The 84,989-nt window shown below is 70.6% G+C and carries 86 protein-coding genes, 1 tRNA gene, 1 rRNA gene and 1 pseudogene (1 of these 89 cut by a window edge); 46 read left to right on the forward strand and 43 right to left on the reverse strand.

The window, feature by feature from the left end:
* On the reverse strand, nt 1-150 hold the beginning of the coding sequence (locus tag I2501_RS29855; RefSeq protein ID WP_196197403.1) for an N-6 DNA methylase. Its footprint begins 1,965 nt before the window's first position; the window shows 150 of its 2,115 coding nt (coding positions 1-150); its start codon is at nt 148-150; its stop codon lies off the left edge, out of view.
* A gap of 216 nt (nt 151-366) precedes the next feature.
* Here I2501_RS29855 and I2501_RS29860 point away from each other — a divergent pair, with 216 nt between their 5' ends.
* Both I2501_RS29860 and I2501_RS29865 read left to right on the forward strand, forming a co-directional pair.
* Nucleotides 367-816 (forward strand): hypothetical protein, encoded by a 450-nt coding sequence (locus I2501_RS29860; protein ID WP_236047502.1) that lies wholly within the window; start codon nt 367-369, stop codon nt 814-816.
* Between the two features lie 143 nt (nt 817-959).
* Complete coding sequence (locus I2501_RS29865) at nt 960-2,654, forward strand: DUF6119 family protein (RefSeq protein WP_196197404.1); 1,695 nt, start codon at nt 960-962, stop codon at nt 2,652-2,654.
* Here the strand turns inward: I2501_RS29865 and I2501_RS29870 are convergent.
* Nucleotides 2,583-3,458, reverse strand: coding sequence for a hypothetical protein (locus tag I2501_RS29870; RefSeq protein ID WP_196197405.1), 876 nt, complete (start codon nt 3,456-3,458; stop codon nt 2,583-2,585). The genes I2501_RS29865 and I2501_RS29870 overlap by 72 nt on opposite strands.
* Nucleotides 3,459-3,533: 75 nt before the next feature.
* Between I2501_RS29870 and I2501_RS29875 the strand changes: the two are divergent.
* Nucleotides 3,534-4,781 (forward strand): annotated as a pseudogene (locus tag I2501_RS29875) (tyrosine-type recombinase/integrase); the annotation flags it as partial.
* A gap of 300 nt (nt 4,782-5,081) precedes the next feature.
* Here I2501_RS29875 and I2501_RS29880 read toward each other — a convergent pair.
* A tRNA-Thr gene (locus tag I2501_RS29880) sits at nt 5,082-5,155 on the reverse strand.
* Nucleotides 5,156-5,418: 263 nt separating this feature from the next.
* Between I2501_RS29880 and I2501_RS29885 the strand changes: the two genes are divergently transcribed.
* The 3 genes from I2501_RS29885 (at nt 5,419) to I2501_RS29895 (ending at nt 8,160) form a co-directional block, all read left to right on the forward strand.
* Nucleotides 5,419-6,531, forward strand: coding sequence for an ABC transporter ATP-binding protein (locus I2501_RS29885; protein ID WP_196197406.1), 1,113 nt, complete (start codon nt 5,419-5,421; stop codon nt 6,529-6,531).
* A gap of 252 nt (nt 6,532-6,783) precedes the next feature.
* Nucleotides 6,784-7,212, forward strand: a complete 429-nt coding sequence (locus I2501_RS29890) for a hypothetical protein (RefSeq protein ID WP_196197407.1) — start codon at nt 6,784-6,786, stop codon at nt 7,210-7,212.
* Nucleotides 7,213-7,380: 168 nt separating this feature from the next.
* Nucleotides 7,381-8,160 (forward strand): nucleotidyltransferase family protein, encoded by a 780-nt coding sequence (locus tag I2501_RS29895; protein WP_196197408.1) that lies wholly within the window; start codon nt 7,381-7,383, stop codon nt 8,158-8,160.
* A gap of 107 nt (nt 8,161-8,267) precedes the next feature.
* Here I2501_RS29895 and I2501_RS29900 read toward each other — a convergent pair whose 3' ends face one another.
* The 6 genes from I2501_RS29900 to I2501_RS29925 all read right to left on the reverse strand — a co-directional run bounded on the left by I2501_RS29900 (nt 8,268) and on the right by I2501_RS29925 (nt 15,039).
* Nucleotides 8,268-9,914: a TQO small subunit DoxD gene (locus tag I2501_RS29900; protein ID WP_196197409.1), complete on the reverse strand. Its 1,647-nt coding sequence runs from the start codon at nt 9,912-9,914 to the stop codon at nt 8,268-8,270.
* 301 nt (nt 9,915-10,215) lie between these two features.
* Nucleotides 10,216-11,280, reverse strand: coding sequence for a 23S rRNA (guanosine(2251)-2'-O)-methyltransferase RlmB (gene rlmB / locus I2501_RS29905; protein WP_196197410.1), 1,065 nt, complete (start codon nt 11,278-11,280; stop codon nt 10,216-10,218).
* A gap of 133 nt (nt 11,281-11,413) precedes the next feature.
* Nucleotides 11,414-12,814: a cysteine--tRNA ligase gene (gene cysS / locus I2501_RS29910; RefSeq protein ID WP_196197411.1), complete on the reverse strand. Its 1,401-nt coding sequence runs from the start codon at nt 12,812-12,814 to the stop codon at nt 11,414-11,416.
* Nucleotides 12,815-12,998: 184 nt separating this feature from the next.
* Nucleotides 12,999-13,523 (reverse strand): 2-C-methyl-D-erythritol 2,4-cyclodiphosphate synthase, encoded by a 525-nt coding sequence (gene ispF, locus I2501_RS29915; RefSeq protein ID WP_196197412.1) that lies wholly within the window; start codon nt 13,521-13,523, stop codon nt 12,999-13,001.
* Nucleotides 13,513-14,277: a 2-C-methyl-D-erythritol 4-phosphate cytidylyltransferase gene (gene ispD / locus I2501_RS29920; RefSeq protein ID WP_196197413.1), complete on the reverse strand. Its 765-nt coding sequence runs from the start codon at nt 14,275-14,277 to the stop codon at nt 13,513-13,515. Before ispD ends, ispF begins: the two co-directional genes overlap by 11 nt.
* A 279-nt stretch (nt 14,278-14,556) precedes the next feature.
* A complete protein-coding gene (locus I2501_RS29925) occupies nt 14,557-15,039 on the reverse strand; it encodes a CarD family transcriptional regulator (protein ID WP_030255707.1) in 483 nt (160 codons plus the stop codon).
* Nucleotides 15,040-15,399: 360 nt separating this feature from the next.
* Here I2501_RS29925 and I2501_RS29930 point away from each other — a divergent pair, with 360 nt between their 5' ends.
* Complete coding sequence (locus I2501_RS29930; RefSeq protein ID WP_196197414.1) at nt 15,400-16,032, forward strand: hypothetical protein; 633 nt, start codon at nt 15,400-15,402, stop codon at nt 16,030-16,032.
* 276 nt (nt 16,033-16,308) lie between these two features.
* Here the strand turns inward: I2501_RS29930 and I2501_RS29935 are convergent, their stop codons facing one another.
* Nucleotides 16,309-16,995, reverse strand: a complete 687-nt coding sequence (locus tag I2501_RS29935) for a response regulator (protein ID WP_196197415.1) — start codon at nt 16,993-16,995, stop codon at nt 16,309-16,311.
* Entirely contained in the window at nt 16,992-18,389 is a 1,398-nt protein-coding gene (locus I2501_RS29940) for a sensor histidine kinase (protein ID WP_196197416.1), read from the reverse strand. Before I2501_RS29940 ends, I2501_RS29935 begins: the two co-directional genes overlap by 4 nt.
* Before the next feature lie 241 nt (nt 18,390-18,630).
* Here I2501_RS29940 and phoU point away from each other — a divergent pair, with 241 nt between their 5' ends.
* Complete coding sequence (gene phoU / locus I2501_RS29945) at nt 18,631-19,305, forward strand: phosphate signaling complex protein PhoU (RefSeq protein ID WP_196197417.1); 675 nt, start codon at nt 18,631-18,633, stop codon at nt 19,303-19,305.
* Between the two features lie 557 nt (nt 19,306-19,862).
* On the opposite strand, the gene I2501_RS29950 is transcribed toward phoU, so the two are convergent.
* Complete coding sequence (locus tag I2501_RS29950; protein WP_196197418.1) at nt 19,863-20,288, reverse strand: GNAT family N-acetyltransferase; 426 nt, start codon at nt 20,286-20,288, stop codon at nt 19,863-19,865.
* A gap of 93 nt (nt 20,289-20,381) precedes the next feature.
* On the opposite strand from I2501_RS29950, the gene I2501_RS29955 reads away from it, so the two are divergent.
* A complete protein-coding gene (locus I2501_RS29955) occupies nt 20,382-20,792 on the forward strand; it encodes a VOC family protein (RefSeq protein WP_196197419.1) in 411 nt (136 codons plus the stop codon).
* 81 nt (nt 20,793-20,873) lie between these two features.
* Here I2501_RS29955 and I2501_RS29960 read toward each other — a convergent pair whose 3' ends face one another.
* Nucleotides 20,874-21,632, reverse strand: a complete 759-nt coding sequence (locus I2501_RS29960) for a phosphoglyceromutase (RefSeq protein WP_196197420.1) — start codon at nt 21,630-21,632, stop codon at nt 20,874-20,876.
* Between the two features lie 153 nt (nt 21,633-21,785).
* Here I2501_RS29960 and I2501_RS29965 point away from each other — a divergent pair, with 153 nt between their 5' ends.
* On the forward strand, nt 21,786-23,111 hold the full coding sequence (locus I2501_RS29965; protein ID WP_196197421.1) for an MDR family MFS transporter: 1,326 nt from the start codon (nt 21,786-21,788) through the stop codon (nt 23,109-23,111).
* Between the two features lie 9 nt (nt 23,112-23,120).
* Nucleotides 23,121-24,470, forward strand: a complete 1,350-nt coding sequence (locus I2501_RS29970) for a GNAT family N-acetyltransferase (protein WP_196197422.1) — start codon at nt 23,121-23,123, stop codon at nt 24,468-24,470.
* 10 nt (nt 24,471-24,480) lie between these two features.
* On the opposite strand, the gene I2501_RS29975 is transcribed toward I2501_RS29970, so the two are convergent.
* From I2501_RS29975 to I2501_RS29985, 3 genes are all read right to left on the reverse strand, one after another.
* Nucleotides 24,481-25,386 carry an AraC family transcriptional regulator gene (locus I2501_RS29975; RefSeq protein ID WP_196197423.1) on the reverse strand — a complete coding sequence of 302 codons (906 nt, stop codon included), beginning with the start codon at nt 25,384-25,386 and terminating at the stop codon, nt 24,481-24,483.
* A 91-nt stretch (nt 25,387-25,477) separates the two neighbouring features.
* A complete protein-coding gene (locus tag I2501_RS29980) occupies nt 25,478-25,816 on the reverse strand; it encodes a hypothetical protein (protein WP_196197424.1) in 339 nt (112 codons plus the stop codon).
* A gap of 41 nt (nt 25,817-25,857) precedes the next feature.
* Nucleotides 25,858-26,730, reverse strand: a complete 873-nt coding sequence (locus I2501_RS29985; RefSeq protein ID WP_328806741.1) for a TetR/AcrR family transcriptional regulator — start codon at nt 26,728-26,730, stop codon at nt 25,858-25,860.
* Nucleotides 26,731-27,161: 431 nt separating this feature from the next.
* Between I2501_RS29985 and I2501_RS29990 the strand changes: the two genes are divergently transcribed.
* Together I2501_RS29990 and I2501_RS29995 are read left to right on the forward strand one after the other, a co-directional pair.
* The gene (locus tag I2501_RS29990; RefSeq protein WP_196197425.1) at nt 27,162-27,443 is read left to right on the forward strand and encodes a hypothetical protein; all 282 of its coding nucleotides are present in this window, start codon (nt 27,162-27,164) and stop codon (nt 27,441-27,443) included.
* Nucleotides 27,444-27,479: 36 nt separating this feature from the next.
* The gene (locus I2501_RS29995; RefSeq protein ID WP_196197426.1) at nt 27,480-28,163 is read left to right on the forward strand and encodes a class I SAM-dependent DNA methyltransferase; all 684 of its coding nucleotides are present in this window, start codon (nt 27,480-27,482) and stop codon (nt 28,161-28,163) included.
* A gap of 10 nt (nt 28,164-28,173) precedes the next feature.
* Here the strand turns inward: I2501_RS29995 and I2501_RS30000 are convergent, their stop codons facing one another.
* A complete protein-coding gene (locus I2501_RS30000; protein ID WP_196197427.1) occupies nt 28,174-28,881 on the reverse strand; it encodes an HAD family hydrolase in 708 nt (235 codons plus the stop codon).
* A 193-nt stretch (nt 28,882-29,074) separates the two neighbouring features.
* On the opposite strand from I2501_RS30000, the gene I2501_RS30005 reads away from it, so the two are divergent.
* Nucleotides 29,075-29,458 carry a hypothetical protein gene (locus I2501_RS30005; protein WP_196197428.1) on the forward strand — a complete coding sequence of 128 codons (384 nt, stop codon included), beginning with the start codon at nt 29,075-29,077 and terminating at the stop codon, nt 29,456-29,458.
* A gap of 93 nt (nt 29,459-29,551) precedes the next feature.
* Nucleotides 29,552-30,400, forward strand: coding sequence for a S1 RNA-binding domain-containing protein (locus I2501_RS30010; RefSeq protein WP_328806742.1), 849 nt, complete (start codon nt 29,552-29,554; stop codon nt 30,398-30,400).
* Here I2501_RS30010 and I2501_RS30015 read toward each other — a convergent pair.
* The 3 genes from I2501_RS30015 to I2501_RS30025 all read right to left on the reverse strand — a co-directional run bounded on the left by I2501_RS30015 (nt 30,371) and on the right by I2501_RS30025 (nt 31,861).
* On the reverse strand, nt 30,371-30,724 hold the full coding sequence (locus I2501_RS30015; protein WP_236047506.1) for a hypothetical protein: 354 nt from the start codon (nt 30,722-30,724) through the stop codon (nt 30,371-30,373). The genes I2501_RS30010 and I2501_RS30015 overlap by 30 nt on opposite strands.
* A gap of 41 nt (nt 30,725-30,765) precedes the next feature.
* Nucleotides 30,766-31,221: a DUF2199 domain-containing protein gene (locus tag I2501_RS30020; protein ID WP_408022801.1), complete on the reverse strand. Its 456-nt coding sequence runs from the start codon at nt 31,219-31,221 to the stop codon at nt 30,766-30,768.
* 121 nt (nt 31,222-31,342) lie between these two features.
* Nucleotides 31,343-31,861, reverse strand: a complete 519-nt coding sequence (locus I2501_RS30025; RefSeq protein ID WP_196197430.1) for a hypothetical protein — start codon at nt 31,859-31,861, stop codon at nt 31,343-31,345.
* A 228-nt stretch (nt 31,862-32,089) separates the two neighbouring features.
* On the opposite strand from I2501_RS30025, the gene I2501_RS30030 reads away from it, so the two are divergent.
* The 3 genes from I2501_RS30030 to I2501_RS30040 all read left to right on the forward strand — a co-directional run bounded on the left by I2501_RS30030 (nt 32,090) and on the right by I2501_RS30040 (nt 33,732).
* Nucleotides 32,090-32,587, forward strand: coding sequence for a helix-turn-helix domain-containing protein (locus tag I2501_RS30030; RefSeq protein ID WP_196197431.1), 498 nt, complete (start codon nt 32,090-32,092; stop codon nt 32,585-32,587).
* A 15-nt stretch (nt 32,588-32,602) separates the two neighbouring features.
* Nucleotides 32,603-33,250 carry a hypothetical protein gene (locus I2501_RS30035; RefSeq protein WP_196197432.1) on the forward strand — a complete coding sequence of 216 codons (648 nt, stop codon included), beginning with the start codon at nt 32,603-32,605 and terminating at the stop codon, nt 33,248-33,250.
* A 122-nt stretch (nt 33,251-33,372) separates the two neighbouring features.
* Nucleotides 33,373-33,732 carry a DUF2516 family protein gene (locus I2501_RS30040; RefSeq protein WP_196197433.1) on the forward strand — a complete coding sequence of 120 codons (360 nt, stop codon included), beginning with the start codon at nt 33,373-33,375 and terminating at the stop codon, nt 33,730-33,732.
* On the opposite strand, the gene I2501_RS30045 is transcribed toward I2501_RS30040, so the two are convergent.
* Nucleotides 33,659-35,020: a PP2C family protein-serine/threonine phosphatase gene (locus tag I2501_RS30045; protein WP_196197434.1), complete on the reverse strand. Its 1,362-nt coding sequence runs from the start codon at nt 35,018-35,020 to the stop codon at nt 33,659-33,661. The two genes, I2501_RS30040 and I2501_RS30045, sit on opposite strands and share 74 nt — an antisense overlap.
* A gap of 251 nt (nt 35,021-35,271) precedes the next feature.
* Here I2501_RS30045 and I2501_RS30050 point away from each other — a divergent pair, with 251 nt between their 5' ends.
* Nucleotides 35,272-35,892: an O-acetyl-ADP-ribose deacetylase gene (locus I2501_RS30050; protein ID WP_215910125.1), complete on the forward strand. Its 621-nt coding sequence runs from the start codon at nt 35,272-35,274 to the stop codon at nt 35,890-35,892.
* A 64-nt stretch (nt 35,893-35,956) separates the two neighbouring features.
* On the opposite strand, the gene I2501_RS40780 is transcribed toward I2501_RS30050, so the two are convergent.
* Together I2501_RS40780 and I2501_RS30060 are read right to left on the reverse strand one after the other, a co-directional pair.
* Nucleotides 35,957-37,018, reverse strand: a complete 1,062-nt coding sequence (locus tag I2501_RS40780; RefSeq protein WP_196197436.1) for a C40 family peptidase — start codon at nt 37,016-37,018, stop codon at nt 35,957-35,959.
* A gap of 143 nt (nt 37,019-37,161) precedes the next feature.
* Complete coding sequence (locus tag I2501_RS30060) at nt 37,162-37,977, reverse strand: class I SAM-dependent methyltransferase (protein ID WP_196197437.1); 816 nt, start codon at nt 37,975-37,977, stop codon at nt 37,162-37,164.
* Nucleotides 37,978-38,194: 217 nt separating this feature from the next.
* Between I2501_RS30060 and mshA the strand changes: the two genes are divergently transcribed.
* Nucleotides 38,195-39,514 carry a D-inositol-3-phosphate glycosyltransferase gene (gene mshA, locus I2501_RS30065; RefSeq protein WP_196197500.1) on the forward strand — a complete coding sequence of 440 codons (1,320 nt, stop codon included), beginning with the start codon at nt 38,195-38,197 and terminating at the stop codon, nt 39,512-39,514.
* A gap of 10 nt (nt 39,515-39,524) precedes the next feature.
* On the forward strand, nt 39,525-40,088 hold the full coding sequence (locus I2501_RS30070; protein ID WP_196197438.1) for a YbjN domain-containing protein: 564 nt from the start codon (nt 39,525-39,527) through the stop codon (nt 40,086-40,088).
* 235 nt (nt 40,089-40,323) lie between these two features.
* Here the strand turns inward: I2501_RS30070 and I2501_RS30075 are convergent, their stop codons facing one another.
* Together I2501_RS30075 and I2501_RS30080 are read right to left on the reverse strand one after the other, a co-directional pair.
* Entirely contained in the window at nt 40,324-41,328 is a 1,005-nt protein-coding gene (locus I2501_RS30075; RefSeq protein ID WP_196197439.1) for an asparaginase, read from the reverse strand.
* Nucleotides 41,329-41,374: 46 nt separating this feature from the next.
* Nucleotides 41,375-41,896 (reverse strand): RsiG family protein, encoded by a 522-nt coding sequence (locus I2501_RS30080; protein ID WP_328806745.1) that lies wholly within the window; start codon nt 41,894-41,896, stop codon nt 41,375-41,377.
* Nucleotides 41,897-42,099: 203 nt separating this feature from the next.
* Here I2501_RS30080 and dtd point away from each other — a divergent pair, with 203 nt between their 5' ends.
* Nucleotides 42,100-42,525, forward strand: coding sequence for a D-aminoacyl-tRNA deacylase (dtd, locus tag I2501_RS30085; RefSeq protein WP_196197440.1), 426 nt, complete (start codon nt 42,100-42,102; stop codon nt 42,523-42,525).
* Between the two features lie 79 nt (nt 42,526-42,604).
* Here dtd and ygfZ read toward each other — a convergent pair whose 3' ends face one another.
* The 11 genes from ygfZ to I2501_RS30135 form a co-directional block, all read right to left on the reverse strand.
* The gene (ygfZ, locus tag I2501_RS30090; protein ID WP_328806746.1) at nt 42,605-43,579 is read right to left on the reverse strand and encodes a CAF17-like 4Fe-4S cluster assembly/insertion protein YgfZ; all 975 of its coding nucleotides are present in this window, start codon (nt 43,577-43,579) and stop codon (nt 42,605-42,607) included.
* Nucleotides 43,576-44,052, reverse strand: a complete 477-nt coding sequence (locus I2501_RS30095) for a Fur family transcriptional regulator (protein ID WP_196197441.1) — start codon at nt 44,050-44,052, stop codon at nt 43,576-43,578. The genes ygfZ and I2501_RS30095 overlap by 4 nt, the downstream gene beginning before the upstream one ends.
* Before the next feature lie 98 nt (nt 44,053-44,150).
* Nucleotides 44,151-44,735 (reverse strand): FABP family protein, encoded by a 585-nt coding sequence (locus I2501_RS30100; protein WP_196197442.1) that lies wholly within the window; start codon nt 44,733-44,735, stop codon nt 44,151-44,153.
* A 154-nt stretch (nt 44,736-44,889) separates the two neighbouring features.
* Nucleotides 44,890-45,168 (reverse strand): DUF3099 domain-containing protein, encoded by a 279-nt coding sequence (locus tag I2501_RS30105; RefSeq protein ID WP_196197443.1) that lies wholly within the window; start codon nt 45,166-45,168, stop codon nt 44,890-44,892.
* Nucleotides 45,169-45,287: 119 nt separating this feature from the next.
* Entirely contained in the window at nt 45,288-45,578 is a 291-nt protein-coding gene (locus I2501_RS30110; protein WP_196197444.1) for a DUF1416 domain-containing protein, read from the reverse strand.
* A 33-nt stretch (nt 45,579-45,611) separates the two neighbouring features.
* Entirely contained in the window at nt 45,612-46,454 is an 843-nt protein-coding gene (locus tag I2501_RS30115; protein WP_196197445.1) for a sulfurtransferase, read from the reverse strand.
* 169 nt (nt 46,455-46,623) lie between these two features.
* Nucleotides 46,624-46,704 carry an Ms5788A family Cys-rich leader peptide gene (locus I2501_RS40975; protein ID WP_369405619.1) on the reverse strand — a complete coding sequence of 27 codons (81 nt, stop codon included), beginning with the start codon at nt 46,702-46,704 and terminating at the stop codon, nt 46,624-46,626.
* Nucleotides 46,705-46,946: 242 nt separating this feature from the next.
* On the reverse strand, nt 46,947-47,609 hold the full coding sequence (locus tag I2501_RS30120) for an LmeA family phospholipid-binding protein (protein WP_196197446.1): 663 nt from the start codon (nt 47,607-47,609) through the stop codon (nt 46,947-46,949).
* Between the two features lie 159 nt (nt 47,610-47,768).
* Nucleotides 47,769-49,652, reverse strand: a complete 1,884-nt coding sequence (locus I2501_RS30125) for a hypothetical protein (protein WP_196197447.1) — start codon at nt 49,650-49,652, stop codon at nt 47,769-47,771.
* A 7-nt stretch (nt 49,653-49,659) separates the two neighbouring features.
* Nucleotides 49,660-49,959 (reverse strand): MoaD/ThiS family protein, encoded by a 300-nt coding sequence (locus I2501_RS30130; protein WP_196197448.1) that lies wholly within the window; start codon nt 49,957-49,959, stop codon nt 49,660-49,662.
* 33 nt (nt 49,960-49,992) lie between these two features.
* Complete coding sequence (locus I2501_RS30135) at nt 49,993-50,796, reverse strand: alpha/beta hydrolase (protein WP_196197449.1); 804 nt, start codon at nt 50,794-50,796, stop codon at nt 49,993-49,995.
* Between the two features lie 180 nt (nt 50,797-50,976).
* Between I2501_RS30135 and I2501_RS30140 the strand changes: the two genes are divergently transcribed.
* The 14 genes from I2501_RS30140 to pstB all read left to right on the forward strand — a co-directional run bounded on the left by I2501_RS30140 (nt 50,977) and on the right by pstB (nt 67,357).
* A complete protein-coding gene (locus I2501_RS30140; protein WP_196197450.1) occupies nt 50,977-51,768 on the forward strand; it encodes a response regulator transcription factor in 792 nt (263 codons plus the stop codon).
* 79 nt (nt 51,769-51,847) lie between these two features.
* Entirely contained in the window at nt 51,848-52,879 is a 1,032-nt protein-coding gene (locus I2501_RS30145; RefSeq protein ID WP_196197451.1) for a LacI family DNA-binding transcriptional regulator, read from the forward strand.
* Nucleotides 52,880-53,021: 142 nt separating this feature from the next.
* Nucleotides 53,022-54,320, forward strand: a complete 1,299-nt coding sequence (locus I2501_RS30150) for a S1C family serine protease (RefSeq protein WP_196197452.1) — start codon at nt 53,022-53,024, stop codon at nt 54,318-54,320.
* A gap of 104 nt (nt 54,321-54,424) precedes the next feature.
* On the forward strand, nt 54,425-55,153 hold the full coding sequence (locus tag I2501_RS30155; RefSeq protein WP_196197453.1) for a response regulator transcription factor: 729 nt from the start codon (nt 54,425-54,427) through the stop codon (nt 55,151-55,153).
* 23 nt (nt 55,154-55,176) lie between these two features.
* A complete protein-coding gene (locus I2501_RS30160) occupies nt 55,177-56,607 on the forward strand; it encodes a sensor histidine kinase (protein WP_236047508.1) in 1,431 nt (476 codons plus the stop codon).
* A gap of 68 nt (nt 56,608-56,675) precedes the next feature.
* Nucleotides 56,676-57,905 (forward strand): MFS transporter, encoded by a 1,230-nt coding sequence (locus tag I2501_RS30165; RefSeq protein ID WP_196197455.1) that lies wholly within the window; start codon nt 56,676-56,678, stop codon nt 57,903-57,905.
* Nucleotides 57,906-57,993: 88 nt separating this feature from the next.
* Nucleotides 57,994-58,830, forward strand: coding sequence for a mycothiol synthase (gene mshD, locus I2501_RS30170; protein WP_196197456.1), 837 nt, complete (start codon nt 57,994-57,996; stop codon nt 58,828-58,830).
* 227 nt (nt 58,831-59,057) lie between these two features.
* On the forward strand, nt 59,058-61,262 hold the full coding sequence (locus I2501_RS30175; protein ID WP_196197457.1) for an RNA degradosome polyphosphate kinase: 2,205 nt from the start codon (nt 59,058-59,060) through the stop codon (nt 61,260-61,262).
* Between the two features lie 40 nt (nt 61,263-61,302).
* Entirely contained in the window at nt 61,303-62,364 is a 1,062-nt protein-coding gene (locus I2501_RS30180) for a CHAD domain-containing protein (RefSeq protein ID WP_196197458.1), read from the forward strand.
* Nucleotides 62,343-62,816: an NUDIX hydrolase gene (locus I2501_RS30185; protein ID WP_328806749.1), complete on the forward strand. Its 474-nt coding sequence runs from the start codon at nt 62,343-62,345 to the stop codon at nt 62,814-62,816. The genes I2501_RS30180 and I2501_RS30185 overlap by 22 nt, the downstream gene beginning before the upstream one ends.
* A 230-nt stretch (nt 62,817-63,046) precedes the next feature.
* Nucleotides 63,047-64,183, forward strand: a complete 1,137-nt coding sequence (gene pstS / locus I2501_RS30190) for a phosphate ABC transporter substrate-binding protein PstS (RefSeq protein WP_196197459.1) — start codon at nt 63,047-63,049, stop codon at nt 64,181-64,183.
* Nucleotides 64,184-64,416: 233 nt separating this feature from the next.
* Nucleotides 64,417-65,460 (forward strand): phosphate ABC transporter permease subunit PstC, encoded by a 1,044-nt coding sequence (gene pstC / locus I2501_RS30195; RefSeq protein WP_196197460.1) that lies wholly within the window; start codon nt 64,417-64,419, stop codon nt 65,458-65,460.
* Nucleotides 65,460-66,524: a phosphate ABC transporter permease PstA gene (gene pstA, locus I2501_RS30200; RefSeq protein ID WP_196197461.1), complete on the forward strand. Its 1,065-nt coding sequence runs from the start codon at nt 65,460-65,462 to the stop codon at nt 66,522-66,524. Before pstC ends, pstA begins: the two co-directional genes overlap by 1 nt.
* A 56-nt stretch (nt 66,525-66,580) precedes the next feature.
* On the forward strand, nt 66,581-67,357 hold the full coding sequence (pstB, locus tag I2501_RS30205; protein ID WP_196197462.1) for a phosphate ABC transporter ATP-binding protein PstB: 777 nt from the start codon (nt 66,581-66,583) through the stop codon (nt 67,355-67,357).
* A gap of 286 nt (nt 67,358-67,643) precedes the next feature.
* Here the strand turns inward: pstB and I2501_RS30210 are convergent, their stop codons facing one another.
* Both I2501_RS30210 and I2501_RS30215 read right to left on the reverse strand, forming a co-directional pair.
* Nucleotides 67,644-68,639, reverse strand: a complete 996-nt coding sequence (locus I2501_RS30210) for an inorganic phosphate transporter (protein ID WP_196197463.1) — start codon at nt 68,637-68,639, stop codon at nt 67,644-67,646.
* Between the two features lie 7 nt (nt 68,640-68,646).
* Nucleotides 68,647-69,267: a DUF47 domain-containing protein gene (locus I2501_RS30215; RefSeq protein ID WP_196197464.1), complete on the reverse strand. Its 621-nt coding sequence runs from the start codon at nt 69,265-69,267 to the stop codon at nt 68,647-68,649.
* A gap of 235 nt (nt 69,268-69,502) precedes the next feature.
* Between I2501_RS30215 and I2501_RS30220 the strand changes: the two genes are divergently transcribed.
* Nucleotides 69,503-69,856, forward strand: a complete 354-nt coding sequence (locus tag I2501_RS30220) for a metal-sensitive transcriptional regulator (protein ID WP_196197465.1) — start codon at nt 69,503-69,505, stop codon at nt 69,854-69,856.
* A gap of 18 nt (nt 69,857-69,874) precedes the next feature.
* Here the strand turns inward: I2501_RS30220 and I2501_RS30225 are convergent, their stop codons facing one another.
* Entirely contained in the window at nt 69,875-70,063 is a 189-nt protein-coding gene (locus I2501_RS30225; RefSeq protein WP_196197506.1) for a hypothetical protein, read from the reverse strand.
* 160 nt (nt 70,064-70,223) lie between these two features.
* A complete protein-coding gene (locus tag I2501_RS30230; protein WP_196197466.1) occupies nt 70,224-71,114 on the reverse strand; it encodes a LolA-like protein in 891 nt (296 codons plus the stop codon).
* Between the two features lie 88 nt (nt 71,115-71,202).
* Between I2501_RS30230 and I2501_RS30235 the strand changes: the two genes are divergently transcribed.
* The gene (locus I2501_RS30235) at nt 71,203-71,379 is read left to right on the forward strand and encodes a hypothetical protein (RefSeq protein ID WP_196197467.1); all 177 of its coding nucleotides are present in this window, start codon (nt 71,203-71,205) and stop codon (nt 71,377-71,379) included.
* 156 nt (nt 71,380-71,535) lie between these two features.
* Nucleotides 71,536-73,125: an FAD-binding oxidoreductase gene (locus I2501_RS30240; RefSeq protein WP_196197468.1), complete on the forward strand. Its 1,590-nt coding sequence runs from the start codon at nt 71,536-71,538 to the stop codon at nt 73,123-73,125.
* Between the two features lie 67 nt (nt 73,126-73,192).
* Here I2501_RS30240 and I2501_RS30245 read toward each other — a convergent pair whose 3' ends face one another.
* Both I2501_RS30245 and I2501_RS30250 read right to left on the reverse strand, forming a co-directional pair.
* The gene (locus tag I2501_RS30245; RefSeq protein WP_196197469.1) at nt 73,193-73,918 is read right to left on the reverse strand and encodes a phosphatase PAP2 family protein; all 726 of its coding nucleotides are present in this window, start codon (nt 73,916-73,918) and stop codon (nt 73,193-73,195) included.
* Nucleotides 73,919-74,115: 197 nt separating this feature from the next.
* A complete protein-coding gene (locus tag I2501_RS30250; RefSeq protein ID WP_196197470.1) occupies nt 74,116-75,153 on the reverse strand; it encodes a bifunctional lytic transglycosylase/C40 family peptidase in 1,038 nt (345 codons plus the stop codon).
* A 316-nt stretch (nt 75,154-75,469) separates the two neighbouring features.
* On the opposite strand from I2501_RS30250, the gene I2501_RS30255 reads away from it, so the two are divergent.
* From I2501_RS30255 to I2501_RS30285, 7 genes are all read left to right on the forward strand, one after another.
* On the forward strand, nt 75,470-75,778 hold the full coding sequence (locus I2501_RS30255; protein WP_196197504.1) for a hypothetical protein: 309 nt from the start codon (nt 75,470-75,472) through the stop codon (nt 75,776-75,778).
* A 212-nt stretch (nt 75,779-75,990) separates the two neighbouring features.
* Nucleotides 75,991-76,806 carry a hypothetical protein gene (locus I2501_RS30260; RefSeq protein ID WP_196197471.1) on the forward strand — a complete coding sequence of 272 codons (816 nt, stop codon included), beginning with the start codon at nt 75,991-75,993 and terminating at the stop codon, nt 76,804-76,806.
* A gap of 31 nt (nt 76,807-76,837) precedes the next feature.
* Nucleotides 76,838-78,118 (forward strand): hypothetical protein, encoded by a 1,281-nt coding sequence (locus I2501_RS30265; RefSeq protein ID WP_236047511.1) that lies wholly within the window; start codon nt 76,838-76,840, stop codon nt 78,116-78,118.
* 2 nt (nt 78,119-78,120) lie between these two features.
* The gene (locus I2501_RS30270) at nt 78,121-79,659 is read left to right on the forward strand and encodes an SCO6880 family protein (RefSeq protein ID WP_196197472.1); all 1,539 of its coding nucleotides are present in this window, start codon (nt 78,121-78,123) and stop codon (nt 79,657-79,659) included.
* A 43-nt stretch (nt 79,660-79,702) separates the two neighbouring features.
* Entirely contained in the window at nt 79,703-81,058 is a 1,356-nt protein-coding gene (locus I2501_RS30275) for an ATP-binding protein (RefSeq protein WP_196197473.1), read from the forward strand.
* A 335-nt stretch (nt 81,059-81,393) separates the two neighbouring features.
* Nucleotides 81,394-83,157: a TraM recognition domain-containing protein gene (locus tag I2501_RS40785; RefSeq protein WP_196197474.1), complete on the forward strand. Its 1,764-nt coding sequence runs from the start codon at nt 81,394-81,396 to the stop codon at nt 83,155-83,157.
* Between the two features lie 349 nt (nt 83,158-83,506).
* Complete coding sequence (locus I2501_RS30285) at nt 83,507-84,589, forward strand: hypothetical protein (protein WP_196197475.1); 1,083 nt, start codon at nt 83,507-83,509, stop codon at nt 84,587-84,589.
* A 275-nt stretch (nt 84,590-84,864) separates the two neighbouring features.
* Here I2501_RS30285 and rrf read toward each other — a convergent pair.
* Nucleotides 84,865-84,981, reverse strand: a 5S ribosomal RNA gene (gene rrf, locus I2501_RS30290).
* Nucleotides 84,982-84,989 lie beyond the last annotated feature (8 nt).

Consider the following 84,989-nt stretch of genomic DNA (forward strand, 5'->3'; position numbering starts at 1 on the left):
ACCGAGCCAGTCCTGGACGGCGGTGAGCTCGTAAAGCGGGCTGCTCTCGGTTCCGCCGTTCGGTGCGGGGAAGTCTGCATGCCGGCGTCGCCAGTTACTGACCGTGGCGCGAGTAACGCCCGCGATGCGGGAGATCTCCGCGGCCGTCACCTGCGCGGACGCGGTTGCGTCGGTGGAGTGCTGCGACATGCGTAAGCCCTGCCCCTCTCGGTCTGGACGTTAACAACATACACCATCGGTCAAGCACGTGAAAGCGATTGACAGTGCTTTCACTCTCCTGCTTTCCTGATAGAGCTTGCACGGCTCGAAGCCATCGTCCAAGAGGGTCCCAGCACCCCCGAAACCCACGCCACTCAGGAGAGCGCCATGTCCAGTCAGACCCCGTCCATCCACCAACCGGCAGCGCCGAAGCAGCCGAAGCGCGGTCGCCTGCTGCTCACCCACGGCCTGGTCGCCGTCGGCGCCGGTGTCGGTGGTGGCAAGAGCGACGCCGCCACGGCGAACGCCTCCGATCACCTGGTGCGCACGGCCACCGCCACCGCGACGGTCACCACCAAGCCCGCCGCCTCCACCCAGCAGGACGGCACCGTCTCCACCATCGCCGGGGACGGCGAGCACCAGGTCGGCCAGGACATGCGCCCCGGAACCTACCGGACCGCCGGGCCCGTCGGCGGCTCCAGCAGCATGTGCTACCGGGAGCGCGACAAGGACCCGGTCATCGCCAACGACAACCTGGCTGGAAGCGGCCTGGTGACCGTTCGCAAGGGCGAGATCTTCAAGTCCGTCGGCTGCCAGAACTGGGCGTCCGTGCGCTGAGCCGAGCAGCCTGACGCACCACCTCTCAGCCGACGCACGCGTCGTTCGGAACGGGCCGCCCCCTTCGCGCCGCCCGCCGACCAACCCGCCCCCGGGACACGCCCCTGAACCCAGAACGCCCGACCAGAAGGCAGGCCATCGCCATGACCCATCAGCCCAAGCAGTCCAAGCACCGGTCCCGCACCCGCAAGTCCACCCTCCACCGCATGGCCACCCCGAACGGTCAGCCGATCGCCCTGCGCGAACTGGTGCGGTCCAAGTACCTGGACCACCCCGACTACCAGGTCCGCGACTTCACCCGCCCCGGCGTCGAGGGCCTGCTGGTGAACGGTGGCATTCCGCGCGACCGCGCTGACTGGTGCGAGGCGGTCGAGAACATCACCGGGCTGCCGGTCAGCGAGCGGAACCGCTCTTCCGCTGCGCTGCTGCTGCTCCGCACCGCCCAGGGGCTGTACGCCCTGAGCTACGGCGTCGGCCAGCACATGCTCGACCCCACCTACCGGGACGACGAGTTCGGGCTCGCGTTCGCGATCCGCTGCCTCGACGAGGACGGCATCCTGAAGATCCGCAACCAGGTCATGGACGGACGCGGGCGCGTGGACGAGTACTCGGTCGCTCGCGGCGAGCGGATCGACGGCTTCGGCCTCGACCGGTTCGGCACGATCGTCCGTCGGATCTGCGGCACGGTCAGCACGGTGCCGCTCACCTCCCTCCAGTCCGGCACCACCCGTCGGGTCCGCGTCGAGTGCGCGGAGGCGACGGTCAAGCTGCCACTCGCCACCAGCCTGGAGGAGTTCCTCAGCGACCTCCGCGCGATCGAGGACGTCTGCGCCCGGCCGGACCCGCTCGCGGACCTGCGCTTCGTCGACCGGGTGCGCACCCTCGACCAGCGCGGCCACAAGGTCCAGGAGGCGCGGACCCGGCTGGAGACGATGCTCGGCGAGCTGGACGGCCAGCGGCTGGCCCTGGGCATCCCCGAGTCCTGCCAGGAGGGCTTCGGCTCGGCCCAGGCGTTCCGGCTGCGTCGGGCCGGCCGAATCATCGAGGTGGATGAGCTCGAACTGCCGCTGCTCCTGGAGTTCGTTCGGGACCTGCCCGAAGGCGAACGGCTGGAGGCACTCGGCCAGGTGCAGGTGATGATGTTCAGCGACACCGACCTGACCACCCCGGCCGGTCCGGCGACCAAGGGCAAGGAGTGGCTGGTCGCCGATCTTCCGGTCGGCACCGAGCGCTACTTCTACGGCCAGGGCACCTGGTTCGAGGTCGGCGCAGGATTCCTTGGCACCCTGGAAGAGGAGCTCGCCCAGCTGTTCGCCAAGCCGACCAGCGTCACGCTCCCGCCGTGGCCCAAGGGCCCCCGCGACAGCCGCAACCGCGACAGTCACGACGAGGGCTGGTACAACGAGCAGGCAGCCAAGCAGCCCGGGTACCAGCTCTTCGACAAGAAGAACATCGTCACCGAGAAGTTCAATGGCGGCGGTCTGGAGGTGTGCGACCTGCTGGGCCCAGACAACCAGCTGATCTGCGTGAAGAAGGCAGCGACCGGCACGGCCCCGCTCAACCATCTCTTCGCCCAGGGCGTGGCCGCGGTCGAGACGCTGCGCAGCGACTCGAAGCTGCGCACCAAGTTCCTCCGCCAGGTCGCCGCACACACCCCGGACCACCGAATGCTGCAGGACTTCGGTTCGCTGCGCGTCGTCTTCGGCATCCTGCTGAAGGAGGGCGAGGAGATCACCGTCGACTCGCTCTTCGCCTTCGCCCAGGTCTCACTGCTGCAGGCCGCCCGCAGGCTGCGGGCGATGAACGCCGAGGTCGAGATCGTCCGCATCACCCGCTGAACGCTTCGGGCGCGGCCCCTGTGGCCGCGCCCAGCGTTGAAGACCCCACCGGCGACACCGGCCCTGCCGCGTCCGCAGGTTCGTCCACGGCCGGGCCCCTTGATCAGCTACCTTGCGAGCACGTCGACGCCTAGCCGCTCCCGGAGCGGTGCGCGTCGGCTCCGATCCCCGGAAAGGGCGGGCATGCCGACACTTGGCTTCCACCGCGACTTCGTCAAGGAGTTCGCCGGGCTGGAGTGACACGTCCAAAAGCGGGTCGCCGAAGCTCTGGACAAGTTCGAGCACACCTCCGCCGCGGGCGGGCATCTGGAGAAGCTCAACCACGGCGTCGACCCGCGGCTGAAGACGCTGCGGATCGACAAGTTCTACCGCGGCGTGGTCCTCGCCCCGGAGACCGGCACCAGCTTCCTGCTGCTGCGCGTCCTGCCCCACGACGACGCGATCGCCTGGGCCAGGACGCACCGCGCCTCCGTCAACGCCGCCACGCAGGGCATCGAGATCCGCGACGACGTGGCACTGGAACGCCTCAGTGACGGGCTGCGACGGGCCGAGCCGGAAGCCGAGCCGGGCCGGGCGCTGCTCGCCGCCGTCTCGGACGCAGACCTGCGCCGGCTGGGCGTCGACGACGCGGTGCTCTCCCTGGCCCGGCAGATCCACTCCGAGGAGCTGCTGGACAGCACCCGGCCGTTCCTGCCCGAGCAGCAGTACGACGTGCTGTGCGGGCTGGCCGCCGGGATGACGCCGGAGCAGGTCTGGCAGGAGATCGTGCAGGTACAGCTCACCGCCGGGGAGCGGCACGGCCATGAGTCCGACAAGCTGACCGCCGCCATGCACCGCGCCCAGGGTCGCATCGCCCTGGTCACCGGTCCGGCCGAGCTGATGGACCTATTGGAGCGGCCCTTCGACAGCTGGCGCGTCTTCCTCCACCCCAGCCAGCACCGGGTGGCCTACCGCGCCTCCTACCGCGGGCCCGCGAAGGTCGCGGGCGGGCCGGGCACCGGCAAGACCGTGGTGGCCCTGCACCGCGCCGCGCACCTCGCGGCCAAGCTCCCGGCCGACACCCCCGACGGCGCGATCCTGCTCACCACCTACACCCGAGACCTGGCCGCCGAGATGGAGCGCTGCCTGGGCCTGCTGGTCGCCGATCCGGAGCAGCTGCGCCGGATCCGCGTGGCCAACGTCGACGCGCTCGCCCACGAGGTTGTCCGCAAGCGGCGCGGCGTCGCCAAGCTGGATCTGCTGACTGACCAGCATGAGATCACCGCCCGCTGGGCGCGTGCCGCCAAGCGCGTCGGCCTCGCGATCGTGGAGGCCAACGCCCAGCGACGGGCCGCAGTCGACGAGCTCGCGCAGATCCCGTGGAAGGGGCGCGAGCACCGCGCCCGGCGCAAAGCGCTCAAGGCCGAGATCGACGCCATGCCGCCGTTCCGACGCACCGTCAGTGCCGCTGCCTGCCAGCGGATCCGATCAACCCTGCGCGCCGGGCTGAACGCGGCGATCAAGCGTCAGATCATCACCTTCAACCCGGCGTGCCACGTCGAGCTGGAGGCGCGCAAGCGCCCGAAGGCGCTGGTGTGGACGGACGAGCGGATCGAGCACTGGCGCCGCACCGGTGAGCGGCCCTCCCCCGTCATGGTCTGGACCCCCGAGCAGACCGGCGCCTTCCTGGACCACGCGATGCAGGACCGGCTGTACGCGCTGTTCCACCTAATCACGTTCCGCGGCCTGCGCCGGGGCGAGGCGTGCGGGCAGCGGTGGATGGACACCGATCTGTCGGGCGCGCTCCTCACTGTGGCCAAGCAGCTGGTCGTCGACGGCTGGGAGGTCTACGAGGACGATCCGAAAACCGACGCGGGCGCGCGCACGATCGCGCTGGACTCCGACACCGTCGCGGTCCTGCGCGAGCACCGGGAGCGTCAGGAGGCCGACCGCGCAAAGTGGGACACGGCGTGGGTCGAGACCGGGCGTGTCTTCACCCGCGAGGACGGCAGCTGGCTCCACCCGGTCAACGTCTCCGACCGCTTCAAGGAGCTCTGCAAGGAGATCGGGCTTCCCCCGATCCGGCTGCACGACCTCCGGCACGGCGCGGCGAGTCTTGCTCACGCCGCCGGGGCGGACCTGCACGCGATCAAGGAGATGCTGGGCCACTCGTCGATCGCGATCACCTCGGACACGTACACGTCGCTGCTCCCCCAGGTCGACCGTGCCATCGCCGAGGCCGCCGCACGCCTCGTCCCGCGGGCCTCCAAGCCCGCCGCGAAGTCCGCCGGTGTGGCGCCTGGGGATGTCGCGTCCGAGGCCGTTCCGGCCGCTGCTGAGCCGTCCGCTCACGCATCGCTCACGCAGACGGCCCCGGACGAGGTGTCCGAGGCCGTCAAAGAAGCGACCGGAAGGCCGAAGTTGCAGCTCATCCGGGGTGGTGCTGAGAGCCCCCTGTCGGGTTCGAACCGACGACCCCCGCTTTACAAGAGCGGTGCTCTGGCCAGCTGAGCTAAGGAGGCGCGGTTGGCAGTGTACCGGGCGGGGAGGGTGGGTGTGGTGCGGATTTGTTCGTGGGTGAGGGGCTGACAAGCGGATGGTCCGACCGGTACCGTCACTTGAAGTTCACACTGCGGTATGGACTAGACCTCCCGGTGAACCGCGCCGCTCCCGCGGGCGTGCGTGTAGCACGGGAGGGACGAGCGGGGCCACAACTTCATACCACCCCACCCCCTTTACTCGGATCGTCCGGCACGTTCCTGCCGGTGAAGGAGAGCAGAACACCATGCCTACGGTGACGTTCGACAAGGCCACCCGGATCTACCCCGGTGGCGAGAAGCCCGCGGTCGACGCGCTCGACCTGGAGATCGCGGACGGGGAGTTCCTCGTCCTGGTCGGCCCCTCCGGCTGTGGCAAGTCCACCAGCCTGCGCATGCTGGCCGGGCTGGAGGACGTGAACGGCGGAGCCATCCGCATCGGTGACCGCGACGTCACCCACCTTCCGCCCAAGGACCGGAACATCGCCATGGTGTTCCAGAACTACGCGCTCTACCCCCACATGACCGTCGCCGAGAACATGGGCTTCGCCCTGAAGATCGCCGGCGTCAACAAGGCCGAGATCCGCCAGAAGGTGGAGGAGGCCGCGAAGATCCTCGACCTGACCGAGTACCTGGACCGCAAGCCGAAGGCGCTGTCCGGTGGTCAGCGTCAGCGTGTCGCCATGGGTCGCGCCATCGTCCGTGAGCCGCAGGTCTTCCTCATGGACGAGCCGCTGTCCAACCTGGACGCGAAGCTCCGCGTGCAGACGCGTACGCAGATCGCCTCGCTGCAGCGCCGCCTCGGCATCACCACCGTCTACGTCACCCACGACCAGGTCGAGGCCATGACGATGGGCGACCGGGTCGCCGTCCTCAAGGACGGTCTGCTGCAGCAGGTGGACACCCCGCGCAACATGTACGACAGGCCGGCCAACCTCTTCGTCGCCGGCTTCATCGGCTCGCCCGCGATGAACCTGATCGAGGTCCCGATCGTCGACGGCGGCGTGCAGTTCGGCGGCGTCGTGGTGCCGGTGTCGCGCGAGGCGCTGGCCGAGGCCTCCGCCGCCGGGGACACCACGCTCACGCTGGGCGTGCGCCCGGAGCACCTGGACGTCGTCTCCGAGGGCGACGCGCTCGCCAAGGGCGGCACCGGCCTGCCCGTGACCGTCAACGTCGTCGAGGAGCTCGGCGCCGACGGCTACGTCTACGGCTCCGCGACCGTCGGCGAGGAGACGAAGGACCTGGTCGTCCGCGTCGGCGGCCGTTCCGTCCCGCTGCGTGGCGACGTGCTGCACGTCGTGCCGCGCGAAGGCGAGCGTCACCTCTTCTCCACCAAGACGGGCACCCGTCTGAGCGACTGACGTCCGACGGCGTCCAGCGCCGTCCGACAGCGCCCGACAACGTCCGACAGCAGCTGACGGCGTCCGAAACCGGCTCGCTCCGAGGACGGACGCGCACAGAACCGCAGCACCGAAGCGCAGCGCCGCAGCATGACCCGAAGCCGCCCGTTCCCCCGGGCGGCTTCCGGCTTTTCGGGAGAATTCGGGCGCGACACTCACTCGTTGGAGTGACGCAATGTCGCCAAATCATCACCGATCGCTAGCATCGCCGTCGTGAAGCAGCTAGCCCGCCGCATCGGCCGATCACTCGCCTTCGTCCTGCCGCTCGTCCTCGTGACGACCGGCACCCTCGCGGTGGCCCGCGTCTCCTGGGCCCCGTCGGCCAACGCCGACGTCCAGTCGCTGACCGCCGCAGCCGCCCCGCCCGCCGCCGCGCAGGGCGACAGCACCGCGCCGCAGGACGCCCTCCGGGCACGCCTGCTGCGGGAGTTGACGACCAGGAACCCCGGCGTCGCCCTCGACGACCTGGAGAGCACCATGGACCGCCAGCCGTCCCTGCGGCAGTTCTGCTCCTCCATCGCGCGCGACCTCGGTCAGGCCGCCGTCCGCAAGTACCACGGCAACGTGCAGAAGGCGCTCACCTACGCCCGCCCTGTCTGCGACGCCTCCTTCGCCGCCGGGTCCCTGTCCCCGACGGCCTGATGGCCTGACGGCCGATGCCGTGATGGCCTGAACCCCAGGCGTCACACCGCGACACGGGGTTCTGAGGATCGCTCCGGCGCTCCTCAGAACCCCGGGTCGCCGCGTGTCGGCCACCTCCGAGGGCGACCTCTGGCGCAGGCATGCGCCTCCGCCCCCTAGGGTGGCGCCATGACCGACGAGAACCTCATCCCCTCAGCCGGGCAGTCGCGACCGGCAGCTCCCACGGTGACGCAGGCCGTCATCCTGGCCGGCGGGCAGGGCTCCCGCCTCCGCCCCTACACCGACACCCGGCCCAAGCCGATGATCGAGATCCCCGGAACCGGCATCCCGATCATCGGCCACCAGCTGCAGTGGCTGGCTGAAGAGGGCGTCACCGACGTCGTCATCTCCTGCGGATACCTCGCGGACGTCCTGCAGGACTGGCTGAAGACCGCCGACCTGCCACTGAACGTCACCACCGTCGTCGAGACCGAGCCGCTGGGACGTGGCGGCGGCCTGAAGTTCGCGGCGGGGTCGCTGCCGCGCCACAGCGAGCCCTGGTACGCCACCAACGGCGACATCTGGACCCGGTTCCCGCTCCGCGAGATGGCGGACTTCCACACCGCCCGCGACGCCCACGCGACGCTCGCCCTGGCCCGTCCCCGCCTGCCGTGGGGCACGGTCGACGTGGACCAGTTCGGCAACATCCTGGACTTCATCGAGTCCCCGCCGTCGCCCTACCTGATCAACGCGGGCGTCTACGTCTTCTCCGCCGAGTTCGCGGGCATGCTGCCGGACCTCGGCGACCATGAGCGGACCACCTTCCCCCGCCTGGCGCGTGAGCACCGCCTCTCCGGCTACGAGCTCCCGCAGGGTGTCTACTGGCGCGCCATCGACACCGCCAAGGACCTCCAGGAGGCCGCCAAGGAGCTCGCGTCGACCCGCGCCGCCGCTGACGCGGACGCGTAGGCATACAGACGCGCAGCGCAGGCTGCCGGCAAAAGAGGGCGGGGAACCGACGACCGGTTCCCCGCCCTCCCTGCTGCAACCCGCCACAACCCGCCGCGTCCCGCGGACTACCCCAGCAGGCCGCCGATCACGCCGTTCGGGTTGCCCGGACTCTGCTGCCCGGAACCCGGCTTGTGCGTGCGGCTGGAGCCGCTCGTGCCGGAGGAGCCGGAGCCGGAACCGGCCCCCGTGCCGGCGCCGGTGCGCGTGCTGCCCGTGGACGACGACGAGGACGTGGACGACGAGGTCCCCGTGCTGCCGCTGTGGTGCTTGTGCGAGCTGGACGGCGACGGCTTGGCGCTCGTCGAACCCGGGCCGGAGTGGCCCGACTTGCCGCTCGTCGGAACGGACTGCACCGGGACCGGGACCGCGCCGCTCGGCCAGTCGCCGCCAGGCGTGGACGCGCTCGGCGAGGGCACCGGCGTCTCGGACGGGACCGAGGTGGTCTGGCTCACGTGCGAGGCGCGAACTGCCGCGCCCAGCACCGAACCCAGCAGGAACGTCGCGCCGATCACGACCGTCGCCAGCACCACCCCGCGCCGCAGCACCCGACGCCGCAGCTGCCGCACCTGCGCGTGCTCGCCGAGCCGGCGCCACGCTTCCAGGTGCAGCCACCCGTCCAGCGAGAACATCGGCGCACCGGCCAGCAGCAGCGGGCTCCAGGCGGCCAGGTAGATGATCTCCGGCGTGTCGTAGACCGGTACCGCGCGCCAACTGGCCGTCGCCAGCAGAGCGACCGACAGCACCATGGCTACCGCCGCGCTGGCCCGCTGCCACAAGCCGAGGATCGCCAGCACGCCGACGTTGATCTGGACGAAGGCCACCGCCAGGCCCGCACCCACCGGGTGGTCCATGGCCAGCGTCAGCAGCGGTTGCGCGATGCTCCAGGGGTGCAGGGCCTGCAGCCAGTGCGTCATCGAGCCGCGAGCGCCGCCGTCGAAGTAGACGGGGTCGCAGAGCTTGCTGAAGCCCGCGTAGACCGAGATGCAGCCCAGGAAGACGCGCAGCGGCAGCAGCACCAGGCCGAGGTCGACGCGCTTGCCCGGGTGCCAGGCGTGGTGCTGGGCGGAGGAGGAGGCGGGCGTGTCCGGGAGCGGAGGCCGCCGCGCGGGCGGCTCGAAGACCTGGACGCCGTCGAGGTCGGCGAAGCCGGAGAAGCCCGCGAAGTCCTCGTAGTTGTCGAGCTCGTCGAAGTCGATCTGGGTCATCTGCTGGGTCGACTCCATGTCGCCCAGCGCGACGCCACGACCCCTGCCACCCACGGACGCCGGGGCGCCCGCCTGGCCGGGGACGCCCTGCGGCGGTACGGCGAGGTCGAGTTGGCCGGTGTAGGTGATCGGCACCACGCGTCCGCGTCGGCGCGGCATGGTCCTGACCGCGCCCGTCAGCCCGGGGACGGCGACGGATCCGGCGAGGGATCCGGGGACCCCGAGCGCGCCGCCTGCGGCAACTCCCGCCGCGGCGCCCGCGCTCGCCGGACCGGCGAATGTGCCCGCCCCGACCAGGGCGGAGTCGCGCGTCATCGCGCCGACGAGACCCGGGTCGATCAACGACCCCGAGGGCGGGGTGAACCGCACCCGGAAACTCGCGGTGGTGATGTTCAACCGCGTCGGGTCCGACGGCACCTTGACGGTGTTGAGCGTCGCCTCACCAGCGTCGGCCCCACCGTCGGAGGCCGCCCGGGGACGGGGACGGGTACGTGTTCTGGTGTCCACACTCCTCTAACCGGCTGAAGGGCCGGAAGGACACTCCCGGTTGACGGAAGTGGACGGAGTTGACAAAAGTCCGCCAAGAGCGACCACGTCCGAACTCCGAACGGGCACACGACGCGTAAGGCCGACCACCGAGGTGGCCGGCCATTGACGTTTCCCCGCCCGGCAGTTCACTGACCATGGCCCAAGGCCCATGAGCGAAAGCTCAGGAGCAAAGGCCCAGAGGCAAAGACCCGAGGAGCCAAGGCCCGGGAGCCAAGGCCCGGAAGCCAAGGCCCGGAAGCCAAGGCCTGGGAGCAAAGGCTCAGTCCTCGTCGGACTTCGCGGGCTTGGCGGACTTCGCCGACTTGGCAGGCTTGGACGCCTTGGCAGCCTTGTCGCCCTTCGCCGCCCGGTCGCGCAGGCGCGCGGCCTCGTAGAGCACGATGCCCGCCGCCACACCGGCGTTGAGCGACTCGGCCTGACCCGGCATCGGAATACGGACCGTCAGATCGCAGGTCTCGGCGACCAGTCGGGACAGGCCCTTGCCCTCCGAGCCGATCACGACGACCACCGGGCCGGTCAGCGCGTCCAGGTCGACCACGTCGTGCTCGCCGTCGGCCGCCAGGCCGACCACGAAGCAACCCGCCTTCTGGTACGACTCCAGCGCACGCGTCAGGTTGCTGGCGCGCGCGACCGGGACACGCGCCGCAGCGCCCGAGGAGGTCTTCCACGCCCCCGCCGTCATCCCGGCCGAGCGGCGCTCGGGGACGACCACGCCGTGCCCGTCGAAAGCGGCCACGGAACGGACCACGGCACCGAGGTTGCGCGAGTCGGTGATCCCGTCCAGCGCCACGATCAGCGCGTTGTCGCGGTTGACCGCGGCGGCGGCGAGCAGGTCGTCCGGGTGCGCGTACTCGTACGGCGGCACCTGCAGGATCATGCCCTGGTGGTTGTGGCCCTCGGCGAGGTTGTCGAGCTGCTGGCGCGGCGCCTCGAGCAGCGGCACACCGCGCTCGGTCGCGAGGCTCAGCGCCTCACGGACACGCTCGTCGTTGTCGATGAACTGCTGCACGTAGAGCGCGGACGCGGGCACGTCGCCCTGCAGCGCCTCCAGCACCGAGTTGCGGCCGTAGACCAGCTCCGTGCCGGCCTTGCCGGTACGGCCCTGGACGCCGCCGCGGCGCATGCCCGACCGCGCGCGGGCGTCGGCGGCCCGCTTGGCGGCCGCGTTGGCGGCCCTCTGCTTGGGGTGACCCTTGCGCGCCTCGGCGGGCGGCGTCGGGCCCTTCCCCTCCAGCGCCCGACGGCTGTGGCCACCCGTGCCGACCGACGCGCCCTTCTTCGACCCGGGGTTACGACGGTTCCTGCGCTGGCTGTTGCCGGCCATGGCTGCTGTCCTGCTTCCTTCTTGCTTCTACGCTTTCGCGCTCGACTGCTTCTCTGCTGCTTCTCTGCTGCTTCGTGTTCTCTGCTGCTTCGAGCTGCTCTACTGCTGTGCGGTGCGGGCTATTTGACGCGTGCTACTTGCTGAGGGTCCAGCGCGAACCCTCCGCGCGGTCCTCGATGGTGAGCCCGGCCTGCGAGAGCCGGTCCCGGATGGCGTCGGACGTGCCCCAGTCCTTGCGCTCGCGCGCGGCCTGCCGCTGCTCCAGCACCAGCTTGACCAGCGAGTCCACCACCTCGTGCAGGTTGTCCCCGCCGCTCGCGCCGGCACCGGCCCAGAACGGGTCCATCGGGTCCATGCCCAGCACTCCGAGCATGGCACGGACCTCGGCGAGACGCGCGACCGCGCTCTCCTTGTCGTCCGCGGCCAGCGCGGCGTTGCCCTGCCGCACGGCGGTGTGGACGATCGCCATCGCGCCCGGCACGCCGAAGTCCTCGTCCATCGCCTCCGCGAACGCGGGCGGCACGTCCGCCGCGGGCTCGACCTCGCCGTGCAGCTCGACGACGCGCTCGATGAAGCCCTCGATCCGGGCGAACCCGGTCTCGGCCTCGCGGAGCGCCTCCTCGCTGTACTCGATGGTGGAGCGGTAGTGCGGCGTGCCCAGGTAGTAGCGGAGCACGATCGGACGCCAGTTGGCCACCATCTCGGAGACCAGCACCGAGTTGCCGAGCGACTTGCTCATCTTCTCGCCGCTGAGCGTCACCCAGGCGTTGTGCAGCCAGTAGGCGGCGAAGTCGTCGCCGTAGGCCTTGGACTGGGCGATCTCGTTCTCGTGGTGCGGGAAGATCAGGTCCCGGCCACCGCCGTGGATGTCGAAGGCGCTGCCCAGGTACTTGTGCGCCATCGCGGAGCACTCCAGGTGCCAGCCCGGTCGCCCGTCGCCCCATGGGGTGGGCCAGCTGGGCTCACCGGGCTTGGCGGCCTTCCACATGGCGAAGTCGCGCGGGTCGCGCTTGCCGACCTCGCCGTCGCCCTCGGGCTGACGGAGGTTGTCCAGCTCCTGGTGCGAGAGCGCGAGGTACTCCGGGTACGAGGTGACGGAGAAGTAGACGTTGCCCTCGGGCGTCGCGTAGGCGTGACCGCGCTCGATGAGCCGCTGCATCATCTCGATCATCTCGGTGACGTGCCCGGTCGCCCGCGGCTCGGCCGTGGGCGGCAGGCACCCGAGAGCGGTGTAGCCGTCGTTGAAGGCACGCTCGTTCGCGTAGCCGATCTGCCACCAGGGCAGGCCCGACTGGCGCGACTTGGCGATGATCTTGTCGTCGATGTCGGTCACGTTCCGGACGAAGGTGACGTCGTAGCCCCGGTGGGCGAACCACCGGCGCATGATGTCGAAGTTGAGGCCGGAGCGGATGTGACCGATGTGCGGCGCGGCCTGGACGGTCGCTCCGCACAGGTAGATCGAGACGCAGCCCGGCGTGATCGGGACGAAGTCACGGACCTGACCGGAGGCGGTGTCGTGCAGGCGAATGCTCACCCCACCAGGGTAGTGGGCGAGAACCGGTGCCCTGCCCCTGCACGGGCTGACGCCACACGCCTTTATTGCCCGCGTCACACATGAGCGCTGAGGCAAGCGAGGCAGTTGCAGCGCCTAGGGGCGCAAGGAACTGCGCGAACAACCACCCACGCAGGGAGAACGCCGAACGCGCAGGGCCATCCGCTCAGTAGACGAGCGCCGTGGCGACCGCCGTCAGGCCTTCCTCGCGCCCAGGGAAACCCAGCCCGTCCGTCGTCGCACCCGCGACCGAGACCGGCGCACCCACCGTCGCCGACAGCAGCTCTTGCGCCTCCGCGCGCCTCTTGCCGACCTTCGGCATCGCGCCGACGACCTGCACCGCGACGTTGCCGATCTCGAAGCCCGCCTCACGGACGATCCGCGCGGCCTCCGCGAGCAGCTTCACACCGGACGCGCCCGCCCACTCGGGACGGTCCGTCCCGAAGTGCGCGCCGAGGTCGCCGAGGCCCGCCGCCGAGAACAGCGCGTTGCAGGCCGCGTGGGCGACGACGTCCGCGTCGGAGTGGCCGTCCAGGCCGAAGGAGTAGCCCTCCCAGCGCAGACCCGCGACCCACAGCTCGCGCCCCTCGGCGAACGCGTGGGTGTCCACGCCGATCCCGGTGCGCGGAAGACGGGGAAGGGACACGCCCTCGGAACTCTTCGTGTCAGCGCCCTTCGCGTCAGAACTCATCGCGGGACCTCCGTCGGGCCAGGACCGCCTCCGCCAGGACGAGATCCAGCGGACGGGTCACCTTGAACGCCTCCTCGTGGCCGGGCACGACCACGACCCGGCCGCCGAACCGCTCGACCAGGCCCGCGTCGTCGGTCGCGTCGACACCCTCGGCGACCGCCTTGGTGTGCACGCGGTCGAGGACGTCGCGGCGGAAGCCCTGCGGGGTCTGCACCGCGCGCAGGGTCGACCGGTCGGGCGTGGAGAGGACCGGCTCCGGCGCGCCGGGCACGGCGGGCGCGCCGACCTGCTTGACCGTGTCCGCCAGGGGGACGGCCGGGACGACCGCCTCGGCGCCCTCGGCGACCGTGCGGGCCACGGCGTCGACGACGTCGACAGGGACCAGCGGGCGGGCGGCGTCGTGGACGAGCACGACGTCGACGTCGTCCGGGAGCGCGGCGAGGCCGGCCCGGACGGACTCCTGACGGGTCGCGCCACCGGGCACCACGACGAGGACGGCGTTCTCCCGCTCACCGAGCGCGTCGGCAAGGAGGGCGCGCACCTCGGCGACACCGTCCGCGGGTGCGACCACGACGACGCGGCCGACGGCACGCGAACGCGCCAGTACGCGGACGGCGTGCACCAGGATCGGCACCCCGCCGAGGTCGCGCAGCGCCTTCGGGGCACCGGGCCCGAGGCGCTCGCCCCGGCCGGCGGCGGGAACCACTGCTGCGGCGTTCAGGTTTGGTCCCTTCGGGGATGTGGGTATGGCCATGGCGTGCCGGGCTCAGCGCCCTTCCGTGAAGCGCCACTTGCGCTTGCGTCCGGCACTCGCACCGCACGCACCGCAGCTGCTCGCACCACAGCTCTGGGCTCAGCCTTCACCACACGCACCACGCACGCAGGACTGACGCCGCGTGGCGCGTGCGACAGCGCACGCCTCAGCGCCCGGCGACGGCATCGCCAGGCGCTGAAACGAAACATACCGTGACGTCATGCCCGTACGTGCGGACGCACGTACGGAATGCACCACGTACTGGGCCCAGGGAAGCCCTCAGGAAGCGAGGACCTCGTCGAGCAGCGTCTCCGCCTTGTCCTCGTTGGTGTTCTCGGCGAGTGCCAGCTCGCTCACCAGGATCTGGCGTGCCTTTGCCAGCATCCGCTTCTCGCCTGCGGACAGCCCGCGCTCGCGCTCACGTCGCCAAAGGTCGCGCACAACCTCCGCGACCTTGATAACGTCGCCGGAGGCAAGCTTCTCCAGGTTCGCCTTGTAGCGCCGGGACCAGTTGGTCGGCTCTTCGGTATATGGTGCCCGCAGCACCTCGAAGACCCGGTCCAAGCCGTCCTGGCCGACCACGTCGCGCACTCCGACGAACTCCGCGTTCTCCGCGGGCACGCGCAGCGTCAGGTCACCTTGCTGCACCTTGAGCACCAGATAGGTCTTGTCCACACCCTTGATCTGGCGGATTTCGATGGCCTCGATCAGCGCGGCCCCGTGATGGGGGTAGACCACGGTGTCGCCAACCTTGAACGTCATGTGACAGGTACCCCTTCCGTGGCTTTCCAGGGTAACACGGTCCGGGCCGTATCAGAAGGGCGTTTCCGCAGGTCAGAGCATATCCGCAGGCTTGACAAGCGACATGATTCCGTGCTGCGACCCCTGTTCGAGACAGGCTTCCCGCAGGTCGGAGCGGTTGTTCACGAACCTGCGGGTATCGCCCCGGCTCGCAATGATCTTGCGTTCGGTGCGTTATGAAACCGTGATCCGATCTTCGTCCGACAGGGTATCGGTCGGCTCTCGAACGCGACACGGGCTACCCCGTGTGGAGCGGATAAAGCCCATCGGTAATCTGAACGCGGCCAGAACCATCAAAACGTTCAAGGAGCACCCTCCGCCGTGAGCCGCACTCTTCGTCGCGGCGCGGTCGCCGCCGTCATCGTCGCGATCGCCCCCGTCCTCGCCGCCTGCTCTGCGGGGTCCAGCGCGGCGACCCTCCAGGTCAAGCCCAACGCAGGCGCCACCTCGCTGAGCAACGGCCAGCTGAAGGTCAACGGCGTCGAGGTCGTCGCCGACCGCCTTGGCAACGCCCCCGCCAACGTCGTCGCGAACATCGCCAACAACGAGTCGCAGGCGGAGACCCTGGTCTCGGTCACCGTCGGCGGGACTGCCGCGACGCTGTCCGGCTCGGGCAACATCAACACCCAGGCCAGCCTGATCCTGGGCGGCCCGGCGACCGGCACCGTCCAGGCGACCGTCCCGACGCTCAGCCAGCCGGCCGGCGCCGTCATCCCGGTGACCTTCGTCTTCGCCAACGCGGGCTCGGTCACCGTCGACGCCCAGGTCCAGAAGGGCACCGGCGTCTACGCCTCCTACGCCCCCGGCACGCCGAGCCCGACCGCGAGCGCCCTGCCGCGCGTCAGCGCGTCCGCCACGGCCCACAAGGGCGGCACCACCCACAAGCCCGGCAGCAGCGCCACCCCGACGATCGGCGCCCAGGCGACCACCCCGGTCTCCAAGCCGACCGCCTGAACCCGGCTGAGTCCCATCAGCTGAGCCCCGACGGCTGAGCCCAGCAGCTCAGCGAAGCGGCTAGGCGCAGGGCCCGACGCCAGAGGCCGGGCCCGTCCTGATCAACAGGACGGGCCCGGCCTCAGCCACTTTCGGGTGAAGTTGTGGCGCGGCGGGAGCGCACTCGCCCCCGACTGTTCGACGCAATGCTCGAACCGGCCTTCGACCCGGAAGGCGGGTCGACGACCGGTTCGGTGCTGCTATGTGCGCGGAGCGCCGAGCGGCCGCGTGGGCCGATCAGGGCTCGAACTTGTAGCCCAGGCCGCGGACGGTGACCAGGTAGCGCGGCGCGCCCGGGTCCGGCTCGATCTTGGCGCGCAGGCGCTTGACGTGGACGTCCAGCGTCTTGGTGTCGCCGACGTAGTCCGCGCCCCAGACCCGGTCGATCAGCTGCATCCGGGTGAGCACCCGGCCCGCGTTGCGGAGCAGCATCTCCAGCAGGTCGAACTCCTTGAGCGGCAGGTCGACCTTGGCGCCGTCGACGGTCACCACGTGACGGTCGACGTCCATCCGGACCGGGCCGGCCTCGAGCGCGCCGGGGCCGCCGGTGGTCTCCTCCGCCTCGCCGCGGCGACGCAGCACCGCGCGGATGCGGGCGACGAGCTCGCGGGTGGAGTAGGGCTTGGTCACATAGTCGTCGGCCCCTATCTCCAGGCCTACGACCTTGTCGATCTCGCTGTCCTTCGCGGTGACCATGATCACCGGAACGCTGGACTTGGCGCGCAGCTGGCGGCAGACCTCGGTGCCGGGCAGGCCCGGCAGCATCAGGTCGAGAAGCACCAGGTCGGCGCCGTTGCGCTCGAACTGGTCCAGCGCGTCGGGCCCGGTGGCGGCGATCGCCACCTCGAAGCCCTCCTTGCGCAGCATGTAGGACAGGGCGTCGCTGAAGGACTCCTCGTCCTCGACAACAAGCACACGGGTCACGGCATGGCCTCCGGGGCGGCGGTAAGGGTGGGAGAGGTGGTCTCGGTCGAGTCGGTCGATCCCGACGACTCGACGGCGTGCGGATCCGGCTGCTCGGGCAGGTGAGCCGGTTCCGTCCGGGGGGTGGACGGGTCAGTGGGTGCGGCGTGGGTGCCGTGGGACGCGGCGACGTCGGCGTCGGCGTCGGCAGCGATCTCCGCGTCTGCGGCGGGCTGCGCGTCGTTGGATACGGGCTCCAGCCCCGGGAGGTCCCCGGAGGGGAGGCGCAGCGTGAACGTGGACCCCTGGCCCTCGACGCTCCACACCGAGACCGTGCCGCCGTGGGAGGCGGCCACGTGCTTGACGATGGAGAGACCGAGGCCGGTGCCGCCGGTCGCCCGGGACCGGGCCGGGTCGACCCGGTAGAAGCGCTCGAAGACGCGCTCCCGGTCCTTCTCGGAGATGCCGACGCCCTGGTCGGTCACCGATATCTCGACCGAGTCCTGCCGGGTGCCGGGCAGCTTACGGGCCGCGATGGCGACGCGTGTCCGGGCCGGGCTGTAGTTGACGGCGTTCTCGACGAGGTTGCCGAGCGCCGCGGCCAGCTGGCCGCGGTTGCCGTAGAGGTGGAGCCCGGCGATGCCGCCGGCGGCCATGGTGATCTGCTTGGCCGCCGCCGAGTGGCGGCAGCGGTCCATCGCCTCGGCCACCAGCTCGTCCACCGGCACCAGCTCCGGGTCGACCATGCGCAGGTCGTCCTGGACCCGGGAGAGCTCGATGATCTCCTGGACCAGGCTGGTCAGCCGGGCGGACTCGATGAGCATCCGGCCCGAGAAGCGGCGTACCGCCTCCGGGTCGTCGCTGGCGTCCTGGACTGCCTCGGAGAGCAGCGACAGGGCGCCGACCGGGGTCTTCAGCTCGTGCGAGACGTTGGCGACGAAGTCGCGTCTGACCGCCTCGATCCGCCGTGCCTCGGTCAGGTCCTCCACAAGGACCAGCACGAGTCTGGAGCCGAGCGGCGCCACGCGTACCGATACCGCCAGCCCGTCGCCGCCTCCCCCGGCGCGGCGTGGGATGTCGAGATCGGCCTGCCGTATCTCACCGTCACGGCGGGTAAGCCGCGCCATCGCCAGCATCGACTCGACGGCGATCGCGCCCCCGCGCACCAGCCCGAGGGCGTAGGCCGCAGAGCTCGCCTTGATCACCTGGTCGCTCTCGTCGAGCACGACGGCGCAGGAGCGCAGCACTGACAGCACGGTGTCCACACCGGGCGGCAGAGCCGGTTCGTCCTGCTTCTCGGCTCGCTTCGACGGGTGCTGTTCCTTCTCGCTCCAGCGGAAGGCGAGCGCGGCGGTGAGGCCGACTCCGAGCCCGACGATCGCGCTCACGGAGGCGGCGGCCACGTTCACGTCCATATCTTCAGCGTAAGCGCACCGCAGTGACCTGAAGTGAGCCGCGGAGAATGCGCTCAGCCGGAGGATGCCGAGAATTCACCTTCACGACCCCGGTGGTTCACTCCTGCTGGGTTCCTGGGTCGCCGTGGCCACGCACAGTGGGAACATCTGCCTGATCCGGCTGTTTCGGACCGGCAACACCCGACGGACGTGGCAGACCCGTAGACCGGTGTCAGCGGCCCAGTGAGGACTGAGAAGAAGAATGCGCGACGCTTACCACGAGGAACTCGACTCGATCAGCGACGGCCTGGTGGAGCTGGCACGGCTGGCCGGTTCCGCGATGGGCCGGGCGACGACCGCCCTGCTCGACGCCGACCTGGAGCTGGCCGAGAGCGTGATCGCCGCGGACGAGAAGCTCGACAACCTCCACCACGACCTGGAGAACCGCGCCATCGCGCTGCTGGCCCGCCAGCAGCCGGTCGCCACGGACCTGCGCATCGTCGTCACCTCGCTGCGGATGAGCGCGGACCTGGAGCGCTGCGGCGACCTGGCCCGCCACGTGGCCAAGCTGGCCCGCCTGCGCTACCCCGAGTCCGCCGTCCCGGCCGACCTGCACCCGATCGTGCTGGAGATGGGCCAGCTGGCCCAGCGCCTGATCTCCAAGGCCGGCCGGGTCATCGCGACCAAGGACGTGGACGCGGCGCTGGAGCTGGAGCGCGACGACGACGCGATGGACGACCTGCACAAGCAGCTCTTCGCCCACCTGCTGGACGACCGCTGGCACCACGGCGTGGAGACCGCGGTGGACGTCACCCTGTGCGGGCGCTACTACGAGCGCTTCGCGGACCACGCGGTGTCGGTGGCCAACCGCGTCGTCTTCCTGGTGACCGGCGAGCACGCGGACGAGTTCGTGCCGGAGGCGTCCGAGGCGGAGTAGTCGGCGCGGAGCGGTCGACACGTCGCAGTCGACGTGGGGGAATCGGCGCGGGGTGGCTGACCTGCGGCGCTCCGGCAGGGGCGCACGGACGGGCGTACGGGTGAACCCGTACGCCCGTTGACGTTCTGTACACGGGCCGTTTCACTGGGCTACAGGCGCCGATGCCATCCGGCGCCGATCCGTGGAATCCCAGCCACTGACCCCAGCTCCGCTGAGGAGGGCCGTCTCCGTGACCCAGGCTCCTACCCCACAGACTCCGACTCCCCCGCCGGCCACCGACTCGCGCCGCCTCCCACTCCTCGCCGCCTGCGGCTGCGGCTCAGGCTGCGGCTGCGGCTGCCAGTCCGGCGGCGCGTGCCAGTGCGGCGGCTGCGGGCGCTGATCGGGCGTACGCACAGCCGCCGGCTCAGGCCGCGCGCCCAGCCGCCCCCGAGCAGCCCGCCCCTTCGATCCCTGTCCATCTCGACGACGGCCGCGGTTTCGGCCTAACTCGTCGTCATGACGCCGTGGGGCCCCGTTCCTCACGGCGTTCGACGTCACGCTCCCCGGCGCTGATGTCAGTCGAGGCGCTTGAACATGTGGACGTCCTCGTGGCCGCCGGGAATGCCCTGGGTCCGGCCCGTCTCGACATACCCGTGCCGCTGGTAGAACGCGGGCGCCTGGAAGGTGAACGAGGCCACGGCCACCCGGTCGCAGCCACGCCGCCGCGCCTCCTCCTCGGCGGCGAGCAGCAGCTTCGTGCCCCAGCCGTCCTTGCGGTTCTCCTCGCGGACCCAGAGCATGCTGATCCCGCACAGTCCGGCCCAGGTCCAGGCGGACAGGCCCCCCACGACCTCCCCGGCCTCGTCGACGACCTTCAGCGAGAACGCGTCCTGGTCGGCGGCCGACGTGCCGGTCGCGGCGAAGTTGTACTCGTCCAGGCCCCGTTCGAGGATCTCGTTCAGCTCCGGATCACGGTCACCGGTCAGCAACTCGTAGGTCATGCCGTGATCCTAGGGTTCCCGCCGCGCGCCCCCGGCGCGTCGGCCGGATGACCATCCGTCAGATCGCGCGGATCGCCTGGTTAGCTTGAGCGCATGGAGATCACGACCAAGCAGAAGATCACCACGTTCCTGATGTTCGAAGGTAACGCCGAGGAGGCGATGACCTTCTACCTCTCCCTCTTCGACGACGCCGAGGTCGTCCGTCTCACCCGCTACGGCGCCGACGGCCCCGGCAAGGAGGGGACCGTCCAGCACGCGACGTTCTCCCTCGCGGGCCAGCACTTCATGTGCATCGACAGCCCCGCCAAGCACGACTTCACCTTCACCCCGGCGGTCTCCCTCTACGTCCAGTGCGCCGACGAGGCCGAGATCGACCGCCTCTACGCCGCCCTCTCCGACGGGGGCACGGCCCTGATGCCGCTGGGCCAGTACGGCTTCAGCCCCAAGTTCGGCTGGGTCAACGACCGCTTCGGCGTCTCCTGGCAGCTCAACCTCCCGGCCTGACGGCCCACAGGCGGCCCAGAGCAGGAGAAGGCCCCCTATCCGCACCATCGGCGCAGGTAGGGGGCACGATCACGCAGGTGGTTACTTCTTGCCCTGGTTCTTGACGGCCTCGATGGCCGCGGCCGCGGCGGCCGGGTCGAGGTAGCGGCCGCCCTTGGTGATCGGCTTGAAGTTCTCGTCCAGCTCGTAGAGGAGCGGGATGCCGGTGGGGATGTTCAGGCCCGCGATGTCCTCGTCGGAGATGTCGTCGAGGTGCTTGACCAGCGCGCGCAGCGAGTTGCCGTGGGCGGTGACCAGGACGGTCCTGCCGTCGGCCAGGTCCGGCACGATGTTGTCGTACCAGTACGGCAGCATGCGGTGAACGACGTCCTTGAGGCACTCGGTCCGCGGGCGGATGTCGGCCGGAAGCTCCGCGTAGCGCGGGTCGTTCGCCTGCGAGTACTCCGAGCCGTCGGGCAGCGGCGGCGGCGGGGTGTCGTAGGAGCGGCGCCACAGCATGAACTGCTCCTCGCCGAACTCGGCGAGGGTCTGCGCCTTGTCCTTGCCCTGGAGCGCGCCGTAGTGGCGCTCGTTCAGGCGCCAGCTGCGGTTCACCGGGATCCAGTGGCGGTCCGCCCGGTCCAGGGCGATCTGCGCGGTGCGGATCGCCCGGCGGAGCAGGGAGGTGTGCAGGACGTCGGGAAGAAGACCCTCCGCGGCGAGCAGCTCGCCACCGCGTACGGCCTCCTTCTCACCCTTCTCGTTCAGGTCGACGTCGACCCAGCCGGTGAAGAGGTTCTTCTCGTTCCACTGGCTCTCGCCGTGACGGAGCAGCACAAGACGGTAGGGAGCTTCAGCCATGGCCCCGAGCCTAGTCCAGGTGCCAATTCGGTGGCGCGCCCGCCCACCGAGTCGGTAGCGTGCGGACAGACTGTCTGACACTTACCTGCCAAAGGCGGAGTGCGAATGTCCAAGGCTGCCCCCGGCCGCTTACGAGTCTGGCTGAACGAAACCGTGGGCGGACTGCCGACCACCTTCTGGTGGCTCTGGACGAGCACCCTGGTCAACCGGCTCGGCAGTTTCGTGGTCACCTTCCTCACCCTCTACCTGACCACCACGCGGGGACTCTCCCCCGCCGTCGCCGGGTTGGTCGTCTCCTCGTACGGCGTCGGCGGTGTCGTCGGCTCGATCCTCGGCGGCGTGCTGGCGGACCGGATCGGACGGCGGCCCACCCTCGTCACGGCGCAGACGCTTGCCGCGGTCGCCACGGTCGCGCTGGGCTACACGCGGGCGCCGATGGTGATCGCGGTCGTCGCCGCGCTGCTCGGTCTGACCAGCGGCTGCGCCCGGCCCGCGACTTCTGCGGCCATGGCCGACCTCGTCCCGAGCGCGGACCGGGTGCGGGCGTTCTCGCTGAATTACTGGGCGATCAACATCGGCTTTGCGATCTCCGCGTCGGTAGCCGGACTGATCGCCGCGCACGGCTTCGTGCTCCTCTTCTGGGCCGACGCGATCACGACGCTGCTCTGCGCGCTCGTCGTCTTCCTGCGCATCCCGGAGACCCGGCCGGAGCAGACCTCCGCGGTGTCGGAATCCGGCACGTCCGAGTCTGCCGAGGCCCCGGTCAGCATGGGTACGGTCGTCCGCGACGGCGCGTTCATGGGCCCGGTGGTGCTGACCTTCCTGCTTGCCGTCGTCGAGGGCCAGAACGCCGTCGCCCTCCCGGTGGTGATGGGCCGCCAGGGGTTCACGGCCACCGACTACGGCCTGGTCATCGCGGTCAACGGACTGGTGGTCGTCCTCGCCCAGATGCCGATCAGCAGGGTGGTGGAGCACGGCAGCCGCAAGGCCGCGCTGACCTCGGCCGCCCTGCTGCTCGGCTTCGGCACCGCGCTCTGCGCCTTCGCCGGAAGCCTCTGGTTCTACGCGCTGACCGTCGTCATCTGGACCTGCGGCGAGATGATCTGGACGCCCGCCACCCAGGCCCTGGTCGCCGAGCTCTCGCCCACCCACGGCCGCGGCCGGTACCAGGGCGCGCTCCAACTGGCGTGGCAAGCCAACTCGTTCATGGCCCCGCTGTCGGCCGGTTTCATGCTGAGCGCGTGGGGCGCGAACTCGGTCTGGGGCACGTGCGCCGCGCTCGGCGTCCTCTGCGCGGTCGGCTACATGCTGCTGATGCGCGGCCGGGCCGGGCGCCTTCAGCTCGCGGGGACCGACGAGGGCGAGACGGCCGACAGCACGGTGGGCGACAGCACGCTCGCCGACAGCACGGTGGACGGCGACGCGCTGGACGGCGGGTGCGGCAACAATTCCGGTGCTTCCGCCGACGTCGCCTCCTAGAGTGCGGACATGGACGAGCCGAAGACGCAGCTGAAGCCCCCGCACACGCACACGAACGTCGAGATCCGGGTCATCGACGACTCCACCGTTGCCGCCTGGGGCCAGGCGCTGAACGCCGGCTTCATGCAACCCATGGGCGAGGGCTCCGCCGACTACCACCGGCAGCGCTTCGACCTCGCCGCCGGCCGCGCGCTCGGCGCGTTCGACGGCGGGCGCTGCGTCGGCACGTTCCGCAGCTTCGCCAAGGAGCTCACCCTCCCCGGCGGGGCGACCGCCGTCGCGGACGCGATCACCAACGTCACGGTCTCGGCCACGCACCGCCGCCGCGGCCTGCTCACCCGGATGATGCGGCAGGACCTGGACGCCGCCGTCGCCCGCGGCGAGGCCTTCGCCATGCTGATCCCGGCCGAGTTCGGCATCTACGGCCGCTACGGCTTCGGCCCGGTCGCCGGTCAGCACGGCCGGCTCATCGACAAGCAGCTGGCCGGTGGCATCCGCGTGCCCGCCGAGGCGGACGAGGGCCGCATCGAGCTGATCACGCTGGCCGAGTACGCCGACATCGCCCCCGAGCTGCACGAGCGCTTCCGCCGCACGCGTCCTGCGGCGGTCTCCCGCGACTCGGCCGTCTGGAAGTTCCGCACCGGCGAACTGACCAGCCAGGACAGCACCTTCAAGGAGCCGCTGATCGCCCTCTACCGCGATCCGGACGGCAATCCGGCGGGCCTGCTCACCTACACGGTCGTCGACGAGTGGCGGAACTGGCTCCCCAAGGACGTCACGCTCAAGGTCAAGGACTACTTCGCGGTCGACTGGACCGCCGAGGCCGCGCTGTGGCGCTACGCGCTTCAGGTCGACTGGGTCCAGCGGATCGACATCTGGGACCTCGCCACGGACTCCCCGCTGCCGCTGGCCCTGCACAACGGCCGTGCCTGCGTGGACAACGGGGACAGCTCGGACGACTTCTTCTGGGTGCGCATCCTCGACGTGCCGAAGGCCTTCGCGGCGCGGACCTACGCGGCCCCCGGCCGGGTGGTCTTCGAGGTGACGGACGCACTCGGCTACGCGGCGGGCCGCTACGCGCTCGACGCGGCCGAGGACGGCACCGGCGTCTGCGTCCCGGTAGGGGACGCCTCGGACGTCTCGGACGTCGCGGCTTCCTCAGCCACCTCGGACGTCTCTGCAGACGAGGTCGACTTCGCCTGCGACATCAGCCAGTTGGCGACGGTGTACTTCAATTCCCAGCCGCTCACGCTCCTGCAGCAGGCCGGCCTGCTGCAGGAGCGTCGGCCGGGCGGCCTCCGGCGTGCTCAGCAGGTGCTGCGCACCGACCTCGCGCCGTGGTGCCCGGACACGTTCTGACGGCGGCCCGTCAGGCCTGTTCCCGCTCCACCGCGATCCACAGCTCCGCGACCGCGCCCGCACCGGCCTCCGGCCGCATCCCGGCGTCGCTGCGCACCCGCAGCAACGTCGGCGCGGGGCGGTGGCGGTAGGGGTTGGACGGGAACCACTCGGTGTAGACGTCGCGCCACAGGTGCTGCAACGCCTGCGGGAACTCTCCCGTGCTGGTGAAGACGGCCCAGCTGCCGGCCTGGACGGTGTACGCGTCGAGGTCCGGCTCGGCCGCCGCGCGCGCGGGCGTCGTCACCACCGCGTGGTAGTAGTCGAGCAGGCTGCCCTCGTCCCGGTTGTCCGGGTCGTGTGGCAGCGTGCCCGAGACGATGCCCTCGGGGTCCTGGTCCGAGAGCGCGACGATCCGCGCCATCGTCTCCGGGTCGATCCCGCTGATCATCTCGGCGATGTGCGGGTTCACCCCCTCGTGGATCTGCGGGACGGTGGCCTTGCGGCCGACGATCGCCAACTCGTCCTTCTCCACGATCCGGTACTGCATGGTGCTGCTCCCTTCGACGACGAGCCGGAAGGTCATCCGCGGCTGTGACCGCAGCACGGCACCGGCGCCCGCCCGGCGGGCCTCCCCCGGCCCGATCCCGTGCATGGCCCGGAACGCCCGCGCGAACGCCTCGCCCGAGCCGTAGCCGTAGCGGACCGCGATGTCGAGCAGCGTGCTCTCCCCCGACAGCACCTCGGCCCCGGCCAGCGTCAACCGCCTGCGCCGGACGTACTCCGACAGCGGCATCCCGGCCAACGCCGAGAACATCCGCCGCAGGTGGTACTCCGAGGTCATCGCGATCCGCGCCAACTCGGCGACGTCGATGCCCTCCTGGTCCCCCAGATGCGCCTCGACCCACGCCATCGCGTCGTTCAACGACTCCAGCACGCCGGCGGCTCCTTCCGTTTCCCTTTCGATCACCGAGCCTAGAAAGCGTGCCAGGTACCGGACCCGACATCCTGTGCCCGCGATCGTCGGGTCAGGCACGGGCCGGTGGATCGTGGCGATGAGCCTGGCCATCGGTGGCGCCAGCCGCACTGGTCGTCCTGCCCGAGCGCCTTGCCGGGAGTGCTTCGCCGCAGCGGAGGCATCGCTTGGCGCTGAGGGCCCTGTCCACCAGAGCCACGACCAACAGCACCGCGCCGAACGGTACGACGAAGCCGAACCAACTGAGGCCGATGACCGCAAACAGAGTGATGTAGGCGAGCACGAACAGAAGCAGGGTGAAAACAGCGGCCAGCGCAACGATCCCCAGGCCGTGCCAGAACGGCGCGTGGCCACGGGTGTCGCGGGCCGGATCCGTCGTGTTGCTGCTCATCGCGTCATCCCCTCCGGCGGCGCCGAGGGGATGACGTCCGGTCAACCCTTGGTGCGCCGCCTGCGTTTGGCACCGACCTCGGGGTCGGCGGGCGCGGCCGACTTGGCCGACGCCGTGGTCCTGCCGATCGTCGGCAGGATGAATTCCTTGATCATGTCCACCGCGTCGCGGACCAGCGGGCGGAAGACCCGGTAGCGCGACAGGGTGACGATCTTGGCGACGAACGGGGCGCAGCGCTTCACGAACGCGCGGGTGCGCTCGGTGTCGTCGGTGCGGTCGAAGACCCAGTAGAGGACGACGACCATCAGGTGCAGCCAGAGCAGGTCGGGCAGCAGCTCGTCCAGCTCCGGGTCGATCTTCGGCCCGAGGTCCGAGCCGTCCAGGACCTCGCGGAAGATCTGGACGGACGTCGTGCGGGCCGGGTGGGACTCGTTGGAGAAGGGGCTCAACGCGCTGTTCGGATCTGCGGCGGTCCGGAAGAACTGGGCCGCGAACTCGTGGTACGGCGCGGCGCAGTCCACCCAGGAGTCCAGCGCGACGGTCAGACGCTCGGCGAAGTCGGTCCGCCCGGCCATCCGGGCCCGTGCGTCCAGGGCGTGCTCGTGGGTCATCCGGTCGTAGAACCCCTGGATCAGGAATTCCTTGCCCTCGTAGTAGTAGTAGGCGTTCCCGACCGAGACGCCCGCCTCCGCGGCGATCGCGCGCATCGTGGTCTTCTCGTAGCCGCGCTCCTGGAAGAGCCGCATCGCGGTCTCCAGGATCAGCGCGCGGGTGCGCTCGCTCTTCGCCGTCCTGGCGGGCTCGGCTCCGCCGGGCTCGGCTCCGCCGGGCTCCGTTCCGCCGGGCTCGGCTCCACGGGGCTCCGCGGAGCTCTCCTGCTCGTCCTTCGCGGTGGCGGGCTGGTCGTCGGTCACGGGTCGAGGCTATCCGGACCAGCAGCCCGGAAGGACACGAGCACCGGCTGTCCCCTGCGCAGTCGCTGCTCCCTCCCGGGCCGCTCCCCGCCCGACTCGGACTGCCCCGAGCGCTCCGTGGCCGCGCCTGCGCGGACCGCGCGACACCCACCGGCCCGCGGCGTCGCTGGTGCCGTGGGCACGGCTCGGTGGTGACGGTCGTATGCATGGCGCAGCAGCCCCCCATGGCCTGGCCTGAAGAATTGAACGCGTTCATATTCGCGTCGAGGACGACTGTAGTCCTGTTTTTGAACGTGTTCAATACGATGGCGGGTAGCGGTGCCCCGCCCTACGAAGGCTCAGATCTCGATCAACTGAGGTGTCCTGACGCACCACCACGGGAACAGAGCGTCTACATCGGCGGGCAGATCCGCCGGAACGGGGGAACTCTCATGCCCATCGCCACCACGCTCGCGTTCCTTGCGGCCTGCGTACCGTTGCTCGTCGTGATCGCACTCATCGTGACCGTCTCCCGACGGCGCCGGCTTGAGGCGGGCAACAGGAAGCGGCGGGCGCCGCGCCTCGACAACGGGCTCGGCTACCTGTCGGACCCGGGTGCCGGCGGTCGTCACCACGGCCACCAGCACCACCACGGCCACCACACCTCGCACAGCTCCGGCGGACACCACGGCGGCGGGCACGACTTCGGCGGTGGCGGCGGGCACGGCCACTGACCGGTCGCTGTCAGAGGTGGCCGCTACGGTGCCGTCATGACCGAACAGACCTCCGCCCGGACGTACTTGGAATCCACCCGCACGTCCTACGACACCGTCGCCGCCGACTACGCCGAGCTGCTCGCCGACGAGCTCGCGGCGAAGCCGCTGGACCGGGCGATACTGGGCGCCTTCGCGGAGGTGGTCGGCCCCAAGGCCCGTGCGGCGGAGCTGGGTTGTGGGCCCGGTCGGGTCACCGCGCATCTGCGCGGGCTCGGGCTGGAGGGGATCTTCGGGATCGACCTCTCGCCCGGGATGGTCGAGGTGGCCCGGCAGCGGCATCCCGACATCCGCTTCGAGGTGGGCTCGATGACGGAACTCGACCTGCCGGACGCCTCGTTGGACGGCGCGGTCGCCTGGTACTCGACCGTCCACACGCCGCCGGAGCTGCTCCCGACCGTGTTCGCCGAGATCCACCGGGTGCTCGCGCCGGGCGGACGGCTGCTGCTCGCGTTCAAGGCGGGCGACCTGCACCGAAAGCTGAGCCAGGGCTACGGCCACGACGTCGACCTGGACGTCTACTGGCTCCCGCCGGACCAGGTCGCCGCGCTTCTCACCGACGCCGGCTTCACCCTCGACGCCCGGCTGGTCCGCGCACCCCACGAGAGCGAGCGGGCATTCCAGGGCGAGCAGGCCTTCTTCGTCGCGACCCACTCGTCGCCGGAGGCGCCCACCACCTGAGCGCGCAGGCTCAGCGGGTGATCAGTGAGGGGTCGCGGACGGCGGAGACGACCTCGGACAGCGTCGAGACGAACGGCCCCGGCCAGTCGTCCTCGCGGGCATGCGCGTCGTTGACCGCCCAGTCGTCGGCGCGCAGCATGACGGCCGTCATTCCCTGCGCACTCGCGCCGCTCAGCTCACTGCCTCCGCCGTCTCCGACGTAGAGGCACTCACCCGTCGGCGTCCCCAACTGGGCGGCAACCTGGCGGAACAGCTCCGGATCCGGCTTCCTTCGCCCCTCCCGACAGGACAGCACGACGGCGTCCACCAGCGGGGCGATGGCCAGCGACGGCCAGGCCTCCGCCAGTTCGACGGTGCAGTCGCTCAGGACCCCGATACGAAGGCCGTCGCCACGAAGCCGCTCCAAGGTGTCGACCGCGTCCTCGCGGAACACGAACAGCTCACGCTGGGAGGCGCGCCTGGCCGCGACCGCCGCCGCCAGCGTTTCGTCGTCCGGGTCGACTCCGCAGCTCCGGGCCAGCGCGCGGATCGTCTCGGTCAGATCACCCAGCGCTCCCACCGCCCGATCGGCGAAGGACTCGTCCAGCGCCTGGCGCCACTGCCGCATCGGAATGCCCAACGGGGCCGCGCTCCGAGCAGCGTGCTCGTCCCAGACGTCGGTGGGAACACTGGGCGTCAGCGTGCCGAAGAAGTCGAAGATCACGGCCGAGAAGGACATGGCGGGACCATACCCACCCCGTCGACGCCCCGCGCCGACACTGTGACTGGAAGCCGTAGTTTGCGGCTGGCGCCCTGCCTCTCTGAAGGTAAGTCACCCTGAGGCCCTGACCAGTGGGCCGTGACACGTTAGCCGGAACCTGACCACTCGAGGTGGAAGCCGGTGATAGGGGCGGGCCGCGTAATCTCGCGGGATGCATTCCCCTCTGAGCTTCGAGAACCCTCCCGCGCTGACCCACGGTGTGGTGGTCGAGACGTTGGAGCGGGCTCTGCGTGACCGATCGCACGAGGCCGAAGCGGCGACCGTCCTTGTCGGGAGTGCATTGAACGACAACGACAGGGACTTCGTCGAACACTGGTGCGTGCAGGTTGGGACACGCGCTGTGCCGGGGAGTCCGCTGCTCGGGCTGGCCGGGCTGTGCCTGGGTCACACCGCTCGGCGCTTGGGGCGTCTCAGTGATGAAGCCCTCGCCCTGTTGGAGTCGCTGGCGGTGCGTACCGAGGCGGACCCATCGGACGTGGACGGTCGGGCCCTTGACGGCTATGACGACGCCCGAACCTTCCTACACCTGTGGTGACGCCGACAGTCGTTGCAGGTTAGGCCGTTCTGCCTGAACTGCTCGTGGTGAAGGGGGAAGCGTGACCGGTCAGCGCGGACTAGGCTCCCCTTCGTGCCCGAGCCAGCCCGTGATCCTCGATGGGAATTCTTGATCAACCAGCTCCAGCCAGGACCCGTGAGAACAGGGAAGGTTGTCGGGTTCGACGGAGCGGACGTCCTGGTGCAGCTCGTAGATGCCGAAGGGGAGATGGCCGAGATCGGCCGGATCCCTCGGGACGAGACGTCGATGCGTCGGATGGAGCACCCGTCCGAGCTGTTTGAGGTCGGCCAGGAGATCAACGCCGAAGAGATAGGGCGTTGGCGCACAGGTCAGCTTCACCTCTCCGCCAAGGCGTGTGAGATTCCAGCCTTGCGGTCCTTTCTGCTCGCGCTTGAACGAGGGCAGGTCGTCGCTGGGACTGTGTCCGAGGTTCACAACTTCGGTGTCTTCGTTCACATCGATGGTGAACCGGACGGCCTGTGCACGGGCTTCATCCGCGTGCCGGACCTGACGTGGCGCTGGATCAACCACCCCTCCGAGGCAGTCGATGTCGGCCAGCGGATCAGCGCTGAGGTGATCATTGCCGAGACGCGCTCCGGACAAGTCACGCTCTCGCTGAAGGCTCTGCAGGAAGATCCACTCATTCGATTTGCGGATCAGGCAGGCCGGGTCCTCACCGGGCCGATCACCAAGATCGTTCCTTTTGGCGTGTTCGTGCAGCTTGCGCCCGACGTCGTGGGATTCCTTCACCTCTCAGAGCTGACTGCCGAGCCGATCGAGACCCCGGATCAACTTGTCGAAGAGGGCGAGCTGATCACGGTGAAGGTCACCGAGGTCGACCTCCAACGTCACCGGGTGCGGCTGGGCGCCGCAGGCGGAGCGGACGGAACCTCAGCCATTGTGGATCTCACCGGTCGATGACGTCTCGCGCTCGGCGACGAACTCGTCGAGTAGTTGGAAGAGGACCTCAATCGCGTGCTTCTCGTCGTCTGGCGGAAGCTTCCAGATGTTGTCCCAGCCGTCGGGGAGAGCGATGTGGAGAACTTGTCCGGGCCAGCCGTGGTTGCAGCTGCGCCCGCGACGACGGACGACCCACTCAGGCCAGCCGGTGAGGCCGGGACCACCGTGGCGCTTGGCGTGCTGGTCGTAACCGGTCAGGAACGCGGTCACCGCGTGGAAGGATGCCGTGCCCACGAACATGCCTGGCCGACGTCCCACGCTGGCCAGGTATTCGCGTTCGCTCATCTCCCAGAGCGTCTTGATCGGGCCTTCTCCAGTGGGGTTCATCACGCAGCGCCGGGGTGCAGGACGGACTCTGCGATTTCACGGACGCGGTCGAGGGTGATGCCGGTCCGCTGCTCGACGGCAAGCGGGTGGTCTGTGGGCTCAAGCTCGACGAAGGGCCGTTGTCCGACCCTCCGGGTGTGGAGGTTGGTCTTGAGATTGAGGGTGTTCGGCGCGTAGATGGAGAGAGCGGTCGTCAGCCAGCCGAAGTAGGGCGGCTCGGACTCCCGGCCTGGGGTCTCCCACACATTCAGGGCTCGGGCGAAGTTGTCCCGACTCAAGGAGATCCAGACTCCCCAGGAGAACACCTGGTCGCTGCCGATGACCGGGATCTCGATCATGCCCTTGACGAAGAAGTGCTGTGCCTTGATGACGCACTGGTCCGAGGAGAGCATGCTGTCGGAGGCGTTCGCGAGCGCCTCGTCCCAGACGTCGGGCGCCATGGTGGAGTAACTCATGGGCAGCTCCGCGTGGACCTCTCCGCAGCAGGAGCACGTGTATCCCAGGTCGGTGGTCATGCGGGGAGCTTAGTGATCGCCTGTGACGTTGCCGGGAGTGGTCGGGGACCAGCGGGCTGTGTCACTCCTCGTCGACGTTCCACCTCAGCGGCAGGTCCGCCTCGCAGAACACGCAGACGAAATCATCCTCCCGCACGACGTGGAGCTCTCCGCAGGCCGGGCATCGGCGGAAGACGACCGTGTGAGTGAACCCCTCCGGCGCCTCGATCCCGGCCCGGACCAGCGCGTCCGCCACCGCCGGCCACGAATCAACGTCCGGGCAGTAGCCGGTTGACTGGTTGCTGACCTCGGCCGCTGCCCACCGATCCGCTTCTCGAGCGAACCGCATCTCACCCGCACTGAAAACGGGCTCGCCACCGGCACACACCACGTGCTCACTCCGCCGAGCCGCCAGCCGCAGCACACCGTCCCCACCGACGGCGAAGGTGAACGGCTCGGCCAGTTCCGCGGTCGACCGTTCCCCGGCCCACCGCTCGAAGTCCCCGGCCGAGACCACCCGGAATCCCTCACCGCCGACCCGAACAAGCGCTCGCAGATCGGCCGGGCCGACGTACCGATACAACCGTCTCCGCTCACTCATGCCGGACAACCTAACCCCAGCCCAGCCCCAGGACCTGGGGAATTACGCGACGCCCGGCCTCCCGAATCTGCCTGAGGCGGGGCAGCAACAACTTTGGCCAAGCATGGGGGCCTAGCTGGCCAACCGACCTACAAAGTGGCCAACCAGCGTGACCCGGCACACGACACGCCGCAAACGCTTGCTAGCACCGTGCTTGCAATTGCAAGCACGAAGGAGCAGCATGGAGTCATGGCCTCACTCAACGTCGGGTCGCTCGGCGAGTACATCCGGGAGCAGCGGCGGCATGCGCAGTATTCGCTGCGTCAGCTTGCCGACGCAGCAGGGGTGTCGAACCCGTACCTGAGTCAGATCGAGCGCGGACTGCGCAAGCCCAGCGCGGAGATCCTGCAGCAGATTGCCAAGGCGCTGCGGATCTCGGCGGAGACGCTGTACGTGCAGGCGGGAATCCTGGACGAGCGCGAGGAGGAGGGCCTGGAGCTCCGGGCCGCGATACTCGCCGATCCGCTGATCGACGAGCGGCAGAAGCAGGTGCTGCTCGCGGTCTACGAGTCGTTCCTCAAGGAGAACGGCATCCGGGTCGGCGACCCCCAAGCGGCGGACGCCACGGAGGCCGCTCACGCCAGGGCCACCGCAGCCGCCGCGCCGACGAGCACCCGGACCCGCACCGCACCCGCCGACGGGGCCACCACAGACGAGCCGCACACACCCAGCCAGCAGACGACGTGAAGGGGAGGAATTCCGATGCCGATCACTGACGACCTCCGTAAGACCCTGTCCGACCCCACCCCGCTCTACGCCCTCGCCGGGGCCGGTGACCTGGCGGTGGAGAAGCTCCGGACCGTTCCGGAGAAGGCCGCGGCCCTCGCCGCCGACCGGCAGGCCGCGCAGGAGAAGGCGACCGCGCGCCTGACCGAGGCCCAGGCACGCCTGGTCGAGGCGCAGGCCAAGGTCACCGAGACGGTCCAGTCGCTGCCGACCGACATCAAGTCGCTGCAGGAGCGGGCCCAGAGCCTCGCGCTGCAGAGCGTCGGCCGTGCCGCAGAGCTCGCGGTCAAGGCGCGCGAGGTCTACGACGAGCTGGCCGTGCGCGGCAAGGTCGTCGTGGACCGCCAGTTCAAGGACGGCGCGGATGACGCCGACCCGCAGCCGGTCACCGCGAAGGCCGAGCGGAGCAACGGCAACGCGACCTCCAAGGCGGACGTCTTCGCCGCCGGCCTGGACGACGTCGAGGCTGACGCCGACGCCGAGGTCGTGGACATCGTCGAGGTCGTCGAGGTCGTGGAGATCGTGGACGAGCCCGCCCCGGCCAAGGACACGTCGGCCAAGGAGGCCGTCGCGCCCAAGCCCGCCCGCAAGTCGACGCCGCGCAAGCCCCGCACCACCAGCTGACTCAGAGGGCACGCGACAAGAGAGCGACAGGATCGCAACGGCTGGGGCACGTCCTGTGTGCCCCAGCCGTTCTGCATGTCACGATGGGCTGGAGCCCGTCCGAGTGGAACGAGGGAGTGGCGATGAACCAGCTGGCCGCCTACGGACTGCTGACGGCAGCGTTCGACAACGTCCTGTACTGGCTGATGATGGGCCTGACCCTGTTCACGGTCTTCACCTTCGTCGACGCAGCGTTCCGCCGCGAGGACGCGTACCGGGCCGCGGACAAGAAGACCAAGCCGTTCTGGCTGATCATCCTGGGCGTGGCCGTGGGGATCCAGTTCTTCCTCGGTTCGATCTTCCTCGACCTGATCGCGATCGTGGCCGCGATGGTCTACATGGTGGACGTGCGGCCCGCGCTCAAGCGGGTCAGCCCGCCCCGCCGGGGTGGACGGAACGGCCAGCAGAAGCAGGACCACATGGGGCCGTACGGGCCCTGGTGAGCAGGAGCACCGCGACGTCGTCGGCCAGCGCGCCACCGTTGAGGTCCTCGACCTCGGACATGGCGGTGTCGATCAGCAGCTCGTCGCGGAGGCCCGCCTGCCGGTGGTCGCCGATCATGTCGATCAGCCCCTCCTGGCCGAGGCGGCGCGTGCCGGCGCCTATCCGGCCCTCGATCAGGCCGTCCGTGTAGAGCATCAACGCCCAGTCGTCGCCGAGCCGGACCTTGCCGGGGGGCCAGTGGCCCTCGCCGATCAGGCCGAGCGCGGGACCGGCGTCGTCGTAGGGCAGCAGCACCGGTCGGCCGTCCTCGAGCAGCAGCAGCGGCGCGGGGTGACCGGCCAGGTGCAGCTCGGCGTGCTCGCCCTCGGGGTGGATGGCCAGCATGCAGAGGGTCGCGAAGATCTCCTCGCTGCGGCGCTCGTGCTCCAGCACGCGCTGCAGCGTGGCCAGCAGCGCCTCGCCGGTCAGGCCGGCGAAGACCAGGGTGCGCCAGGCTATCCGCAGCGCGACGCCGAGCGCGGCCTCGTCGGGACCGTGGCCGCAGACGTCGCCGATGACGACGTGGACCGTGCCGTCGGCGGTGCGGACGGCGTCGTAGAAGTCCCCGCCGAGCAGCGCCCGGCGGCGACCGGGCCGGTAGCGGGCGTGGAAGCTGAGGCCGGAGCCGTCGAGCAGCGGCGTCGGCAGCAGGTGGCGCTGAAGGCGCGCGTTCTCCTGTCCGCGCAGCTCCGCCTCGACCAGGCGGCGCTGGGACTCGTCGGCGCGCTTGCGCTCGACCGCGTAGCGGACCGCGCGGGTCAGCAGACGGCCGTCCATCTCCTGCTTGACCAGGAAGTCCTGGGCACCGGCGGCGACAGCCGCGGCGCCGAGCTGCAGGTCGACCGTGCCGGTGACGGCGAGGACCGCCGTGCGCGGGGCGCGGCGCAGCAGCGTGCGGATGTCCTCCAGGCCGCTGCTGTCCGGAAGTTCGAGATCGATCAGGACGCAGGCGGTGTCCGCGTCGAGCATCGGCAGCGCCTCGGGGAGGCTGCGGGCCCAGCGGAAGGCGACCTCGGAGCCGAGCTCGGCCAGGAGGTTGCGCACCGACTCGGCACCCGCGTCGTCGTCCTCGATGAGCAGCACGGAGAGCGGCGGCACGAGCGAGGTGGCGACGGCCTCGGCCGCGGCGACCTCAACGGACTCGGGACTCGCGGCCTTTGTGCTGTTTGTGCCGGTTGCGTCGGAGATACGCGGGCGCGGTATCGCCGCACTCGCTGCGTTCGCAGCGGCGCCGGAACTGGCGTTCATGGGCCCTACCTCCCTCTCTCCGACTCGGTAACGGCTGGGCGGCGGATCCAGTGCCCACCCAACACCATCATCTGGCGTCCTTCCCGTGACCGTGACGTGATCTGCACGACCTCTCCCCAGCGCTTTCGGTCACGCGCGAGGCGACCGAGATCACAGTGCCGTACGAGAGCCCGTGTGGCACTTGAGGCGTAACGGTGCTGCGCCACGCCCGAGAAGCCCTCTAGCGTGCCACAGGAGGAGAGGAGTTGGTGATGGAGATCACGCTGGTTCAGGGGGACATCACACGGCAGGAGGTGGACGCCGTGGTGAACGCGGCGAACTCCTCGCTGCTGGGCGGAGGCGGCGTCGACGGCGCGATCCACCGCGCGGGCGGCTCGGAGATCCTGGCGGCCTGCCGGGAACTGAGGGCGGGGCACTACGGCAAGGGCCTGCCCACCGGCCAGGCGGTGGCGACCACCGCCGGACGGATGCCCGCCCGTTGGGTGATTCACACCGTGGGCCCGGTCTACCCGCAGCCGGGCACCCCGTCGGCCGAGTTCGAGCGCCGCGCCGCGCAGTTGGCCTCCTGCTATCGCGAATCGCTGCGCGTGGCTGACGAGTTGGGTGCGCGCACGGTGGCGTTCCCGGCCGTCTCGACCGGCGTCTACGGCTGGCCGATGGAGAACGCCGCGCGGATCGCGCTCCGCGTGATGCTGTCGGCCGGAGCACGGGACGCAACGGGCAAGTCGGGCACATCGGTTGAGGCGGACATGGGCGAGGCGGGGAACCCGAGCCTGGTCGAGGAGGCCCGGTTCGTGCTGTACGGGGCAGACGCCTACGGCGTCTTCGAACGGGTGTGGCAGGAGTTGTCGCACGGACCCATGGTGGACTGAGAGACCGTCAATCCACCATGGGTATTCGATAACTCGTTCGAGTGAACTTCGACTATGCGAGTCGTCAGGAGGGTCTGACCACGCCGAGGATGGGCATCGAGCCGGCCGCGGCGAGCTCGACGACGCCGCCCGGGTGCGGCGCCTCGATGATGGCGCCGTCCCCGACGTAGAGCGCGACGTGGCTGGCGTCGTGGAAGTAGATGATGAGGTCCCCGGGCTGCAGGTCGGAGACGGGCACGTGCGGAAGGTCCGCCCACTGCGTCTCCGAGGTCCGCGGAATGTCCACGCCCGCCGCCTGCCAGGCGCGCATGGTCAACCCCGAACAGTCGAACGAGCTGGGGCCGACGCCACCCCAGAGGTAGGGCTTGCCGATCTGCGCGACGGCATAGGCGATGGCCGCCCTGCTCGCCCCGGTGGCCCGACGGCCCAGCTCCGCCGCGGTGAGCGTGCCGCGCCAGGCCATCTGGGCCGCGAGCGCGGTCTGCGCCTGCATGGTCTGCAACTCCGTCAGATCGGCGGCGGAGAGCGAGGCCAGCAGCGCCTTCGCGGCGGCCAGCTTTCCCTTGATCTCGGAGACGGCGGCGGCAGCCTCGGCCTGGCTCCGTGTCAGCGCGGCCAGTTCGGTGGTCGCGGCGTTGCCGTCGGCGGCGAGGGTGGCCTGCGCCTGCTGCAGTTGTTGCAGCGCGGCAGCCGCGGAGGTGGAGGCCTGCTGGGCCAGCGGGATCTGGGCGAGATAGGCGCCGGGATCCTGGGCGAGCAGGGCCTGGAGGGTGGGATCGGAGAACGCGGACAGCCCCGAGTACTGCGACTCGGCGAACTGCCCGACCAGCGAGGTGAGGGTGTCGACCTTGTCCTGTGCGGCGACGATCTGCCGCGCGATGGCGACGATCTGCGCTTCCTGCGCGGTGACGGCCTGGGTCGCCTCGTCGTAGCGGGCGGACGCCGACTCGGCCTGCTGGTAGAGCGTGGCGATCTCGCCCTGCAGCTCGGCGAGCCGCGAGGAGGCGCTGGCGGGCTGAGCGGCAATCGCCGGCGGAGCGGCGGCGGTCGTGCCGACCACGCTCAACGCCAAGGCGGAGACGGCGAAGAGGACGGACTTCCGGCGACGGGGGCGAGAACGTGGCACGGCAGGCCTCCCATTTACTGACGCAGCGTCAGATATGTTCCCGGGATGCTGCCATGGATCGCTGTAAACGACCAGGCTCTTGGACGGGCAGGGGCAGGGGACGTTGCACCGCCGTGCGGCGCACCAGGCTCGGCGCGGTGGGCTCAGCGCGGCGCGACAGCCGCCCAGCGGAGCGTCAGTTCGCCGAGGCGGTGGCGGGCGTGGGTGTCGACAAGGGGCCAGTCCGGGGCGATGGTGCGGACGGTGGCGAGCCAGCGCTGGCGCACGCCGAAGTCCGCGTACGGCGCGGCCGAGGCCCAGGCGCGGTCGAGGTCGCGGAGCAGCGCGTGGACCGGCTCGCCCGGCACGTTCCGATGGATCAGCGCCTTGGGCAGCCGCTCCGCCAGATCGGAGGGGCGCTCCAGCGACGCGAGGTGCGTGGACAGGGTCAGCGTGCGCGGACCCTCCGGACCGAGGGCGACCCAGGACTGACGGCGGCCGATCTCGTCACACGTGCCCTCGACCAGCAGTCCGTCCGGGGCCAACCGGGCGCAGAGGCGCTCCCAGGCCGCGGCAACCTGGTCCTCGTCGTACTGCCGCAGCACGTTCGCCGCGCGGATGAGTAGCGGGCGCTCACCGCCGTCCAGCGGGACCTCGAAGCCGCCGCGACGGAAGGTGAGCGCGGGCGGACGGGCACAGCGCTGCGCCGCGAGGACGCGCTCCGGCTCGATCTCGATGCCGACCACTCGAACGTCAGCACGAACCGCATGCAGCCGCTCGTAGAGCTCGACCGCGGTCCACGGCGCCGCCCCGTATCCGAGGTCGACGGCGACCGGACCGCCCGACGAGAGTGCCCCTGCCCGACGGAGGGCTGGGGCGAGGGTATGGGCGATCCAGCGGTCCTGGCGGCGCAGACGGTTCGGGTTCGTGGTGCCCCGGGTGACCGCGCCCACCGGCTTTGTCCCCGTGCGAGCTCCCATGTCACGCAGCGTACGCGGTCCGGGTCGCAGCGCCCGTACGCGCCGATCAGGTGATCGAACAGATGAATCGAACAGGTACCGTGGAAATCAGGGCGGGAATCGCTGGGCGCTCGGACCTGTTGCACCAGTGTTGAAGGCAGGAAGCCGGACAGCAGGACGACCCAGGACCGGACCGGAAAGAGGACGAGCGGTGACCCATCAGCCCGCCCGCGTGGCCATGCTGAGCGTCCACACCTCCCCGCTGCACCAGCCCGGAACGGGCGATGCCGGCGGAATGAACGTCTACATCGTCGAACTCTCCAAGCGACTGGCCGAGCTCGGCACCGAGGTGGAGATCTTCACCCGGGCCACGGCCTCCGAACTGCCGCCGACGGTCGAACTGGCCCCCGGCGTGCTGGTGCGACACGTCACGGCAGGCCCGTACGAGGGCCTGATCAAGGAGGACCTGCCGGCGCAGCTCTGCGCCTTCACCCACTCCGTGCTGCGCACCGAGGCCGGTCACCGGCCCGGCCACTACGACGTGGTCCACTCGCACTACTGGCTCTCCGGCCAGGTCGGCTGGCTGGCCGCCGACCGCTGGGGCGTGCCGCTGGTGCACACCATGCACACCATGGCCAAGGTCAAGAACGCCTCGCTGGCGACGGGCGACAAGCCCGAACCGGCGGCGCGGATCATCGGCGAGTCCCAGGTCGTCGAGGCGGCGCACCGACTGATCGCCAACACCGACGAGGAGGCCGAGCAGCTCGCCTCCTACTACGGCGCGCGCCTGGACCAGCTCGCGGTGGTCCACCCCGGCGTCAATCTGGAGGTCTTCCGCCCGGCGACGGCCTCCCCGACCGGCCCCGTGGGGGACGCGGTCAGCGATCCGCGCGCGACCGGGGAGTCGGTCCGGGAGATCCGGGCCCGCCTCGGACTGCCGCTGGACGCGGTGGTGCTGCTGTTCGCCGGCCGAATACAGCCGCTCAAGGCGCCCGACGTGCTGGTGCGCGCCGTGGCCCACCTCCTCGACGAGGCCCCTGAACTGCGCGAACGCCTCGTCGTCCCGATCGTCGGCGGCCCCAGCGGCAGCGGGATGGCCCGCCCCGAGGCCCTGCACAAGCTGGCCGCCCAGCTGGGCGTCTGCGACGTGGTCCGGTTCCAGCCGCCGGTCGGCCAGGAGCAGCTCGCCGACTGGTACCGCGCGGCGACGGCCCTGGTGATGCCCTCCTACAGCGAGTCCTTCGGCCTGGTCGCCCTGGAGGCGCAGGCCTGCGGCACGCCCGTGGTCGCGGCGGCGGTCGGCGGCCTGCCGGTCGCGGTACGCGACGGCGAGACCGGATTCCTGGTCAGCGGCCACGACCCCGCGTCCTGGGCCCGGGTCCTGCGCCGCTTCGTCGACAACCCCGAGCTCGGCGCCCGGATGGGCGCGGCGGCGGCGCGTCACGCCTCCGCCTTCGGCTGGGAGGCCGCCGCCCGCGCGACCGCCGACGTCTACGCCGACACCATCGAGCGCGCCCGGTTCACGACCGGGCAGGTGACGGTCGCTACGGCGCGGTAACGTGCGAACCATGAGCGAAGGCGAAGGCGCACGCGCAGGCGATCGCGCAGGGGATGGCGCAGGCGAGGAGAGAAGCTCCCGCGAGCGGGCGGCGAAGGTGCTGTCCGCTGCGCTGGACGAGGCCGGAGTCCCGTGGGAGCAGCCGTCCAGCGACCACTGGACGTTCGTGGCGACGCTCCCGGGGACGCGCAAGCTGGCGACGACGTGCAGCGTTCGCGTCGGCGAGCAGACGCTGTCGATCAACGCGTTCGTGGTCCGCCGCCCGGACGAGAACTTCGAGGCGTTCTACCGCTGGCTGCTGGAACGCAACACCCGGATGTACGGGCTCTCCTACGCGCTGGACCGCCTCGGCGACGTCTACCTGGTCGGCCGCCTCCCGCTGGCGGCGGTGACGCCGGAGGAGGTGGACCGCCTCCTCGGCACGGTCCTGGAGAACGCGGACGAGCCGTTCAACCAACTGCTGGAACTGGGCTTCGCCACGGCGATCAAGCGCGAGTGGGACTGGCGCGTGAAGCGCGGCGAGTCCACGCGGAATCTCGAGGCCTTCGGCCGGATCACCGGCGCGGAGGAATAGCCAAGGCAGCACGGCCAGTTGCTGATGCGTCAGGTGAGCGGCAGCTCTACTGTTCGCTACCGCAGGTTGTTGCACCTCCAGGGGCGCGGGGAACTGCGCGAGCAACCACCCTGTGCGGATGGCCCTGTTCATCGAGGACCATCTGTCGTGGGTGGCTTGTCGCGCCCGCGCGGCGGAGCCGCAAGTCAGCAGAGCCCCGCGCCCCTGACGTTTGCAACTTCCCCGCCTGTAGAAATCAGAACGCCGCCCGGACCTCGCCCACCACCGCGCCGCCGCCGTACAGCGGCGCAGCCGCAATGCGGGCGGAGACGTCCGCCGGCACCTGCACGCCCATGCGTGCCAGCGCCGCCGCGAGGACCGGGCCGAGGGCCCGCTTCGCGCCGTCGTCGATCTTGAAGGCGAGCGCGCGGCCGTCCGGGAGGGCGACGGCCTGGACCGACTCCGCGCCCATCTTCGCCATCGCGCCGGGGACGGCGCGCATCAGCCAGGTGTCGATGCGGCGGGTGCCGGCCACGTACTCGGGGTGGGCGCGCATCGCGTCGGCGACGCGGCGCTGCGGGGTGCCGGGGTCCGCCAGGACGTGCGCGCGGAAGGCGCGGGCCAGCCCGACCAGGCTGACGGCCATCAGCGGGGCGCCGCAGCCGTCCGTGCCGACGGCAGCCACCGGCTCGCCCGCCAGCTCCTCCAGCGTCTCGCGGACCGTGACCTGGACCGGGTGGTCGACCGCCAGGTAGCTCGCGGTGTCCCAGCCGTTGCGGACGCAGGTCGCCAGCATCGCCGCGTGCTTGCCGGAGCAGTCCATCAGGATGCGCTCACGCTGCCCGCCGGCGCGTATCCACGCCTCGGCCTCCTCCTCGTCCAGGGAGTAGGACGGCGGGGTCTGCAGCGCGTTCTCGTCGAGTCCGGCCGAGGCGAGGATCTTCCGCACCGCGTCCCGGTGAAACGATTCTGCAGAGTGGCTGGCCGCCGCCAGCGCCAGCAGCTCGCCGTCCAGCTCCAGGCCGGTGCGCAGGACCGCCGTGGCCTGCATCGGCTTGTTGCTGGAGCGCGGGAAGACCGGCGACTCCGGGGCGCCGAGCGCGAAGTCGACGCTGCCGTCGGCGGCGAGGATCACCAGCGAGCCGCGGTGGTGGCCCTCGACGAACCCCGAGCGGACGACCTCGGCAAGGACCGGGAGGTCGGCGAGTTCGGCGGGACCTGCGGCGGCGGAAGAGGAGGCAGACATGGAGGATGCAGACATGTGAGTGGTCCTTCTGTGCCTGGAGGGGACCGCCGCGCGGAGCGGGTCACCCTCCGGACAGCAGGTCGTCGACGCGTGCTTCCCCTTCACGGTACCTGCGGGTGATCTCCGCGCTGCAACCGTCCACCGTCCGCTGCAGCCGCTGGCGCTCCTGGGAGATCCCGCGCTCGTGCGCGGTGAGCCGGATGCAGGCCTTGTGGAGCTGCTCGTCGCTCTGCTCGGCCAGGTCCGCCAGGCGGGCGTCGCCCATGAGCTCGTCGGCGAGGGTCCGGTACGCCCGGCTGTTGGGCGTGCCCAGGGTGACGTGGCGGGCCGAGTGGCGGACCTGGGAGGGGATGTCCGCGAGGATCTCGGGGAGCTGCTCCAGCAGGGTGTCCGTCAGCAGCGCGGCATGGCCGCTGCGGCGGTCCAGCTCGGCGCGCAGGATGTCGACCCGGCCCTGCAGCAGTCGGCGCAGGTAGGAGAGGTCGGCCTCGTCCCGCTGCGCATGGCGGCGGAGCGTGCGCAGCTCGTCCAGACCGAGTCCGGAGAGGTCGATCGGCTCGGCGAGCTCGTCATGGTGTCCCACGCGTGCATCGTGCCACCGTCCGTCGCGTGTTCGGGGACGGCTGCACCCAATCGGGCCCCTGGCGAATCACCGTGATAAATACGACCGGTGCATATCCCCAGCGCACAGCCCCCGTCGGGGGTGGCGCGGGGGCGCTCGGGTCCAGCCCGCACGCCCCCAGGCCCGGTACCGCCGACGGGTACCGGGTGGCGGAGAATGGGGGTATGCGTGCAGTGGCTCAGCGGGTGACCGAGGCAAGTGTGACCGTGGACGGCGAGGTCGTCGGCTCCATCCTGGGGCCGGGGCTCTGCGTGCTGGTGGGGGTCACCCACGAGGACACGGCGGAGCAGGCCGCGCTGATGGCGCGCAAGCTCTGGTCGCTCCGCATCTTGGAGGGCGAGAAGTCCTGCTCGGACCTGAACGCGCCGCTGCTGGTGATCAGTCAGTTCACCCTCTACGGCGACGCACGCAAGGGCCGCCGCCCCACCTGGAACGCGGCTGCTCCCGGACCGGTGGCGGAGCCGCTGGTCGACGAGGTCGTCGCCCAACTGCGGGCGCTGGGCGCGACGGTGGCGACGGGCCGGTTCGGCGCGGACATGAAGGTCTCGCTCACCAACGACGGCCCGTTCACCGTCCTGCTGGACTTCTGAAGCCCCACGGCAACAGAAGCCCACGGCGACTGAAGCCCGCAGCGGAACTCGCTGCGGAAGGCCTCAGGGCGCGACGGGCTCAAGGCGCGACGACGATCTCCTGCGCCGCCGCCACCGTGCCCGCGATCAGCGGAGCGTCCGCGGAGGTGTTCCGCTTGACCAACGCCAGGGCGATCGGGCCGAGTTCGTGGTGCCGGACGGCCGTGGTGACGAAGCCGACAGCGCGGCCGTCGGGCCCGTCCGCGGCCAGGCGGACCTGGTCGCCGTGCGCGGGGAGCGCCTCGCCGCTGCCGTCCAGGTGCAGGAAGACCAGGCGGCGCGGCGGACGGCCCAGGTTGTGCACCCGGGCCACCGTCTCCTGGCCGCGGTAGCAGCCCTTCTGCAGGTGGACGGCGGTCTCCAGCCAGCCCAGCTCGTGCGGGATGGTCCGGTGGTCGGTCTCGAAGCCCAGACGGGGGCGGTGCCCCTCGACGCGCAGCGCCTCGTACGCCCACAGCCCGGCCGCCTGGCCGAAGCCGTCGGTCGCCTCGGCGAAGCCCTCACGGGGCAGGAACAGGTCCCGGCCGTACGGGAGTTCACGCACCGCCGCAGCGCCGGACGCGTCGGCGGTGGACCCGGCGGGCAGGTGCACGACGGCGTAGGCGTCGGTGGCGTCGGCGATCTCGACCTGGGCGAAGAACTTCATCTTCTCCAGATAGGCCGTCAACTCCCCCGTGGTGCCCGGCTCGACGTGGATCCACGTGGTCCGGCCGTCGTCCACCAGGTAGAGCGCGTGCTCGATGTGGCCGTTCGGGGAGAGGATCAGCGCCTCGGTCGCCTGCTGCGGCGGCAGTTCGCTGACGTGCTGGGTGAGCAGCAGGTGCAGCCAGCTGAGCCGCTCCGGGCCGGAGACGGTGACGACGCCGCGGTGGGACAGGTCCACGAAGCCCTGGCCGCCCGCGAGCGCGCGCTGCTCACGGAAGAGGTCGCCGTAGTGCGCCGCGACGCCCGCGTCGACGCCGTCGGCGGGCACCGCGCCGGGCAGACGGTCCAGCAGGGGGCTGCGGTAGCTCACGCGTGGGTCTCCTTGTCCGTCTTCGCCGTGCCTGCCGCGCTGTCCGCGTCGGCGAGCTTGGCCGTGCAGTCCGCGCAGCGGCCGAATATGGCGAAGTGCTTCATGTCTGTCTCAAAACCATGGGCGCGCCGCAGGGATTCCACGAACGGCGTGGCGAGCGCGATGTCGGTCTCGATGACGTTGTCGCAGTCCCGGCAGACCAGGTGCATGTGCTGGTCGCGGCTGGCCAGGTGGTAGGTGGGCGCGCCGTGGCCGAGGTGGGCGTGGGTGACCAGGCCCAGCTCCTCCAGCAGGTCCAGGGTCCGGTAGACGGTGGAGATGTTGACGCCCGCGGCGGTGCGGCGGACCTCGGTGAGGACCTCCTCCGGGGTGGCGTGCTCCAGCACGTCGACCGCCTGCAGCACCAGCTGCCGCTGCGGCGTGAGCCGATATCCGCGCTGGCGCAGGTCCGTCTGCCAGTCGATGCCGCTCAACCCGAGCCCCTGTCCCTGAGAACCCTGTCCTGAAAACGCCTCTGTCCCGTACCCCCGAGTCTAGGGGGGTGCGGGACAGAGCAGCGCGGACCGGACTGTCAGCGGAAGAACGCGATGCCGTCGTCCGGGAGGTCGGCGATGTCCTCGATCAGCTTGGCCGGGTTGAGCACCTTCTTCAGCTGCGCGGACATGTACGGCCGGAGCGGAACCTCGGGGGCGGCCTTCTCGCCGACCCACATCAGCTCGTTGTTCACGAACCCGTACAGACGCTTGCCGCCCGTGTACGGCGGCGCGCCCTCGATCCGGGCCACCGCGTCCGTCGCCAGGTCGATCTGCGGCTTGCCGTCGGCCAGCTCGCCGTACCAGATCTCGACCGTGCCGTCGTCGCGCACCGAGGAGAACTCGATCTCGCGGACGCCGGAGGTGCCGTGCTGGTTGCCGGTGACCCGCCAGAAGCCCGACTCGCTCTCCAGCGGGCGGACCTTGTTGCCCTCGTTGTCCAGCACCCAGGTGCGGGAGCGGAACTCCAGGAACGGGCGGCCGTCGTGCCGGAAGATGACCTCCTGGCCGAAGTTGCACTTCTCCGTGCCCGGGAAGTCGTAGACACCCGCGCCCTCCCACGTCCCGAGCAGGAACGCGAGCGAGACGACGTCCTTGTGCAGGCCCTCAGGGATCTCGATCATGGTCAGCGCTGGCCCTGGTAGAGCTTCGACACCGAGTAGACGGCGAAGGCGACGATCGCGACGGCGATCACGGAGAGCAGGGTGTCGAAGAAGATGGTCATGGTGGCCTGCTCCTCTGAGCGGTTGCACGGTCGGACAAACGGCGTTCCACAGTCTAGTGGGGCCGGGTGTCGCCCTCTCGGTGAGCCCCGCCACTCGGGCGATGCCGGGGGCGCGGCACGCGTCGGTTGACGGCCGGGTCGTCCCACCAGGGATCGTCGGGACCGCGCCGGTTGGCGACGATCGCGGCGATGGGCGGGATCACCATCGCGACCAGACTCATCGCCACGGCCGCCGTCACGGACCAGAGCCGCACGACGTTCCAGGCCAGGACGATCAGGAAGAGGCAGACCGCCATCAGCGCGTAGTAGAGATGCCGGCGTCGCGACTGCATAAAGCCAGTCTTCCCGGAATCGACCGGCCAGAACGCCCCGAACGCAGGCAAAGAGGCCCGTCGGACGTCGTGGTGACGACATCCGACGGGCCTCCGTCAGCGCACTGCTGCGGCGCTGCTCAGACCGCGATCGCGACCTCGGTGAACTGGCCCTGCTGGGCCACGACCGCACGGTCGACCGTGGCGCCCGGGACGAGCGCACGCAGCGTCCAGCTGCCCGGGGCGGCGAAGAAGCGGAACTGGCCCGTCGCCGAGGTGGGGACCTCGGCGGTGAACTCACCGCTCGCGTCGAGCAGACGGACGTAGCCGTTGACCGGCTCTCCGTCGCGGGTCACCGAACCCTGGATGATCGTCTCGTTGGCCACGTCCACTCCTGCCAGTTCGGGGCCTCCGGCCTTGGCTCCACACATGTCATGCTCTCCTTGCTTGCTGGGGCCGGCTGCTCAGTTGGAGCCGAGCTCGATCGGCACGCCGACGAGGCTGCCGTACTCGGTCCAGGAGCCGTCGTAGTTCTTGACGTTGGTCTGACCCAGCAGCTGGTGCAGGACGAACCAGGTGAGCGCGGAGCGCTCACCGATACGGCAGTAGGCGATGGTGTCCTTCGCCAGGTCGACGTTCTCGGCCTCGTAGAGGGCGCGGAGCTCGTCGTCCGACTTGAAGGTGCCGTCGTCGTTGGCGTTCTTCGACCACGGGATGTTGCGGGCGCTCGGGACGTGGCCCGGACGCTGCGACTGCTCCTGCGGCAGGTGGGCCGGGGCGAGCAGGCGGCCGGAGAACTCGTCGGGCGAACGGACGTCGACCAGGTTCTTGCTGCCGATCGCGGCGACGACGTCGTCACGGAAGGCGCGGATCGAGGTGTCCTGGGCCTTGGCCTTGTACTCGGTGGCGGCACGGTCCGGCACGTTGGCGCCGTCGACCAGCTCGCGGGAGTCCAGCTCCCACTTCTTGCGGCCGCCGTCGAGGAGGCGGACGTCACCGTGGCCGTAGAGCTGGAAGTACCAGAACGCGTACGAGGCGAACCAGTTGTTGTTGCCGCCGTAGAGCACGACGGTGTCGTCGTTGGAGATGCCCTTGGCGGAGAGGAGGGCCTCGAAACCGGCCTGGTCCACGAAGTCGCGGCGGACCGGGTCCTGGAGGTCCTTCTTCCAGTCGATCCGCACGGCGTTGCGGATGTGGTTCTTGTCGTAGGCGGCGGTGTCCTCGTCGACCTCGACCACGACGACCTTCGGGTCGTCCAGGTGTTCCTGGACCCAGTCGGCGCTGACCAGGACGTCACTACGGCTCATGAGAATTCTCCTCCGGGGCAGTTGCGGAAGGCGATGGCGGCCGCGCGCGGTGACACGTCCGGAGGGGAGTCCGGATCGTGGGACGTGCGGCAGGAAGTCTTGCAGGGCGCGGCTCAGCCGCGCGGGAACGGCGCGAGAGTGGGCGGGGTCTCTTGAAAAACCGGCCCGATCAGCGCATTCGACAGAGGCAGGCAGCGACACGGCACAGGTCCACTGCCCGCCGCTTCGTAAGGTCCGCCTGTCGCTTCATGTCGTCGACTCTAGGGAACCCGAGCGGGGGCTGTCACCAAAGTCTTGAATGGTGAGACAATGACATCCGCACCATGAGATGAATATGCGCCCGCGCACGCCGCGAGCCACTCCCGGCATGGCGACGGAGGGGGTTCGGGCCGCTCTGCGGAACGACCATGGACAAGCCGTCTCACAGAGCGGACAGCAGCTCAGCCGTTGAGGTCAGCCGTTGAGGTCAGCCGTTGAGGTCAGCCGTTGAGGTCAGCCGTTGAGGTGGACGTCCGTGCCCGTGACGGTGACCGCGACACCGTCCTGGTCCGCGGAGATCGACTGGAGCTGCAGGCCGTACGGCAGCCCGGTCAACGGGATCTGCGGCGAGAAGACGTTCGCCAGGAACGAGGTCAGCGGGTCACCGGTGTCCAGGTTGTTGAGCTGCACGCTGCCGCCGCTCACCACGGAGATGTCGGCGGTGCCGGATACCTTGGTGCCGTTGATCGTGGTGCTGACCTTCACCTTGCCGGGCGCGCCGCCGTACCCGATCGTCGTGTTGTTCGGCAGCGCCTTGGAGAGGTCGCTGTAGGTCAGGTACCCCGTGCCGGTCGCCGAGTCGGCGACGGCGCTGGAGTAGTTGTTCGAGATCTGCACGCCGCTGAGGGTGGCGTTCAGCGAGACCAGCTGGACGCTGCTGCCCTTGACCTTCATGTCGCTCGCCTGCACCTTGACCTGGTCCAGCTTGGAGCCGATGAGCTGGGTCAGGAACGGGAAGCCCCCGATGCTCACGTCCGGCTTCTGGGCCAGCCCCTGCGAGCTCTGGATCTTGCTGGCGGCCTCGTTCTCCGCGACCCGGACCGCGACGCGGTCGGCGACGACGAACAGGCCGAAGATGATCACCAGCGTGATCAGGAGTCGGCGCAGGTTGCGCATGAGGTGTCGATCCCTTCGAAGTTCGCTCGCTTGTTCTTTCGTCTGGAGCGATGGTCGGCCTTCATGGCTGCCGTCAAGGCTGCCAGGTTCGCGAAGTAACGACGCGGGGCCGGGCAACGACGGTTGCCCGGCCCCGGCGTGCGTGGGGCGTGCTGTGGGTCAGCGCGCGATCAGGTAGACGATCGGCGCGGCGGCGGCCAGCGGCAGCGCGACACCGGCGGTCATGTGGACGAAGCGCGACGGGAAGTCGTACGCCGCCACCCGACGGCCGATCAACCCGCAGGCACCGGCGGCGATTCCGAGCAGCGCGCCCTCGACCGTTCCCAGTCCGGTCGCGGCGGCGATCCCCGCGCCGACCGCGAGCCCGGCGACCGCACCCGCAGCGAACCCGAGCGCGGCCGGCTTGCGCAGCAGCGCCGAGACGGTGGCCGAGACGCCCGCGGCGAGCGCACCCGCCAGCACGGCCTTGCCGTTGCCGACCGCCAGGAACGCGGCGCCCAGGACGGTCACCACGGTGGCCGACGCGGTCACCGTCAGCGCGTAGAAGCGCTCGTCCGGGTTGCTGGGCTTGAAGATCTGCAGGACCAGGACGAGGACGAAGAACGCCCCCAGCGTCCCGGCGATCACCGTCGGCGCGCTGGACTGCGACGAGGCCGCCAGGATCGCCGCGTCGGCGACGAACCCGCCCAGCGCGGCGAGGGCGATGCCCTGCCGGGCCGGCCACATCCCGTTCAGCCGGAACCACCCGGCGGCGGTGACGGCCTGCAGCAGCAGGACCGGCACGGCAAGCCCGTACCGTCCGGCCAGCGCGGACACGCCGATCAGCACCGACAGGGCCAGCGTGATGGCGGCGGGCTGGACGCCCGGGTCGATGATCGGCGACCCGGTGCGGCGGGCGGCCTGCGGCGTCGGCGCACCGACGGGCGGACGTCCAGGCTGGCCCGGCTGCCCGCCCGGCCCGGGCTGCCCCGGCTGTCGGAACTGACCCGGACCGGTCGGCTGCGCGGACGCGAACGCCTCCCGCAGCGAGCCCCCTGCGCCGCCCTGCGCACCCGGCGTGCCCAGCGGCGCGTCGGACGGCAGGGCCGGGATCGGCGGCAGGTACGCGGTCTGCTCCGACGCGTTGTCCGGCGCGGGGACCGCGAGCAGGTACGAGGTCTCCTCGAACGCGTTCCCGGGCTCCACAGGAGCGGGCACTGGCAGCAGGTAGGAGGTCTGCTCGAAGGGGTTGTCCGGGTGCTCCTCAGGCGCAGGAGCGGGCGTGGGGGCGGGAGCGGGGGCGGGAGCGGGGGCGGGAGCGGCCTCCGGCGCCGACGCGTTGTCCGGCGTCTCACCCGGCGCGAACGCCTGCGGCTGCGGCTGCGGGTGGGACTGCGGAGCCGCCTCGGACGGCTGCGGGGACCAGGAGGCGGGCGGCGCCGCCGGGCGCTCCCAGCCGTCGGGCCAAGGCGAGTCGGCGCCCTCGGGCTCCGGCGCCGGGGCGTGGAAGGGCGCGGGCTGCTGCACGGGGAACTCCCCCGCGCCGTAGCGCTCGTGGATCTGCCCGAACCGCGAGTCACCGGCGGGGGCCGCATACGCGTCGGGAGCGTGGCCGTCCACGATCGGCGGGAGATAGGCGGTCTGCTCCGCCTCGGATCCGTAGCCGCCCTGGCCGACCTGACCGCCAGGGGCGACGTACTCGCCGGGCTGCGGGTAGCCGTAGGAGGCGTGCGCTGCCTGCGGAGCCTGCTGGTGCTGCGACGGTGCGGCCGGGATGGGCGGCATGTAGGCGGTGCGCTCCGCGTCGGACTCCACCGTCCGCGGCGCAGCGGCCCCGGGGTCGATCGGGAAGCCGGACATCCCGTGCTGCCCGTACTCCTCGTGCTGCCCGTGCTGCCCGTACTGCTCGAACTGCTGCTGCTGCTGGTACGCCTGCTGCTGCGGCTGCTGGTGCTCCGGATACGGCTGCACCTGCTGGTGCTGCGGGTACGGCTGCTGCTCCGGCTGCACCCGCTGGCCGTACTCGTACCCGTACTCGTTCTCGAACTGCTGCTGGTCGCTCATCGCCCGCTCACCCTCCCGCGAAGGGGGGAAGGATCTCGATCGTGCCGCCGTCTGTCAGCGGCACGTCGGCGTGATCGCGGCGGCCGACCTGCGCGCCGTCGACCAGGAACGAGCAGTGCTCCAGCACCTGCGCGAAGCGCGGGTTGTCGGTGTGCCGGGCACGCGCGGCGGCGAGCGCGCCGGCGAGCGTGGCCGCCGCGTACGGCTCCTCCGCCGTGCCGGCCTCCGCCTTGGCAGCCGCCCAGTAGCGGATCACGCCACTGCGGACCACGCCTTCGTCGTTGACTGTCTCCGTCGCTCCTTGCATGCGGGCCATCATCGCCGTTCACCGAGGCAACAGTCACGCGTGGCTGGTCAGCCAGGCGGAGACCCGCTCCAGCAGGTCCTCCGGCGCGGCGTTCTCGGCGTGGCCGAAGCCGGGCTCGATCCAGAGCTCGCTGTCGGGCGCCGCCTCGCGCAGGGAACGCGGGTGGTCGAGCGGGAAGTACGGGTCGGCGTCGCCGTGGACGACCAGGAGTGGGACGTTCACCCGTGCGGCGGCATCGACGGGAGGAATCGGCACGTCAACCCACTCGTTCGGGTCAATCCGGGTCTTCAGTCCGATCCGGCCGACCACGCGGCCGAGCGGCTTCATCACCACCCAGTGCAGCCGCCGCATCGGCACGGTGCCCTGGTAGTACCAGCGGGCCGGGGCGCTGACCGCGGCGACCGCCGCGACGCCTCCGTGGAGCGCCGCCTGCCGCAGCACCACGGCGCCGCCCATGCTGAAACCTACTGTGACAACTGTCTCGAATCCCAGCGTCCGGGCCCAGGCCACGGCCGCGTCGAGGTCGAGCACCTCCCGGTCTCCGACCGTGGACAGACCGTCCGAGCGGCCGTGCCCGCGGAACGAGAAAGTGATCACCCCGGCCCGCCGGGCGAAAACCCGCGCAGCCCGCTGGAGAGCAGGGCGTTCGACCGCTCCGCTGAATCCGTGGGCGACCACAACGGCGACCTTCGCGTCAGCTTGCTGCGGCGGCAGGTACGCGGCGTGGATGCCGACTCCGTCGGCCGCGACGAGCCGCGCCTCCGCAGGCGAGAGCCAGTACGGCCGATGGCGGGAGGTGTCCGGGATGCGAACGGCACTCTTCGCTGCGGCGTCCATGTGGGCTATTCTCCTGAGCAGTGAGGGTCCGGGCAGCGTAGCCGCCGGATCCTTTTGTGCTTTGTGAACACCAGTACGGACGTTCGCACGAGTGACGGACGTTCCCGGTAGCGCCCGACGACGTGCGCCACTGGCCCAGAGAAGTGTCACCGGTCCACCCGGAAAGGGGACTAACCGGGTATGAGTTCTCTCCTGCTGCTGACCAACGCCCTGCAGCCGTCGGCCGAGGTGCTGCCCGCGCTCGGACTGCTCCTGCACAACGTCCGCGTCGCGCCCGCGGAAGGCTCCGCCCTCGTCGACACTCCAAGCTCCGACGTCATCCTCGTCGACGGCCGCCGTGACCTTCCCCACACCCGCAGCCTGTGCCAGCTGCTGCGCTCCACAGGCCCGGGCGCGCCGGTGATCCTGGTGGTCACCGAGGGCGGCCTGGCGGCCGTCACCGCCGAGTGGGGCGTCGACGACGTCCTGCTGGACACGGCCGGTCCCGCCGAGGTCGAGGCCCGGCTGCGGCTGGCGCTCGGCCGTCAGCAGGTGACGGCCGACGAGAGCCCGATGGAGATCCGCAACGGCGACCTCTCCGTCGACGAGGCCACCTACAGCGCCAAGCTCAAGGGCCGGGTGCTGGACCTGACCTTCAAGGAGTTCGAGCTCATCAAGTACCTCGCCCAGCACCCTGGCCGGGTCTTCACCCGGGCCCAGCTGCTGCAGGAGGTCTGGGGCTACGACTACTTCGGCGGCACCCGCACGGTCGATGTCCACGTCCGACGGCTGCGGGCCAAGCTCGGGCCCGAGCACGAGCAGCTGATCGGCACCGTCCGCAACGTCGGCTACCGCTTCGTCGTCCCGGAGAAGCCGGAGAAGGGCGCGGCCCGCGCCGAGACGCCCGCGGAGTCGTCGCAGAAGCCTTCCGCCTCCCCGGAGAAGTCCCCCGCGAAGTCCGCCTCCGCCGCCAACGCCGCACAGAGTTCCTAGGGTCACAGCGCCTCGCCGACCTGTATCAGGTCGGAAACGCACTGGTCCCCAGCCCGACATGTCCAAGTAGGATTCCGCCATGCCCAAGGTGACCCGCGACGATGTCGCCCGACTGGCGGGGACGTCGACCGCGGTCGTCAGCTACGTCATCAACAACGGACCGCGCCCGGTCGCGCCTGCGACCCGCGAGCGCGTCCTCGCCGCGATAGACGAGCTGGGCTACCGGCCCAACAGCGTCGCGCAGGCGATGGCGAGCCGACGGACCAACCTGATCGGCATGGTGGTGCCCGACGCGCGCCAGCCCTTCTTCGCCGAGCTGGCGCACGCCGTGGAGCGGGCGGCCTCGGAGCGCGGCAAGATCGTCCTGATAGGGAACTCGGACTACACCGGGGACCGCGAGATCCACTACGTCCGGGCCTTCCTCGGCATGCGGGTGGCCGGGCTGATCCTGATCAGCGAGGGCCCGAGCGAGCGCGCCGACGCGGAGTTCGCGGCGCACGACGACTCCCGGGTGGTGCTGCTGCACCGCCGTCCGGAGACGGGTGACGACATCGCGGTGGTCACCGACGACGTGGGCGGTTCGATGCTCGCCGTCAGCCACCTGCTGGAGCACCACGGCCACCCGTACGTCGCCTGCTTCGGCGGCCCGGTCAACGCGCCCGCGCCCGGCGACCCGGTGGTCGACCACATCCACGGCTGGCGTGCCGCGATGGACGCCGCGGGCGTCTCCACCGAGGGCCGCCTGATCGACGCGCCGTTCTCCCGCTACGGGGCCTACCAGGTCGCGCTCGGCGTGCTGAAGGACCCGGCCGCCCGGCCGCCGGCGATCTTCTGCTCCACGGACGACCAGGCCATAGGCGTCCTGCGGGCCGCACGCGAGCTGGACCTCCGGGTGCCGGAGGACCTGGCCGTGATCGGCTTCGACGACATCCAGGAGGCGGCGTTCTGCGACCCGCCGCTGACCACCATCGCCTCGGACCGCGACGCCATGGCCAAGGCCGCGGTGGACCTGGTGCTGGACGACTCGCTCGCGGTCCCGGGTTCGGAGACGCCGCGGATCCGGCGTTTCCCGTGCCACCTGGTGATCCGCCGCAGCTGCGGCTGCAACTGACTTCCCGTCCGGCACCGGTCGGCCGTGGGCCGGCCTGTGCCCGGAGCGGTTCGGACGGGGGTCCGGGACGGGGGGCAAAGGTTCTACCCGGTTCTGATTGGGCTCTCACAGGGTTTTCATCTACAAGGCGGAAGTTACTTCCATGAGCGAGACGCCCCGGAACCACGCAGACGACCCGTACACCCCTGCTGTGCCGCCGTTGCCCGGGTACCACCCGACCGCGCACGAGGCCCAGCCCCTCGAAGGCACGGTCCACCCGTCCTCCTCCGCGCCGATGTACCCGCAGCCCCCAGCGCCGGAGTGGCCGCGCCCGCAGCAGGCCGCCGCGCAGCAGCCCGCCGGGCCGCAGGTCCCCCAGGCTCCGCAGCCGCCGCAGGGCCCGCAGGGGTACTACTTCAGCGCCGAGCAGCCGCCCGCCGGCTCGCACGGCGGCTCGCAGACGGGCTCGCCCATGGGTCCGCCGGTCGTCCCGCCGCTCCCGCCGACCGGCGACGGCGCCTACCCCGCCGGTGACGCCGGTGACGGCGGCGAGCCGGGTGCCCCGCGCAAGCGGAGCAGGCGCCCGCTCGCGCTGGTCGCCGCCGTGGCCGTGCTCTCCGCCCTGGCGGGCGGTGTCGCGGGCGGCCTGATCAGCAACACCACCAGCGACCACGCCAGCTACTCCACCAACGCCGTGGTCACCGGGGACAAGAGCAGCTCGGCCGGCGACACCGCGGCGATCGCCAAGGCCGTCTCCCCCGCCGTCGTCCAGATCGAGGTCGACAGCTCCAGCTCCCAGGACATCGGCACCGGCCAGATACTCACCTCGTCGGGGCAGATCCTCACCAACTTCCACGTCATCTCCGACGCGGTGAACGGCAACGGCGGCACCATCAAGGTCACCCTGAACGACGGCAAGACCGCCGCCGGGTCGATCGTCGCCACCGACGCCAAGCTGGACGTCGCGGTCATCAAGATCAGCGGATACACCAACCTCCCGACGGTCTCGCTCGGCTCCTCGGGCCAGGTCGCGGTCGGCGACCAGGTCACCGCGATCGGCAACCCGGACGGCCTGACCGGCACGGTCACCTCCGGCATCGTCAGCGCGCTGAACCGTCCGGTCACCGTCGACGTCAGCCCGAGCACGGTGCAGAGCAACGGCGGCTTCGGCCTCCCGTTCTGGCAGGGCGACAGCGGCCGCAACAGCCAGCCCAGCTCCGGCCAGCAGGCGAGCTACAACGCGATCCAGACCGACGCGTCGCTCAACCCGGGCAACAGCGGCGGCCCGCTGCTCAACGCCCAGGGCCAGGTCATAGGCATCAACGCCTCGATGTACTCCTCCAGCGGCAGCGACAGCTCCGGTGGCCAGGCGGGCAGCGTGGGCCTGGGCTTCGCGATCCCGATCGACGCGGTGAAGCAGGTCCTGCCGCAGCTGCAGTCCGGCCAGAGCATCAGCAGCTGACGCGGGCGCGCCCCGCGGACCTGTACGGTCCGCGGGCCCGCGTGGCGGACAATTGCCGCAGCAGCGACATCACTCGCAACTGACGTATTCGAGGAGCAACGGGGATGACAGCCACCGAGTCCGACGCACCGGCCCGGGTCCTGGTCGTGGACGACGAGCCGGCGCTGCGGGACGCGCTGGAGAGCAGCCTGGCCTTCGAGGGCTACGAGGTGGTCACCGCCTCCGACGGCCTCGAAGCGCTGGACACGGTGGCGGAGCAGAAGCCCGACCTGGTGCTGCTCGACATCATGATGCCGCGCATGGACGGCCTCACGGCCGTCCGCCGGCTCCGCTCGCGCGGGGACACGGTCCCGGTGCTGATGCTGACCGCGCGTGACGCGGTCGGCGACCGGGTCACCGGCCTCGACGTGGGCGCCGACGACTACCTGGCCAAGCCGTTCGAACTGGACGAGCTGCTGGCCCGCGTCCGCGCGCTGCTCCGGCGCTCCGCGCTCACCGGCTCCTCGGGCACGGCCGACGCCGCGGGCGCCGACGAGATCCTCTCCTTCGAGGACCTCACCATGAACACCACCACCCGCGAGGTCACCCGTGCGGGCAAGCCGGTGGAACTGACCCGGACCGAGTACATGCTGCTGGAGATGTTCCTGGCCCACCCGCGCCAGGTGCTGACCCGCGAGCAGATCCTGAAGGCCGTCTGGGGCTTCGACTTCGAGCCCTCCAGCAACTCGCTCGACGTGTACGTGATGTACCTCCGCCGCAAGACCGAGGCCGGGGGCCTGCCGCGCCTCGTCCACACCGTCCGCGGTGTGGGTTACGCGCTGCGTGCGGCATGAGAAGTCCCGGTTGGTTCCGGAGGATGACCCTCCGTGGCCGGCTTGCACTCCTCACCGCCTCAGCCGTTGCGCTGGCCGTGGCCATAGCGGCTCTTGCCTGTTGGTTCCTGGTGCAGGGGCAGCTCTATGCCCAGGTGGACGACAACCTCACGAATGCCGGCGGCCTCTACGCGCACGAGCTCATCTGCGGGGACACCGCCGCCGATGCGGTCACCAAGGCCAGCGCCTCGCCACAGCCCGGCTTCGGTGCCCCGTCGGGCAGCAAGTCGCAGTACCGCTGGGACAGCGAAGTGCTGCTCCCCGATCAGTCGAGCAACAACGTCTGCCTCCCACCGGGTAGCTCTATCGGCATCACCGTCGCCCACTCGTACCTCTCGCTCCCGATCGGCCAGACCGAGATCGTCGACGGCACCTACACCGACGGAAGCCACGCCCGGGTGCGCGTGATCTCGAACGCGGAGATCAACGGCACGCCGTACATCCTGCTCACGGCCTATCCGCTGGACCAGGTGACCCGCGAGCTCGGCAGGCTGCTGGCCGTCCTGATCGCCATCGCCATCTCCGGCATCGTCGCCGCGGGCGCCATCGGACTCCTCGTGGCGCGCGCCGCGCTCAAGCCGGTGGACAAACTCACCGCCGCCGTCGAGCACATCGCCCGCACCGAAGAGGTCGGCACGACCATCGACGTGGCCGGGGACGACGAGATCGCCCGCCTCTCCACCTCGTTCAACAGCATGTCCACCGCGCTTGCCGCCTCCCGCGAGCGGCAGTCGCAGCTGATCGCCGACGCCGGGCACGAGCTGCGGACGCCGCTGACCTCGCTGCGGACCAACGTGGACCTGCTGGTCCGCAGTGAGGACGCCGGGCGTCCGCTGCCGCCGGAGACGCACACGCGGCTGCTGCGGAACATGAAGGCGCAGATGGGCGAGCTGTCCACGCTCATCGGCGACCTGCTCGAACTCTCCCGGCCGACGCGCCCCCAGGGTTCCAAGCCCTTGGAGGTCATCGCGCTGCACGACATCGTCGCCCGCGCCCTGGACCGGGCGCGGCTGCGGGGGCCGGGCTTGGAGTTCACCGTCCGGGCCGAGCCCTGGTACGTCCGCGCGGACGCGCACGCACTGGAGCGGGCGGTGATCAACCTGCTGGACAACGCGGTGAAGTTCAGCCCGGCGGGCGGCACGATCGACGTCGCCCTGAAGTTCGGCACCCTGACCGTCCGCGACCACGGCCCGGGCATCCCGGAGGAGGACCTGCCGCACGTCTTCGAGCGGTTCTGGCGCTCCCCCTCCGCCCGCCAGATGCCGGGCTCCGGCCTCGGCCTGGCGATCGTCTCCCAGACCGTCCACGACCACGGCGGCGAGGTCTCCCTCTCCAACGCCCACCCGGGCACCCTCGCCACCCTCAAACTCCCGGGCGCTCCGACCCCGCCCCCGGACCTTCCGACCGAGATGTGACCGGCCACCGCGTCTCAGCATACGAATATTTCTGTCCCACCATATGAGTCAGCGGCCATGATGCCGTCATGACCACCAGTCAGCGCGGCCCGACCGCGCCCACCGCCTCCCCCAGCACGCCCCCTGCGCGCCGCCGTTGGGTGATGCTCGGGCTCGGGACTGCGGCGCAGACGGCGGCGTTCGCGTTCGTGTACGGGATGCCGTACCTGATTCCCGCGCTGCGCAGCGGGGAGCAGCTGACGCTGGCCCAGGCCGGGGTGATGGTCGCCTGCCCGACGGCCGGGCTGTTGTTGGCGCTGTACGGGTGGGGCGCGGCGACCGACCGGTACGGGGAGCGGTGGGTGCTGGCGATCGGGCTGGGGCTGGCGACCGCCGCGCTGGCCGGGGCGGTGTTCGTGCACGGGCTGGTCGCGCTGGGTGTGCTGTTCGCCGTGGCGGGGGCGGCCGGGGCGAGTGTGTCGGCGGCGAGCGGACGGGTCGTGCTGGGGTGGTTCCCGCCGGAGCAGCGCGGGCTGGCGATGGGCGTGCGGCAGACGTCGACGCCGCTGGGCATGCTGGTCGCAGCCGTCGCGATCCCGCCGATCGCCGCCGCGCACGGGCTGCGCGGGGCGGTGCTGTTCGTCGCCGTGCTGAGCGGCGTGATGGCGGTGCTGACGGCCCTCTTCGTGGTCGACCCGCCACGGGCGGCCTCCGGCGGCAAGGGCGGCGGCAAGGGCGCACGCGAAGAGCGCCCGGCCAGCCCCTATCGCGGCGCGACCCTGTGGCGGATCCACGGCGCGAGCGCGCTGATGGTGTGGCCGCAGTTCACCGTCGGCGCCTTCGGGCTGGTCTACCTGACCGACGTCCGGCACTGGCCGGCCGTGGCCGCCGGGCAGCTGATGGCCTGCGGTCAGGCCCTGGCCGCCGCCTGCCGGATCGGCGCGGGGCGCTGGTCGGACGCGGTCGGCAGCCGCCTTGCGCCGATGCGGGTGCTGGGCGCGGCCGTGGGGGCGCTGACGCTGGGGATGGCGTTCGTGCCCGGCCCGCCAGCCGTCATCCTGCTGGTCCTGCTGTGCGGGCTGTCCGCAAGCACCAACGGCCTCTCCTTCACCGCCGTCGCCGAGCTGGCCGGCCCGTCCTGGGCCGGGCGCGCGCTGGCCGTCCAGAACACCGGGCAGAACCTGACCGCCTCCCTCTGCCCGCCCGCCGTCGGGGCGCTGATCACCGCCGCCGGCTACGCCCCGGCCTTCGGCCTGGCGGCCGCCTGTGCCGTCGGCGCGATCGCGGTGCTGCCCGCGCGCCGGGCCACGGTCGCGTAGTCACCCAGAACTCCACACTCCACGCTCGGCCCGAAAGCGATCAGGTTCGTCTACGGCGAAGCACCTGACAAGCCGTAAGGTCGAACACATGGACACTGCGGAGCGTGAGGAGGTCGCGGCGCTGCTGGCGCGCGCGGCGGAGGTGGACGGGCGGCAGGCGGTTTCCGAGCAGGGGCGGCTGGCGCTGCGGAGCGGGCGGGCCGAGGTGAGCCATCTGACCAGCAGGGACGAGGCGGGCACGCTGCTTGGCTACGCCCAGATCGACGGCGACCGGACCGCCGAGCTGGTGATCGACCCGGCGCACCGCCGCCAGGGCCACGGCCGGGCACTGCTGCTGCGGGCGCTGGACGGCGGGGCGCAGCAGCTGTGGGCGCACGGCGGGCACCCGGGGGCGCGGCGGCTGGCCGAGGAGACCGGGCTGGTGCTGGTCCGCGAGCTGCGGCAGCTGCGCCGCACGGACGCCGCGCCGCAGGCGCCCGCCCTGCCGGACGGAGTCACTGTGCGGACCTTCGTCCCCGGCAAGGACGAGGAGGCGTGGCTGCGGGTGAACGCCGCCGCCTTCGCGCACCACCCCGAGCAGGGCTCCTGGACCCGCCGCGACCTCGACGAGCGCGAGGCCGAGGGCTGGTTCGACCCGAACGGGTTCTTCCTGGCCGAGCGGGACGGCGAGCTGGTCGGCTTCCACTGGACCAAGGCCGAGGGCGGCCTGGGCGAGGTCTACGTGGTCGGGGTCGCGCCGTCGGAGCAGGGCAGCGGGTTGGGCAAGGTACTCACTGCGGTGGGTCTGCGCCACCTGATCGAGGACCGGGGACTGCGAACGGTGCTCCTCTACGTCGACGCCGATAACCCGGCCGCGCTGCGGGTATACGAGAAGGCAGGGTTCACGGTCCACGAGGTGGACCTCATGTACGGCGTCCGCCCCTGACCCGTCGGACGCCCCGCGCCGCACGGCCGGAAGCGGGTCCCGAAACGGCCCCGTGGGCGGCCACGAAGGGTGACCCTGATGCGGCGGTCCGGAGGCGACCGCCGCAGCTTTCCCACAGGCCATGCTGAATTCACCCTCAGTTCACACACCGTTGCAAAGATCACTAAATGCGATCCGTCAGGTCCCCCAGGCGGCCTGCGGATGACGCGCAGGAGGAGCCACCCGAGATGACAGCCCAGCCTGCCCCGTCCGCATCCGCCACCACGTCCGTGTCCGGAGCAACCACCGGCGGGACCGTTCTCGTGCCCGACGCCGGCTTCCCCGGCGACGTCGACGAGGAACTGCCGCAGAACCGGTTCCTGGACCGCGAGCGCAGCTGGCTCGCGTTCAACCAGCGCGTGCTGGAGCTCGCCGAGGACCCGGAGACCCCGCTGCTCGAGCGGGCCAAGTTCCTGGCGATCTTCGCCAGCAACCTGGACGAGTTCTTCATGGTCCGCGTCGCCGGACTCAAGCGCCGCATCGCCACCGGCGTCGCCCAGCGCAGCGCCAGCGGTCTGCAGCCGCGCGAGGTGCTGGACCTGATATGGACCCGCTCCCGCGAGCTGATGGCCCGGCACGCCGCCTGCTTCCACCAGGACGTGCTGCCCGAGCTGTCCGCCGAGGGCATCGAGCTGGTGCGCTGGAACGAGCTGACCGACAAGGAGCAGGCCCGCCTGCTGGCCCTGTTCCGGCAGCAGATCTTCCCGGTGCTGACCCCGCTGGCGGTCGACCCGGCGCACCCGTTCCCGTACATCTCCGGGCTGTCGCTGAACCTGGCCGTGGTCGTCCGCAACCCGGTCAGCGGCCACAAGCACTTCGCCCGCGTCAAGGTGCCGCAGTCGCTGTCGCGCTTCCTGACCGCCTCGCCGCAGCGGTACGTGCCGCTCGAGGACGTCATGGGCGCGCACCTGGAGTACCTCTTCCCCGGCATGGAGGTCCTCGCCCACCACGCCTTCCGGGTCACCCGCAACGAGGACCTGGAAGTCGAGGAGGACGACACCGAGAACATCCTCAAGGCGCTCGAGAAGGAGCTGATGCGGCGCCGCTTCGGCCCGCCGGTGCGCCTGGAGGTCGAGGAGTCGATCGACCCGTACGTGCTGGACCTGCTGGTGCGCGAGCTCAACATCTCCGCCGCCGAGGTCTACCCGCTGCCCGGCCCGCTGGACCTGACCGGCCTGTTCGCGATCGCGAACGTGGACCGCCCCGAGCTCAAGTACCGGCCGTTCGTGGCCGGGACCGCGCGCGGGCTGGCCGAGGTCGAGTCGGCGTCGCAGCCGGACATCTTCGCCGCCGTGCGCGAGCGGGACGTGCTGCTGCACCACCCGTACGACTCGTTCTCCACCTCGGTGCAGGCCTTCCTGGAGCAGGCCGCCGCCGACCCCAACGTGCTGGCGATCAAGCAGACGCTCTACCGCACCTCCGGCGACTCGCCGATCGTCGACGCGCTGATCGACGCCGCCGAGGCGGGCAAGCAGGTGCTGGTCCTGGTCGAGATCAAGGCGCGCTTCGACGAGCAGGCCAACATCAAGTGGGCCCGCAAGCTGGAGGAGGCCGGCTGCCACGTCGTCTACGGCCTGATCGGGCTGAAGACGCACAGCAAGCTGTCGCTGGTGGTCCGCCAGGAGGGCGAGACGCTGCGCCGCTACGCGCACGTCGGCACCGGCAACTACCACCCCAAGACGGCCCGCCTCTACGAGGACATCGGCATCCTGACCGCCGACCCGCAGGTCGGCGCGGACCTCTCGGACCTGTTCAACCGGCTCTCCGGTTACTCGCGCCGCGAGTCCTACCGACGGCTGCTGGTCGCCCCGCGCTCGCTGCGCAAGGGGCTGATCGAGCGGATCAACGACGAGATCGCGCACCACAAGGCCGGACGCCCGGCCCGGGTGCAGATCAAGGTCAACTCGATCGTCGACGAGGCCGTCATCGACGCGCTCTACCGGGCCTCGCAGGCCGGTGTGCAGGTCGACGTCTGGGTGCGCGGGATCTGCGCGATCCGGCCGGGCGTGCCGGGGCTGAGCGAGAACATCCGGGTCCGCTCGGTGCTCGGGCGGTTCCTGGAGCACTCCCGGGTCTTCGTCTTCGGCAACGGCGGCGACCCCGAGGTGTGGATCGGCAGCGCCGACATGATGCACCGCAACCTGGACCGCCGGATCGAGGCCCTGCTCCGGGTCACCGACCCGGGCCACCGGGCCGAGCTGGCCGGACTGCTCGAACTCGGCATGGCCGACGACACGTCCTCCTGGCACCTGGGCGCCGACGGGACCTGGACCAGGCACGCGCACGACGCGGACGGCCGCCCGCTGCGCAACGTGCAGGAACTGCTGATCGACTCCCGCCGCCGCGCCAGGCGCGGAAACGACGGCTGGGGGCCCGGTGCCGGGCCGAGCTGAACCACGACCGCACTTACCGACCGCAACGGGGACTCACCGAATGACGACCGAGATCGAGCCGGCCGCCGCAGGAGCCTCCTCGGCGGAGAGCCTGCTCGGGGCCCACCTCGCCGACCAGGCCGGACGTTTCCTTCGGGCACTGCCCGACGTCGACCTCAGCACGCTGCGCCGCGTCGACGGCGCGCTGCACGGCTTCGGCGCGCTGCTGGACCCGGCCTGGGGCGAGACCCTGCGCGGCGACCTGGCCGCGCTGGTGGTCACCCTCGGCCAGGAACGCGGCTACACCCGCAGACTCACCCGGCTGCTCACCGCGATCGACTCGCTGACCTGCACCGACGCGAGCAGCGTGCCGACCCCGCGCAGCGGCGACGACTCCGGCGTCGCCGTCGGCGGGGCGCCCGAGCCCGCGATAGGCGGCCTGCTGGCGAACCACCCCGGCGCTCCCAAGGCCCGCGCGATGCTGGACCGCCAGCTCACCCTGGCCCGCTCCCGCAGCCACACCGCGGCGCTGCAGGAACTCGGCTCGGCCCGGTTCCACTCCCTCGCCGACCGGATGACGCTGCTCGTCTCCGACCTGCCGCTGCGCGCCCCCGCCGAGTCCCACCCGCCGGAGCAGTTGCTCGCCTACGCGGGCCGGATGGGCGAGGCACTGGAGCTCACCGTCTCCCGCCTGCCGCTGGACCGCGCCGCCCAGCCGTACAACGGCGACGCGCTGCACCGGGTCCCGGTCGCCGCGGACCCGCTGCACTCCGCGCACGAGGACGTGGCCTGGACCCGGGTGAGCGCGGCGGTCCGTTACGCCCGCTACGCCCTGGAGGTCTGCCGCCCGCTGCTCGGCGCGCGCACGGACGAGCCGCTGGCCGGCCTGGTCCACCTCGCCGCGCACCTCGACGAGCAGCAGGACGCCGCGGACGCCGCCGAGGCCGCCGCGCTGGCGGCACGGACGCCGCGGATCACTCCGGCGACCGCGTACGTCCTCGGCGTGGTGCATGCTGATCAACGTCTGGAGGTCGAGGCGGCCCGCCACGCCTTCAGCCGCTCCTGGCCCGACTTCATCACCTCCGGATGGCTCACCGACCCATGGCTCGCGCGCTCGACCTGAACCCCGCCAAGAAGAAGAAACAGAAGAGAGAGAAGGACGGGGCGCCGCGCAGCATGGACGTGGTGAAGGCCGCAGGCGTCGTCCTGTGGCGCAGGAGCGGGATCGCCCAGGACGTCGAGCTGGCGCTGGTGCACCGGCCCAAGTACGACGACTGGAGCTTCCCCAAGGGCAAGCTGGAACCGGGCGAACGCCACCGCGAGGCGGCGCTGCGCGAGGCCTACGAGGAGACCGGCATGACGGTGATGCTCGGGAACCGGCTGCCGACCCAGCACTATCTGGACCGCGGGCGCATCAAGCGCGTCCGCTACTGGTCCGCGACCAGGCTCACCGGCGTCTTCACCGCGAACCGCGAGGTCGACGCCCTGCGCTGGCTCCCTGCGCGGGAGGCGCGGGCACTGCTCAGCTACGAGCACGACCGGGGTCTGGTGGACGCCCTCCTGGAGTCCCTCTAGGCACACAGGCTGTGCCCTCGCCGTGCTCTCGTCGTGGCGAAACCGTTACTACTGGTCTGCGTATCCCGGTGTCCGACACAGGTTCACCCGCCGTTCATTTGCGCAGGCTGAACGCTTCACCTCCTCTGCCTAACTTCAGTGTCATCGGAGGCCGCCTGGCCTTCCTCCCACGTGAAGAACCGCTGATCGCCCTCCTCCCCGCGGCGGCGGTACCCAGAAAGGGACACCAAGTGAAGCTCCAGCGCAACGGCCGCACCAAGGCCCTCGCCATCGGCGCCCTTGCGGTCGTCAGCTCGCTGACGCTCGCGGCGTGCGGCTCCGACAACAACAACGCGTCCAGCACGGGCGGCAGCTCGTCCTCCTCCACCACCACCGCGTCCGCCGCCGACTGCGGCAGCGGCCAGGTGCTGGGTGCGGGCTCCACCGCGCAGCAGAACGCGATGCAGATCTGGATCCGTAACTTCCAGCAGCAGTGCTCGGGTGTCACGATCAACTACCAGGGCACCGGCTCCACCGCCGGCCGCACCACCTGGCTCGAGGGCAAGACCCAGTTCGCCGGCTCCGACTCCGCGATGAAGGCCGCCGACATCGCCAAGTCCAGCTCCGTCTGCGGCGGCACCGGCCACGCGATCAACCTGCCGATGGTCGGCGGCCCGATCGCCATCGCCTACAACCTGCCCGGCGTGAGCAACCTGGTCCTGGACGCGCCGACCCTGGCGAAGATCTTCTCCGGCAAGATCACCACCTGGAACGACCCGGCGATCAAGGCTCTCAACCCGTCGGCCTCCCTGCCGAGCACCCCGATCCAGACGTTCCACCGTTCGGACGGCTCGGGCACCAGCGCCAACTTCAGCGCCTACCTGGCCGCCGCCGCCCCGTCCGACTGGAGCTACGGCTCCAACTCGCAGTGGCCGGCCCCCGGTGGCCAGGCCGCCCAGGGCTCCAGCGGTCTCGCCGCCCAGGTCAAGCAGGTCACGGGCTCGATCTCCTACTTCGAGCTCTCCTACGCCAAGGCCAACAACGCGACCACCGCCTCCATCTCCACCGGCTCCGGCACCCCCGTCGCGGTCTCCACCGACGCGGCCGCCAAGGCCATCTCCGAGGCGACCGTCGTCGGCACCAACGGCGACCTGGCCCTGAAGCTGAACTACGCCACCAAGACGGCTGGCGCCTACCCGATCTCGCTGGTCACCTACGAGATCGTCTGCAACAAGGGCAACGCCGCCGCCACCCTGCCGGCGCTGAAGTCCTTCCTGAACTACACCATCAGCGACGCCGGCCAGCAGGCCGCCGCCCCGGCCGGCTACCTCCAGCTGCCGTCCGCCATCACCGACAAGGTCAAGGCCGCCATCTCCACGCTGAGCTGAGCTTCCTGACCACCCCTCGCCCGTCCGGTCCCGCCCACCAGGGCGGGCTCCGGGCGGGCCGGGGCCATTGCCGTTCCCGGCAGTAGCCCCGCCTGTTCCACGTGTTCCCACCTGATTCCACTCGTCCGACCGCGCGGAACGCCCCCACCGGGGCGAACCCCGCACCCGACCAGTCCGGTGCACCGCCGCCACGCGCTCCTCGTCAGAGGCGCGCAACCAGACCGGAGCAAACCATGGATACCCCGAACCGAACCGAACCCCCGCAGAAAGCCGGCGGGCCCCCGCAGAAGACGCCGGCCGGCACCCCGGCCGCCGCGCCCAAGCCCGAGCGTCCGAACCTCAAGCGGCGCTTCGCCCTTGGCGACTCGCTCTTCTTCAACGCCTCCCGCGGGTCCGGCATCCTGCTGCTCGTGGTGATGGCCGCCATCGCCACCTTCCTGCTCGTCCGGGCCGTCAACGCGCTCGGCCAGAACCACGGCAACTTCCTGACCACCCAGGCCTGGACCCCGGACAACACTCCGCCGGTCTTCGGCATCGCCGTCCTGCTGGTCGGCACGCTGGTCAGCGCCGCCATCGCGATGATCATCGCCGTGCCGATCGCCATCGGGATCGCGCTGTTCATCTCGCACTACGCCCCGCGCCGCGTCGCGCAGTTCTTCGGCTACCTGGTCGACCTGCTCGCGGCCGTCCCCAGCATCGTCTTCGGCCTCTGGGGCGCACTGTTCCTGGCGCCGCACATGCTGGGCGTCAACGCGTGGCTGAACCAGTACTTCGGCTGGACCTACATCTTCAAGCAGACCCAGCCCGGCGCCGCCCCGCGCACGATCTTCACCGTGAGCATCGTGCTGACGATCATGATCCTGCCGATCATCACCGCGGTAAGCCGCGAGGTCTTCCGGCAGGTCCCGCCGATGCACGAGGAGGCGGCCCTGGCGCTCGGCGCCACCCGCTGGGAGGTCATCCGCACCGCCGTCCTGCCGTTCGGCCGCGCCGGCGTGATCAGCGCCGCGATGCTGGGCCTCGGCCGCGCGCTCGGCGAGACCATGGCCGTCGCCGTGGTCCTCTCCCCCAGCTTCGTGCTGTCGCTGCACCTGACCGACCCGGGCGGCGGCACGCTCGCCCAGAACATCGCGTCGCAGTTCAACGAGGCGTCCTCGCTCGGACGTGACGCGCTGATCGCCTCCGGTCTGGTCCTCTTCGTCATCACACTGCTGGTCAACGGCGCGGCGCGGATCATCATCGAGCGCCGCAAGGACTACTCGGGAGCGAGCGCCTGATGGGCACCGCACTTCAGGACCGCGCACCCCTCGGTCCCACCAGCCTCAACAGCCGTCGTCTGCCCAAGTGGGCCCCCGCCGCCGTCGCCGTTGTGGCCATCGGGCTCGGCTGCGCGATCGGCGCCGGCTTCGGCATCACCAGCAAGCTCCAGTGGGGCCTGATGGCGGTCATCCTCTTCGTGGTCGGCCAGTACGTGCTGTCCACCGCCGTCGAGGGCCGCCGCTGGGCCAAGGACCGATTCGCCACCAGCCTGGTCTGGTCGGCCTTCATCCTCGCCGTGATCCCGCTGTTCGGCCTGATCTACTACACGATCTCGCAGGGCATCAGCTACCTCAGCATCGACTTCCTCACCCACTCGATGAAGGGCGTCCTGGCCACCGACACCAACGGCGGCCTCTACCACGCCCTCATCGGCACGCTGGAGCAGGTCGGCCTGGCCACGCTCATGGCGGCCCCGGTGGGCATCTTCACCGCGATCTACCTGGTCGAGTACCAGGGCGGCCGGCTGGCCCGCGCGGTGACCTTCTTCGTCGACGTGATGTCGGGTGTCCCGTCCATCGTCGCCGGTCTGTTCGTTCTCTCGTTCTGGATCATCCTGCTGGGCTTCTCCTTCTCCGGCTTCGCCGGAAGCATCGCGCTCGCGATCCTGATGCTTCCCGTCGTGGTCCGCTCCACGGAGGAGATGCTCAAGCTGGTACCGAACTCGCTGCGCGAGGCCAGTCTGGCCCTCGGTGTGCCGAAGTGGCTCACCATCCTCCGGGTCGTGCTGCCCACCGCGCTCGGTGGCATCACCACCGGCCTGATGCTCGCGGTCGCGCGCATCACGGGTGAGACGGCTCCGATCCTGCTGCTGGTCTTCGGCGCGGACGCGATCAACGCGAACCCGTTCAGCGGGCCGCAGTCGTCGCTGCCGCTCTTCGTCTACCAGCAGTACGCACTCGGTACGGACGCCTCCCAGTCCCGCGCGTGGGCCGGCGCCCTGGTGCTGATCGCCTTCGTGATGATCCTGAACCTCGCGGCACGCCTCATCGCGCGCTGGAAGGCCCCGAAGGCCGGACGCTGACGGCGATCGCTTCGCCGCCCCAGACTTCATTCGAACGAGAGAGACAGAGCACGATCATGGCCAAGCGCATCGACGTCAGCGGACTGAACGCGTACTACGGAAACTTCCGGGCGGTGGAGGACATCTCCATGGTTGTCGAGCCCCGCTCGGTGACCGCCTTCATCGGCCCCTCGGGCTGCGGGAAGTCGACCTTCCTGCGCACCCTCAACCGCATGCACGAGGTGATCCCCGGCGCCCGCGTCGAGGGCAAGGTTCTGCTCGACGACGAGAACCTCTACGGTTCCGGCGTCGACCCGGTCGCCGTGCGGCGCACCGTCGGCATGGTCTTCCAGCGGCCGAACCCGTTCCCGACCATGTCCATCAAGGAGAACGTCGCCGCCGGCCTCAAGCTGAACGGCGTCCGCAACCGCAAGGTCATCGACGAGGCCGTCGAGCGGTCGCTGCGCGGCGCGAACCTGTGGAACGAGGTCAAGGACCGCCTCGACAAGCCGGGCGCGGGCCTCTCCGGCGGCCAGCAGCAGCGTCTCTGCATCGCCCGCGCGATCGCGGTCGAGCCGCAGGTCCTGCTGATGGACGAGCCCTGCTCGGCCCTGGACCCGATCTCCACCCTCGCCATCGAGGACCTGATCGGCCAGCTGAAGGAGCAGTACACGATCGTCATCGTCACCCACAACATGCAGCAGGCCGCGCGTGTGAGTGACCGGACGGCGTTCTTCAACCTGGCGGGCGTGGGCCAGCCGGGCCGGCTGATCGAGATCGACTCGACGGAGAAGATCTTCTCCAACCCGAGCGTCCAGGCGACCGAGGACTACATCTCCGGCCGCTTCGGCTAAGAGCCGCCGGGGCTGTTGCCGAGGCACAGTGACCCCTCCGCGGCGCTACTAGGCGGTGCCGCCGCGGGGGTAGCAAGAGAAGGGCCCCGCATCCTGCTTACGCACCAGGATGCGGGGCCCTTCGTTTGCCCTTGGGCGAGGGGCGAGTTGCACCGTCCAGGGGCGCGGGGAACTGCGCGAGTAACCACTGGCATGCGGATGGCCCTGAGCGTTCGGGGCTCTACCTGCGTGGGTGGCTTGTCGCGCAGTTCCTCGCGCCCCTGAGGTGGTCGCCGAGAGGCGAGCCTCAGCCGACGATGGCCCAGCTGAGCCAGAAGACCAGGGCGGCGACCAGGCCGGCCGCCGGGAGGGTGATGAACCAGCCAAGGACGATGTCCTTCGCGACACCCCAGCGGACCGCGCGCACCCGCTTGGTCGCGCCGACGCCCATGATCGCGGAGGTGATCACGTGGGTGGTGGAGACCGGGACCTTGTAGACGTAGGCCGTCACGTAGAGGACCAGCGACGAGACCGACTCCGCGGCGAAGCCCTGCGGGGGGTCGAGTTCGATGATGCGGCGGCCGAGGGTCCGCATGATCCGCCAGCCACCCGCCCAGGTGCCGAGCGCCATGACGAGGGCCGTGCTGATCTTGACCCAGGTGGGGATGTTGTTCCCGGAGTAGTGGCCAGAGATGGTCAGCGCCATCACCACCACACCCATCGTCTTCTGGGTGTCCTGGAGGCCGTGGCCCAGGGCCATCGCCGCCGCCGAGACGGTCTGCGCCACGCGGAAGCCGCGCTTGGACCGGTGCGGGTTGGAGTGGCGGAAGATCCAGAGGATGGCCACCATCAACGCGAAGCCCAGGATCAGACCCGCGATCGGGGAGGTGATCATCGGGAGGATGACCTTCTCCCACAGGCCGGTCCAGTACACCTGGGTGCCACCCGCGAGCGCCGCGCCCACCATGCCGCCGAAGAGGGCGTGGGTGGAGGAGGACGGCAGGCCGAAGTACCAGGTCACCAGGTTCCAGGCGATCGCCCCGATCAGGGCCGACCACAGGATGACCATGCCGTGACCGCCACTGGGTGTGGCGATGATGCCCTTGCTGACGGTCTGTGCGACGCCCTCCCCGAGGAAGGCGCCGAGGAGGTTCATGACCGCTGCCATCAGCAGGGCCGCCTTCGGCGTCAGCGCGCGCGTCGAGACCGAGGTCGCGATCGCGTTGGCCGAGTCGTGGAAGCCGTTGGTGTAGGCGAAGCCGAAGGCGACGGCAATGACCAGTACCAGTCCGAAGATGTCCACGTGCGGTTCAGGACTCCTTGACGGCGATGGTCTCCACCGTGTTCGCCACATGTTCGAACGCGTCGGCGGCCTCTTCGAGGACGTCGACGACCTGCTTGAGCTTGAGGACCTCGATCGCCTCGTACTGGCCGCTGAAGAGGTGGGCCAGCAGCTTGCGGTGGATCTGGTCGGCCTGATTCTCCAGGCGGTTGACCTCGATCCAGTACTCGGTCAGGTTGTCCATCGTCCGCAGGTTCGGCATCGCCGACGCGGTCAGCTCCGCCGCCCGGGCCAGTACCTCGATCTGCTGCTCCACGCCCTTCGGCAGGGTGTCGATCTCGTAGAGAACAACAAGATCAACAGCCTCCTCCATGTAATCCATGATGTCGTCGAGCGAGGACGCCAAGTTGTAGATGTCCTCGCGGTCGAAAGGCGTGATGAAGGACGAGTTCAGCTGATGGAAGATCGTGTGGGTCGCCTCGTCGCCCGCGTGCTCGGCTGCGCGCATCCGGTCGGCGATCTCCGACCGTGCGGCGACATCCGCACCGAGCAACTCCAGGAGAAGCTTGGAGCCGGTGACGAGGTTGTTCGCCGAGGCGGCGAACAAGTCATAGAAGCTCGTCTCCCGGGGGGTCAGACGAATGCGCACAAAAGTCTCCGAAGTACAGGGGCGGACGTAGCGATGCTAGGCGCTGCGCCCGGACATTGCGCACACCGGGGTGCAACGGCCGACACGGAGTACCTGGAATCATCCTTCCGTACGCAGTGGTGACACGCCGAAACGTAATAAGCCTCACGTGCGGGCCCACGCTTTGGATATGAAAGCGCGGGATTCGATATCCAGCCGTGACCGCTTGCGAGCACGTCCCTCTACCATGGGGGGCATGGACGTCGTGGACGTGGGCAGCGTGGCCGGAGACGCCGAGAACACGGCAGGCACCGAGGGCCACACCGGCCCGCACGGGTACAGCGCCCGCAGGGACGACCACATCAAGCGACTGCGCCGGATCGAGGGACAGATCCGCGGCCTGCAGCGCATGGTCGAGAACGACACCTACTGCATCGACATCCTCACCCAGGTCTCTGCGAGCACGAAGGCGCTCCAGTCCTTCGCGCTCAGCCTGCTGGAGGAGCACCTGCGTCACTGCGTCGCGGACGCGATGGAGAAGGGCGGCCCGGAGGCCGACGACAAGGTCGCCGAGGCCACCGCGGCGATCTCGCGCCTGCTGCGGTCCTGAGCGCGCCGGCCTCCGGCTCTATGCGGTGTCGTCCTCGTCGCTGACGCGCTGTTGCGGCACGCGTGGCCGGTTCGGGTCCCGCTCGACGTGGAGGATGGTGTCGATGCGGTCCAGTGGGAGCTTCGAGCGGGACGTGGCCGCGGCGGCGATCATGAGGTCGCCGTACATCTCGATCTCCGCAAGCGCGACCGGGTCATCTGCGGCCACACGCCACCTCCTCCCCTGGCCGGGAGAGCCGGGAGCCGGAAAAACCAACGGGTAGTCAACTCTTTACAGAGTAGGCAGCCCGTGCCGGACATGCATGGCACGTCTGGGCCATTTTGCGGCTACCACCCGCGTGCAGGCTTGCGGGCGACCCGGCGCTGCGCTACTTGCCCGACGGCGCGGCGCTCGGAGAGACGATGTCCTGGTCCGCCGGGACCGCGATCGCAACCGGGGTGCCGAAGTCCGAGAAGGCGCTCGTCGAGGTGACCACGACCTGGTCCTTGGCCGCCGTCGAGCCCGGGACCTGCGAGAACGTGAAGACCTCGACCACCTTGGCGATCCGCCCGTGCGAGTCCAGCCAGACGTCGTAGGGAACGTTCTTCACGGTGAAGGTGTGCGCGGCGACGTCGAGCCCCGTCCCGCCCGGACCGCCCGTCGCCTTGGCCGCCTCGGAGAGGTCGAGCGTTCCCTTGTAGTGCGTGAGGACTACGCCGTCGACGGTGGAGGTGCCCTCGCGCGTCGCCGTCTGGGCCCCGCGGAGCGCGTCCGAGGCGCTCGCCGGGTCGGTGGCGCCGGAGGAGACGAGGTTGCCGTCACCGAGCTGCTGCACCCCGAGCTTGATCCACTTGCCCTTCGGGACCTTGGCGCCGCTGTTCTGCATGTAGACGATGCCGGGGCTGGTCACCTCGTTCAGCTGCCCCGTCGCGCTGGTGCCCGCGCCCGGCGGGACGTCGACCGAGAGCTTGCCCAGGTGGTCGGCGTAGTCGTACGCGCCCGTGCCGTGCAGCGTCATCTGCTTGGTCGCCGAGGCGGTGTGCAGCGTGGTGGTGTCCTTGAGGAACCCGTTGTGGCCCGTGATGTCCGCGGCGGCGCGGACGGCGGTGAGCGGGTCGCCGGCCAGGTGGTCGGCCATCGGGTTGAAGGTCTGCGCGTCACTGCTGGCGCCGGTGGCGCTGCTTCCCGAGCAGGCGCTCAGGCCCGCCACGACAAGGACGGCAGCGGTGACGGCGAGGGCCGCGCGGGGGGCGCGGCTGGCGCGGGGGGCGCGAGACATAGAGGTCCTCCTGGACACGCGTGCGTGTGCGCTGTGAACAACGAGGAGGGCGGAGGGCGGTTACGGCCGTCCGGGTTACCGTTATCAGGTGACCAATACGACGGGTCCGGCCGCCCCGACGCAACGGGAGAGCTCGCACGAGACGTCTGTCACGGAGAAGGGCGCGTTCGCCGTCGCCCAGTGCAGCTGCGGCTGGTACGCCCCGGCCCGTCGCTCCCGCGACAAGGCCCGCAGGGACGCGGATCAGCACGAGGCTGACGCGTAGCGACTGTGCTGTCAGGGCCGGTTGCACTGTCTGGGGGCGCAACGTCACGGCGTGCGGTACGTCCACCTGTGCGGTACGGCACCCAATTGCAACTGATTCGGGTGGAGTGTCGTCTACTAGCGCGTAACCACACCGCCGGCAGGTAGAAGGAACAGCATGGGCGACAACCGGACCAGCCGCCGTACTCTCCTCCGAGTCGGTGGCGCGCTTGCCGCGGGCGTCGGGCTTGCCGCGTGCAGTGGGACGAAGACACCGCAGGCCGGAGCAACCGGCGCGTCCGCGCCGTCCGTGGTGCCGACGAGCGTCTCCGGCTCGCCGCTGTCCACCTCCGCCGCCGCGAACTGGACCGCGCTCGCCAAGGACCTCAGCGGGACGCTGGTCCGGCCCGGGGACTCGCGCTACGGCGAAGCCGTCGAGCTGTTCCAGCCGCAGTACGACGCCGTGCGCCCCGCCGCGGTCGCGTACGTCGCATCCGCGCAGGACGTGGCCACCTGCCTCGCGTTCGCCCGGCGCTACCGGGTGCCGATCGTGCCGCGGAACGGCGGTCACAGCTACGCCGGCTGGTCCACCGTCAGCAACGGCCTGGTGCTCGACGTGGGGCGGCTCAACACCGTCTCGTCGAACGGCAGCGTCGGCGCGGGCGCGCGGCTGATCGACGTGTACAACGGCCTCGCCGCCTACGGGCGGACGATACCCGCGGGGTCCTGCCCCAGCGTGGGCGTCACCGGGCTCGCGCTCGGCGGCGGCGTCGGGGTGACCGGGCGGGCCAACGGACTGACGACGGACAACCTGGTCGGCGCGGAGATCGTCACCCCCGACGGCCGGATCCGCGAGGTGAACGCGAGCAGCGACGCGGACCTGTTCTGGGCGCTGCGCGGCGCGGGCGGCGGCAACTTCGGTGTGGTGACCCGGCTGGACTTCCGGACGCACCCGGCGGACGACTGCGCCTACGGGTTCCTCTCCTGGCCGTGGTCCCGGGCGGCCGCGGTGATCGAGGCGTGGCAGTCGTGGGCGCCGACCGCGCCGGACGCGCTCTGGTCCAACCTGCACCTGGTCGCCGACGCCGACGGCAAGCTCAGCATCAGCTCCACGGTGAACCTGCTCGGCGGATCGCGGACCGAACTGGGCAACCTGGTCGACCAGCTGACGGTCCGCCCGTCGAGCGTGTCGCTGCACAGCGCGTCGTACCTGACGACCATGCAGATCATGGGCGGGGTCGCGGGCGAGTCGATCGCGCGGGCGCACGTGCACGGCCAGCTGCCCGGCCACAACCCGGCGGGGACCGTCACCCGGTCCAACTACGGTGCGCGCTCCGACATCTACACGCGCCGCCTGAGCGGAGCGGGCGCGGCGGCCGTGGTCGACGCGGTGGCTCGCTACCCGCAGACGGCCCCGGCCGGGGGCCAGGCCGCAGTCGCGTTCGACGCGCTCGGCGGGGCGATCAACCGGGTGGGCGCGCAGAGCACCGCGTTCGTCCACCGGGACGGCCTCTTCATGGCGCAGTACACCGCCGACTACACCAGCGGCAGCAGCGCGGCGGCGGCCAGCTGGGCCTGGCTGGACGACACCTGGGTCGGCCTGCGCCCGTACGCGAGCGGCGAGGCGTACCAGAACTACATCGACCCGCACCTGCGCAACTGGGAGCAGGCCTACTACGGGGTCAACGCGACCCGTCTGCGGCAGGTCAAGCGGACGTACGACCCGACGGGGCTGTTCCGCTTCCCGCAGGGCGTGCCGTTGGCGTGAGGCGTGCCGTCGGGGTGAGGCCGACGGGCTGACGGGCTGACGGCCTGACGGCCTGCCTGACGAGGCCTCAGGCGGCGAGGTCCTGCTCGGGCTGCTCCGGGTCGCTGCCGGGGCCGTCGCCCGGGCCGACCGGGTGGACGGCGGGGCCGCGTCCACGCCCCGCGGCGCGCGCCGGAGCGCGGACGAGCGGCGCGAGCGCCGTGCGCGTCAGCGCCTGCACGAAGGGCGTGAGCACCGCCATGGCAATCGGTGCGAGCAGCAGCACGACGGCGGTGGCGAGGGCGTAGCCGCCCAGGATGTCCGAGGGGTAGTGCACCCCCGCGAAGATGCGGAGGAAGCCCTCGATCGCGGCCAACCCGATGCCGACGAGCCCCAACCGGCGGTTGACCAGGAAGAGGCCGATCGCGACGGCCATGGTGAAGGTCGCGTGGTCACTGGCGAACGACCCGTTGGACTGGTGCTTCAGCAGCAGGTCGATCTGTCCGGGGTGGTCGACGAACGGTCTCGGTCTCTGCACCATCGCCCGGACCGGGATGTTCATCAGCAACGCCAGCCCGGCCGCGAGCCCGGCCCACAGCACCCCGGCGACACCCGCGGGCGCGCTCGACTCCCGACGCGCCGTCAGCCAGGCGCCCAGCAGCAGCAACACGGACGCGAGCGGGATCCCGTACTCACCGAGATACGCCAGCCCGCTGTCCACCCCGTGCGGCAGGTGCTCCGCAAGGCCGTTGACCCAATGGACGACGGCCCAGTCGACGTTCCCACCGGCACCGTCCGCCAGTTGCGAGCCCACCCCGCACCTCCGCTGTCCCGCGCACTCACATAGCCGTCGAGCAACCCCCGTTGCGTCGTTGCACCAAGGTCAAGTGTGCTCGTCTGACGGCGGGCACAACGGAGCGAATGCCCCAAAGCGTTCCTTCTAGCAAGGAAGTTATCGGAATGTTGCCCTTCGCTCACGGGACGCACACAAGCGGCGCGCCTCACCGCGGGTCACTGGCCGTTGGCGATGGTGCCGTTCGGCTGGAGGGCCGGGAGGGCGTTGGCGCCGCCACTGGTGACACGGGTGGCGCCGAAGTAGTCGCCCTCGGCGTCGATGGAGTCGTAGCGGATGACCGCGCCGGTGTGCGGGGCGTTGATCATCATGCCGCCGCCGACGTAGATGCCGACGTGGTGGATGGTCGCCGGGTCGTGCGCGTCGGTGGCGAAGAAGACCAGGTCGCCCGGCTGGAGCTGACTGCGGCTCGGGTGCGGGCCTGCGTACCACTGGTCGGCGGCGACGCGTGGCAGCGTGATGCCGACGCTGGCGTAGGCCGCCTGGGTCAGCCCGCTGCAGTCGAAGCGGTACCCCTGCGAGGCGAGGCCCTCGCCGCCCCAGAGGTAGGGCGTGCCGAGCTTGGTCTGCGCGAAGTAGATCGCGCCCGCGGCCTGGTAGGAGAAGGCGACGGTGGTCACCGCGGTGAAGGACTGCGCGAGCCGCTTGATGTTGGTGACGTAGTTCTGCGTCTCGGTGATCGCCGGTACGCCACCCGCGCTGATCACCGCATACGGCCCCGCGTTGTAGGCCGCGAGCATGTTCGACTGGTGGTCACCCGGCACGTTGGCGGTGTCCTTGGCCAGCTGGCAGTCGTAGGACGCGGCGGAGGGAATCGCGTCCGCCGGGTCCCAGACGCTCGGCGTCTGTGAATGCGTCGGGTCGATGCCGTAGATCTTCCAGGTACCCGGCATGAACTGCGCTATCCCCTGCGCACCGACCGGACTGACCGCGCTCGGGTTGAAGCCGCTCTCCTGGTAGAGCTGGGCCGCGAGCAGAGGCGGCGTCAGTTGCGGGCAGAGGTTGCCCCATTGCTGGATCAGCCCGGTGTACGCGGTGGGCACCGTCCCCGGCGCGAGCGAGAGCGCGCCCTGCGCGGCGGCCTGGTTGAGCGATCCGGCCGCGGCGAGCGTTCCGACGACGATCAATGTCATCATCAGTCCGAGGACCACGACGATGCCACCGCCGGCCAGCGCGATCCTGCGCGACGCCGCCATCAGGGCCCTCCGAGACGTATGGATCGAACGGGACTAGCGGTGCACGTACGGGCGAACGCTTTCGGACAGTGTCCGCAGGAGCATTGCCGAACGCAATCACCGGCGACACGGAGAGTTAGCGGTAGGGTCGAATGTGTGATGCACACGGGGTTTCGTCCGGTCCTGCGGACCCCCATCGTGTCAGCTGTGACGCGCGCCTCGGGAGAGAACCTTCCGAAAGTGGCCAAGTCGACATCGGATCTGGCCAAGAATAGGACCGGGCCCTTCGCCACGGCCGGGCGTTGGGCTTTGAATGATGATCAGGTGGGTGGTTGCGTTGTATCTGAGTGCAGGCAAGGGTGACATCAACACCATCATCGGCGGCATCGCGCCCAACTGGGGCCCGTTCGCCAGCCTGGGCGACCAGGCCCGGACGATGGTCGAGGTCGTGATGGCGGTCGCCATTCTGGCGTGTCTCGCCATCGCCATCTGGGGCGCGGCCAAGCAGCGCATCGGCGCGACGGCGCTGCGCGACACATTCAGCGCGGAACAGGGCAAAGGACTGATCATCGCCGGCCTGACCGGCGTGTTCATCATCGGTTCCCTCGGCACGCTCTTCACCATTGTGTATGGGATGGCGATCTGATTACCCGTCTGCTTCGCCGCCCAGCGCCGAGGCCGGGTCGCAGCCGCGTCCCAGCCTGAACCGACCGCCCGAACTGACCAGCCCGGTTCTGGCCCGGTTCGGTGAATCCCCGCCCACGGGTCACCGTCCGAGTGTCAGAGTTGACGCACGCCCCTCCGGGGTGTGCGACGTCTGCCCGCCTGCCCGCCCACCCTCGTCCCAAGGGGGCCGCCGTGTCGTTCTCCGACGACCAGCCGCACACGCGTACCCGCCTCCCGGCCGGCGAGCAGCCGACGGCACCTCAGGCGTCGGGCCTGCGGCGACTGAAGACGTTGGCGGCGGTCTTCGTGATCGTCTTCCTGATGGTGGTCGCCGTGGCGGTGATCAACCGCACGAACGGCAGTGCGAACAGTGGCGGCGGCAACGGCACCTCCAACGACGCCGGCTCGGCCCCGGGCGCGAGCGCCTCGGCGACGGCCCCGACGGGCACCCAGCCGGTGACGACCACGCAGAACGGCATCGGCGTCCAGTACCCGCACACCAGCGAGGGCGCGCAGAGCGCGGCGGCGAACTACAGCGTGGCGCTGGGGTCGAGCGAGATGTACGCGACCGCGAGTCGCCACGCGATAGTGGCGACGGTGACGGACCCTTCCGTCACGTCCACCCTGCAGGGCCAGTTCGACTCCTCTTACGCAGCACAAGCCGCCAAGCTCGGTCTAACCAACGGTCAGGCCTCCGGCGGTTTGGTCTTCGTGTGCCGCCCCAACCCGGTCGGCACGAAGCTGGACTCCTACTCGCAGGACAAGGCCACAGTCGAGATCTGGACCAACGGCTTGATCGGCCTGGCGGGTCAGGGATCCACCTCTCCGGTGACGGAGTTCTGGTTCACCATGACCCTGCAGCTCCACTGGGCGAACGGGGACTGGAAGGTCCTGGCGTACTCCCAGGTCGACGGCCCCACGCCCGTGAGCGGAAACCAACCCGCGTCCGACTCCACCACCATCGCCAACGCCGCCACCCAGTTCGGGGGGTTCCGCTATGCCCGTTGATTTCCGCCGAATCCTCCCGCTCGCGACGGGCATGGCAGCTCTTCAGACGATGATGCTCGCAGGCATGGCGATGGCCGCGCCGGGCCCGACCGCTTCTCCGGTCCCCAGTCCCTCGCCGTCCTCGACGGCCAACTGTTCCGGACTGATCGGCTTCGCCAAGTCGTTCTGTGAACAGGGCCAGAACACCAACACCCAGCCCGCCGGCGGGCTGACCAACTCCCTCGACCCCGTCCAGTCGCTGGCGAACAGCTGTGCCAGCGCCGCTGCGTGGATCGTGCGGCAGTTGTCCGCCGGGATCGACAAGACGTCCAACGTCGACTTCACCAACCCCGCGTTCCTCCAGCAGTACGCGATCGTCTTCGCCGCCGCGACCTTTCTGACGCTCCTCCTCTGGCTGCTGGCGATCACCAAGCGCGCCGCGCGCGGCGTCCCGCTGACGACGGCGTTCGGGGAGGCGATCGGGTTTCTCTGGCTGACCGTCATCTCCTCGGCGTTCACGCCGCTGATCCTCTACACCGTTGTCAGCGCCACCGACGGGCTGACCGCGGGCATCGCCGCCGGGACGAAAACGGACACCGCGACCTATCTGGGCACCTTCGCCGACACCCTCACCTCGGGGAAGATCGGCGGCGGGCCGATCATCCTGGTGTTCGTCTCGCTGATCGCGATCCTCGCCGCCACGGTCGTGTGGCTGGAGATGTGGATCCGCACCGCGATGCTCTACATCGGGGCGCTGCTCGGGACGGTCGTCTACGCCGGGCTGGTCGACAAGCAGATGTGGAAGCACGTCCGGCGCTGGGCCGGGCTGATGATCGCGATCATCCTGATCAAACCGATCATCGTCATAGTGCTGGGCCTCGCCGGGGCGATCGCCTCCTCCGCCGGAGCCAACGACGCGTTCTCGACCGTCACTTCAGGCGTGGCGATCCTGGCCCTGTCCATCTTCGCCAGCTCGGTGATCTACCGCTTCGTGCCCGGCTTCGGCGACGACATGGTCGCCATGCGCCAGGCCCGTGCCCAGGCGGTCAGCGCCGGGCGCGCGATCGTCAACGGACCGGCCAACTTCATGAAGCAGGGCATCAACACCCACGCGGGCCGTGACGGCGAGGGCGGCGGCAACGGAGGCGGAGGCGGGAGCCGGGGCGACTCGGCGGGCGTCTCGCCAGGCATCGCCGCGCACGCCACGCGGACCGCGCCCCCGCAGCAGGGCGGCGGGCACGACCAGACGGCCGGGGCCAGGGGCACCGGGGGCACCGGGGGCAACAGCGGTAACGGCACCACCAGCACGTTCGCGAAGGGAGGCGGGAGCTAGACGTGTCCACCCCACCCGTCGGGCAGTACCGGCGCACCTATCTCATCGGCAAGGCCAAGCCCAATGCGGTGATCGGACGGAACCGCGACGGCGGCGAGGTCTTTCTGATCATCTTCTGCGCCTTCCTCGGCATGATGTGGGGCGTCCTCGTCCCCGTCCTGCCGATCCGGCTGATCGGGCTGATCGGCTTTCCGCTGCTCGGGTTCGCGGTCGTCTACCTCCCCTACCGCAAGCGGACCTTCTACAAGTGGGCGGAGATCAACCGCACCTACAAGCGGATGACCCGCTCTCCCGTCGCGCTCTACCGCTCCGGCGCGATGGAGGCCGGGACGGGGCTGGCGGGCGGCGAGGTGGAGGTCGGCCCGCCGCCCGGCATCGGGCGGATCCGCTGGCTGACAGCGCCGTTCGGCCCGGACGAGGTGGCCGTGCTGCTGCACCTGGACCGGCGCACCGTCACCGCCGCCATCGAGATCGAGGGCCCCGGCGTCGGACTCCGCGACAGCGAGGACCAGGAAGCCCTGGTGGAACGGTTCGGCACGCTGCTGCGCCATGTCGCCAACGGCGACGGCTTCGTGACGCGGCTGCAGATGCTGGCCCGCACCCTCCCCGCCGACCCGGACGCGCACGCCAAGGACGTCGCCCGGCGCGGCGACGAGCAGTCGCCGGAGTGGCTCAAGCACTCCTACGACCAGCTCCAGGCGATGGTCTCCACCTCCTCCGAGCAGCACCGCGCCTACCTCGTCGCCTGCATGCCCTACACCCGCGAACTGGCCGCCGAGGCGCAGGCGATGGGTCGCACCGCGCAGGCCCGTGCCCGCGGCGACGAGGGCCTGGCCGCGGTCATGGCCCGTGAGCTGACCGACATCTGCGCCCGGCTCGCCGAGGCCGACATCCGGGTCCGGCAGCCCCTCGGCCAGGCTCGCCTGGCGTCGCTGCTGCACTCGATGTACGACCCTGACCACCAGATCGACCACATCCAGGCCATGTCCCGCCGCAACGCTTGGCCGGCCGAGCTGGACGCCACCCAGGCCCACTACCTGCAGGCCAAGACCCGCGAGTCGGCGACCCGCGAGCCGTGGTGCCACGCCACCGCATGGATCAAGGAGTGGCCGCTGACCCCCGTCGGCGTCAACTTCCTGGCCCCGCTGCTGGTGCACACCCCGGACGTGATCCGCACCGTCGCCGTCTGCATGGACCTGGAACCCACCGACGTCGCCATCGAACGGATGCTCACCGAGAAGACCAACGACGAGGCGGAGGCCAGCCGCGCCGCCAAGATGAACCGCACCGTCGACCCGCGCGACCTGGCCCACACCGGTCGCGTCGACCAGCGCGGCGAGGACCTCGCCTCCGGCGCGGCGGGGGTGAACCTGGTCGGCTACATCACCGTCAGTTCGCGCTCTCCCGAGGCGCTGGCGCGCGACAAGCGCACCATTCGCGCCTCTTCCGGCAAGAGCTTCCTCAAGCTGGAATGGTGCGACCGGGAACACCACCGGGCCTTTGTGAACACCCTCCCCTTCGCCACCGGCATCCGCCGCTGACCCCCTCGAACCACACGATCCACCGATCCACTGGAGGCCGGCCATGGCAGCACCGCTCGGAGGCATCACCGAGGGGTTCACCAGCTTTCTCTTCGGCAAGACGGAGACGACCCGGCTTCCCGTGCGCACCTCCACCGGCCAGGCCCAGGCCGTCTACCTGCCGACGGCCGCGCCCGGCCTGGGCGACTCCGGCGTGATCATCGGCCGCGAGGTCTACAGCGGCAAGGGCTACGTCTACGACCCGTTCCAGCTCTACGGCCAGCAGCTGCCCGCGCCGCACTGGCTGGTACTGGGCGAGTCGGGCAACGGCAAGTCCGCGCTGGAGAAGACCTACGTGCTGCGGCAACTGCGCTTCCGCGACCGGCAGGTCGTGGTGCTGGACGCCCAGGGCGAGGACGGCGTCGGCGAGTGGAACCTGATCGCCAAGGCGCTGGGGATAACGCCGGTCCGGCTGGACCCGCAGGCCGCGCTGAACGGCGGCGTCAAGCTCAACCCGCTCGACCCCGCCATCACCCAGACCGGCCAGCTGGCGCTGCTGCGCACCATCATCGAGGTGGCGATGGGCCGCAGCATCGAGGAGCGCGCCGGCTTCGCGCTCAAGGCCGCACACGCGCACGTCATCGCCACGGTGACGGAGCGTCAGCCGGTGCTCGGCGACATCATCGACGCGCTGCGCACCCCCAACACCGACTCCATCGACGCGCTCGGCGTCTCCCTGGACGAGATCCAGACCTGGGGCCTGGACGTCGCCCTGGTCCTGGACCGTCTCGTCGACGGCGACCTGCGGGGCATGTTCGACGGCCCGACCACCACCGGCATCGACCTCGACGCGCCGCTGATCGTCTTCGACCTCTCGCACATCGACCGCAACTCGATCGCCATGCCGATCCTGATGGCGATCGTGGGCGTCTGGCTGGAGCACACCTGGATCAGGCCGGACCGCAGGAAGCGCATCTTCCTGGTCGAGGAGGCCTGGCACATCATCAACTCCCCGTTCGTCGCCCAGCTGTTCCAGCGGCTGCTGAAGTTCGGGCGACGTCTCGGCCTTTCGTTCGTCGCCGTCGTCCATCACCTCTCCGACGTCGTCGACGGTGCGGCGGCGAAGGAGGCGTCGGCGATCCTCAAGATGGCCTCGACCAGGACCATCTACATGCAGAAGGCCGACGAGGCACGCGCCACCGGAAAGGTGCTGGGCCTGCCGCGCTGGGCGGTGGAAATCATCCCCACCCTGTCGCCCGGCATCGCGGTCTGGGACGTCAACGGTAACGTCCAGGTGGTGAAGCACATCATCACCGACCTGGAACGCCCGCTCGTCTACACGGACCGCGCCATGACCGAGGACGCCATCGCGGAGCGCACCCGCGCCTCACAGCAACTCGCTGACGACCCGGCCGCGTGATGTCCTGGTCGGCCCCGCGCGGTTCCTCGCCCCGTCGTCAGGATCGTCTCGGTCGCCAGCCCCAGGGCCCGGTGGGCGGGCCTGGGCGCGGTCCGGGTCCTGGCCGAGGTGAGGGGCCTGGCCTTGGTGGTCCGGGTCCTGGCCGAGGTGCAGGACCTGCTGGTGGTGCCGGCCCTGATCGTGGTTCCGGCCCCGATCGCGGTGCCGGTCCTGGCGGGCAGCCGGGCGCGGGGCCGCGGCGCGGCGGCATCCCGGACGGGGCGATCGTCGGGCTGCTGGCCTTCCTGCTCGGGACGACGGCGCTGTTCTGGACCGCGACCGGCCTCGGCGGTCTGGTGGACCACGGTCACTTCCCGCACCCGCTCCCCTTCCTGTCGACGGCGAGCGCGATCCGCCATCTCGCCACCGACCCCAACGACCTGCCGGGCGCATGGCCGACGACCACGGCGTCGACACTGCCCTCCGCGCTGGCGTTCTGGCTGACCTTCTTCGCGATGCTCGCGCTGGTCCTGGCCGGGCTGATCGCCGTCGCCACCGCGCGCGCCCGCCACCGCGCCGCAGTTGCGGCGGCCTCGGCTGCTTTGGCGGCTTCGACTCCGGGATCGGGGACGGGGTCGGGGGCGGGGTCGGCGGGGACCGTGCCGGAGGGGGCGTTCCCCCGGCAGGCGGACGACGAGGGCGCGGTCCGCGCGGACGCGGCGCCGACGACCGCCTACGCCGAGCCGTGGCCCGACAGCGGTTCGCCGATCAGCGGTTCGCCGACCAGTGGACCACCTGTCACCCCGCCCCCGGGCGCAGGCATAGCACCCGCCCCGACCCAGCCGCGTCCCTGGTACGTCGGCGAGGCCGCCGCCACGTTCACCCTGCCTCCAGGCACAACGTGCGTCTTCGCCCCCGAGGCGACGGCGACCGCACGCCGGTCCCTCGTGCAGCGCGTGATCGCCGACGCCACCACGCAGCCGCTCGTCGTCGTCGGCGCCGACCCGGCGCTGTGGGAGCAGCGCCCGGCGCACCGGCGCGCGTCCCGGTTCGACCCGCAGCAGATCAGCGCCGAGGATCCCGAGCACCCGCGCGGCCGTTGGGCCCCGCACGGCGGCTGCGAGGACCCCGCCGTCGCCACCGCCCGGGCCCACGCCCTGCTGCTGCCGACGACCCGGCCGACCTCCGACGCCTCGGACGTCCAGGAGAAGGCTGTCCGCGATCTCGCCGAGACCCTGCTGCGCTGCTGGCTGCACGCCGCAGCACTCGACAACCGGCCGTTCCGGCACGTCGCCCGCTGGGCGAGCACGGCAGGCGGTGCGTCCGGCGGCAGTGGCGCTCCCCGTCAGGAGGCCGTGGCGATCCTCAACACCACGGACGCCCACCGCTCCGGCGAGGGCTGGGGCGGCCTGCTCCAAGCGGCGTTGTTGCACCCCTCCCCCTCGCTCGACGCCGCACTCGCTCGCATCCGAGCCGCCCTGGCGTCCGTTGGCGAGCTGCACATCCTGGCAGCCTGCACACCCGACTCGCCGTCCGCCGCGCTCGACCCAGGGATGCTGCTGCGCGAGGGCGAGGTCAACAGCCTCTACGTCCTCGGCCAGGCGGGCGAGACGCGGTTGCGGGACGACGTACCGGGGATGTCCCACAGCGCGATGCCGCTGCTCACCGCACTTGTGGACGACACCTTCGAGCGCGCACGCCGGGCCGCAGCCCGCTCCGCGAGCGGACGGATCGACCCAGCCCTGCTCTGGGTGCTCGACGACGTCGCCGCGGTGGCGCCCTTCCCCGGGCTGCCCGAACTCATGGCCAGGGGCGGCCCGATGGGCCTGCACGCCCTCGCCGTCCTGCGCTCCCCCGAGCAGGCCCGCGCCCGCTGGGGCGAACGCGCCGTCCACAGCCTGTGGACGAACTCCGACAACCGCGCCGTCCTCGGCCCGCTGGAGCCGCAGGCCCTGACGGCACTGCTGGTTGGACTCAACTACTCCCTCCCGGGCGGCGGTCCGGCTCGACCCGAGTCGATCGGACCCGAGTCGATCCGTCTGGGCCGCGACGAGCTGCTGCTCCTGCCCGGACGCCGTCCCGACGGCGCGACGCCGCAACGTTTCCGCATCGGGAGCTGAGGACCGCGGACTGCGTCTGCCGGGCCTCATCGCCCTGCCGTACGCTCGGTGCTTCGACCGGCCCTGCCGGGCACAGCGCCTGTACGAGCCGTACGACCCGCGCGAGCTGCACGGGCCGCGCGAGCTGCACGGGCCGCGCGAGAGCAATACGGGCAAGTCATACGGCACCACACGGGTTGCGCACACCGCAGCGACCGCCACGACGACAAAGGACCGCAGAGAGATGAGCAGCAACGGCGGCTGGTGGCAGCCGCCCCGGCCAACGCCACCCGGCCCGCGCATGGGACCACCGATGGGACCGCCCCCGGGCCAGTGGCCGGGTGCCGGCCCCGGCGGGCCCTGGGGTCACGTGCCCCCGCCCCCGAAGCCGGGCGTGATCCCGCTGCGACCGCTGAGCATCGGCGACATCATCAGCGGCATCTTCATGACGATCCGCTTCAACTTCCTTGCGGTCTACGGCCCCGTGTTCATCACGGCCGTCGGATGCGTCGTGCTCTTCGGCCTCCTCGGCGTCACCGAGTGGACCCCGCTGCACACCTTCTGGGTCGACGCCAAGAACAACGCCAACAACGCGGGTTGGCACCCGAGCACCGGCGAGATCACCAACGCAGCAGTCGCTTTTGGGCTGTTGATGCTGCTGACCCTCGTCAGCTCCCTGGCGATCTACATCAGCGCCAACCTCGGCAGCCTCGCCACCCTCCGCCACGCGGTCGTCGGCCGTCGGGTGACGTTCAAGCAGAGCCTGCGCGAGGGCCTGCCGCACCTGTGGCGGCTGCTCGGTGCGATCCTGCTCATGGGTGTGGTGGCTTTCGGCGGCCTCATCGTCGCCGTCGCCGTGGCCTTGCTCATCGGCCTCGCCGCGGGCGCGGGCGCAGGCGCGGCGATGGGCGTCCTGCTCTACTTCCCCGCCGGGCTCTGGGGTATCTACGTGCAGGTCCGGCTCGTGACGCTCCCCGGCGTCGTGATGCTGGAGGGCGCACGTCCCCTCGCTGCCTTCAAGCGCGCCTGGCGTCTCAACGCCGGTGCCTGGTGGCGCTCGTGCGGAACCCTGTTCCTGATCACGCTGCTGGGCAGTGTCGTCAGTTACGTCGTCACGATGCCCTTCTCGCTCTGGGCGAGCACCGTCAGCGGGTTCGCGGGCATGGCCACGAGCAACCCCAACGACCCCAACCAGTTCCGTGCGCTGCTGATCGCCGAGTTGCTGTACTTCGCCCTCGTCATGCCGGTCTCGGTGGTGGTCAACCTGCTCACCCTGCCGCTCATGCCCGTTGGTCAGGGCCTGATGTACATGGACCGCCGCATCCGCCGCGAGAGCCTCGACCTCCAACTGGCCGAGGAGGCCGGCTTCCTGATCCACCAGCCGACCGTCCCCACGCAGGCCTCGCCCGAGCCGCAGGAGTCGTCCCCCGAGGACGCGCCTCAGGCACCGTAGCAGGAAGCAACGCAAAGAGGGCCGTTGGGGAGAACATCCCCCAACGGCCCTCTCGCTTTCCCGTCTCCTGCACGCCGGCCTCCGGCCCCCGCTTCCTACGGCTCGGTGTCTTCCTCCCACCTCCGGGGGCTTCCGCCCAGGAAAGCCTGTGTGCCGGGCACGAGGCCGCCCTAGTGGCTTCCCAAGGACCCCAACTCCGGCGGACCACCTATTGCGTTGCCGCAAAAGCAAGATGGCCCCCTGACACGCGGTCAGGGGGCCATCTTTTAAACTTTGTTCGGCGGCGTCCTACTCTCCCACAGGGTCCCCCCTGCAGTACCATCGGCGCTGTGAGGCTTAGCTTCCGGGTTCGGAATGTAACCGGGCGTTTCCCTCACGCTATGACCACCGAAACACGATG

It is taken from the genome of Streptacidiphilus fuscans, from assembly GCF_015690355.1.
Classification (GTDB): domain Bacteria; phylum Actinomycetota; class Actinomycetes; order Streptomycetales; family Streptomycetaceae; genus Streptacidiphilus; species Streptacidiphilus fuscans.

Bases quoted from the DNA above. Each gene is read 5' to 3' on its own strand.
- I2501_RS29860 (WP_236047502.1), top strand. From the start codon at position 367: ATGTCCAGTCAGACCCCGTCCATCCACCAACCGGCAGCGCCGAAGCAG.
- I2501_RS29865 (WP_196197404.1), top strand. From the start codon at position 960: ATGACCCATCAGCCCAAGCAGTCCAAGCACCGGTCCCGCACCCGCAAG.
- I2501_RS29870 (WP_196197405.1), bottom strand. From the start codon at position 3,458: ATGGCCGTGCCGCTCCCCGGCGGTGAGCTGTACCTGCACGATCTCCTG.
- I2501_RS29885 (WP_196197406.1), top strand. From the start codon at position 5,419: ATGCCTACGGTGACGTTCGACAAGGCCACCCGGATCTACCCCGGTGGC.
- I2501_RS29895 (WP_196197408.1), top strand. From the start codon at position 7,381: ATGACCGACGAGAACCTCATCCCCTCAGCCGGGCAGTCGCGACCGGCA.
- rlmB (WP_196197410.1), bottom strand. From the start codon at position 11,280: ATGGCCGGCAACAGCCAGCGCAGGAACCGTCGTAACCCCGGGTCGAAG.
- ispF (WP_196197412.1), bottom strand. From the start codon at position 13,523: ATGAGTTCTGACGCGAAGGGCGCTGACACGAAGAGTTCCGAGGGCGTG.
- ispD (WP_196197413.1), bottom strand. From the start codon at position 14,277: ATGGCCATACCCACATCCCCGAAGGGACCAAACCTGAACGCCGCAGCA.
- I2501_RS29925 (WP_030255707.1), bottom strand. From the start codon at position 15,039: ATGACGTTCAAGGTTGGCGACACCGTGGTCTACCCCCATCACGGGGCC.
- I2501_RS29940 (WP_196197416.1), bottom strand. From the start codon at position 18,389: ATGGACGTGAACGTGGCCGCCGCCTCCGTGAGCGCGATCGTCGGGCTC.
- phoU (WP_196197417.1), top strand. From the start codon at position 18,631: ATGCGCGACGCTTACCACGAGGAACTCGACTCGATCAGCGACGGCCTG.
- I2501_RS29950 (WP_196197418.1), bottom strand. From the start codon at position 20,288: ATGACCTACGAGTTGCTGACCGGTGACCGTGATCCGGAGCTGAACGAG.
- I2501_RS29955 (WP_196197419.1), top strand. From the start codon at position 20,382: ATGGAGATCACGACCAAGCAGAAGATCACCACGTTCCTGATGTTCGAA.
- I2501_RS29960 (WP_196197420.1), bottom strand. From the start codon at position 21,632: ATGGCTGAAGCTCCCTACCGTCTTGTGCTGCTCCGTCACGGCGAGAGC.
- I2501_RS29970 (WP_196197422.1), top strand. From the start codon at position 23,121: ATGGACGAGCCGAAGACGCAGCTGAAGCCCCCGCACACGCACACGAAC.
- I2501_RS29980 (WP_196197424.1), bottom strand. From the start codon at position 25,816: ATGAGCAGCAACACGACGGATCCGGCCCGCGACACCCGTGGCCACGCG.
- I2501_RS29990 (WP_196197425.1), top strand. From the start codon at position 27,162: ATGCCCATCGCCACCACGCTCGCGTTCCTTGCGGCCTGCGTACCGTTG.
- I2501_RS29995 (WP_196197426.1), top strand. From the start codon at position 27,480: ATGACCGAACAGACCTCCGCCCGGACGTACTTGGAATCCACCCGCACG.
- I2501_RS30000 (WP_196197427.1), bottom strand. From the start codon at position 28,881: ATGTCCTTCTCGGCCGTGATCTTCGACTTCTTCGGCACGCTGACGCCC.
- I2501_RS30005 (WP_196197428.1), top strand. From the start codon at position 29,075: ATGCATTCCCCTCTGAGCTTCGAGAACCCTCCCGCGCTGACCCACGGT.
- I2501_RS30015 (WP_236047506.1), bottom strand. From the start codon at position 30,724: ATGAGCGAACGCGAATACCTGGCCAGCGTGGGACGTCGGCCAGGCATG.
- I2501_RS30020 (WP_408022801.1), bottom strand. From the start codon at position 31,221: ATGAGTTACTCCACCATGGCGCCCGACGTCTGGGACGAGGCGCTCGCG.
- I2501_RS30025 (WP_196197430.1), bottom strand. From the start codon at position 31,861: ATGAGTGAGCGGAGACGGTTGTATCGGTACGTCGGCCCGGCCGATCTG.
- I2501_RS30030 (WP_196197431.1), top strand. From the start codon at position 32,090: ATGGCCTCACTCAACGTCGGGTCGCTCGGCGAGTACATCCGGGAGCAG.
- I2501_RS30035 (WP_196197432.1), top strand. From the start codon at position 32,603: ATGCCGATCACTGACGACCTCCGTAAGACCCTGTCCGACCCCACCCCG.
- I2501_RS30040 (WP_196197433.1), top strand. From the start codon at position 33,373: ATGAACCAGCTGGCCGCCTACGGACTGCTGACGGCAGCGTTCGACAAC.
- I2501_RS30045 (WP_196197434.1), bottom strand. From the start codon at position 35,020: ATGAACGCCAGTTCCGGCGCCGCTGCGAACGCAGCGAGTGCGGCGATA.
- I2501_RS30050 (WP_215910125.1), top strand. From the start codon at position 35,272: ATGGAGATCACGCTGGTTCAGGGGGACATCACACGGCAGGAGGTGGAC.
- I2501_RS30060 (WP_196197437.1), bottom strand. From the start codon at position 37,977: ATGGGAGCTCGCACGGGGACAAAGCCGGTGGGCGCGGTCACCCGGGGC.
- mshA (WP_196197500.1), top strand. From the start codon at position 38,195: ATGCTGAGCGTCCACACCTCCCCGCTGCACCAGCCCGGAACGGGCGAT.
- I2501_RS30070 (WP_196197438.1), top strand. From the start codon at position 39,525: ATGAGCGAAGGCGAAGGCGCACGCGCAGGCGATCGCGCAGGGGATGGC.
- I2501_RS30075 (WP_196197439.1), bottom strand. From the start codon at position 41,328: ATGTCTGCATCCTCCATGTCTGCCTCCTCTTCCGCCGCCGCAGGTCCC.
- dtd (WP_196197440.1), top strand. From the start codon at position 42,100: ATGCGTGCAGTGGCTCAGCGGGTGACCGAGGCAAGTGTGACCGTGGAC.
- I2501_RS30100 (WP_196197442.1), bottom strand. From the start codon at position 44,735: ATGATCGAGATCCCTGAGGGCCTGCACAAGGACGTCGTCTCGCTCGCG.
- I2501_RS30105 (WP_196197443.1), bottom strand. From the start codon at position 45,168: ATGCAGTCGCGACGCCGGCATCTCTACTACGCGCTGATGGCGGTCTGC.
- I2501_RS30110 (WP_196197444.1), bottom strand. From the start codon at position 45,578: ATGTGTGGAGCCAAGGCCGGAGGCCCCGAACTGGCAGGAGTGGACGTG.
- I2501_RS30115 (WP_196197445.1), bottom strand. From the start codon at position 46,454: ATGAGCCGTAGTGACGTCCTGGTCAGCGCCGACTGGGTCCAGGAACAC.
- I2501_RS40975 (WP_369405619.1), bottom strand. From the start codon at position 46,704: ATGAAGCGACAGGCGGACCTTACGAAGCGGCGGGCAGTGGACCTGTGC.
- I2501_RS30120 (WP_196197446.1), bottom strand. From the start codon at position 47,609: ATGCGCAACCTGCGCCGACTCCTGATCACGCTGGTGATCATCTTCGGC.
- I2501_RS30125 (WP_196197447.1), bottom strand. From the start codon at position 49,652: ATGAGCGACCAGCAGCAGTTCGAGAACGAGTACGGGTACGAGTACGGC.
- I2501_RS30130 (WP_196197448.1), bottom strand. From the start codon at position 49,959: ATGCAAGGAGCGACGGAGACAGTCAACGACGAAGGCGTGGTCCGCAGT.
- I2501_RS30135 (WP_196197449.1), bottom strand. From the start codon at position 50,796: ATGGACGCCGCAGCGAAGAGTGCCGTTCGCATCCCGGACACCTCCCGC.
- I2501_RS30140 (WP_196197450.1), top strand. From the start codon at position 50,977: ATGAGTTCTCTCCTGCTGCTGACCAACGCCCTGCAGCCGTCGGCCGAG.
- I2501_RS30145 (WP_196197451.1), top strand. From the start codon at position 51,848: ATGCCCAAGGTGACCCGCGACGATGTCGCCCGACTGGCGGGGACGTCG.
- I2501_RS30150 (WP_196197452.1), top strand. From the start codon at position 53,022: ATGAGCGAGACGCCCCGGAACCACGCAGACGACCCGTACACCCCTGCT.
- I2501_RS30155 (WP_196197453.1), top strand. From the start codon at position 54,425: ATGACAGCCACCGAGTCCGACGCACCGGCCCGGGTCCTGGTCGTGGAC.
- I2501_RS30160 (WP_236047508.1), top strand. From the start codon at position 55,177: ATGACCCTCCGTGGCCGGCTTGCACTCCTCACCGCCTCAGCCGTTGCG.
- I2501_RS30165 (WP_196197455.1), top strand. From the start codon at position 56,676: ATGACCACCAGTCAGCGCGGCCCGACCGCGCCCACCGCCTCCCCCAGC.
- mshD (WP_196197456.1), top strand. From the start codon at position 57,994: ATGGACACTGCGGAGCGTGAGGAGGTCGCGGCGCTGCTGGCGCGCGCG.
- I2501_RS30175 (WP_196197457.1), top strand. From the start codon at position 59,058: ATGACAGCCCAGCCTGCCCCGTCCGCATCCGCCACCACGTCCGTGTCC.
- I2501_RS30180 (WP_196197458.1), top strand. From the start codon at position 61,303: ATGACGACCGAGATCGAGCCGGCCGCCGCAGGAGCCTCCTCGGCGGAG.
- I2501_RS30185 (WP_328806749.1), top strand. From the start codon at position 62,343: ATGGCTCGCGCGCTCGACCTGAACCCCGCCAAGAAGAAGAAACAGAAG.
- pstC (WP_196197460.1), top strand. From the start codon at position 64,417: ATGGATACCCCGAACCGAACCGAACCCCCGCAGAAAGCCGGCGGGCCC.
- pstA (WP_196197461.1), top strand. From the start codon at position 65,460: ATGGGCACCGCACTTCAGGACCGCGCACCCCTCGGTCCCACCAGCCTC.
- pstB (WP_196197462.1), top strand. From the start codon at position 66,581: ATGGCCAAGCGCATCGACGTCAGCGGACTGAACGCGTACTACGGAAAC.
- I2501_RS30220 (WP_196197465.1), top strand. From the start codon at position 69,503: ATGGACGTCGTGGACGTGGGCAGCGTGGCCGGAGACGCCGAGAACACG.
- I2501_RS30230 (WP_196197466.1), bottom strand. From the start codon at position 71,114: ATGTCTCGCGCCCCCCGCGCCAGCCGCGCCCCCCGCGCGGCCCTCGCC.
- I2501_RS30240 (WP_196197468.1), top strand. From the start codon at position 71,536: ATGGGCGACAACCGGACCAGCCGCCGTACTCTCCTCCGAGTCGGTGGC.
- I2501_RS30250 (WP_196197470.1), bottom strand. From the start codon at position 75,153: ATGGCGGCGTCGCGCAGGATCGCGCTGGCCGGCGGTGGCATCGTCGTG.
- I2501_RS30265 (WP_236047511.1), top strand. From the start codon at position 76,838: ATGGCAGCTCTTCAGACGATGATGCTCGCAGGCATGGCGATGGCCGCG.
- I2501_RS30275 (WP_196197473.1), top strand. From the start codon at position 79,703: ATGGCAGCACCGCTCGGAGGCATCACCGAGGGGTTCACCAGCTTTCTC.